Origin of the sequence: Stenotrophomonas sp. GD03930, from assembly GCF_029839665.1 — a bacterium.
Classification (GTDB): domain Bacteria; phylum Pseudomonadota; class Gammaproteobacteria; order Xanthomonadales; family Xanthomonadaceae; genus Stenotrophomonas; species Stenotrophomonas forensis.
The window spans coordinates 1-85,125 of the sequence record NZ_JAOCAV010000007.1 but is presented as its reverse complement, the minus strand read 5'-3'; the positions used below and the strand labels follow the sequence as shown (position 1 = coordinate 85,125).

Here is an 85,125-nt window from a genome sequence, read left to right as displayed (position 1 = left end):
CTGGCGGAACCCGGAGTGCTGCAGCGAATCAAGCATCTTCGGGGTCAGGCCGCCGGTCAGGAACACGCCGTCCCAGGCGCCCTGGGTCAGCACCAGGTCACCGGCGATCGCGCCGAACACGGCGCAGAACACGTCCACGGTGCGCATCGCCTGCGGGTCGCCATGCAGCGCACGTGCGGTCACGTCCACCGGCTGCAGCTGGCCCGGATCGATGCCGGCCATCTCGCACACGGCGCGATGGATGTTGACCAGGCCAGGGCCGCAGATCAGCCGTTCGTTGGAGACGCGCCCAAACTGCTCGGACAGGATCTCCAGGATGCGGATCTCCTCCGGCGTTCCCGGCGGGAAACTGACATGGCCGCCTTCGGTTTCCAGCGGATAGCAGCGGCCATGGCGAAGGATCAGGCCGCCGACGCCGAGTCCGGTGCCGGGTCCGATCACCGCGTAGTTGCGCGGCTGTCCGGGTTTGCCTGGTACCCATGCCGCGCCACCGACCTGGATCACGTCTTCCGGCTGCAGCAGCGAGATTGCCATCGCCTGTGCGGCGAAGTCGTTGATCAGGTGCAGTTCGTCGAAGCCGAGCATCGCCGCGGTGCGGCTGCGCGAGATCACCCACGGGTGGTTGGTGATGCGTGCCTCGTCACCATCGACACGGCCCGCCACCGCGAACACGCCACGGCCCGCGCTGGCACCGATCTGTTCGAGGTGATGACGTGCGGCGTCGCCCAGCGACGGGAACTCCGCCACTGCGTATTCGCGGATGCTGTCCTTCAGCAGCGGCGCGTCCAGCGAGGTATCGGCCAGTGCGAAACGGGCATTGGTGCCCCCGATGTCGGCGACCAGCACCGGCTGCGAGCCGACACTCATGCCGAGGCTCCACTGTCCGGCGCATCCACGCCCTGCGGCAGGAACTCCGTTGCGTTGCCCGGGCCCCACTGGCCGGCGGGGTAGGGTTCCAGCGGCAGCCTGGCTTCCTTCCAGGCATCGGCGACGCTGTCGATCCATGCCCAGGCCGCGCGGACTTCGTCGTCGCGCACGAACAGCGTGTGGTTGCCGTTGAAGGCATCCAGGAACAGGCGTTCGTAGGCGATGCGGCGGTGCAGGCCGGTCGGCACCGACAGTTCCAGTTCCAGCGGATGCAGTTCCAGCGCGCCCCATTCCGGGCCGGCCAGGCTGCTCATCAGGCCCAGCTCGATGTTCTCCTGCGGCTGCAGCTGGAACACCAGGCGGTTCGGTGCGGCCTGCGCACGCTGCGGGCGCTCGAACAGCCAGTGGGTGACCGGCTTCAGCGTGACCACCACGCGGGTGGTGCGCTCGGGCAGGCGCTTGCCGGTGACCAGGTGGAACGGCACGCCGCTCCAGCGCCAGTTGTCGATATGCGCGGTGACGCCGGCGAAGGTTTCCACGTCGCTGCCTTCCGGCGGCTGGTAGGCCTGGGCCGGCTGGCCGTTGATGGTGCCGGCGGTGTAGCGGCCACGGATGCTGTCACGCGCGGCGTGCTTGGCATCGAGCGGGCGCAGGGCGCGCAGCACCTTGACCTTCTCGTCGCGGATGCGGTCGGCTTCCAGCGAGGCCGGCGGCTCCATCGCCACCATGCACAGCAGCTGCAGGATATGGCTCTGGACCATGTCACGCAGCGCACCGGAACGGGCGTAGTAGGCGTCGCGGCCATCCACGCCTTCGCTTTCGGCGACCAGGATGTGCACCGATTCAATGTAGTTGCGGTTCCACACTGCTTCCAGCAGCGTGTTGCCGAAGCGCAGCGCGATCAGGTTCTGCACCGCCGCCTTGCCCAGGTAGTGGTCGAGGCGGAACACGCGGTCCTCGTCGATCCACTGGCCGATGGTGGAGATGATCTCTTCAGCGCTTTCGCTGTCGCTGCCGATCGGCTTTTCCAGCATCAGCCGTGCCGGCGCGGCGAGGGCGCCGCCCTTGGCCAGGCCTTCGCAGGTGGAGATGTACAGGCCCGGCGGGATGGCCAGGTAGCTGACGCACTTGCGGTGCACCAGGTCGGAGACCGCGGCGGCGACCGAGTCGACGTCGCGCAGGTCCACCGAGCGGTAGTCGATGCGGCGCAGCAGCCCGGCGATGTCGTCCTGCGTAGCCATCGGCATGGCCTGCTGCAGGCGCGGCCGCAGGATGTCATGGAAGGCTTCGGTGTCATGCCCGGACAGGGCCAGTGCGCGGATGCGGAAGTCCTCCGGCAGCAGGCCGTCGCCGAGCAGGCGAAGCAGCGAAGGGAACAGGTAGCGCTGGGCCAGATCACCTGTGGCACCGAACAGGAAGAGGGTGTCGTGCATCGCTCGAGTTTCAGATCCGGGTGACATCGTTGTCAATCGCTTCATGGCTGGGTTCGGGGGACATCCGCGCAACTGCCTGTCCGAGGTTCGTCGGGCGGGTTTCCCGGGGCTCCGGAAGACCGTTCCAATCGAAACCACTACCTCGGCGGAACCTTCGTTCAATCGCCGACGCAGATCGGTGCGCACCGATCATCGGATAGTGCCACGTGAAAACGTTTACATGGCAGAATGCGCAACTGTATTCGATTGCAGTGCTCGCCGCCATGCGGTGGGCGCGCAATCATCACTGCCATCGGGAGGGCCGAGGCAGTCCCAAAAGACAGCCCGGCTTCGGGCGGACCGGATTAGGTGATATGGCAAAAGTGCAGTTGCAGGGTGTGCGCAAGGTCTATGACAACGGCCAGGTCGCGGTGAAGGACGCCAGCTTCGAGGTCGCCGATGGCGAGCTGATGGTGCTGGTCGGCCCGTCCGGCTGTGGCAAGTCGACCCTGCTGCGGATGGTGGCTGGGCTGGAAGAGATCAGCGGCGGCACGCTGACCATCGGCGATCGCGTGGTCAACGACGTGGCGCCGAAGGATCGCGACATCGCGATGGTGTTCCAGAGCTACGCGCTGTACCCGCACATGACCGTGGCCGAGAACCTGGCCTTCGGCCTGAAGCTGCGCGGCCATGACAAGGCGACGATCGACAGGCGCATCGCCGAGGCGGCGCAGACGCTGGGCCTGACCGAGATGATGGACAAGCTGCCCAAGGCGATGTCCGGCGGCCAGCGCCAGCGTGTTGCGCTGGGCCGCGCGCTGGTGCGCGAGCCGGCGGTGTTCCTGCTCGACGAGCCGCTGTCGAACCTGGATGCCAAGCTGCGCCACAGTGTGCGGACCGAGATCGCGCAGCTGCACCGCAAGCTGGGCACCACCATGATCTACGTGACCCATGACCAGGTCGAAGCGATGACCCTGGGCCAGCGCATCGTGGTGCTGAAGGACGGCGTCATCCAGCAGATCGACACGCCGATGGCGCTGTACGACCGCCCGGCCAATCTGTTCGTGGCCGGCTTCCTTGGCAGCCCGGCGATGAACGTGCTGCGTGGCACGCTGCAGGGCGATGCCGGTGGCGTGACCGTGGTTGACGGCGAATGGCGCGCGCCGCTGGGCCAGGCCACGATCGATCCGGCGTGGCTGCAGAAGCCGATCGCGGTGGGCGTGCGCCCCGAGCACCTGCAGCCGGCGACCGCCGACGATGCGCATGCGTTCAACGCGCGCATCGAAGGCATCGAACCGGTCGGCAACGAGATCTTCGTCAACCTGAGCAGTGGCCAGCATGCGCTGACCATGCGCGTAGCGCCGCAGGTACTGCCGGCGGTGGGTGAGCAGATCCGCGTGGCGATCCACCCGCAGGGGCTGCATTTCTTCAACCCGGAAACCGGCGAGCGCCTGTAACGGGTAGTGCCGGCCAGCGGCCGGCACTACCATTCATTCGCCGAAGGCGTGCGGACCAACGGTCCGCACCCACCGAAGCGTCGGGTGGATTCAGCGCGCCAATCCGTCCAGCAACGGCATGCGCTGCGCGACGGCATCGCCGACCTGCAGATCGGCGTCACTGGCCTCCAACGGCAACACCGCCAGCGCCAGGTCACCGGCTACGCTGGCGATCGTGCCCAGCGTCGCGCTGTCCTGCTGCACGCCATCACCGGCCTGCGCCGGCGCCGCGGCATGCAGCAGCTGCACCGCGCGCTTGGCCTTGCCGAGGAAGTGGGTGCGGGCGACGATCTCCTGGCCCGGGTAGCAGCCCTTCTTCACGCTGTAGCCGTTCAGGCGATCCAGCCCCAGTTGCTGCGGAGTCCACACCTCGCGCTGGCTTTCCTCAAGCCGGGGCAGGCCGTAGCGCAGGTCGGCCTGGCGCCAGGCCAGGGCGAAGGCCGCCTCATCGGCCTCGCTGCCGGCGGCGAAGGCGTCGGTAGCGCCGATGCGCAGGGTGCGCGGCAGGGCATCGCTGCCCAGGTCCAGTTCCCAGCCGTCACCTGCGGCGTGCGCAATGGCGGCGCCACTGGCGGCCTCGGGCGCGGTGAAGGCGCCGGCCACCGCCAGTTCGCTGCGCACCAGCACCTTCACCTTGCGGCGGAACACGAAGCGCTGCAGTTGCGACGCAATCGCATCGGCATCGCCGTCGGCCAGCACCAGCATCACATGGTCTTCGGCCAGCCGAAGCAGCTGGAACACCGCCAGGGTGCGGCCCTTGGCACTCAGCCAGGCACTCCACTGCCAGTGCAGCAGGGGCAGGGCAGTGACATCGCTGCTGAACTGGGCGTGGGCGAAAACGGCCGCATCGACACCCTGCAGGCTCAGCAGCTGGTGGCCGGGAAGGCGCGGATATCCGACGAAAGCAGGGGGCAGGTTGTCAGGCACGTGAACGAGGTCTAAAATTTGTGCGTTGCGAGACCGAACATGATAGGCCAAACAACCCCCACTCCCGACGACGAATCTGAAGCCCCGCTGGTCCCCGCGGCACCCGTGCCCGTGGAACAGGAAAAAGCAGAGGAATTCGGCGGCCGCGGCGGACTTGATCCGGTGCGGTACGGCGATTGGGAGAAAAACGGACGCTGCATCGATTTCTGATCAGCATTGAGCCAACGCGGCCGCGTGCCGCCCAGCCGAGACAACGAGCCCAGCGAATGGCGACCAGACAACGCCCACTTTCCCCGCACCTTCAGGTGTATCGCTGGCAGATTCAGATGGCCACCTCGATCCTGCATCGAGCCACTGGCGTCTTTCTGTCTGTTGGTGCCCTCATCATCGCCGCGGGCCTGCTGGCCCTGATGATGGGGCCCGAGTCCTGGAACTGCTTCACCGGCCATGCCGGGGCCTGGTATGGCCGCGTGTTCCTGTTCGCGTGGACATGGTCGTTCGCCTATCACCTGTGCAATGGCATCCGCCATGTGGTGCAGGACTTCGCCATCGGCTTCAGCATTCCCGCCTTCATCCGCAGCAGCTGGCTGTCGGTCACCGGCAGCCTGGTGATCACCCTGCTGGTGTGGGCCTATGTGATGTTCGGAGGTGCCGCGTGAGCAGGTTCCGTACCCCGTTGAAGAGCGTGCGCGGCCTTGGTTCGGCCAAGACCGGCACCGAACACTTCGTGCACCAGCGCCTGACCGCCGCCGCCCTGGTGGTGCTGGGCATCTGGTTCCTGGTCTTCGTGCTGAGCCTGCTGGGTTCGGACTACGCGACCGCCGCCGCCGCCGTGGCCAAGCCGTGGAATGCCGTGCCGCTGATCGGCCTGCTGATCGCCATGTTCTGGCACGCGCAGCTCGGCATGCAGGTCGTGCTGGAAGATTACATCCACGAATCGCTGCTGGCCCTGGTGCTGCAGACCGCGGTGAAGTTCGTCGCCGTGCTCGGCATGATCGTCAGTGTGTTTGCGGTGGGCCGCATCGCCCTCGGCGTTGCCTGAGCCCAGGCACCAACACAGGAATCCAGATTAGATGTCCGCTTACAAGATCACCGAACACAAGTACGACATGGTCGTGGTCGGCGCCGGCGGCGCCGGCCTGCGCGCCACGTTCGGCCTGGCCGCCAAGGGCCTGCAGACCGTGTGCCTGACCAAGGTCTTCCCGACCCGTTCGCACACCGTTGCCGCCCAGGGCGGTATTTCGGCCGCACTCGCCAACATGGGCGAGGACGACTGGCGCTACCACTTCTTCGACACCATCAAGGGTTCGGACTGGCTGGGCGACCAGGACGCCATCGAATACATGTGCCGTGAGGCCATCCCGGCCATCATCGAGCTCGAACACTACGGTGTGCCGTTCTCGCGCACCGCCGAAGGCAAGATCTACCAGCGTCCGTTCGGTGGCATGACCACCAAGTACGGCGAAGGCCCGGCGGCGCAGCGTACCTGCGCGGCGGCCGACCGTACCGGCCACGCGATGCTGCACACCCTGTACCAGCAGTCGCTGAAGCACGACGCTCGCTTCATGATCGAGTACTTCGCGCTCGACCTGATCTTCGATGAAGAGGGCGCCTGCCGCGGTGTGCTGGCCCTGGACATGTCCGATGGCACCCTGCACCTGTTCCGCGCCCAGGGCGTGGTGCTGGCCACCGGCGGTTACGGCCGTGCCTACTTCAGCGCCACCTCGGCGCACACCTGCACCGGCGACGGTGGCGGCCTGGCCATGCGTGCCGGCATCGCCATGCAGGACATGGAGTTCGTGCAGTTCCATCCGACCGGCATCTACGGCGCCGGCTGCCTGATCACCGAGGGTGTCCGCGGTGAAGGCGGCATCCTGCGCAACAGCAGCGGCGAGCGCTTCATGGAGCGCTACGCACCGCACTACAAGGACCTGGCCTCGCGCGACGTGGTCAGCCGTTCGATGACCATCGAGATCCGCGAAGGCCGCGGCGTCGGCGAGCACAAGGACCACATCCTGCTCGACCTGACCCACCTCGGCCCGGGCGTGATCGACGAGAAGCTGCCGGGTATTGCCGAGAGCGCCCGCATCTTCGCCGGCGTCGACGTGCACAAGCAGCCGATCCCGGTCATCCCGACCGTGCACTACAACATGGGCGGCATCCCGACCAACTACCACGGCGAAGTCGTGCGCAAGGTCGGCGACAACCCCGATGCGGTGGTGCCGGGCCTGTACGCCATCGGCGAAGCGGCCTGCGTGTCCGTGCATGGCGCCAATCGCCTGGGCTCGAACTCGCTGCTGGACCTGGTGGTGTTCGGTCGTGCGGTGGCCAACCGCTGCGCCGAGACCATCAAGCCGGGCGCATCGCACAAGCCGCTGCCGGCCGATGCCTGCGACAAGGCACTGGGCCTGCTGGACAAGCTGCGCCACGCCAACGGCGATACCCCGACCTCGGTCATCCGCGATCGCATGCAGCGCACCATGCAGGCCGACGCGGCCGTCTTCCGCACCAGCCAGACGCTGAAGGAAGGCTGCGAGAAGATGGACAAGATCTTCGACTCGTTCCAGGACGTGAAGGTCTCCGACCGTTCGCTGGTGTGGAACTCGGACCTGATCGAGACCTACGAGCTGAACAACCTGCTGCTCAACGCGGTGGCGACGATCAACTCGGCCGAACAGCGCAAGGAAAGCCGCGGCGCGCATGCGCACGAGGACTTCCCGGACCGCGACGACGTCAACTGGCAGAAGCACACCCTGGTCAGCGTCGACGAGAAGGGCAAGTGCAGCTTCGACTACCGTCCGGTGCACATGTACACGTTGACCGACGACGTGTCCGTAGTGCCGCCGAAGCCGCGCGTGTACTGATCCGACCCCGCCTACCATGCAATCCGCGCCCACGGGCGCGGGCCGCCTGAGCCAACGAGAGCAGCCATGGCCGAGTTTTCACTCCCCAAGAATTCCAAGATCACGAAGGGCAAGCACTTCCCCGTCAAGAACGGCGGCAAGAACGTGCGCACCTTCAAGATCTACCGCTGGAGTCCGGACGACGACAGCAACCCGCGCACCGATACCTATGAAGTCGATCTGGACGCCTGTGGCCCGATGGTCCTGGACGCCCTGATCAAGATCAAGAACGAGATCGACCCGACCCTGACCTTCCGCCGCTCCTGCCGCGAAGGTATCTGTGGCTCGTGCGCGATGAACATCGACGGCACCAACACCCTGGCCTGCACCCGAGCCATCTCGGACTGCGGCAAGAAGGAAGTGCCGATCTATCCGCTGCCGCACATGAACGTGGTCAAGGACCTGGTTCCGGACCTGACCCACTTCTACGCGCAGTACGCCTCGATCAAGCCGTGGATCCGCACCCAGACCCCGGCACCGCCGGACCGTGAGCGCCTGCAGTCGCCGGAAGACCGCAAGAAGCTGGATGGCCTGTACGAGTGCATCCTGTGCGCCTGCTGCTCGACCAGCTGCCCGAGCTACTGGTGGAACGGCGAGCGCTACCTGGGCCCGGCGATCCTGCTGCAGGCCTACCGCTGGATCATCGACTCGCGCGATGAGGACACCGGTGCGCGCCTGGACGATCTGGAAGATCCGTTCAAGCTGTACCGCTGCCACACCATCATGAACTGCGCCCGGACCTGCCCGAAGGGCCTGAACCCGGCGCTGGCGATCGCCGAGATCAAGAAGCTGATGATGGAACGCCGCGCCTGATACGGCGCCGGGTAGTTGCATGACCCCAGCAGAGCCACGCCATGCGTGGCTTTGCTGTATCTGGAGAAGCACGATGGAAGAAGATGTTCTGCTGAAGAAGCTGCGCTGGCGTTGCCGCCGCGGCATGCGCGAACTGGACCAGTTGTTCGGCCGTTACCTGGACCACGAATGGAGCACTGCGCCGACCGAAGAGCGCGAGGTTTTCCTGTTCCTGCTCGATTGCGAGGACGATAAGTTGTGGCGCTGGTTCATGGGCTATGAGGCCTGCCCGCATGCGCACGCGATCCCTCTCATGCAGAAGATCCTCGCCCTCAAGCCTTGAGTGGCGTCCCTCGCGGCTGCAGGCCGCCGCCCAGCTGGCGGTGCTGCTGGCCGCGCCCTGGCTGCTGCGCGCCTCGGAGCTGCCGCCGCGCCTGCTGATCCCTGCCGTGCTGCTGGCCTGGGGCCTTGGCCTGGCCGAGCTGGCCTGGCGGCTGCGCAGGCCGCGCCTGCGGGTGCGGCTGCCGCCGCTTCCCGAGCCGCTGCAGGTGGCTGGGCAGGACATTGATGTGCCACGGCTGGTGGTGCGTGGTGCCTGGCTGTTGTTGTCCTGGCGTGAGGGCCGACGCCGCCGGCACCTGTTGTTCTGGCCGGATGTGCTCGATTCCGGGCAGCGACGTGAACTGCGACTGGCCGTGGCCGCACGTGCCGTTTCCCGTCGGCCGCGTACGATGGCACCATAAGCTGAATTGACTGGCGTGCCTGCATGTTCAAACCCATCCCCGTGGCGATCGGCCTGCGCTACCTGCGCGCCAAGCGCCGCAACGGCTTCATCTCCTTCATCTCGATGGCATCGATCCTGGGCATCGCGCTCGGCGTCACGGTGCTGATCACTACCCTGGCCGTGATGAGCGGTTTCCAGAAGGAAATCCGCAGCCGCCTGCTGCAGATGACCGCGCACACCACCATCAGTCGCGACGGCGAGCCGATGCCGGACTGGATGCGTGTGGTCGACATCGCCAGCAAGGACCCGCGCGTGGCGGGTGCCGCGCCGTACATCGAGATCCAGTCGATGATCAGTGGCCCGCGCGTCCAGGGCGCGATCATCCAGGGCATCGACCCGGCGCTGGAGCCGAAGGTGTCGGTGATCGACAAGAAGGTCACCAAGGGCAGCTATGACAGCCTCAAGCCGGGCAGCTTCAACCTGCTGCTGGGCAAGGAGCTGGCGATCTGGCTGGGCGTGGACGTCGGCGACCAGGTACTGGTGACCTTCGCCGAAGTGCAGGGCACGCCTGCCGGCGCAGTGCCGCGGATGAAGCGTTTCACCGTCAGCGGCATCTTCGAAGCCGGCTATAACGAGGTCGACCGTGGCGTCGGCTTCGCCAACATGCAGGACCTGGAGCGCGTGCTGCGCAGTGACGGTGCCACCGGCGTGCGGCTGAAGCTGCACGACATGGACCGCTCGCTGGAGGTGGGCGTGGACCTGGCGCAGAGCCTCGGTGGCGCCTACCGTGTGAGTGACTGGACCCAGCAGAATGCCAACCTCTACCACTCGCTGCGCATGGAGAAGGTGGTGATGGGCATCCTGCTGTCGCTGATCATCGCGATGGGTGCGTTCAACCTGGTGTCCTCGCAGGTGATGCTGGTCACCGACAAGCAGGCCGATATCGCGATCCTGCGCACCCTCGGCCTTACCCCGGGCGGGGTGATGCAGGTGTTCATGGTGCAGGGTTCGCTGATCGGCATCTTCGGCACCCTGGCCGGGCTGATCGGCGGCATCACCCTGACCCTCAACCTCGAACGCATCCTCGGTGCCATCGAGGCGGTGTTCAACGTCAAGCTGATGCCTGAGGACGTGTACTACATCACCGGCCTGCCGACCGACATGCAGACCGGCGACGTGGTGGCGATCACCGTGGTCGCGCTGCTGATGAGCTTCCTGGCCACCCTGTATCCCGCCTGGCGGGCAGCACGCACCCAGCCGGCGGAGGCCCTGCGCTATGAATAAGGTCTTCAACCGCGGCGATGAAGTGATCCGCGCCGAAGCACTGGGCAAGACCTACGCCGAAGGGCGCATGCAGACCCCGGTGTTCGATGGCCTGGACCTGACCGTGACCGCTGGCGAGACGGTGGCGATCATCGGTGCGTCCGGCGCCGGCAAGAGCACGCTGCTGCACCTGCTGGGTGGGTTGGATGTTCCAACCGCCGGCGAAGTCTATGTGACCGGCCAGCGCATGTCGGCGCTGTCGGATACCGCGCGCGGCCTGCTGCGCAACCAGGCGCTGGGCTTTGTCTATCAGTTCCATCACCTGCTGCCGGAATTCACCGCGCTGGAAAACGTGATGATGCCGGTACTGCTGGCCGGTACCGCCGTGGCCGAGGCGTCCAGCCGGGCAACGGCCCTGCTGGAGGCGGTCGGTCTCGGCCATCGCCTGGACCACAAGCCGGGCGAGCTGTCCGGTGGCGAACGCCAGCGTGCCGCCGTGGCGCGTGCACTGGTCAACCACCCGGCCTGCGTGCTTGGCGACGAGCCGACCGGCAACCTGGATGACCGCACCGCCGGCACCGTGTTCGAGCTGATGCTGGAACTCAACCGCGCCCGCCACACCAGCCTGGTGCTGGTCACCCACGACCGCAGCCTGGCGCGTCGCCTTGATCGGGTGCTGGAACTGCGCGAAGGGCGGCTGCACGCATTGGCCCACGCTGACGTCTGAGCCGCTGGTCCCGCTTGGGTGGAAGCCGACCTTGGTCGGCTGCTCCTGCGGGGCAAGCGCCAACCAAGGTTGGCGACTACCGGATTCCGGAGTCCTGGGCCTGCCTTGATGGAGGTCGACCTTGGTCGACCGCCGACCGCCGCCTGAATGGGGCTCCCGGTCGTCGCACGGGCGCCACTCTGGCAGGCGCATGATGGCGACAGTACCCCGAGGAGATCGCCATGAAGACCCCGATCCTGATGGCCGGCCTCTGCCTGGCCCTGGCCGCCTGTGCGACCACCGGCCGGCTCAGCAGTGCCGAGAAGCTGGACCTGTACCGTGCGCATGCCGGTGCGCAGCAGAACGACATGCAGTTCTTCGGCAGCCTCAATGGCTGGACCGAACTGGGAGACAGCGCGCTGGCGGTATGGACCCGCCCCAGCGAAGCCTATCTGCTGGAGTTGAACGGCCCCTGCCAGGACCTGACGTTTGCCACCGCCATCGGCCTGACCAGCCAGATGAATCGCGTTTCGACGCGCTTCGACAAGGTGCTGGTGCGCGACCCCACGGGCGGCCCACGCATGCCGTGCTTCATCAAGAGCATCCGCAAGCTGGACGTGAAGGCGTTGCGCGCGTCCGAGCAGGAGCTGCGCCAGGCGCAGGTGCAGGATCGCGAGGAAGACACGAAATAGCGGGGTAGTGCCGGTCGCTGGCCGGCTCCGGGCAGATGCCGTGTTGCCGGCCAGCGGCCGGCACTACCGGTGTATCAGGCTTCGGGGGTGAAGCCGGCCGGCTTTTCTGCGTCCCTCTCGAACAGGAACTTGACCAGTTCGCCTTCCAGGAACGCGCGGTGCTCCGGCGTGCGGGGCGAAAGGCGGTTTTCGTTGATCAGCATGGTCTGGTGCGCCAGCCAAGCCGCCCAGGCTTGCTTGCCGATGTTGTTGAAGATGCGCTGGCCCAGTTCGCCGGGGTAGGGCACGAAGTCCAGGCCCTCGGCATCGCGTTGTTCGTACTGGCAGAAGACGGTTCGGGACATGGCACTCACTCGTGGTTGCGGGGTTTCTTGGAATTTCGTTTTGGCGCTTTGATGGTGGCGCCATCGAGCAGCTTGCGGATCGGCGCGGGCAGGCCCAGCGCGGGAAGTTCGTCGGCGGCGACCCAGCGCAGCGTGGGTTCCTCCACGCGCAGCCCGTGTACCTGCCGCGACAGTATCTGCAGATGCAGCTTGTAGTGGCTGAAGGTGTGCTGCAGCACCGGCAGTTCCTCGGCATCTTCCAGTGAGCCGTCGACGTGCGCATCGAACCAGTCCTGCAGCACGCTGCCGGCCTCCGCCTGTGGCAGGGTCCACAGCTGTGCCCAGATGCCGGTGTCCGGCCGCTTTTGCAGCAGTACGCGCTGCCGGGCGTCGCGCAGCAGCAGCGCCACCGCTTCGCGTTCGGGCAGCGTCTTGCCGGGCTTGGGCGTGGGCAGTTCGGCAGTGCGGCCTTCGCGGCGCGCAATGCAGTCGTCGTGCAGCGGGCAGATCACGCAGGCCGGTTTCGCGCGGCTGCAGACGGTCGCGCCCAGGTCCATCTGCGCCTGGGTGTAGTCGGCCATGCGTCCGGCTGGGACCTGCGCCACATGTGCCTCGGCGATCGCCCACAGCTGCTTCTCGATGGCCGGCAGGCCGGGGAAGCCGTCGATGCCGTGGTAGCGGCTGAGTACGCGCTTGACGTTGCCGTCGAGGATTGCGAACGGGTCGTTCCAGGCCTGGCTGAGGATCGCGCCAGCGGTGCTGCGGCCGATGCCGGGCAGCGCGTGCAGTGCATCGAAATCGCGCGGCAGGTCGCCGCCGTGCAGTTCCACGCAGCGCTTGGCCGCGGCGTGCAGGTTGCGTGCGCGGGCGTAGTAGCCGAGCCCGGCCCACTGCGCCATCAGCGCGTCGTTGCTGGCCGCGGCAAGGTCGGGCAGGGTCGGGAAGTGCTGCAGGAACCGCTGGAAATACGGGATGACCGTGGCCACCTGGGTCTGCTGCAGCATGATCTCCGACAGCCAGACCCGGTACGGGCTGCGCGGGTGCTGCCAGGGCAGGTCGTGGCGGCCGTGGCCGTCGAACCAGTGCAGCAGGCGGGCAACGAAGCCGTCTTGCTGGGCAGTGTCGGCGCTGGCGTGCGGCTGGCGTGGCATCGGTGTTCCGGAGGAGGGCAGCCACCTTGGAGTGGCTCTACCGGTTCCAGTAGAACCACCCCACGGGTGGCTGCGCGGTGTATCAGCCGCCCAGCGCTTCAGGCAGCAGGGCGTCGACGAAGGCTTCCGGATCGAACACGCGCAGATCTTCCGGGCGCTCGCCGATGCCGGCGAAGCGGATCGGGATGCCGAACTCGCGGGCCAGCGCGAACACCACGCCGCCCTTGGCGGTGCCGTCCAGCTTGGTCACCACCAGGCCGGTCACGTTCACCGCGGCATTGAACTGGCGCAGCTGCGACAGCGCGTTCTGGCCGGTGGTGCCATCGATCACCATCAGCACTTCGTGCGGGGCGGTGGGGTCGATCTTGCCGAGCACGCGGCGGATCTTGCCCAGTTCGTTCATCAGCCCGGACTGGGTGTGCAGGCGGCCGGCGGTGTCGGCGATCAGCACCGAGGTGCCGCGGGCCTTGCCGGCCTGCAGCGCATCGAATGCCACCGATGCGGCATCGGCGTTCTGCCCCTGGGCGACCACGGCCACGCCGTTGCGCTCGCCCCAGGCCTGCAGCTGGGCCACGGCGGCGGCGCGGAAGGTATCGCCGGCGGCCAGCATCAGGCTGTGGCCGTCGTCCTTGAAGCGTTTGGCCAGCTTGCCGATGGTGGTGGTCTTGCCGACGCCGTTGACACCGACGGTGAGCACCACGAAGGGCTTGGCGTTGCGATCGATCACCAGCGGCTTGGCCACCGGCTGCAGGATCGCGATCAGTTCGCTGCGCAGCGCGGCCAGCAGCGCATTGGCGTCGGCGAATTCGCGCGACTTCATGCGCTTGCGCAGGCCCTCTACCAGGTCGGTGGTGGCACCCACGCCGACGTCGGCGGTGATCAGCGCGGTTTCCAGCTCGTCCAGCAGGTCGTCGTCGAGCTTGGGGTTGCGCGAGAACAGGCCGCCGAAGCTGCGTGCGATGACGCTGTTGCGCAGGCGTTCGCGCCAGCCCGGCTTGCCGGCCGGAGCCGGGGCGGCGTCGACCAGCACCGGCAGATCAGCGGCGGGCGCAGCCGGTGCTTCGGCCGGGGTGACCGGCGCCAGCGGCGCGAGCACGGCAGCAGCGGCCAGGGCTTCGGCTTCGAAGTCCTCTGCGGCGATGACGCGTTCCGCAGCCGGCGGTGCCGGTGCGGCGGCCGGCGCTTCGGGCACTGCGACGGGCGCAGGTGCAGGCGTCGGCGCGGCTAGCGGAGCGGCCGGGGCTTCGTCGACCGGGGCAGCGGACGGGAATGCCGCCGCCAGCTCTTCAGCCGAGTAGTGCTGGGTCTTGGGCGCCTCCGTTGCGGGGGCGTCCTGGGGCTTCTTGCGACGGAAAAAACTGAGCATTGGCAAAAGGCGCTGAAATCAGAGGGATATGCTACCACTCGGGCCTGTCGGGCCGATGTGGACTCAAGGACGCGGCCTGCCGGCCGTTAACCGGTCCGGAGGGCCGCGCAGGCTGGCCCGGAGACCGCCATGAACAATGTGATGGGAATGGCCCTCGGCGGAATGCGCGCGGCCCAGCAGGGCGTGCAGGTGGCCGCGCACAACGTGGCCAACCTGGCGGCCCCCGATGCCCAGCGCCTGCAGCTGCAGCGTGGTGCGGTGGAGCAGGGCGGAGTGCAGGCTGTGGTGACGACCATCGGCACCGCATCCGGCGCGCCGCTGGGTGACCTGCTGGCGGCCCGGGCCGATGTGGTGGCGTTCGCCGCCAACGCCACGGTGATCCGCCGCCAGGACCAGATGCTGGGCTCGCTGCTGGATTGGGAAGCCTGAGGCGACCGGCTTTGGTGGGTGTCAACCTTGGTTGACACGCTCGACCCGCGTTGGTGGGTGCCAACCTTGGTTGGCACGCCTTTGGAGCGCCAACCAAGGTTGGCATCCACCAGAGCAGGAGCGCCAACCAAGGTTGGCATCTACCAGAGCAGGAGCGCCAACCAAGGTTGGGATCTACCAGAGCAGGAATGCCAACCAAGGTTGGCATCCACCAGCGCCCGGTAGCGCCGGGCCATGCCCGGCGACCACCCTGTCGGTCAGGCCGACAGTTCCAGCAGCAGCTTGTTCAGGCGCGCCACATAGGCGCCCGGGTCCTTCAGGCTGTCACCGGCGGCCAGTGCGGCCTGGTCGAACAGCACTCGGCCCAGGTCGTCGAAGCGCGTGCCATCGGCTTCGGCATCCAGCTTGGCGATCAGCGGGTGGCCCGGGTTGATCTCCAGCACCGGCTTGCTGTCCGGCACCTTCTGCCCGCTGGCTTCCAGGATCTGGCGCATCTGCAGGCCCAGGTCCTGTTCGCCGATGGCCAGCACCGCCGGCGAATCGGTCAGGCGATGCGACACGCGCACTTCGGCCACATCGTCGCCCAGCACCGTCTTCAGGCGCTCCACCAGGCCCTGCTTGTCCTTGGCCGCCGCTTCCTGCTCCTGCTTGTCCGCTTCGGTTTCCAGCGCGCCCAGGTCGAGGTCGCCACGGGCGATGTCGACGAAGCCCTTGCCGTCGAAATCGGTCAGGTAGCCCATCAGCCACTCGTCGATGCGGTCGGTCAGCAGCAGCACTTCCACGCCCTTCTTGCGGAACACTTCCAGGTGCGGGCTGTTGCGTACCTGGCTGTAGCTCTCGCCGGTCAGGTAGTAGATCTTGTCCTGGCCTTCGGTCATGCGGCCGAGGTAGTCGGCCAGCGACACGCTCTGCGCGTCGCCGTCGCCACGGGTGGAGGCGAAGCGCAGCAGGCCGGCCACCTTCTCGCGGTTGTTGTAGTCCTCGGCCGGGCCTTCCTTCAGTACCTGGCCGAATTCCTTCCAGAACGTGGCGTACTGCTCGGGCTTGTCGGCGGCCAGCTTTTCCAGCATGTCCAGCGAGCGCTTGGTGAGCGCGGCCTTCATCGAATCGATGACCGGGCCGGACTGCAGGATCTCACGCGAGACGTTCAGCGACAGGTCGTTGGAATCGACAACGCCCTTGATGAAGCGCAGGTACAGCGGCAGGAACTGCTCGGCCTGGTCCATCACGAACACGCGCTGCACGTACAGCTTCAGGCCCTTGGGCGCATCGCGGTGGTACAGGTCGAACGGCGCGCGGCCGGGCACGTACAGCAGCGAGGTGTACTCCAGCTTGCCCTCAACCTTGTTGTGGCTCCAGGCCAGCGGGTCGCTGTGGTCGTGCGCCACGTGCTTGTAGAACTCGGTGTACTCGGCGTCGCTGATCTCGGTGCGCGGGCGGGTCCACAGCGCGCTGGCGCGGTTGACGGTTTCCCACTCGACTGCTGCACCTTCTTCGCCACCTTCCTTCGGCATCTGGATCGGCAGGCCGATGTGGTCCGAATACTTCTTGAGGATGCTGCGCAGGCGCCAGCCGTCGGCGAAGTCATGCTCGCCGTCCTTCAGGTGCAGCACGATGCGGGTGCCACGCTCGGCCTTGTCGACGGTGGCGACGTCGAAATCGCCTTCGCCGCGCGAACTCCAGCGCACGCCTTCGCCGGCAGCCAGGCCGGCGCGGCGCGAGGTGACTTCCACTTCATCGGCAACGATGAAGGCGCTGTAGAAGCCGACGCCGAACTGGCCGATCAGCTGCGAATCCTTCTTCTGGTCGCCGGACAGCTGGCGCAGGAAGTCACCGGTGCCGGACTTGGCGATGGTGCCGAGGTGGGCGATCGCTTCGGCGCGGCTCATGCCGATGCCGTTGTCTTCGATGGTGATGGTGTGGGCGGCGGGGTCGAAGCTGACGCGCACGCGCAGTTCGCTGTCGCCTTCCAGCAGGGCCGGCTGGGTCAGGGCCTCGAAGCGCAGCTTGTCGGCGGCGTCGGCGGCGTTGGAGACCAGCTCGCGGAGGAAGATTTCCTTGTTGGAATACAGCGAGTGGATCATCAGCTGCAGCAGCTGCTTGACTTCGGTCTGGAAGCCAAGGGTTTCGGTCTGGGGGGTCTCGGTCATCGATAAGGCTCCATGTGCAATGCCGCGCCAGCGCGTGCGGCCTCGCCAAGGGGTATGGCTGATTGTCCCGAAATCAAGGGGTTGGTCTGGCAGGGCTTGCAGCCCTGCACCTGCCGAGGCCGAAGCAACAGCAACAGCAACAGCAACAGCGGGCATTCCGTGGGATGGCGGGGCGGTGTGGGTTGGCAGGACACGCCGTAAACCCCCAGACCGGCCCAGCCGCTGGCGGCTGTGCGTTCGGGCGCTTGCGAAGCAGTGCTTCGCAAGCAAAGCGCCCTCACCCCTGGGGGCTCGATGGCGCCATCCATGGCGCCAACGGTCCTGCCAACCCACACCGCCCCACCTCTGACCGATTCCAGTCGCCGTTGGTAGGTGTCGACCTTGGTCGACACGGTAGATCCACGCCATGCGTGGATGAATCTCCATCGAATTCGAATATTTCGAGAATTGATCGAAGAGCATCCACGCTTGGCGTGGATCCACTGCAGATCGCGGAAATCTGTCGAAGGCGGGGTGGGTCCGGTTGCGGGGGCGTGAGCCGCATGGATGCGGCGACCGAGCTTACATGGACGTATTTGCAGCGGCCCCCGCAACCGGACCCACCCCGCCATTCCCCAGTAGACCCGCTGTTGCTCTGGCTGTTGCTGTCGCTCTGGCCTCTGCGGGTGCAGGGCGCCGCCCTGCCGAACTAAACTACCCGCCGTTGTCCCTGCAGGATTGCCCATGTTCGATACCTCGCCCCAGCTCGATTGCGCCGGCCGCATCCTGCGCCTCGACCGTGCCCGGGTCATGGGCATCGTCAACGTCACCCCGGACTCGTTCTCCGACGGCGGCGCGCACGACACCACCGAGGCTGCGGTCGCACATGGCCTGAAGCTGGTCGAGGAAGGCGCCGATCTGCTCGACGTCGGTGGCGAATCCACCCGCCCGGGTGCTGCCCCGGTATCGATCGAGGAAGAACTGCGACGTGTGATTCCGGTAATCGAGCAGCTGGCCGCCCGCACCACGGTGCCGATCAGCATCGACACCTTCAAGCCGGAGGTGATGCGCGCGGCGGTGGCCGCCGGTGCCGGCATGATCAACGACATCTTCGGCCTGCGCCAGGACGGCGCACTCGATGCCGCTGCCGAGGCGGGCGTGCCGGTGATACTGATGCACATGCAGGGCGAGCCGGGTCATATGCAGGCCGATCCGCACTATGACGACGTGGTCGCCGAGGTGCACGGGTTCCTCGTGCAGCGCCTGTTCGCTGCGGAAATGGCCGGCATTCCCAAGAAGAACCTGCTGGTCGATCTCGGCTTCGGTTTCGGCAAGACCACCGCGCACAACATGACCCTGCTGGCGCGCTCGGAGCGCTTCCTGGAAATGGGTGTGCCGATGCTGGCCGGCCTGTCGCGCAAGCGCAGTCTCGGTGAACTGACCGGTCGCGACACACCGTCCGAGCGGGTGGCGGCTTCGGTGGCTGCGCACCTGATCGCGGTGCAGCGCGGCGCGCGCATCGTGCGCGTGCATGACGTGGCGGCCACGGTCGATGCCCTGAAGATCTGGCGGGCCGTGGAAGCCGTGCCGACGCCGCGTACCGACGCCGCACCGTCGATCCGCTGGCCGGACGAAGACTGATGGGCATCGACCGGCGGCCATTGGCGATCGCCGTGATGGGGCCGACGGCCAGTGGCAAGACGGCCACGGCCATTGCCCTGGCCCGGCAGCTGGATGGCGAGATCGTCAGTGTCGATTCGGCGCTGGTGTACCGCCACCTGGACATCGGTTCGGCCAAGCCCGATGCCGCCGAACGCGCGCAGGCCCCGCATCACCTGCTGGACCTGCGCGAGCCCTGGCAGACCTATTCGGCGGCCGAGTTTGCCGCCGATGCCGGCCGTGTCGTGGCCGATATCGTGGGGCGCGGCAAAACGCCGATCCTGGCTGGTGGCACCGGCCTGTACTTCCGTGCCCTGCTGCAGGGCTTGTCGCCGATGCCCGAAGCCGACCCGGCAATGCGCGAAGTGCTCAGTGCCGAAGCGGCCGAGCGTGGCTGGGCGGCGCTGCATGCCGAGCTGGCCAAGGTCGATCCGGCCGCGGCTGCCCGCATCCATGCCACCGACCCGCAACGCATCCAGCGGGCGCTGGAGGTCTATCGCCTGACCGGTACCCCCATCTCGGAATGGCAGCGCCGGCCGGGCGTGGCGCCGTTGCCGGTGCGCACCCTCAAGCTGATCCTGGCCCCGCGTGACCGCGCGGTCCTGCACCAGCGCATCGAGGCCCGCTTCGATCTCATGCTGGCACAGGGCTTCCTCGACGAGGTGCGGGCACTGCGCGCGATGCCGGAAATGGCCAGGGTGCAGGCGCCCCTGGACCTGCCTGCGGTACGTGCAGTCGGCTACCGCCAGGCCTGGGAATACCTGGACGGGGAGGGGGATGCCGCCCGTTTCCGTGACAAGGCGATCTTCGCCACCCGCCAGCTGGCCAAGCGCCAGCTGACCTGGCTGCGTGGCGAGCTTGATGCGCGCTGGTTCGACCCCCATATCGACAGCGAGCGACTGGCCGGCGCGGTGTCGACCTTCGTCGCACGCTGAACCCCCGCCAGCCGTGTAACATCATTGGACGGCGGGCGGCTCGGGGGCCGTGGCAACCGTCGGCAACCCAATAAGAACAATAATCAGGAGTGTGCAATGTCCAAGGGGCAATCGCTGCAGGATCCTTTCTTGAATGCACTGCGGCGCGAACGCGTGCCGGTTTCGGTGTACCTGGTGAACGGCATCAAGCTGCAGGGCACGATCGAGTCGTTCGACCAGTTCGTGGTCCTGCTGCGCAACACGGTCAGCCAGATGGTCTACAAGCACGCCATTTCCACGGTCGTCCCGGCACGCAATGTGAAGGTCGGTCCGGGCGGTGGTTACGTGCAATCGGGTGAAGGTGGTCAGGCAGGTGATGAAGCAGACGAGTAATACCGGAGCGGTGAATGTTTGACCGCTCGAAGAAGGGCGAACACGCCCTGTTGATCCAGCCGCATTTCGGCAAGCTGGAAGATGATGTGCTGGAAGAGTTCGGTGATCTGGCCCGCTCGGCTGGGGCCAGCATCGCCGCGACGATCACCGCACGCCTGGACCGTCCCAACCCGTCGACCCTGATCGGCAGCGGCAAGCTGGACGAGATCAAGGCGGCGGCCGATGCCAGCGGCGCCGACCTGATCCTGGTCAACCATGCGTTGAGCCCGGGCCAGGAGCGCAACCTGGAACGCTTCCTCGAGCGCCGGGTGATCGACCGGACCGGCCTGATCCTGGACATCTTTGCCCAGCGTGCGCACAGCCACGAAGGCAAGCTGCAGGTCGAGCTGGCGCAGCTGCGTCACCTGGCCACGCGGCTGGTGCGCGGCTGGACCCACCTTGAGCGCCAGCGCGGCGGCTCGATCGGCCTGCGTGGCCCGGGTGAAACCCAGCTGGAAACCGACCGCCGCCTGTTGCAGAAGCGGGTGGAGCAGCTGCAGAAGCGCCTGGAGAAGGTGGAAGTGCAGCGCACCCAGATGCGCCGTGCGCGCGTGCGCAGCGAACTGCCGCGCGTGGCCCTGGTGGGCTACACCAACGCCGGCAAGTCGACCCTGTTCAACGCCATGACCGGCGCCGAGGCCTACGCCGCCGACCAGCTGTTTGCCACGCTGGACCCGACCGTGCGCCGCATTGCGGTCCCCGGCGGTAACGTGGTGCTGGCCGATACCGTTGGCTTTGTCCGCGATCTGCCGCATGACCTGGTTGCCGCGTTCCGCTCGACCCTGTCTGAGGCGCGCGAAGCCGATTTCCTGCTGCACGTGGTGGATGCCGCCGATCCGCATCGCGAGGAGCGCATCGCCCAGGTCGACGAGGTGCTGACCGCGGTAGGTGCTGGTGATCTGCCGCAGCTGCTGGTGTTCAACAAGATCGACCGCATCGACGGTGCCGACGTCCGTCACGATGGCCAGGACGGTATTCCTGATGAATCGCGACGCGAGCGGGTATGGATTTCCGCGCGTGACGGGCGGGGCCTGGACCTGCTGCAGACAGTGCTGGGCAAGCGCCTGGGCCTGCAGCACGTGACCGGTGAACTGCGCCTGCCGCCCGATGCGGGCCGCCTGCGCGCGCGCTTGCATCAGCTGGAAGTGATCCGCAGCGAGCAGGCCGATGAAGAGGGCTGGCTGCTGCAGGTGGACCTGCCGATCGCCGAAGCCGAGAAGCTGGCTGCCAGTGCCGACGGCGCGCCGATCCGCGCCCTGTTGCCGGAAAAGCTGCCGGAGTGGTGAGGTAGCGACCAAGGCCCGGTAGTGCCGGCCGCTGGCCGGCAGCGCAACCGTGCCGCCGGCCCGCGACATCAACCTGTCATCTGCGGTACAACGTGCAGGTTCTTCACCCCACCGTCATGCCGATGTCCATCCCCACCGACGCCGATCTCAACGCCCAGTCCGCCGCGCTAGGGCAGCGCCTGCAGCAGGCCTCGCTGCAGCTGGTGACCGCTGAAAGCTGCAGCGGTGGCTGGATCGCCAAGTGCATGACCGATATCGCCGGGTCGTCGGCGTTCTTCGACTGCGGCATGGTGGTCTACAGCTATGAAGCCAAGCAGCGCCTGCTTGGCGTGCGCGCGCAGACCCTGGAGCAGTTCGGTGCGGTCAGCCGCGAGACGGTGCTGGAAATGGTCTCCGGTGCCCTGGTCAATTCCGGTGCCGGCGTTGCGGTGGCGGTGACCGGGATCGCCGGCCCCGGCGGTGGCAGCCCGGACAAGCCGGTCGGCAGTGTCTGGATCGGCTGGAAGCGCCGTGGCGGTTACGCCCGCGCCGAGCTGTTCCAGTTCGACGGCGACCGCGAAGCCATCCGCCGGCAAACCGTAGCGGCGGCATTGCGCGGTGTCGACGCCCAGCTGTGACATGCTGCTCCGGTAATCGTCCGGAGCACGCATGATGTGGGAAACGCTGGGCACAGTCCGTGACCTGGGCCGACTGCAGGAAATTGCCGTTGTCCTGATCCGTTATGGCTTCGGCGACGTGGTGCGGCGCATCGGCCTGGCCACCACGCTTGAACGGGCAGGGCGCCTGCTGCACTGGAACGAGGAGCGGCAGGAACTGCTGCGGATGACGGCGCCGGTGCGCGTGCGCAGCGCGATGCAGGATCTTGGCCCGACCTTCGTCAAGCTCGGCCAGGTGCTGGCGACCCGTGTCGACCTGCTGCCTCCGGAATGGATCGCCGAGCTCTCCGAACTGCAGAACGCAGTGCCGGCGTTGCCGTACGCGGACATCCGCGAGCAGCTCGAGGCCGACCTTGGCGCGTCGCCCACGGAGGTATTCGCTTTCCTTGATGAAACCCCGATGGCCGCCGCCTCGCTGGCGCAGGCCCATCGTGCGCGCCTGCATGACGGTCGCGAGGTGGTGTTGAAGGTGCGTCGCCCCGGCATCCGCGATGTGGTCGAGGCCGACCTGCGGCTGCTGGCACGCCTGGCCGAGATCGTCGAAGCCCGCCTGCCGGACCTGCGCCGCTATCGTCCGGCCGAGGTGGTGCAGCAGTTCACCGTGTCACTGCGCCGCGAGCTCGATTTCGCTGCCGAATGCCGCAACGCCGAGCGCATCGCGCGCAATTTCAAGGGCCGCGGCGACATCCTGATTCCCAGCGTGCACTGGCAGTGGACCTGCGAGAGCCTGAACGTGCAGGACTTCGTTGACGGCATCCCCGGCCGCGACCTCGCCGGCGTCGATGCAGCGGGGCTGGACCGCCGCGAACTCGCACGGCGCGGCGCCGACATCGTGTTGAAGATGGTGCTGGAGGACGGAAGCTTCCACGCCGACCCGCACCCCGGCAACATCATCTACCTGCGCGACGGGCGCATCGGCGTGATCGATTTCGGCATGGTCGGCGCGCTGTCGGAAGTGCGTCGCTTCCAGGTCGCACAGTTGCTGCACGGGCTGGTCGAGCAGGACCCGCAGAGCGTGGCCGACGTGCTGCTGGACTGGGCCGGTGGGGTGGAGGTGGATGAGAACCGGCTGCAGCATGACATCAGCCAGTTCGTCGACCAGTACCGCGGTGTGCCGTTGAAGGACCTGCGCATCGGGCTGATGCTGGGCGACATCACCCAGCTGCTGCGCAGCTACAGCCTGACCCTGCCGGCCGACCTGGCGCTGATGATCAAGGCGTTCCTGACCCTGGAAGGCATGGGCCGCCAGCTGGATCCGGATTTCGACATGGCCAGCGCCGCGCGCCCATTCCTGGAGCGGGTGGTGTTGCAGCGCTATGCGCCAAAGGCGCTGCTCAAGCGCGGCCGGCGCAGCCTGCTGGGCCTGGTCGATTTCGCCGGTGAGCTGCCGCGCGACCTGCGCAAGCTGGTGCAGGCCGCCCGCCGTGGCCGCCTCCAGCTGAAGGTGGAAACCACGGCATTGCAGGGTTTCGGCGAACAGGTGAACCGCGCGGCGAACCGGCTGGTGATGGGCATCGTCACCGCCGCCCTGATCATCGGCTCGTCGATCGTGATGCACAGCGTGGGCGGCGTCTCCAGCCGCTGGCTGCTGGCACTGGGCGTGTGCGGCTTCATCGGCGCCGGCTTCTGCGGCGTCTGGATCCTGTTTTCGATATGGAGAAGCGGTAAACACACGTGAGTGTGTTTACCGCAGCGGTTCCCGCCGGGAACCGCGGAATCGCGCAGCGATTCCTGTAGAGCCGAATGTTAGTCGGCTGCACTTGCTTGTGCCTTTGCCAGCCGGGCCAAGCCCGGCGACGGTTGCCGACCACGCCTCGGCCCCGCAGGTAGGCGTCACCCCGTGTAGCACCCGGCACTTGCAGACCTGAGCGTTAGTAGTAATACTACTAACCATGGACCTGACCGACACCCAGCAGGCGATCCTGCAGTTGATCGCCGAGCGTATCGAGAGCGAAGGCGCACCGCCGTCGCAGACTGAAATCGCACGTGCGTTCGGCTTCAAGGGCGTGCGCGCAGCCCAGTACCACCTGGAAGCCTTGGAGCAGGCCGGTGCGATCCGTCGCATCCCGGGCCAGGCCCGTGGCATCCGCCTGGTGCAGGCCCCGCCGGTCGAGAAGCTGGCCGAGCCGGGCCTGCCCGACAGCGTGCTGCGTCTGCCGGTGCTGGGCCGGGTCGCGGCCGGCCTGCCGATCGGTGCCGATATCGGCTCGGACGATTTCGTGGTGCTGGACCGGGTGTTCTTCTCGCCGGCGCCGGACTACCTGCTGAAGGTGCAGGGCGATTCGATGATCGACGAGGGCATCTTCGACGGTGACCTGATCGGCGTGCACCGTACCCGTGACGCCCATTCCGGGCAGATCGTGGTAGCCCGCATCGATGACGAGATCACGGTCAAGCTGCTGAAGATCGCCAAGGACCGCATCCGCCTGCTGCCGCGCAACCCCGATTACAGGCCGATTGAAGTGCTGCCGGATCAGGACTTTGCGATCGAAGGCCTCTATTGCGGCCTGCTGCGCCCCAACCGTTGACCCGTTCCGCATTGCATTTCCCCGCGGTCTTTTGTGGCGATTCTCTGGTTCCACTGAGGTTGGTACGGATGTCCGATAATTCTTTTCAGAGCGCCGGGCAGAATCTCAGCCTGTGCGATACGTCCGACTTAAAGTGAGCCCATGGCAAAGAAGACCCCCAAAGACAGCACCTCCAACGACATCACCTCTGCAAGGACCCAACCGATGGACGAGAACAAGAAGCGCGCCCTCGCTGCAGCTCTGGGCCAGATCGAGAAGCAGTTCGGCAAGGGCTCGGTGATGCGCATGGGCGACCGCGTGGTCGAGCCCGTCGAAGCCATCCCGACCGGCTCGCTGATGCTCGACATCGCACTGGGCATTGGCGGCCTGCCGAAGGGCCGTGTCGTTGAGATCTACGGGCCGGAATCCTCGGGCAAGACCACTCTGACCCTGCAGGCCATCGCCGAATGCCAGAAGCTGGGCGGCACGGCGGCCTTCATCGACGCCGAGCATGCACTGGACCCGATCTACGCCGGCAAGCTGGGCGTGAACGTGGATGACCTGCTGCTGTCGCAGCCGGATACCGGTGAGCAGGCGCTGGAAATCGCCGACATGCTGGTCCGTTCGGGCTCGGTGGACATCCTGGTGATCGACTCGGTCGCCGCGCTGACCCCGAAGGCCGAAATCGAAGGCGAGATGGGCGACCAGCTGCCGGGCCTGCAGGCCCGCCTGATGAGCCAGGCGCTGCGCAAGCTGACCGGCAACATCAAGCGCTCCAATACGCTGGTGATCTTCATCAACCAGTTGCGCATGAAGATCGGCGTGATGATGCCGGGCCAGAGCCCGGAAACCACCACCGGTGGTAACGCGCTGAAGTTCTATGCCTCGGTCCGCCTGGACATCCGCCGCATCGGCGCGATCAAGAAGGGCGACGAGATCATCGGCAACCAGACCAAGATCAAGGTCGTCAAGAACAAGCTGGCACCGCCGTTCAAGCAGGTCATCACCGAGATCCTGTACGGCGAGGGCATCAGCCGCGAAGGCGAACTGATCGACATGGGCGTGGAGGCCAAGTTGGTCGAGAAGGCCGGCGCCTGGTACAGCTACGGTGAGGAACGCATCGGCCAGGGCAAGGACAACGCCCGCGGTTACCTGCGTGACAACCCGACCGTCGCCGCCAAGCTCGAAGCCGAGCTGCGCGAGAAGTTCCAGCCGACTGAAGCCGCCCGCGAGGAAGGCGACGACGACGGCGACGACGAGTAAGGCTTGCTGTGGGGCAGGGCGGCGCCGTCAGTGACGTCGCCCTGCCTCGCAGGTTCGAATCGCCCAGGGATGGGCAGGGCGCCACGGACGGCGCCACCCTTGGAGCACCGATGTCCGACTCCGACGATATTCCCACCGGCCGCAAGCGCCGGCCACGTGAGCAGACGCCCGTGCAACGCGCGCTGGGCCTGCTGGTCCGCCGTGAGCATTCGCGCAGGGAGCTGACCCGCAAGCTGACCGCCCGTGGCATCGAAGACGAAGCCGCGCAGGCTGCCGTGGCCAAGCTGACCGAGGCGGGCTGGCAGGACGACACCCGTTTTGCCGAGAACCTGGTGCGGATGCGCGCCAACACCGGCTACGGGCCGATCCATGTCCGCGCCGAGCTGGGCACCCATGGGCTGGACAGTGCTGCGATTGCGGCGGCGATGGACAGCTATGAGGGTGACTGGCAGGAGAACGCCCGTGACCTGGTCCGCCGCCGCTTCGGCGAGGCTGGCCCGCAGGACCTGACGCAGCGGCGCAAGGCCGCCGATCTGTTGGCCAGACGTGGCTTTGACGGCGACAGCATCCGCCGCGCGACCCGCTACGACCCGGATGACTGAGACTGGCGGCGCCGGGCCTGATACCCTTTAGGTTTTCGGCGGTCCCTTGCGACCCTGGCCAATGTGGCCGGTGGTCCGGGTCCGCCGGCCCGCAGACTGCCAGCCCTCAATGAACGCATCCGCCAAATTCACGACCTCCCAGATCCGCAGCGATTTCCTTGAATTCTTCAAGGGCAAAGGCCACACCATCGTGCCGTCGGCGCCGCTGGTGCCGGGCAACGATCCGACCCTGCTGTTCACCAACTCCGGCATGGTGCAGTTCAAGGACGTGTTCCTTGGCGCGGAGAAGCGCAGCTACGTACGCGCGGCCGACGTCCAGCGCTGCCTGCGGGCGGGCGGCAAGCACAACGACCTCGACCAGGTGGGTTACACCGCACGTCACCACACCTTTTTCGAAATGCTGGGCAACTGGTCATTCGGCGACTACTTCAAGAAGGACGCGATCGCCTGGGCCTGGGAGCTGCTGACCCAGGTCTGGAAGCTGCCGGCCGAGCGCCTGCTGGTCACTGTCTACCAGACCGATGACGAAGCGTACGCGCTGTGGCGCGACATGGTCGGCATTCCGGAAGAGCGCATCGTGCGCATCGGTGACAACAAGGGCGCGCCGTTCGCCTCGGACAACTTCTGGCAGATGGCCGACACGGGTCCGTGCGGCCCGTGCACCGAGATCTTCTACGACCACGGCGACCATATCGCCGGCGGCCCCCCGGGCTCCCCGGATGAGGACGGCGACCGCTTCATCGAAATCTGGAACCTGGTGTTCATGCAGTTCGACCGCCAGCCCGACGGCACCCTGGTGCCGCTGCCGGCGCCGTGCGTGGATACCGGCATGGGCCTGGAGCGCCTGGCGGCGATCCTGCAGCACGTGCATACCAACTATGAGATCGACCTGTTCCAGGCGCTGATCCGCAAGGCGTCGGAGCTGACCGGTACGGCCGACCTGGAGAACAAGTCGCTGCGCGTGATCGCCGATCACATCCGCGCCTGTTCGTTCCTGATCGTCGACGGCGTGCTGCCGTCCAACGAAGGCCGCGGTTACGTGCTGCGCCGTATCATCCGCCGCGCCCTGCGCCATGGCTGGATGCTGGGCGTGCGCCAGCCGTTCTTCAGCAAGCTGGTGCCGACCCTGGTCGAGCAGATGGGCGAGGCCTATCCGGAACTGCCGGCGGCGGTGGACACCGTTACCCGTGCGCTGCAGGCCGAGGAAGAGCGTTTCGCTGAAACCCTCGACGCCGGCATGAAGATCTTCGAGGACGTGGCCGGCAAGGCCAGCAATGGCGTGATCCCGGGCGTTGACGCCTTCCGCCTGTACGACACCTACGGTTTCCCGCTCGACCTGACCCAGGACATCGCCCGCGAACGCGACCTGACCGTCGACATCGGCGGCTTCGATGCCGCGATGGAGCAGCAGCGCGAGACCGCGCGTGCGGCCGGCAAGTTCGGCGGCGGCGTGACCCTGCCGGCGGAGCTGGTAGCCACCCTCAGCCCGACCGTGTTCCTGGGCTATGACCGCCTGCAGGCCGATGGCCTGACCGTGCTGGCGCTGCTCAAGGACGGTCGTCCGGTGCAGTCGGCCGATGCCGGCGATGCGGTCATCGTCATCACCAACCAGACCCCGTTCTACGCCGAATCCGGCGGCCAGGTCGGCGACACCGGCGTGCTGACCGGCAACGGCGTGCGCCTGGCGGTGGAAGATACCCAGAAGTTCGCTGGCCAGTTCCATGGCCACGTCGGCACTCTGTCCGAAGGTGGCCTGAAGGTTGGTGACGTGCTGTCCGGCCAGGTTGACGGCGAGCGTCGCGGCGCCACCATCCTCAACCACTCGGCGACCCACCTGCTGCACGCCGCCCTGCGCGAAGTGCTGGGCACCCATGTGCAGCAGAAGGGCTCGCTGGTCGCGCCGGACCGCCTGCGTTTCGACTTCTCGCACTTCCAGCCGATCAGCGCTGATGAGCTGGCGGTGATCGAGCGCAAGGTCAACCAGCAGGTGCGCGCCAACAATGCCGCCGAAGTGCACACCATGGCCATGCAGGAGGCGCTGGACTTCGGCGCGATGGCCCTGTTCGGCGAGAAGTACGGTGAGCACGTGCGCGTGCTGAAGATGGGTGACTATTCCACCGAGCTGTGTGGTGGTACCCACGTCAACCGTACCGGCGATATCGGCCTGTTCAAGATCACCTCCGAGGGCGGTGTCTCCGCCGGCGTGCGCCGCATCGAGGCGGTCACCGGCCAGGGCGCCCTGGACTACGTGGACGCCGAAGAGGCACGCCTGGCTGAAGCCGCCGAGCTGCTCGGTGGCAGCGCCGGTGACGTGGTCGAGAAGATCCGCGCCCTCGGCCAGCGCCAGAAGCAGCTGGAGCGCGAGCTGGAAGCCGTGAAGGCCAAGGTCGCGGCCGGTGCCACCGCCGACCTGTCCGGCCAGGCCGTCGAGGTCGCCGGTGTGAAGGTGCTGGCCGCCCGCCTGGAAGGCTTCGACGCCAAGGCCCTGCGTGACGCCATGGACCGCCTGAAGCAGCAGCTGGGTGACGCGGTGATCGTGCTGGCCGGCGCCCAGGACGGCAAGGCGGCCCTGGTTGCGGGTGTGAACGGCAGCGCAATGGGCAAGGTCAAGGCCGGGGAACTGTTGTCCCATATCGCCGGTCAGATCGGGGGCAAGGGCGGCGGACGCCCGGACCTCGCCCAGGGTGGTGGCGAGGACGGGCCCGCCCTTGCCACTGCGCTGGCTGCAGTTGTCGAATGGGTCAGCCCCCGCCTGTGATGAACCCGGCCGTCCCCCTCCTTGTAGGAGCGGGACGGCTGACGGTACCATTGCGAATCTTTTCCCTTTGTCGTGGTAGCGCTTCTTGACGGAGCGTCAAGCCGGTGGGGGATACCCTTCCACACGGTTCCATGGAGACTTGCAAAAATGTTGATCCTGACTCGCCGCGTCGGCGAAACCCTGATGATCGGTGACTCGGTGAGCGTCACCGTGCTTGGCGTCAAGGGTAACCAGGTGCGTATCGGCATCACCGCGCCGAAGGACGTCGCTGTGCATCGCGAAGAGATCTATCAGCGCATCCAGCGCGGTGACGAAGCCGGTGGTGCCGGTAGCGAAAATTCTGCCGAATAACGCTTTACCTTCGCACTCGATTAACGTTATGATTCACGCCCCGCTGAGGTGCAACGCACCAGACGCGGTGAATACCCCGGAGTGATGCCCGAGTGGCCGAAGGGGCTCCCCTGCTAAGGGAGTATAGGGTCAAAAGCTCTATCGAGGGTTCGAATCCCTCTCACTCCGCCAGATACAAAGAAGCGCCTGCAGATCCTCGATCTGCAGGCGTTTTTCTTTGTCCGGTGTTCGAAGGTGCAGCCTGCGCGGGGCTGCCTGTCCTTAGTGATCGCTACGGATGGCAGGTACTGCAGCAGGCGTCGTTGCAGGTGCCGGAGCGGCGGCAGCAGGACGCTGTGGCGGCTCGAGATCACGCGGTGGGGTTTCGCGCCACAACAAGGCAAGCGTGCAGTCGTTGGCACGCTCCCTGCACATTCTTTCGGCCTTGCGCTGCGCGGCGTCCGCAGTCTTCTCACCCAGTGCAAAGCCCAATGCAACCGTGCCCGTCGCGATGGCCGAATAGCCTTCGCTGGTCGTGCTGGCAGACTGGCCACAATTGCGCGATCGCAACGCGCAGTAGTGCAGCGACTGCTGCATCGCGGTGGTCAGGGAGTGCTGGTTCATCGAGTAGCCGTAGCGGCCATCCTTGTCGTAGGTGATCGCAGACGCGGCACCTGCCCCCGAGGTGATGGTCAACAACACCCCAAGGGAAATCACTTGCTTCCAGTTCATGGCCATCTCCTTTTCGCCGGATGGTGGATCAACCCGGGTTCGCGACGCAACCCGGCGCGTCGCCGTGCCGGGTGCCTGCAGGTAATCCACCCGCAGGCCGCTTCTCCTTCCGCCCGGGCTCAGAGCCTGACCGTCACACCCACCTGGAAGCCACGTCCCGGCAGCGGGGCGATGTACTTCAACGGCGAGTTGTGCGGGCGCGCTTCCTCGTTGAGCAGGTTGCTGCCGTTGACGAACACTTCCATGCCGGCGATGTAGCTGTTGCGCACCGGCAGTTCGCGGCTGACCTGCAGGTCGACCAGGTTGAACGCGTCCAGCGGAATTTCCTCGCTGACGTTGCGGCCGAGGTACTTCTGCGTGCCGTAGTAGGTACTGGACAGCTGCGCCTTCCAGCCCTGGCGTTGCCATTGCAGGTTGGCGCCGTAGCGGTTGGTCGGCATGTTCGGCAGGTACTCGCCATCATTGTGGGCGCGCAGCGCGTCCGGGTGGTCGGCCTTGTTCTTCACCAGGTCGGCAAAGGCCGAGACATTCAACGTGCCATAGCGGCCGAGATCCAGCGCCTGTGAAGCGTCGATCTCGAAGCCCTTCACCGTGGTGTCGGTCTGCTTCCAGTACTTCAGCGGCAGGCGGTTGGCGGTCTGCAGGCCGGAGTAGCCAAGGTAGAGATAGTTCTGGTACTTCATCCGGTAGGCGGTGGCCGACAGTTCGAACCCCCCCAGGTGGAACAGGCCGGTCAGCTCCAGGTTCTTTGCGCGCTCCGGCTCCAGGTTCTGGTTGCCTTCCTCCTGGGTCATCACCGAATAGTGCGCGTTGCTGGCATACAGCTCGTTGATCTCCGGTGCGCGCTGCGAGGACGAGTAGCGCACCTTGGCGGCAAACAAGGGACCGAGCTCGACGTACGAGCCGAGGCTGTAGCTGTTGAGCCGGTAGTCGCGGTCCTGCAGTTTCGTGTTGGCAGCATTGCGCGCGGTCTTGAAGCGGCTGGGCTGCAGCGTGTGGTCGACACGCTCATGACGGACGCCGGCATCGAAGGTGGCCCAGCCGAAGTCCAGCGTCTCTTTCAGGAACACCGCATTGCTGCGGGTATCGACATCGGGCAGGTAGCGCAGCGAGCCGCTGCCGGTGACATCACGCGACTGGTGGCTGAGGCCGAGCATGCCGCTGAGCGGGCCGACGCGCTGGTGGCTGAGCAGCAGCTCGGCCTGGATGCTTTCGAAGTCGTAGTCGTTGGCCTTGGACGCGCCGAGTCGTTCGCCCGAGGTATTGTCCAGCTTGGAGACACGCAGTTCGGCACGGTCGAAGTAGGGCAGCGGATCGCGCAGCAGCGCTTCCAGCGCGTAGCGCTGCTGCTTGATCACCACGCCCACCGGCAGGCCATCGGCGTAGTTCGAGCCGAATGACAGGTTCTGCATCGAGAAGCCGGGCACGCCGTATTCGCTGTCCTTGGCATCGATGCTGACACCGACGTAGCCGCGGTCGAAGAACAGGGTCGAGCCGGCGGCCACCTGCGAATTGCGTGAGTAGCTGTTGCCCAACCGGTGGTGGTAGTCGGGGGTCACGTCATTGTTGATCTGCTTCTGCACGTACGAGGGCGTGCCGGGCACATAGGCCGGGTTGACCGGGTTGATGTAGGTGCGGCGCTGCCAGACCGAGGTCGGGTTGTTGGTATAGAAGGAGAAGTCACCGTCGGCCCAGTCCGGGTTCTCGGTCATGAACTGGTCGATATAGGGCTGCGAGGCCTTGTTGTAGATCTGCTGGACGCGCGCTTCCTTCTGGCAGCTGTCGGCCAGCGCCGAGTTGACGCCGCCGGTGGCGGGGAACAGCGCGGTGTTGCAGACGCTGGCCTTGCTGTTGCCGGGGATGTCGTAGTGGGAAATGCGCTGGCGCGAGACCTGCAGGTTGGTGGAGATGTTGCGCTGGTTGTTGAAGTTCATGCGGAAGCCCTGCGCGTCGGCGGCGTTGAAGCCCTTGCGCAGGACCAGTTCCATCGACTGGTCCTTGTCTTCCATGCTGCGCGAGATCAGGCCCGAGTCGACCTCCACGCTGCCGCCGATCGCGTTGCCGCCATAGCGCACCGTGTCGGAGGACTTGTTGACGGTGACACTGCGCACGAACAGTGGATCGAAGGGAATGTTGATGTCACCGCTGATCGCATTCATGCCAAGGATGGACTGGCCATCCTGCAGGATCTGAACCCGGTTGCCGCTGAGACTGCGGATGACCGGGGCGCCCGCGTTCGGTCCGAACGCACTGTTCTGCACGCCGGAGACATGCTCGAGCAGGCCGCCCAGGGTGCGGTTCTGCGCCTGTGGATTGTCGACGGTGACCCGGCTGTCGATTCGCGAGGGCTTCGAGGCCTCGACCTGAAGCGTGGGAAGGGTGGGTTCGTCCGCGGCGTGGGCGGTGTGGACGGCGAACAGAATGGCGGCAGCAAGCAGATGGCGACGCATGACACGCTCCGTGAAAATAGTGTGAAATGTTATAACGTAACTATTTGTATCGACAAGGGGCGAATGGGCCTTGCCAGCGGGACTGGAGATGAGAGTGGTTCTCATATGAGAATGGCCGACGTCCGCTCCTCCGTCGGTGACTCCATGCATGCCCTCACCCTTGCCGACCTGGACCGCCTGGGCCGCCGCAGCGGCTTCCGCTATCGACTGCCGGAACCGGCCGCCATCACCGCGGAGCCGTACGTGGTCGAGGGCAGGGTGGAGCAGCGCTGCCTGCGCCCGGGCTTGACCCTGGCGCTGTCGGACGTGGTTGCGCACCAGGCCTTCGAGGCGATCTCGGAAGTGCCGCCGGCGTTCTCGGCCATCGTGATGCTGGAAGGCTGCGCCGGTGCTCGCCTGTCAGGGCAGGCGCAGATCGGAATGCGCCCGGGCGCGGGCGCGAGGATACTGGCCGATGCGGCGCCCATGACCGCGATCCACCCCGCGGGGCAGCGCATGCGCAGCCTGAATGTCTCGCTGGACGCATCGGCGCCGCTGGATGACCCGGTGATCAACGAACTGCTGTCCGCGCACCGCTCCGACGGCCGGCCGTTGCATAGCTGGCAGGTACCCGCGCATCTGGGGCACGCGGCCGACCAGCTGCTGTCGGGTGTCTGGGACGGCGCGATGCATGCGCTGCTGTGCGAGGGCGTGGGCCTGCAGATGCTGGCACTGTCCCTGGGCGCGCCTGTACGCAATGCTGCATTGGAGCTGCGCGTGTCCGCGCGCGATCGCCGCATGCTGCAGCGGGTGATCGATTGCCTGCAGGCAGCGCCGGCCGCCGATCACAGCCTGGACGATCTGGCGCGCGTGGCCTGCATGAGCCCCAGCAGCCTGCGCCTGAAGTTCCTGCAGGTGTATCGATGCTCGGTGTTTGCCTGGCTGCGCGAACATCGGTTGCAGCGGGCCTGCGAGCAGCTCCGGCAGGGCTGCAGCGTGCAGCAGGCCGCACATTTCGCCGGCTACCGGCATGCCACCAATTTCGCGACCGCGTTCCGTGCACGCTATGGCATCGCACCGAGCCGGTTCCGCTGACGTTCGATCATCGCCGGCAGCGCGCAAACACCTGCTGCGTCCGCGCATACGTGCGCTCACGTTCAAATGACAATAATTCTCATCCAGCCTTTCCTTCCCGCTGGACCTTCCATGCCTGCCTGTTTCCGCCCGTGTGCCCTGGCAACCGCCATCGGCACGACCCTGGCGCTGTTCAACGCTGCCCATGCCGCCGAACGCGCACCTGCCGCCACGGCCTCACAACTGCCCACCGTGCAGGTCACCGCCGATCTCGACGGCAGCACCGAATCGTCGCGCTCCTACACCACCAATTCCATGGGCACGGCGACCGGCCTGTCGCTGACCTCGCGGCAGACACCGCAGTCGGTCAGCGTCGTCACCCACCAGCAGATCGAGGACCGCGCGCTGCTGAGTACGGCCGATGCGCTGGCCACCGCGCCAGGCATCTCGGTCACGCGCAGCGATGCCAACCGCTACTCGTTCTCGGCGCGGGGTTTCGAGATCGACAACTACCAGTTCGATGGCGTGGTGATGCCGGTGCTGTCGCCGTGGAATTTCGGCGAGAACAACCTGGACATGGTGGTGTATGACCGCATCGAGATCGTGCGCGGTGCCAACGGCCTGATGACCGGTGCCGGCAATCCTTCGGCAGCGGTGAACTACGTGCGCAAGCGACCGTTGCGCGAGTTCGCTGCCAGTGCTGGCAGCGGCCTCGGTAGCTGGGACGCACGGCGCGCGTGGGCGGATGTATCCAGCCCGTTGAGCAGGGAAGGCCGCATACGCGGTCGCCTGGTGGCAGCCAAAGCAGAGGCCGACAGCTACACCGCCGGCCTGGACAGCACCGCGAAGACGCTCTACGGCGTGGTCAGTGTGGATCTGGGCGAGGACACCGGGTTGATCGCCGGCATCTCCTACCAGGGCAATGACAACCGTGGCTTTGGCAGTGGCTTCGCGCTGTTCAACGCCGATGGCACGCGCACGGCTTTCGATCGCTCGGTATCGGCCACGGCCCCGTGGGCACGGATGAGCACCGATACCCGCAACGGCTTCTTCGATTTCAACCACCGCTTCGGTAACGACTGGCAGGCGCGGGTGTCCTACAGCCGTTCGCATACCGACATGGAGATGAAGCACCTCTATCGCGGCGGCTATCCCGATCCGGTCACCGGCGCCATGCCCAATGGCAACAGCTTCACCCGCTACGATGGACCGGTGCGGCGCGAGGCACTCAGTGCCGGCCTGTCGGGCCCGTTCCAGCTGTTTGGTCGCCAGCACACGGCGTCGATCGGCTGGTCGCGGTCGCGCGACGAGATCGCGCTGGGGCAGTACCGCGCGCTGGCGCCGCTGCCGCCGTTGGCCAGCTATCTGGACTGGCACGGGCCGGGCACGCCGGAACCGGTGTGGGCCAGCAGCAAGACCCAGGCCGATGATCTGGACAACCATCAGAGCGGCGCCTATGCAGTGGCGCGGCTGTCGCTGGCTGACCCGCTGCATGTGATCGTCGGTGCTCGCCTGAGCAACTGGGAGACGGACCAGGTCTACTTCGGCAGCAAGCGCAAGTACCGCTATCGCAACGAGTTCGTGCCGTATGCCGGCTTGGTCTGGGACCTCAACGGGTACAGCAGCGTCTACGCCAGCTACACCGGCATCTTCAAGCCGCAGAACAATCGCGATGCATCCGGGCAGATCCTCGAACCGGTCAGCGGCCGCAGCTATGAGCTGGGCCTCAAGGGCAGCTGGCTGCAGGAGCGCTTGAATGCTTCAGCCGCGCTGTTCCGTACCCGGCAGGACAACCTGGCCGAAGCGACCGGCGGGCTGGTCGAGGGCAGTACGCAGGCCGCGTACCGCGCAGTGAAGGGTGCAACGGTGGATGGACTGGAACTTGAACTGGCCGGTGAGCCATTGCCGGGCTGGAGCCTGGGCACCAGCTTCACCACGTTCATCGCGCAGGACGCACAGGGCAGGGCCATCAATACCGCCAAGCCGCGCAGCCTGTTCAAGCTGTTCACTACCTGGCGCCTGCCCGGTACCTGGGACCGGCTGACCCTTGGCGGTGGCGTGGACTGGCAGAACCGCATGTACCAGACCGCCACGGCACCCGGAAACCGCCGGGTGCCGGTAGAGCAGCCCGGCTACGCGCTGGTCAACCTGATGGCGCGCTACCAGTTCAGTTCCAACCTGTCCGCGGCGGTCAACATCAACAACCTGTTCGACCGCCACTACTACTCGCAGATCGGCTTCTACAACCAGGGCTGGTACGGCGCGCCGCGAAACGTGATGTTCACTGTGAAGGTCGGCTATTAAGGCGCGACGTTGCCCTGTGTTCAGCGCTTCGGCTTGTACCTGGCACGGGTGACGGGCACGATCCGAAGCGCTGCGCCCCACAATGCCCTACGCAGAGCCTTCTTCACTCGAACGGAGCATCGTATGAAGCTGTTGTCCGCTGTGTTGTTGTCCGCGCTGTCACTGCCGGCCGCGTCGGCGCTGGCGATGGAGGCCTCACCCTCACCGCTGCTGGGGCGCTGGTCGCTGGATATCACCACCTCGGCGCTGCCCGAAGCGCAGCGCCCGAAGCAGGTGGTGCTGGAGTTCAAGGACGCCGGCAGCGGCCGTTGGAGTTCGCATGTGGATATCGTCCTGCATGACGGCAAGACCATGAAGTCCGATGGCACGCTGGCCCTGGATGGCACGCCGGGCGCCTTGTCCGGCACCTATGGCGCGGACAAGGCCAACCTGAAGCTGCCGGCGCCGAACACGCTGGTGATGCAGCTGGTGGACCATGGCACGCCCGCCTCGACCCGCATCTACACGGTAGCCGATGACCGCGCGACGATGACCGAGACCAAGGCGTTCTACGGCCATGACGGTACGCCGATCCTGCAGACCAACCTGTTCAAGCGGCTGCCCTAGCGGCACTGCGCGCGCCGCGCCTGCGGGGAAGATCCGCAGGCGTTGCGCCTGCCGCCCTAGACCGCGGCCGGATCTGGCTTGCCGGTGTCGATGCCGTATCGGTCGATGGCCTCCTGCAGCCGCGAGCGCTCGATGCGGCCCTCATCGGCCAGTGCCTTCAGGGCCGCCAGCACGATGAAGTGGCGATCCACCTCGAAGAACGCGCGCAGTGATTCACGCGTGTCGGAGCGGCCGAAGCCGTCGGTGCCCAATGCAGTGAAACGGCGGTCATTGATGAAGGGACGGATCTGGTCGCCGACGATCTTCATGTAGTCGGTGGCCACCACCAGCGGCCCTTCGTGGCCTTGCAGGCACTGCTGCACGTACGGCACACGGGGTTCCGCGGCCGGATGCAGCAGGTTCCAGCGTTCGGCAGCCAGGCCATCGCGGCGCAGTTCGGTCAGGCTGGTCGCGCTCCAGACGTCGCTGGCGATACCGAAGTCCTGTTGCAGCAACTCGGCCGCCGCCTCCACTTCGCGCAGGATCGAACCACTGCCCATCAGCTGCACGCGCAGCTGCGAGGTCCCTCGTTCGGAGGGCGCGGGGTGCAGCAGGTACAGTCCCTTCAGGATGCCGGCCTCGGCGCCCTCGGGAAGGGCTGGATGCGGGTAGTTCTCGTTGAGTACGGTGATGTAGTAGTAGATGTCTTCCTGGTCGACATACATGCGGCGCAGGCCGTCGTGGATGATCACCGCCAGTTCGTAGTTGAAGGTCGGGTCGTAGGACACGCAACTGGGAATCACCGACGACAGCACGTGGCTGTGGCCATCGTCGTGCTGCAGGCCTTCGCCCATCAGCGTGGTGCGGCCGGAGGTGGCGCCCAGCAGGAAACCGCGCGTACGCGCATCGGCCGCGGCCCATGCCAGGTCGCCGACGCGCTGCAGCCCGAACATCGAATAGAAGATGTAGAACGGAATCGTGGCCAGGCCATGGTTGCTGTAGGCGGTGCCGGCGGCGATCCACGAACAGATCGCACCGGATTCGTTGATGCCTTCCTGCAGGATCTGCCCGTCCCTGGCTTCCTTGTAGTAGCTCAACTGGCCGGCGTCCTGCGGGGTGTACAGCTGGCCGAGGTACGAATGGATGCCGATCTGGCGGAACAGGCCCTCCATGCCGAAGGTGCGTGATTCATCGGGCACGATCGGAATCACCAGCCTGCCCAGTTCCGGGTCCTTCAGCAGGCTGGTGAGGATGCGCACGAAGCCCATGGTGGTGGACTGGCCGCGATCGCCGCTGCCCTGCAGCTGGCTGTTGAAGATCGACAACGGTGGCAGCGGCAGCGGATCGACCCGGGCCAGGCGCGCCGGCAGCTGCCCGCCCAGGATGCGGCGACGCTCGGCAAAGTAGATCGCTTCGGCGCTGCCCGGTTCCGGGCGCAGGTAGGGCATCTCCTCCAGTTGTTCGTCGCTGACCGGCAGATTGAAGCGGTCGCGGAACGCACGCACCGCGTCGGCGCTCATCTTCTTCAGCTGGTGGTTGATGTTCTGGCCTTCGCCGGCTTCACCCATGCCAAAGCCCTTGACCGTCTTGGCCAGGATCACGGTGGGCCGGCCGCTGGTGTTCACTGCCTGCTGGTAGGCGGCGTACACCTTCTGCGGATCGTGGCCACCACGCGCCAGCGCCCAGATGTCGTCGTCGCTCATGTGCGAGATCAGGTCCAGCAGTTCGGGATAGCGGCCGAAGAAGTGCTCGCGCACATACGCGCCGTTCTGCGACTTGAAGGTCTGGTAGTCGCCATCCACGCATTCCATCATGCGCTGGCGCAGCAGGCCGCTATGGTCGCGGGCCAGGAGGTCGTCCCAGCCACTGCCCCAGATCAGCTTGATCACGTTCCAGCCGGCCGCGCGGAAGGTGCCTTCCAGCTCCTGGATGACCTTGCCGTTGCCGCGTACCGGACCGTCCAGGCGCTGCAGGTTGCAGTTGACCACGAACACGAGGTTGTCCAGCCGCTCGCGGCCGGCCAGCGAAATCGCCGCCAGTGATTCGGGCTGGTCCATCTCGCCGTCACCGAGGAAGGCCCACACCTTGCGACCCTGGTGTTCCTTCAGGCCGCGGTACTCGAGGTAGCGCATGTAGCGTGCCTGGTAGGCGGCGGTGAGCGGGCCCAGCCCCATCGACACGGTGGGGAACTGCCAGAACTCGGGCATCAGGCGCGGGTGCGGATACGAGGACAGTCCTTCGCGCCCGGCTTCGCGGCGGAAGTTGTCCATCCGCTGCGGATCGATGCGGCCTTCCACATAGGCACGTCCATAGATGCCCGGCGCGGAATGGCCCTGGATGTAGATCATGTCGCCGTCGAAGGTGTCGGTACGGCCACGGAAGAAATGGTCGAAGCCCACGTCGTACAGCACGGCGGCCGACTGGTAGGTGGCGATGTGGCCACCGACGTTGGAATGCCTGCCGGCACGCAGCACCATCACCATCGCGTTCCAGCGGATCATCGCGTTCAAGCGGCGCTCGATGGCCAGGTCGCCCGGATAGGCAGGTTGGCGCTCGGGGGGAATGCTGTTGACGTAGGCGGTCCAGGCGCGGGTGTGCAGGTCGCCGTGCTGCTGGGCATCCAGCTCGCTGAGCTGGTCGATCAGGTAATGCGCGCGTGGCCGGCCACCGGCCTGCATCACCGCTTCCAGCGATTCACGCCACTCCCGCGTTTCCAGCGGGTCGGTATCGAAGGGGATGAGGGCTTGGTTCATGGCGGTCTCCAGAGGGCGCCGGCCGACCGCCTGCCGGGGCGACAACACCGGCAGGGCGCACAGCACTGGAGCGGGGTTGCCACGGCGGGGCCGGGACGCGTGAGGTGGCCTGGCTGGCCACCGAGGAGACAAGCGTAGGTGCGTGCCTGGATCGCGAGTAGATGGGCGCGGCTTGGGTCTGCGCCAATCCAGCGTTGCCTCGCCTGGGTAGAGTCGAGCGATGCCCGACGGCTCTTTCGTTCAATGATCGAAGAGCAGTCGAGCACAGCTGGGCTCTACAACCATGCAGTGGCTCACTCGTGCTCGAAGCGCAGCGGTTCGCTGCCCATCGCCGGGTCGCTGGTGCCGGGACGTCCATCCTCGGCGCGCCCGGCCAGGCGCAGGGTGCTCTCGCCCGCGCTGACCTGCAGGTCATACCAGCCAGCGGTAGGCGTCGCGTCCCACGCCAATGAGGTTTCCGCACGCGCCGGCAGCGCCAGCGCCTGCTCGGGCATGTGCCCGGCGTAGGCGCCGGCCTGCACACGCAGTTGCAGTGCACTGTCGCCGAGATTGCGCAGCTGCAACCGCAACGGGCCGTCCGCGCGCTCGACCGTCGCCTGCAGGGCCGGCGCCTTTGCCGCGCCCTGGAAGTGGCGGTGGAAGCCATTTGGGCCGAGCAGCCACAGGTCGTAGCGCCCCTGGGCATCCAATGGCCAGCGCTCCTGCAGCGGCATCCCCGGCAGCAGCGTGTAGCGGCGCGGAATGGCGCCAAGCCGCAGGCGGTCGTAGACATGCAGTACCGCCGCCGCACCTTCGCAGGACAGCACCAGATCCACGCCCGTTGCATCCAGGCGGGCAATCGACGCCTGCGGCCGATAGGGCAGGGCCCGCGCCGGGCGTATGCCGCTTTCCTGCTTCGCCGGGTTCAACCCCTCCGGCAACGCCGGCACGGTGCGTCCCGGCAGCGCAGCGGCACGTGCGGCCACCGCGCTCACGTCGGGCAGGCCGCGCACGAACGGGCGGGTATCGCGCTGGGCAAAGTCGAAGGCGCCCGTCAGGTCGCCGCAGACCGCACGGCGCCACGGCGAGATGTCCGGCGCGGCCACGCCAAAGCGGCGTTCGATCAGGCGTATGACCGAGGTGTGGTCGTACACCTGTGAATCGACCCAGCCGCCGCGGCTCCACGGCGAAATCACGTACAGCGGCACGCGCGGGCCGAGCCCATACGGGCGGCCGCGCAGCTCGGCGGCATCGTATTTTTCATCACCCGGTGCCGGATGACGGTGATACTCGCCGTCGGTACTGACCGATGAGGCGCCGGCCCAGCCGCCGTCCACGGGCGAAGGCGGTGCCGGTGGCGGCATGTGGTCGAAGAAGCCGTCGTTCTCGTCGAACATCAACAGCAGTGCCGTACGGCTCCAGACCTCCGGGTCGGCGGTCAGCGCGTCCAGCACGCGCGCGGTATAGGCCGCGCCCTGGGCGGGACTGGACGGGCCGGGATGCTCGCTGCCGGCGGCGTCGGCGATGATGAAACTGACCTGCGGCAGGCGCCCATCAAGCACATCCTGGCGCAGCTGCGCCAGCCCACGGGTGCTGACGCCACGCGCGCGCAGCTGTGGGTCATGCCCGGGCGCCGCGCTATAGGCGCGACGGAACGCCTCGAAGCCGGCCAGTGGGTTGTCGGTGAAGTTGTCGGCCATGTCCTGGTAGATCTGCCAGGACACGCCCGCCTGCTGCAGGCGTTCGACATAGCTGGTCCAGCGGTACGACGCCGGATGCCCGCCGTATTCGGGGAAGTTGTCGTGCGAGTTGGCGATCACCGGGCCACCGGCGCGCGCGGCGGCATCGTTGTGCCCGGTCCACAGGAATACCCGGTTCGGGTTGGTGCCGGCCTGCATCGCGCAGTGATAGGCGTCGCAGATCGTGAAGGCGTCGGCCAGCGCGAACTGGAACGGCAGGTCGCTGCGCTGGAAGTAGCCCATCGAGTGATTCTGCTTGGCCTTCGGCCATTGCCCCATGCGGCCGTGGTCCCAGGCGCGCTGCGCATCGGGCCAGGTGTGCGGGGTGCCTTCCACGCGCATGTAGCCGAAGTGCGCGGCGGTATCCAGCGGGAACGGCGCGATCGCGCGCTTGCCGCTGGCGTCGGGTTGCAGCCACAGGCTGCGGGTGCGGCCACCGGCCTCCAGTGCAGCGGCCGGCGCAACGAAGCGATCGCCGAAGCCACGCACGCCCGGCAGGGTGCCGAAGTAGTGATCGAACGAGCGGTTTTCCTGCATCAACACCACGATGTGCTGCAGGTCTTCGAGGCTGCGCGTCTGCGCGGCAGGGGCAATCGCTGCGGCCCGGGCGATGCTGGGCAGCAGCGGGGAAAGGCCGGCGGCAACGCCGGCCTGCAACAACCGGCGTCGGCCGATATCGGTCACGGGCTTACTCACAGGTCCACACGGAAGGAGATGCCGACGGTGCGCGGGGCGCCGATGAAGGCGTTGTCGCGGCCGTCCACCCCTGCAAGATACCGCTTGTCGGTCAGATTGCTCACCACCAGGTTGGCGCCCATGCCCTTCAGGCGCGGGGACAGGCCCTGCAGGTCGAAGCCGATGTTGGCGTTGAACACGGTGGCCGACGGCAGCTTGTTGACGTTGGCGGCGTCCAGGTAGCGGGTGCCCAGGTAGCGGCCGGACAGGCCGAAGTTCCAGTTCGCACCCTGCCAGTCGGCCGACAGCACCAGGGTGTTCTCCGGCTGGCCGATCACCTTGGCGCCGTCGACGATGCCCAGCTGGGTGTCGCGCGCGGCGTTGCCGCTGCCCAGGTACTTGGAGCGGTTGTAGGTGTAGGCCGCATTGATCCGCCAGCCGTTGTCCCAGCCATAGCCGAACGCCGCTTCCAGGCCGTTGCTTTCCACGCCGCCGAAGTTCTCGTAGACGCCGTCGGTCTCGCCCAGGTAGTCGATGCCGCTGACGAAGCCGGCCGGCAGGTAGACGATGCGGTTGTCGAACTTGATGTTGTACAGGGTGACCGAGGCGGTCAGCGGCCAGCGGCTGATGCGCATGCCCACTTCGATGTTGTCGGCGGTTTCCGGCTCGACGTTGCGGAAGCGCTGCGGGTCGGTCTCGCCCAGCACGCCGGAGGGGATGGCGGCGAAGTTCTGCGAGAAGCCGGCGAACAGCTCCATGCCTTCCACGCCCGGCGCCCAGGTGAAGCCGGTGGACAGCAGCGGGTCGGACTTGGAATCGGATTTCACGTGCTCGCTGGCACCGATCACGCGACGGCGTGACTGGTCGACGAAGAACTGCTTCACGCCCAGGCGCGCGCTGAACGGGCCGAAGCGCGCGACGTCCTCGACGTAGTACATCTGCTCGTCAACCTTGTACTTGTCCTCGAACTGCACCCAGTAGGGCTGGTGATCGAAGGCGATGCTCTGGCCGACGTTGAGCAGGCGGTGCCAGTCGCGGCGCGCCGAACGGTCCAGCTTCTCCACCCACAGGCCGCCGCGGATCGTGTTGTCGACCGCGCCGAAGCTCTGCCGCCATTCAACGTCGGCGGTCACGCCCATGCGGTCGTTGTCGTAGTGGGTGTGGCGGTAGGACTGCGCGCCCAGTACGTTGCCGGCGTAGCAGTTCGGGTCGTACTCGGCGGTGAAGCCCAGCCGCGGGGTGCAGCTGGCCAGGCGCTGCGCGGCGCTGCCATCGGGATTGACGAAGAAGATCTGGCCGCGATTGCTGCCGCCGTAGACCGTCTTGCCGCCGATGTATTCCGACTCCGGGCGACCGGCGCCGTCATCGCTGACCTGCGCCAGGTACGGCGGCAGCCAGTCGCCGCGCCCTTCCATCCGGTGCCCGTAGGCCGCCACCGAGGCCTTGAAGCCGTTGCCGCCATCGAAGGCGGCGCGCAGGTAGCCGAAGGTGTTTTCGCGCAGCGCGCGCGAGCCGGAGCGGTAGTTCTGGTCCAGGTACGGAATGCCGGTGAGCGTGCCCACCAGGTTGTCACGGTCCGGGTTGGTGGCGAAACCGGCGGGCGAGACACTGGTGTACTCGGGCTCGTCAGCATCGTTGTAGGACAGGTAGCCGGTCAGCGTCCAGCGGTCCAGTTCGGTGATGAACTTGCCGGCGATATGGTCGTTGCTGGCGTGGCCGGTGCCATCGATCCAATCGTGCACCTTGGACGAGGAAGCGCTGACCCAGGCGCGGGTGTGGCCGCCGAGCAGGCCGGTGTCATAGCGCACGTAGTACTTGCGTGCGTCGTTGTCACCGGCGCCGATCACGAAGCGCAGGCGGCTGTCCTGCAGCGGGTCGCTGGTGAGGAAGTTCAGCGTACCGCCCAGCGCCTCGTTCGAGCGCGAGGAGATGTCGGCGGTGCCCTGGCTGACTTCCACCGTTTCCAGATCGAGGGTGTCGATGTAGCGGTTGGCCAGCGAACCGCCACCGTAGCCGGAGCCACCATTGGGCAGGCCGTCGATGGTGGTGCCGATCTGCTGGGTGTCGCGGTTGGTGACGAAGCCACGCATGCTGATCTGCGTACCCCACACCGACGAGCCGGTGGCGTCGGCCTCGCTGACCACCACGCCCGGCACTTCATTGAGCGCGTCGTTGACACTGCTCATCACCGTCTGCCGGTTCAGCGTCTCCGCGCGTACCGAGGTCTTGGCGTAGCTGGTGGCCTGGCCGATCACCTGCACCTGGTCCAGCGTACGGGCGTCGCTGCTGCGCGCTTCGGCCGTCTCGCCCTGCGGTGCTTCGGCCAGGGCGTCCAGTGCGGGGGCGATCAGCAGGGCAAGCAGCGAAATACGGGGAAAGCGCGCAATCGTTCGCATCGAAACCGGACCTGCAAGGGAGGGAAGCCCCGGAGTGTCGGCAGCGCCAATGACATCGGCATGACGTGGCCACGCAACTACGATGGCACTGTGGGGCCGGTCACGGCCTTCGGGTATGCTCGGCGCTTCAATGGAGCTGAGGTGCTGGCGATGCGGAAGCGGTCGAAGATCTGGCTGGGGGGCGCAGCACTGGTGCTGCTGGCAGCGTGCAACCGGGCGCCTTCAGGCGAACAGGCGGGCGCACAGCCGCCGCCCACCGCCGGTGAGAACGCCGCACCCGAGGCAGCGCCGCCGGCGTCCTCCGCTGCGGCCGATGGCGCCGCACTCACCGACCGCGATGGCAAGCCGGTGCCGCTGGTGCCGTTCGACACCGGCAGCGTGCCGCTGAGCGCTGCTGCGTTGGGCGAACTGCCGTTCTTCAGCCTGCCGCAGGGCTATGCGCCGCAGAACGCACCGCACCCGCGCGCGTGGGCACGTTTTCCGTTCCGCATGGGCGAGGGCGTGCATTGGGTGGAAGGCCCGAGCTGGTCGGCACGCATCGTGGCCGACAGTGAAGCGGCCCCCGACAAGGCGTTCTCCGCACTGGAAGTGCAGCGCAACGTCGACGGTGTGATCACGGCCGCCGGTGGGCGCAAGGTGTTTGAAGGGGCGCTGCTGCGCGATATCTACTATGGCCCGCAGCTGGAAGGCGAGATCGGTGGCGGCTTCATCGATGCGGTGAACGGCGAACAGGACGCGCCCACCACGGTCTACGTGCTGCGCCAGGCCAACCGAACCGTCTGGCTGCAGCTGGCGGTGGACAGCAACAGCGCAGGCCTGGTGGTGGTGGATGAAGTGCCGTTCAAGGCCACTGCGCAGTGGTCGGACAGTTTCCCGCACCTGTCCCTGCCGGCCGGCTATGGCGACCGCAACAAGGCCCAGCAACGTGATTTCGATGCGTTCCCGTTCTGGACCGGCGATCACTTCGAGCAGGTCGAGGGTCGTACCTTCGCCGCCGATTTCGACAAGGGGGAGCGCGAGTACTCGATGCACGAAGTGCGCCGCAACCTGGAAGCGATGATGGCCCAGGTCAACGGCACCAAGGTGTTCGAGGGGCGCATCCCGCGCGAGGCGGCCGAGGGGGTGCCGAAGCCGGTGCAGTCGGCCTACAGCAATGCAGCCAGCTTCAACTGGAACAACTACGACAGCGTGGTCTACCGCGTCGATCTGGCCGATGGCCGCCAGGTGTGGGTGCACGCGCGGCTGGAATACCTCAGTGCCGGCTGGGTGGTGGCCGAACGCAAGGGCTTCACCCAGACCGCGGCGCTGCTGCCGGCCGATGCGTTGAAGAAGAAGCTGGACAGCGACGGTCGGGTGGCGATCCAGGTCAACTTCGCCACCGACAAGGCGCAGATCCTGCCGGCCTCCGAACCGCAGCTGGCGCAGGTGCTGCAGCTCCTGCAGGGTGATCCTGCGTTGAAGCTGTCGATCGAAGGCCACACCGACAACAGCGGCGCCGTGGCGCATAACCGCAGCCTGTCAGAGGATCGCGCACGGTCGGTGGTGGCCGCGCTGACCGCCAAGGGCATCACCGCCGATCGCCTGCAGGCGGCCGGCTTCGGTGCCGACAAGCCGGTGGCCGACAATGGCAGCGAGGAAGGCAAGGCACGCAATCGCCGCGTGGAGCTGGTCAAGCGCTGAGCGGGCGCCTGCTCAGTACCGCGCGTCCTTGGGTTTCGGGTCGCGCGGCCAGTCCTTGCTCTTGTTGGCAAAGTCCGGCCGCGGCTGGTTGATGAAGTAGCTGGCGATGTCCACCGCGTCCTGGTCTGGCATCACCTGCTGCCCCAGCGGCGGCTCGCGGGTTACCGCCGGTGGCATGTTGTGATTGACGAAGCCGGCGGCCTTGTACAGCCGGGCCATGCCAGCGCCGATGTTGAAGCTGTGCTCACCCCACAGCGGCGGGAAGGCGATGTCACCGCTGGCATCACGCCGGCCTTCGCCGTTGTCGCCATGGCAGGCCGCACACTGGGCGGCGTACAGCGCCTGGCCGCGGATCGGGTCCGGGGTCAGCGTGCTGTCGATCGGCCCTTCACTGGGCGCAGCGACGCGGGCGCCCTCGGGCACCGGACTGCTCAGCCATGCCATGTAGTCGAGCATCGCGCGCATCTGCGGCGAGTCCTTCGGTAGCGGCTTGCCGTTCATCGAACGCTGCAGGCAGCCGTTGATGCGCTCGGTCAGTCCGATCACCTTGCCCGGGCGCGGCATGTAGCGCGGATAGGCACCACCACCGGTATTGAAGTAGTGGTTGCCGAAGGGCCGCTTGCCCTCGGCCATGTGGCACGAATTGCAGTTCAGATCGTTGCCGACATTGTCCGGCAGCAGCCGCGCGGTCTCATTGAGAAGGCGGCGTCCGAGCATCACCGACTCGGCGTTGCCGAGCGCGGCGATCTCTTCGGCGCTGGGCGGCTGGTAATGCCCCACCACCTTGCCCTGTGCATCGAGCATGTCGATCGTGCTGGCCGCGGCGGCATCCAGGTCCGGGTAGAGATGGTGATAGGCAAGGGTGCCGGCACCGGCCAGCACCAGGGCGGCGATCGCACTGCCGAACAGCAGGCGGGAATGCTTGCGCGAGTGCTTCATCGTGCGGCCTCCTGCGGAACGTAGTGCACCGGCTTGTCGCGCACCACCCGGCGCATCCGCGCCACGTCGACCTCGCTGACTGCGCTGGCCTGGTTGCCCCAGCTGCTGCGGATGAAGGTCAGGATCTGTGCCAGTTGCGCGTTCGGCAGCTGCTCGAAGCCCGGCATGGTGAATGCCATGCGGTCGTGCGGGGTGTGCGGCGTGCGGCCGCCGATCAGGGTCACCTGCACCAGCGAGCTCGGATCATCGGCGAATACGATCGAGTTGCCGGCCAGCGCCGGGTATACGCGTGGCATGCCGCGGCCATCGGCGCGGTGGCAGGCCTGGCAGTGCTCGGCATAGGCCAGCGAGCCGGCCACGCGGTAGTCGCCATTGCGCAGCGCTGCGGTGGTGGTGTCGGTACCGGCCGACCACTGCGCGCTGCGGCCCTCGCGCGCCGGCAGCTGTTTCAGATAGCGCGCCATCGCCAGCAGGTCTGCGTCGGACAGGTACTGCGTGCTGTGTTCGACCACGTCGGCCATGCCGCCGAAGGCCGCCGAGCGATCGGTGCGGCCGGTGCGCAGGAAGTCGACGATCTCACCTTCACTCCAGCTGGCCAGGCCGGTCGACTCGTTGCGCAGGTTCTTCGCATACCAGCCTTCCAGCACCGAGCCGGACAGGAACTGGCGGCTGCCATCGTCGGCCATCGCCTTTTCCTGGAACGCCAGGCCGCGTGGCGTGTGGCAGGCGCCGCAGTGGGCCAGGCCCTCCACCAGTTCGGCACCGCGCTGCTGGCCGGCATCCAGCGACGGGTCCGGGCTGAAACTGCGCGGGCGTGCGAACAGCAGCTGCCACCACGCCAACGGCCAGCGCATGTTGGCCGGCCACGGAATCGTGCTGTCGGCGTTGTCCTGCCTCACCGGCTGCACCGAGCCCATGAAGTAGGCGTACAGCGCCTTTATCTCGGCGTCGCTGGCGATCACGTACGAGGCATACGGCATCGCCGGATACAGCGGCTGGCCATCGTGGCGGATGCCGCGGCGGACCGCACGCTCGAAGTCGGCATAGTCGTAGGCGCCGATGCCGGTATCCGGATCGGGCGTGATGTTGGTCGAGTAGATCGTGCCCATCGGCGTCTGCATGCCGAGGCCACCGGCGAACGGCTTGCCGCCCGGCGCGGTGTGGCAGGCCGCGCAGTCCGCGGCGCGCGACAGGTACTGTCCCTGCGCGATCAGCGCCGGGTCGTGGATGTCGACCTGCGCCGGCTGTCGCGGTGCGAACCAGGAGGGCGTGGTGCGGGCGATGCCGTAGGCGGCGGCCAGCGTGGCGGCCAGGGCAATGGCGAGCTTGAGCGAGGTGCGCATGGCGGCACTGTCGGCAATCGTGCGCATGCGTTCATTGATCCGGATCAATGACGGCACGGAGACACCCTGTACACCAAGCTGAATCGTTCCTGCGTTGTCATCAAGCCGTCATCCGTGCGCGATAGATGGCCGGGCAGTTGAGGCGTTAACGTCGCAGCCTGTCTGATTTACCCCTACGACGTGATATGAAGCGCCTGCTGCTGCTGTTGCTGGCGTGCGCCGGCCTGTGGCTGGCTGCATGCTCTTCCTCGATCAATGCCTCATCCACCTCGCTCGCCGACAGGCTGATCGCGCCAGGTGGCGTGTCGACCCTGCTCGATCGCCCGCGCATCGCCGCGGCCATCGCCGAACTGCCCAACCGCCACGGCTTCGCACCGGGCCGTGATGGCGTGCCGATCTTCTGGCGCGTGTTCGATCCGGGTGACTACGGTGCGCGCTACCACTACCTGCCGCAGCGCCACGAGAACGGCCTGCCGCTGGATACCGGGCTGAGCCTGGCCGTGCCGCAGCCGTTCCGCGCGCAGGCGCCACGCGGCACCGTGGTGCTGCTGCACGGCTGGATGATGAACGGCGATTCGATGCTGCCGTGGTCGCTGCAGCTGGCCGAATCGGGCTACCGCGTGGTCACCCTCGATCTACGCAACCACGGCCAGTCCGGTGCAGGCCCGTCCGGCTATGGCACGTATGAATCCGACGACGTCGTTGATGTGATCGGCGAACTGCGCGCGCGCGGCGAGATCACTGGACCGCTGTACCTGTTCGGTGTCTCCTACGGCGCCGCCACTGCGGTGTTCACCGCCGACAAGCTGGGTGACCAGGTGGCCGGGGTGGTGGCGATGGAGTCGTTCGCCAATGCCGGCGTGGCGATCCGCAGCATGATCCCGCACTTGATGGGGTTGCAGCCGGAAGGCCTGAAGGCGCAGGCGGTGGCGTCCTACGCGCGCTGGCGCTACGGCGGCCAGGACATCAACCAGGTGATCGCCGCCGCCAGCCGTCGCATCGATGTCGATCTGGATCGGGTGGACGTGGCACGCGCGCTGGCTGATACCCGCGCCTGCGTGCTGCTGCTGCACGGGCAGGGCGACCAGCACATTCCGGTCAGCCAGGGCCGCGAGCTGGCCCTGGCCAATCCGCGCGCGCACTACATCGAGATGCGTGGCGAGGACCACATCACCCTGCCGCTGCGGCTGGACCTGCTGGCCGGCGTGGTCGATGACTGGATGGCCCGTGACGAGCACCACCCGAAGAGCGCGTGCCCGGCCCCGCAGCTGCCGGCCCAGGCCGAGTGGCTGGTGCACGACGCTGCGGATATGCCGGTGAAGGCCCCGACGCGCGGTTGAACAAAAAGGGGACGGAGGGGATTAAGTCGTTTGCAGCACACCCGAGGCAGATACGACTTAATCCCCTCCGTCCCCTTTTTCTGTCAGGGCAGGCGGCGTGCCAGTGAGCGTGCGGACGCGGCCACGCCGAGCAGCAACGCGGCCACGCACAGGAAGGCGAAGCCGAGGCTGGTCACGTGCGCGAGCGCGCCGATCGCGGCCGGACCGGCGAGGATGCCGGCGTAGCCCAGCGTGGTCACCGCCGTGATGGCGATGCTCTCCGGCATCACCCGCTGCTGGCCGGCCATCGAGAACAGCGCCGGCACGATGTTGGCGCAGCCCAGCCCGACCAGGACGTAGCCGGCCAGCGCCACCGGGAACGACGCTACCAGCGTGGCCAGGCCGAAACCGGCGGCCGCGGTGATGCCACCGATGACAATCGTGCGCGTTCGCCCGAGGCGCTCGACGATGCCGTCGCCGAACAGGCGCATCGCGGTCATCGCCAGCGTGAACAATGCGAAGCCGGCTCCCGCCTGGTCGCGCGGCACCTGCCGCACTTCTGCCAGGAACACCGCGCTCCAGTCCAGCATCGAGCCCTCGGCGAGGAACACCACGAACGCCAGCACGCCGATGAACAGCACCACGCCATGCGGCAGTGCCAGCAGGGGGCCTTCATGCAGGATGCGCTGCGGTCGCCAGTGCGGGGCCGCCAAGGCTGCGACCAGCAGCAGTGTGGCAACCGACACCAGCGCGGCCAGCCACAGCGGCGTCCCCAGGATCAGCAGGCCGGTCATGCAGCCGGCACCGACGAAGCCGCCGATGCTGTAGAAGGCGTGGAAGCCGGACATCATCGCGCGCCCGGCATCGCGCTCGACGGCCACCGCCTGCATGTTCATCGCACAGTCCAGTGCCCCTACGCCGGCGCCGAACACGAACAGCGCCGCGCCCAGTGCCATGGGTGAAGGGGCCAGTACCAGCAGCGGCAGCGCGCACAGCATCATGGCGCAGGTGATGACCATCACCCGACGGCAGCCCAGTCGCCCGGTCAGTGCGCCCGCCAAAGGCATCGCCAGCAGCGAGCCCAGGCCCAGGCACAGCAGCACCGCGCCAAGGCTGGCGTCGGACAGCCCGGCCTTGGCCTTGGCGTAGGGCACCATCGGCGCCCACGCGGCGGTGGCGAATCCGGGAATGAAGAAGGCGGCACGGGTAGCGTGCTGCTGGGCAAGCGGGGATGAAGGCGTCATGCGCGGTGCGAAGCTCCAGGGGATCTCCATGGAAACGTTTTCAGGCGGGATCGGCAAGTGCCCTGCATGACATTGGACGACGCATACGATTGCAGTGACCCGATTGCGTCACCAGTGGTTAACGCCGCCCACGGACAGTGGCTGCACGGTCGGCATTCCGCCGGCCGCTGCCGGAGATCCATACATGAGCACGACACCGACCATCCTCCTCGTCCATGGATTCTGGGGCGGGGCCGCACACTGGGCCAAGGTGATCCTGGAACTGCATCGCAACGGCCATGACCGCGTGCAGGCGGTGGAACTGCCACTCACCTCGCTGGCCGACGATGCAGGACGCACCCAGAAGATGATCCGGCAGATCGACGGGCCGGTGCTGCTGGTCGGCCATTCCTATGGTGGCGCAGTGATCAGCCAGGCCGGCAACGAGGCCAACGTGAAGGGGCTGGTCTATATCGCGGCCTTTGCCCCGGATGCCGGCGAAAGCCCGGGCGGCATCACCCAGCAGCACCTGCCGGAAGCCGCGCCGAATCTGGCACCGGACAGCGACGGCTACCTGTGGCTGCGCGCGGACAAATTCCATGAGAGTTTCTGCCAGGACCTGAGCGCCGACGAAGGCCGGGTGATGGCAGTGACCCAGAAGGCGCCGCTGGCCAGCACCTTCGGCGATGCGGTCAGTGACCCGGCCTGGAAGCACCAGCCGAGCTGGTACCAGTTGTCCCGCCATGACCGCATGATCGCGCCGGAGAACCAGAAGGCCATGGCTGGCAGGATGCAGCCCAAGCGCCTGCTGGAACTGGATGCCAGCCATGCCTCGCTGGCCTCGCAGCCGAAGGAAGTAACCGCGCTAATTCTGGAGGCCTGCGCCGCCATCGGCGGCTGAGCCTGCGGCAGCGCGCCGCACGACAGCACATCGCACGACAGCCGGGGCGCAGGGGAGTACACTCCTGCGCCTGCGGCCCCCCGGCCGAGTCCCCATTCCCTCCAGCCGTCGCCAGAGGATCCCACCCGATCGTGGAGGTCCTGTCGTGCTGTACGTGCCCGTTATCCGTCTTCCGTCCTCATTGCCGCGTCGCCGCTTGCTGCCGCAGGCGCTCGCGCAGAGCCTGCTGATCGCCGCACTGGCCAGCAGTGGCATCGCCGCCGCGCAGTCCACCGATGACGGCGACAAGGCCACGCAGACGCCCGCCTCGCAGACCTTGCAGACCGTGCAGGTCATCGCCAACCAGCTGGGTACCATCACCGAAGGCAGCGGCGCCTACACACCTGGCACCATCGCGACCGCCACCCGCCTGGTGCTGACGCCACGGCAGACACCGCAGACCATCAGCGTGATCACCCGTGCGGAGATGGATGACTTTGGCCTGCACGGTATCGACGACGTGATGCGGGTGACCCCGGGCATCAGCATCGTCACCTACGACAGCGAGCGCACCGAGTACTACGCACGTGGTTTCGCCGTGCAGAACTTCCAGTACGACGGTATTCCGATGTCGCGCGATTCGGCCTACTCCGCCGGCAACACGCTCAGCGATACCGCCATCTACGACCGCATCGAAGTGCTCAAGGGCGCCACCGGCCTGTTGACCGGCATGGGCGATCCCGGCGCGACCATCAACCTGGTGCGCAAGAAGCCGGGCAGGGAGTTCGCTGGCAGCGCCTCGCTGGGTGTCGGCCGCTGGGACGACTACCGTGCCGAGCTCGATGTCGGTGGCCCGCTGACTGCCGATGGCCGCGTACGCGGCCGCGCGGTGGGGGCATGGGAAGACAAGCATTCCAACCTCGACCACTACCAGCGCACCAGCAAGGTCGGCTACGCAGTGCTGGAAGCCGATCTGGGCGAGCGCACGCTGCTGACCGTGGGTGGCGATGCGATGGACAGCGATCCGAAGGGTTCGACGTGGGGCGGTATTCCGCTGCTGGACAGTGCCGGCAACTTCAACCGCATGCCGCGCTCGTTCAACAACGGCGCACGCTGGGCCGGCTGGCGTCAGTATGTGCGCACTGGTTTTGCCACGCTGGAGCATACGTTCTCCAACGACTGGGTGGCCAAGCTGCAGCTCAACCACCAGGTCAACGGTTACGACGCTGCGCTGGCCGGTGCCGCCGCGGGCAATCCCGATCCGTTGACCGGAGAAGGCGTCAGCCTGTGGCTCGGCAAGTACGTCGGAAAGACGGTCAGCAACGCCGCCGACTTCTATGTGAGCGGGCATTTCGGCCTGTTCGGCCGCGCGCATGAGCTGGTGATCGGCGGCAGTGCCTCGCGCAGGCGCTGGACCAATACCGGCTACGGCCCACAGGATGGTTTCCCCGATACAGTGCCGGACTATCGCCGCTGGGACGGCGACATCGCCGAGCCGCAATGGCAGCGCAGCTACGACAACAACGAAGTGACCCGTGAGAACGGCCTGTACGTGGTCGGCCGTTTTGACCTGGCCGATCCGCTGAAGGTGATCGTTGGCAGCCGCCTGGCCAGCTACCGCTCGCCGCAGACGCGCGAGACCGGCGTGTTCGTGCCGTACGCCGGCGTGGTCTACGACCTCGGCGAGCACTATTCGGTGTACGCCAGCTACAGCACCATCTTCAAGCCGCAGGGCGAGCGTGACGAGCAGGGCAAGGCGCTGGATCCGCTGGAAGGCCGCAGCTACGAAATGGGCCTGAAGGCCGAGTTCCTCGATGGCCGCTTCAACGCCAGTGCAGCGCTGTTCCAGCTTGACCAGGACAACTTCGCCCAGCCCACCGGTGGCAAGACACCGGATGGGCAGGATGCCTATCGCGCCTTGATGGGCGTGCGGACCAAGGGCTACGAGCTGGAAATGTCGGGCCAGTTGGCCGAGGGCTGGCAGGTGCAGGGTGGGTTCTCGCACAAGATCGCGCGCCAGGCGGGCACCAAGGTGACCACGCTGGAACCGGAGAACCAGTTCAGCCTGCACTCCAGCTACCGCCTGCGCGGTGCCTGGCAGGGACTGACGATGGGCGGTGGTGCGCGCTGGCAGGATTCGACCTTCGGCGAGATCACCAATCCGGCCACGCAGGCCAAGGTGGTGCATCGCACCCAGCCTTACTGGCTGCTCGATGCGATGGCGCGCTATGAATTCAACGATCGCCTGTCGGCCACGCTCAACGTCAACAACCTGCTCGACAAGCGTTACTACACCATCTTCAGCTGGTACAGCACCTACACCTGGGGCGAGCCGCGCAACGTGCGGCTGACCTTGAACTACAGGTTCTGACGCGGATCTACAGCAATGTGCCCGCGATGCCATCCAGCATCGCGGGCGTTGCCGTTACAGCGGCAGGTCGAACACCAGCACTTCGGCGTCGTTGCCGTTTTCCAGGGTCAGCTGCGCTTCGTCGCTGACCTGCAGCGCATCACCGGCTTCAAGGGTGATGCCGTTCACCTGCAACTGGCCACGGGCCACCTGCACGTAGGCGCCACGACCGTTGCCGAGCGCATGGTGCAGCTTCTGGCCGCCATCGAGGATGGTGGCGAAGATGCGGGCATCCTGGTGGATGCGCAGCGAACCGTCGGCACCGTCCGGCGAAGCGATCAGGCGCAGCTGGCCGCGCTTGCTGTCCGGTGTGAAGTGGGTCTCCTCGTAGGACGGGGTGATGTTCTCCGCATCCGGGAAGATCCAGATCTGCAGGAAGTGCACGGTCTCGTCGGCCGAGTGGTTGAACTCGCTGTGGCTGACACCGCTGCCGGCGCTCATGCGCTGCACGTCGCCGTAGCGCAGCACCGAGCCGGTGCCCATCGAGTCCTTGTGCTCCAGCGCGCCGCCCAGCACGTAGGAAACGATCTCCATGTTGCTGTGGCTGTGGGTGCCGAAGCCCTGGCCGCCAATCACCTTGTCTTCGTTGATCACCCGCAGCGGGCCGAAGCTGACGTAGCGGGGGTCGTAGTAGTTGGCGAAGGAGAAGGTATGGCGGGAGGACAGCCAGCCATGCTCGGCCAGGCCACGGGTAGCGCTCTTGCGGATCTGCAGCATGATGGAATTTCCTTGTTCGATGGTTTCGATGGGGCGGGGTGGGGCGGTAGCCGCCGTGTTTCCCCGTTGGAGAGAAGTATCCGCTTGCGCCCGGGGTTTGAAAAACGGATAGTTTTGACAGCCATCATCGAAAAATTCGAATGCTCAAGCTCAGCCTCGATGCCCTGCAGATCCTCGATGCCATTGACCGCCGGGGCTCGTTCGCCGGCGCCGGCAAGGCCCTGCACAAGGTGCCCTCGACCATCTCCTACACCGTGGCCAAGCTGGAGGAAGACCTGGGCGTGCAGCTGTTCGACCGGGTCGGGCCGCGTGCCGAGCCGACCGAGGCCGGTCGCGCGTTGCTGGACGAGGGCCGGCACCTGCTGCGCGCGGCCCGCGAACTGGAATTGCGGGTGCGCCGGGTGGCATCGGGCTGGGAGACCGAGCTGACCCTGGCGGTGGATTCGGTGTTCCCGACCTGGCTGCTGGGCCCTGACATCGCCGCATTCCGTGAGGCCGAGGCGCCGACCCGGCTGCGGCTGATCGGCGAGGCACTGTCCGGCACCTGGGAAGCGCTGCTCGACAGACGTGCCGACCTGCTGGTGGGCGCACCGGGCGAGGGCCCCAGTGGCGGTGGGTATGTGGTCGAGCCGCTGGGCACGGTGGAGTTCGTGTTCGCGGTTGCGCCCAACCATCCCTTGGCCGCGGTGGAGGGCGTGCTGGGTCGCGAGCAACTGGTCGAGCATTGCGCGATCGCCGTTTCCGATTCGGCGCGCCGGCTGCTGCCGCGCACGGTCGGCCTGTTGATGGGGCAGGAGATGCTGACGGTGCCGGACATGGCGAGCAAGCTGAAGCTGCAATGCGAAGGCGTGGGCTTCGGTTTCCTGCCCGAGCCGTGCGCGCGCGCTGCCGTGGCACGCGGGCAGCTGGTGATCCGCGAGGTGGAGGAACACAAGCCGGAAGAGACCTTCTGGCTGGCCTGGCGCACGGGTGAGGATGGCGCGGCACTGCGCTGGTGGCGCGAGCGCCTGCGCAGGCCGGAGCTGCTGTCGCAGTGGTGGCAGGCAATGGCCAGGGGGTAGGGGGTTTGGCAGGGCTGCGCCCTGCACCCCTGGTAGTGCCGGCCGCTGGCCGGCAACCTCAACAGCAAAAGCAAAAGCAGGTTTCCTGATGGATGGCGGGGTGGGTCCGGTTGCGGGAGACGCCGTAAACCCGTCCTTGGGGGCTTGGCCGCGGCATCCATGCCGCGGACACTCCCGCAACCGGACCCACCCCGCCTTCGACAGTTTCCGGCGATCTGTCGGTGCTGGTGCGGTTGGTGGGTGTCGACCTTGGTCGACACGGTAGATCCACGCCATGCGTGGATGCTCTTCGATCAATTGTCGAAATATTCGAATTCGATGGAGATTCATCCACGCATGGCGTGGATCCATCAGATCGCGGGAATCTGTCAGAGGTGGGGCGGTGTCGGAGTGCGGGGTGTCCGCGGCATGGATGCCGCGGCCAAGCCCCCAGGGATGGGTTCACGGCGTCCCCGCACTCCGACACCGCCCCGCCAACCCGCGGAATGCCAGCTTTTGCTGTTGCTGTTGCCGTTGCCGTTGCCTTGGCTTGGCTTGCCTTGGCTTGAAGCATCTGCAGGTGCAGGGCGCAGCCCTGCCGAAAAACACACATAAAAAAACAGCAGGCCGAGGCCTGCTGTTTCGGTGTAATGGTGCGCCCGGAGAGATTCGAACTCCCGACCGCCTGGTTCGTAGCCAGGTACTCTATCCAACTGAGCTACGGGCGCCAATTACATAAACTTGTTGTGCTGACTGTGTATGGTGCGCCCGGAGAGATTCGAACTCCCGACCGCCTGGTTCGTAGCCAGGTACTCTATCCAACTGAGCTACGGGCGCGCGGTACACAATCAACTTACTTCCAAATTTTACTGCATTTCCAGCGGCGGATGCTGGAAACCTGTCGAGTGGTGCGCCCGGAGAGATTCGAACTCCCGACCGCCTGGTTCGTAGCCAGGTACTCTATCCAACTGAGCTACGGGCGCCCTGCGACAGGAGCGGAATTATGCGGATGTCGGCGCGCACCGTCAACAGTTTTGTGAAAATTTTCACCCAACTGAATGAAAAAGCAGTCAGCCACGGCGTCCGGAGCTTTCAGCCAGGCGAAATGATCGGCACGCGTGCCCAGTTCCTGCGCGGACAGCACGCGCAGCTGCGCGTCCACATTCGGCAGCTTCGCCAGCAGCGTGCGCATCGAGCCGGCCGGCGCCAGCCAGTCGTGTTCCATCAGCACCGCCTGCGCACTGCCGTGCACCCGCGCCATCTGCGCATCGAGGTCTTCGCTCATGCCGAAGGCGGCGTAGTGGTTGTTCAGGCCGACGCGCGCCCAGTCGGCGATCAGTCCGCGTGCCTCGGTGCCACCGAAGCCGAGGCGACGGCCATGCAGCACGCCCTGGCGCTGCGCGATCCATGGCAGGAAGCGGTAGACCAACGGCAGCAGCCAGCCGCGCGGTGGGGGGAAGCCGCGCCAGAACGGCGAGCCACTGGCCGCCAGCCATAGCCGGTTGAAGTGTTGCGGAGCGCGGCCGGCATGCACGCAGGCCAGCTGTCCGCCCAGGCTGTGGCCACCGATGATCCAGGGCAGCGGGCCAGTTTCATCATCTGCGGCGGCCAGCACGGCCTGGCTGGCCGGCAGATCCTGTTCGAGTAACTCGCGATAGCCCCAGTCCTGCGTGCGTGACGGGCGCAGCGAACTGCTGCCGTTGCCGCGCCACTCATGCAGGTAGACCACCACCCCCCTGGCGGCCAGTGCCTGTGCCAGCGGCAGGTAGTGGCGCGCGGCCACGCCCAGCGCCGGCAGCCACAGCAGGCGCGCGATGGGCTGCGCAGGCACGCAGGCAATCACCTCGTAGCGATGGCCATCCTCGCACTGCACGGCAAGCGTGTCCGGCGTCAGGCTCATGCGTGCGGTGCCGCGCCGAAGTGATCGAGCACCAGCACCTCGCTGCGGCCGGGGGCGTAGCCCCTCTGCAGCCCGCGCGCGACATAGTCGATGCCGGCCTCGCAGGCATTGGCCAGGCTCAGGCCGTTGCACAGCTGCGCGGCAATGGCAGAGGCCAGCGTGCAGCCAGTGCCGTGCGCATCCAGCGGCAGGCGGGCGTGGATGAATTCTTCGCTGCTGACGCCGTCGAAGTAGCGGTCGATCACGCGGTTGCCCTCATGCAGATGGCCGCCCTTGAGCAGAACGGCACCGGCACCGAGGTCGAGCAGGGCGGAGGCGGCCTGCTCGGCATCGTTACCATTGCCGATGTTCCGCCCGACCAGCAGCTCTGCTTCCGGTGTGTTCGGGGTGATCAGCGTGGCAAGGGGAATCAGGCGCTCACGCATCGCCTGCAGGGCGCTGTCTTCCAGCAGGCGTGCGCCACTGGTGGCGACCATCACCGGGTCCAGCACCACGTGCGGTGGGCGATGGCGCTGCAGTGCGTCGGCAACGACGTTGATCACCTCGGCGTTGGCCAGCATGCCGAGCTTCACCGCGTGGATATCGAAATCATCGAAACAGGCCTCCAGCTGCGCACGCAGGAAGTCGACCGGCGGCACGTGCACGGCGGTCACGCCGCGGGTGTTCTGTGCGGTCAGCGCGGCGATCGCCGACAGGCCATGCACGCGATGTGCGGCGAACGCCTTCAGGTCGGCCTGGATTCCAGCACCACCGCCGGAGTCGGAGCCGGCGATGGTGAGGGCGGATACGGGAGTGGTCGGGCTCATCCAGCGATTGTGCCGTGGTCCCGCTGGGGAAGGTAGCTCCGCGCCATGCGTGGATGTCCTTGACTCAATGCCGCCAGCGCGCCCACTGCTGGTACACCACATAGCCCAGCCCGGTCAGGCCGGTCAGCAGGGCGGGGGCGAGCAGGGCGTCGTACTGCCAGCGCACGAACAACCAGGCGCCGAGGATGCCACCGGCGAGGAAGCCGCTGATGATCAGCCCGCTGAGGGTCAGTCGGCGAACCTGCAGCGGCAGCCCACGCAGCAGGTGTCCGAGGCCGATGCCGAGGTCGGTGAACATGCCGCTGAGGTGGGTGGTGCGCACCACTGCGCCGCTGAAGGTGGTGGCCATCGCATTCTGCAGGCCGCAGGCCATGGCGGCGGCCAGTGCGCCCCAGATCTGGTGCTGTTCGAACAGCGGAATGGCCACCAGCAGCAGCGCCGATTCCAGCGCCAGCGCAACGCCGTAACGACGCCCCAGCTGCAGGGCGCTGTCCTGGATCAACAGGCCGCTGAGCATGGCGCCCAGCGAGAAGGCGATCAGCAGGCCCCACAGATGCCCGACCGCACGCCAGTCGCCCTGGGCCAGCGCCATGCCCAGCTGGCTGGTGCTGCCGGTCATGTGGCTGACCGCCTGGTGCTCGAAACCCAGAAATCCGACCACGTTGACCATGCCGGCCACGCACGAGAGCGCAACCGCACCGATCCAGACCCAGGTGGGCAGGCGTATTCCCATCGGCAGGGCCCCTCAGGGCCCGCCGAAGCCGCCGTTGAACTGCAGCTCGCTGAAGGTGTTGCTGGCCGGGTCGAACACGGCGCCCCAGAACTGTGCACCGCCATCGCAGACGCGGATCGCTTCACGGGCCGGATTGACGCCGCTGTCGTCGGGCAGGTGGAAGGCGTTGATGTAGATCAGCCGCTTGCCGGCACTTTCGATGCCGACGTACTGGCGATCGAAGTCCAGCACCTTCGGCACCTGCGCCTCCAGCGAGGACAGCTTCGCTTCCAGCTGGTCGACCTGTTGCCGGCTGGGCGCCCAGTAGCCACTGACCCGCCCGGCCTCGCGGCCGGGGCTGGGTCGCGAGCAGGTGTCTAGCACCTGCGCGGCGATGATCGGGCGGGTGACCACCCAGGACTGTCCGGTACGCTCGGCGGTCGGCACGCTGGCCGGGCCGCGCATGGTGGTGCAGGCACCCAGCGCGGCTGCGAGGGCGATCGCAGCCGTGGGCAGCAGCAGTCGGGTGCAGCGGCTCACAATACCTCCGAAGCGTAATCGGCCAGGCGCGAACGCTCGCCACGGCGCAGGGTGATGTGCGCGCTGTGCGGCCAGTTCTTGAAGCGATCCACTGCGTAGGTCAGGCCCGAGGTGGTCTCGGTCAGGTACGGGGTGTCGATCTGCTCGACGTTGCCCAGGCAGACGATCTTGGTGCCGGGGCCGGCACGGGTGATCAAGGTCTTCATCTGCTTCGGGGTGAGGTTCTGCGCCTCGTCCAGGATCAGGTAGCGCGACAGGAAGGTGCGGCCGCGCATGAAGTTCATCGAGCGGATCTTGATGCGGCTGGCGAGCAGGTCGTTGGTCGCCTGGCGGCCCCAGGTGCCGCCTTCCTGGTTGTGCGTCAGCACTTCCAGGTTGTCGGTCAGCGCGCCCATCCACGGCGTCATCTTCTCTTCCTCGGTGCCGGGCAGAAAGCCGATGTCCTCGCCGACGCTGACCGTGGCGCGGGTCATGATGATCTCGCGGTAGCGCTGCTGGTCCATCGTCTGCGCCAGGCCTGCAGCCAGTGCCAGCAGGGTCTTGCCGGTGCCGGCGGTGCCGAGCAGGGTGACGAAGTCGATCTCCGGATCCATCAGCGCGTTGAGCGCGAAGTTCTGCTCGCGGTTGCGTGCGCTGATGCCCCACACGGCATGGCTGCCATGGCGGAAATCGTCGACCAGCGACAGCACCACCTTGCCGTCGCCGACCACGCGGCTGACGCGCAGCTCGACTTCATCTTCGCCGGGCAGGTAGACGTACTGGTTCGGATACCACTCTTCGCCGTCCAGTGCCTGGATTTCGTAATGGGTACGGCCCTTGTCGCTCCAGCTGCGCAGGTCTTCGCCATGGCGCTTCCAGAAGTCTTCCGGCAGCTCGGTGGCGCCGGTGTAGAGCAGGCTGAAATCGTCCAGCGCGCGATCGTTCTCGTAGTCCTCGGACACGATGCCGGCGATCGCCGCCTTGATCCGCAGGTTGATGTCCTTGGAAACGAACACCACCGGCAGGTCCGGGGTTTCTTCCTTCAGGGCCAGGATCGCGCCGAGGATGGCGTTGTCCGGGATCACCTGGCCGAAGCTCTTCCCGGCGTCGAAATGGCTGGTCTGGAAGCGCAGCTTGCCGGCGCTCTGCTTGCCGCGCAGCTGCAGCCCATTGGGGCGCTGCAGCGGAATGCCGTCGGCCAGGTTGTCCAGGCCGGACGCCTGCACCAGCTCGTTGAGGAAGCGGCTCACCTGGCGGGCATTGCGGCTCGCTTCGGATGTGCCCTTCTTGCCGTTGTCCAGCTCCTCGATCACCTGCATGGGCAGGTAAACGTCGTGCTCCTCGAATTTGAACAGCGCGGTGGGATCGTGCATCAGCACGTTGGTATCCAGCACGTAGATGCGCTTGCCTCGGGTCATCGTCGATTCCTGGTTACGGACAGGGAAAAACCATCACGGCCTGCCGCAGGGCAGGGTGATGGCAGACACAGTAGGCAGTGGGACTCACTTGGACTGGGAGGCCTTCAGTTCGGCGAGAACGGCATCGGCATGGCCGGCAACCTTGACCTTGCGCCAGGACTGCACGATGCGGCTGTCGGGGGAAATCAGGAAGGTGCTGCGTTCGATGCCACGTACCTGCTTGCCGTACATGTTCTTCATCTTGATCACGTCGAAGGCGCTGCATAGTGCTTCGTCGCCATCACTGACCAGCGGGAAGTTGAAGCCCTGCTTGGCGCAGAAGTTGTCGTGCGACTTCACCGAATCGCGGGAGACACCGAGCACGACCGCACCGGCCTTGCGGAACTTCGGCAGCAGCGCGTTGAAGTCGATGCCTTCGGTGGTGCAGCCGGGGGTGCTGTCCTTGGGATAGAAGTACAGCACCAGCCAGTGGCCGGCGTAATCGCCGAGGGTGGCCTGGTCGCCACCGGACAGGGCCAGCGGCAGGGAGAGGGTGGTGCTGTCCAGGGTGTCGCCGTTGTTCATGAGGTCCTTCTGTCGAGCCTGGGTTCTTTCTACGACAATTGCATGAAACGCCACGCGCCCGTGAGGGACGCGCGAAAAATCAGGAATTCATTCAGAACTTCATCGGGTCCATGATCGCGTCCAGGTTCAGGTGGTCGCAGAATTCAAGGAAATCGTCGCGCAGCGCGGCGATGTGCATGTTGGCCGGCACGCCGATGGTGACCTGCGCGCTGAACATTTCCGCACCGGTCTGCATGGCGCGGTAGCGCGTGCTCTGCAGGTTCTCGATGGTGATGCCCTGGCGGTCGAAGAAATCGGCCAGCTGGAACAGGATGCCCGGCTTGTCGGCGGCGATCACTTCGACGATGTACGGCAGCAGGTTGGACTGCGCCTGCTTGGCAGCGGTGCGGTACCAGACCAGCTTCAGGCCTTCCTCGCGCTCCAGCCGGGTCAGCATCGCTTCCAGCTTGGCCACCGAGTCCCAGGAGCCGGTGGCCAGGGCGGTGACCGAGACATCGCGGCCGACCGTGGCCAGGCGCGCGTCCACCAGATTGCAGCCGCTGTCGGCGATGCGGCGGGTGACGGACAGCAGGGGAGACTCCGGATGCGTCGTATAGGCGTTGATCAGGAGGTGGTTTTCGCTCGGCGCGGGGCGCGGGGTGGTGTCGGTCAAGGCGATTCCGGGTAATGCATGCGTTAGTCTGAATGCCCGCCAGAGGCGGGGATCCACCGGTGTCCAGCATACTTGCCCGTGCTTTCGCGCCGCAAGTAACATTCAGGTCGCCCCCGGCCTTTCGTGGCGGGCGTTTTCCCTTCCCAGCCAAGAGCAGCACGTCCTTGTCCCTTTCCGGCCTCATCACCGCGCTGGCGACCCCGTTCCGGGCCGACGGCGCCCTCGATCCCGACGGTTGGCAGCGCCTGCTGCATCTGCAACTGGAAGGTGGCGTCCATGGCGTTGTCGTAGCCGGCTCGACCGGCGAAGCGGCGACCCTCACCGATGCCGAGTACGACCTGCTGCTGGCCAGCGCGGTCGAGCGCATCGGCGGCCGCATCCCGGTCATGGCCGGTACCGGCCTGTCGGGTACGGCCAAAACCATCGAACAGACCCGCCGCGCCGCCGCGCTGGGTGCCAGCCATGCGCTGGTGGTGACCCCGCCGTACGTGCGGCCGACCCAGGCCGGCCTGATCGCGCACTACCGCGCGGTTGCCGACCAGGGCGGGCTGCCGGTCGTGCTGTACAACGTGCCCGGCCGCACCGGTTGCGACATGCAGCCGGAGACCGTGGCCGAACTGGCCGGCCATCCCAATATCGTCGGCATCAAGGAAGCGGTGGGCGACACCGGCCGGGTGCAGGCGCTGCTGGCGCTGCGCAGCCCGCAGTTCGCGGTGCTCAGTGGCGATGACGGCACGGCCGCACGATCGATCCAGGCCGGTATCGACGGCCTGGTTTCGGTCGGTTCCAACGTGCTGCCCGGCGCCTATCGCCGCATGTGCGAGCTGGCCGCCGCCCATGACCACGAAGCCACCGGGTCGTGGGATGCGCGCCTGCAGCCATTCCACGACTTCTGCGGTGTCGAGCCGAACCCGATTCCGGTCAAGGCGCTGCTGCGCCGCATCGGCATCGGCCACGACCTGCGCCTGCCGCTGCTGCCGCTGTCGGCGGCGCATCATGCGGCTGCCGACCATCTTGCCGGCGACATCGCCGCCCTCGAAGCCCTTTCCAGCCACTGACCTTCCGTCTTGGTCTGACCCAGGAGATTCACATGCGTCAATCCGTTTCCACCGTCCGCGTGCTGTCCTACGCCCTGCTTGCTGTAGCTGTCGCGGCCGGCACCACCGGTTGCTTCAAGCGTGGCGTCAAGGGCGACTACGCCCTGGCCCCGGAAATGCGTCCGCTGGAAGTGCCGCCGGACCTGAACCTGCCCAACGCCACCTCCGACAACAAGGTGCCGACGCTGGCCTCGGCGACCAGGCCGGCGGCGCCGGTGGCTGCGGCCCCGGCGGCGGCGAACACCGGTTTCACCATCGCCGGCGGCAAGGATGAAGCGTTCGCCAAGGTCGGTACAGCGCTGGAAGGCGTGGAAGGCGTGACCATCGCCAGCCGCGCGCAGCTGCTGGGCTCGTACGACGTGGCCTACGAAGGCAGCAACTTCCTGGTCCGCGTGGTTGCGGTCGATGCCGGCGCCTACATCTCCGCGGTCGATCCGCGTGGCCTGCCGGCCACTGCCGAAGCGCCGGTCAAGCTGATTGCCGCACTGAAGGCGAAGCTGGCCCAGTAAGAGCCGGTCGGGTGGGTGCGGGCCCAGGTCCGCACGTGCCCGGGTAGAGGCCGACCTTGGTCGGCGCTTCTGTGCCAACCAAGGTTGGCACCTACCGGATCGGGTGGTTGGCACCTACCGGATCACGCGGTTGGCACCTGCCGAGAACGAAAAAGGGCGCCCGTGGCGCCCTTTTTCGTTGCCGCAGCGGGCGCTTCTCAGCGCTCCAGCAGCTTCAGCTTGTCCGGCTTGCCGTCCCATTCGCCGGCGTCGGCGGGCGGGTCCTTGCGCACGGTCAGCACCGGCCACTCCTTTGCCAGTTCGGCATTGAGGGCGACGAAGCCTTCCTGCCCGGCGGGGACATCGTCCTCCGGGAAGATCGCGTTGACCGGGCACTCCGGCTCGCAGAGGGTGCAGTCGATGCACTCATCCGGGTCGATCACCAGGAAGTTCGGGCCTTCGTGGAAGCAATCCACGGGGCACACTTCCACGCAATCGGTGTGTTTGCACTTGATGCAGTTTTCGGTGACGACAAAGGGCATGGGCTGGGGGTGGATCGATTCCTGAACCTGACAATTCTAGAACAGGTTGGCCCCCGGTGTCGGCGCGGGGCGGAAAACGGGCGTCTGGCAGGCGCGATCGCTGCGGCCATTGGCGGCACGGCCAGGCCTGTGCGACGCTGCGGGCCATCGGCCGCAGGGGTGGCCGAATTCCCTTTCCAGCAGGATCGTCCATGTCCCAAGCCCAGACCGGCACCGCCCCGCACGGCGGTGAGAACACCGCGTTCATCGTCCTGATCAGTTGCGTGGCCACCCTCGGTGGATTCCTGTTCGGTTTTGACAGTGGTGTCATCAATGGCACGGTCGATGGCCTGCGCCAGGCCTTCAACTCCAGCGAAGCGGCACTGGGTTTCGAAGTTGCTTCGATGCTGCTGGGCTGCGCGATCGGCGCCTTCCTGGCCGGCTGGCTGGGGGATCGCCTGGGGCGCCGCGGCGTACTGATCGTCTCGGCGCTGATGTTCCTGGTCTCGGCGCTGGGCGCCGGCGCCGCCCATGCGTCCTGGCTGTTCATCGCCGCGCGCGTGCTCGGCGGCTTTGCCGTGGGTGCGGCCAGCGTGATGTCGCCGGCCTACATTGCCGAAGTGGCCTCGGCACGCTATCGCGGCCGCCTGGCCACGGTGCAGCAGATGGCGATCATCTGCGGGCTGTTCGCCGCCTTCCTCAGCAACTACCTGCTGGCCCGCGCAGCCGGGGCGTCAACCGAGCCGCTGTGGCTGGGCCACGAGGCCTGGCGCTGGATGTTCTGGATGCAGGCGCTACCGTCCGGGCTGTTCCTGCTGCTGTTGCTGGTGATTCCGGAAAGCCCGCGCTTCCTGGTGCTGAAGGGGCGGCAGGCGCATGCGAGGGCGGTGCTGTCGCGGCTGTACGGCGACGGCGCGGCGGCGGCCAAGCAGGCCGAGATCGAAGCCAGCCTGGCGCAGGATCAGCACAAGCCGCGTTTCAGTGATCTGCTCGACAGGGCCACCGGCCGGCTGCGCCCGATCCTCTGGGTCGGCATCGGTCTGGCCATGTTCCAGCAGCTGGTCGGCATCAACGTGGTGTTCTACTACGGGGCAGTGCTGTGGCAGGCGGTCGGTTTCTCGGAAAGCGATGCGCTGCTGATCAACGTGCTGTCGGGTGCACTGAGCATCGGGGCCTGCCTGCTGACCGTGCTGCTGATCGACCGCATCGGCCGCAAGCCGCTGCTGTGGGTCGGTTCAGTCGGTATGTCGGTGGCGCTGGTGCTGATGGTGGTGGCCTTTGCCAGTGGCAGCCTGGCCGAGGGCCGCCTGCAGCTGTCCGACGGTATGGGCCGGCTCGCGTTGGTCGCGGCCAACGTCTACGTGGTGTTCTTCAACATGTCCTGGGGCCCGGTGATGTGGGTGATGCTGGGCGAGATGTTCCCGAACCAGATCCGCGGCCCGGCACTGGCGGTGGCCGGCGCGGCACAGTGGACCTCGAACTTCGCGATCACCGTGACCTTCCCGATGCTGCTGGCCGGCATCGGCCTGGCCGGGGCCTACGGCATCTATACGGTCGCAGCGATCCTCTCGATCTTCTTCGTCGTCCGCCATGTGCGCGAGACCAAGGGCAAGGAACTGGAGCAGATGGAAGGCTGACGGCCGGCCTGTGTTTCAGCGCCTCCTTTCTCCGTGGGGAGGCTGCAGGCCAGCCGATTCAGGACACGCCGTAAACCCATCCATGGGGGCTCGATGGCGCCTTGCTCGAGTGCGCCATCCTGCGCACTCGGCAAGACCGGGGATGGGCGTCCTGCCCAGCCCGTCCGGCGCATGCGCCGAACCCATGGCGCCAACGGTCCTGGAGCGGCTGGTCTGCCACCTCTCGACACATCGCGGGTGGCGGATGCAGGTTGGCGCGTCGGGATGGAGCATGCGGCGGGAGACGAAGAGCGCTTACTGCCGCGGTCGCGGGAAACTGTCAGGAGGGGGCGGGCCACCCTTTTCTGGACCGTTGGCGCCATGGATGGCGCCATCGAGCACCATGGATGGGCTTTTGCGTGTCCAGAAAAGGGTGGCCCGCCCCCTCCCGCGCAGGAACAGGGAGGCGCCAACGCGACCAACCCGACCACAACCATCGGCAATCCCGGAAAACAGAAAAGCCCGCACGAGGCGGGCTTTTTCGGTTCCTGCTGCGGCGACTGGCGCTCCCTAGGGGACTCGAACCCCTGTTTTAGCCTTGAGAGGGCCACGTCCTAACCACTAGACGAAGGGAGCGTAACTGTGTCGCTGCCGAGGCAGGAGCGCTAGTATATGCACCTCGATGCCATTGGGCAATCCCGAAACTTCAACCGGAAGCGCCAACATCATTTCCTCTGCTACATCACCGTTCAGCCTGCGCGTCATCCCGCGCGACCAGCACACGATCTCCCGCAAGGACATCAGCCCGAACGCCCTGCGCGTGCTTTATCGCCTGCGCGATGCCGGCTTCGGCGCCTACCTTGTCGGCGGCGCGGTGCGTGACCTGCTGGTCAATGGCCAACCCAAGGATTTCGACGTGGCCACCGACGCCACGCCCGAACAGGTCAAGCAGCTGTTCCGCAACTGCCGCCTGATCGGCCGCCGCTTCCGCCTGGCCCACGTGGTATTCGGCCGCGAGATCATCGAAGTGGCCACCTTCCGTGCCAACAGCGATGACGGCAGCGGCGACCGCGAGATGGAAAACGGCATGCTCGTGCGCGACAACGTGTACGGCACCATCGAAGACGACGCCGTCCGCCGCGACTTCACCTGCAACGCCCTGTATTACGCCATCGAGGACTTCTCGGTGCGTGACTACACCGGCGGCTTTGAAGACGTGCAGGCGCGCTTGATGAAACTGATCGGCGACCCCGAGCAGCGCTACCGCGAGGACCCGGTACGCATGCTGCGCGCGGTGCGCCTGGCGGCCAAGCTCGGTTTCCAGATCGAAGAGGGCACCGCCGCGCCGATTCCGCATCTGGCTGGCCTGCTCAACGAAGCCGCGCCGGCGCGCCTGTTCGAGGAAGTGCTCAAGCTGTTCCTGTCCGGGCATGGCGTGGCCAGCTTCGAAGGCCTGGAGCGCTACGGCCTGCTGGATGTGCTGTTCCCGGAAAGTGCCAAGGCGCTCAAGTCCAACCGCACCGGTGCGCTGCGCCGCATGCTGGTCGAGGGCCTGGCCAACACCGATGCGCGCGTGGCCAACGACGAGCCGGTCTCGCCGGCATTCCTGTTCGCGCTGCTGCTGTGGCCGGCCTACTGCCGCGCGCAGGCGACCCTGCTCAAGCAGGGCGTGGCACCGGAAGAGGCACAGCGGCGTGCCGCCGACCGTGTGACCGTGCAGCAGCTGAGCACGATCGCACTGCCGCGCCGCTTCTCGCTGCCGATGCAGGAGATCTGGCTGCTGCAGTCGCGTTTCGGCTCGCGCCAGCGCAAGCGCGTGTTCCGCACCCTGACCCATCCGCGTTTCCGTGCTGCGTTCGACTTCCTCAGCCTGCGCCAGGTGGCTTCGGCCGAGCACGCCGCCGATGTCGAGTTCTGGCGCGAGGCGCAGGCGCAGTCCGGCCGCGAACTGGAATCGTCGCTGGATGCGATGCGCGGCGAAGAGGGTGACGACGAAAGCGGAGCACCGCGCAAGCGTCGCCGCCGTCGTCGTCGCCCGGGTGCCCCGGCCGGTGCGGCGGGCGAGTAAGCGATGACCCTTGCCTGGATCGGCCTCGGCGCCAACCTCGGCGACGCGGCTGAGACCGTCGGCGCGGCGATTGCCGCGCTGGACGGGCTGCCCGGGACCCGCCTGCGGCAGGCCTCGCGCCTGTATGCCACGCCGGCCTGGGGCAACCAGGACCAGCCGCCGTTCGTCAATGCGGTGGCCGCGGTCGATACCGCGCTGCCAGCCGATGAGCTGCTGCAGGCGATGCTGGCACTGGAGCAGCGCTTCGGCCGCGTGCGTGATCCGGCGGTGCACTGGGGCCCGCGCGCGCTGGACCTGGACCTGCTGCTGTACGGCGCGCAGGAACTCGACCAGCCCGGGCTGCAGGTGCCGCACCCGTACCTGCACGAGCGTGCCTTCGTATTGGTGCCACTGGCCGAAATCGCACCGGATCTGGCCATTCCCGGCCATGGACGCGTGCGGGATGCAGTGATGCGGGTGGATGCCTGCGAGATCGCGCCGATAGAGTGATAATGCCCGGGTTATCTCCCCCGGTTATCAGCACATGAGCACCCACGCAGACAGCAAGCCCTGGACCGTTCCCGCCCTGGCCGAGGCCAAGCGCAATGGCCAGAAGCTGGTCATGTTGACCGCCTACGACGCCGGCTTTGCCCGCACTTTTGACGCAAACGGCGTTGACCTGATCCTGATCGGCGATTCGCTGGGGATGGTCGTGCAGGGCCATGATTCGACCCTGCCGGTGACCGTGGCCGACATGGTCTACCACACCCGCGCCGTGGCCCGCGTACTGCAGCGTGCGCTGCTGGTGGCCGACCTGCCGTTTGGCGCCGACGCTACGCCCGAACGCGCGCTGGATGCCTCGCTGCAGCTGCTGCAGGCCGGTGCCGAGATGGTCAAGATCGAAGGTGCCGGCTTCAAGGTCGACATCATCCGCTATCTGGTCGAGCGCGAGATCCCGGTCTGCGCGCATCTGGGCCTGACCCCGCAGTCGGTGCTGCGCCTGGGTGGCTTCAAGATCCAGGGCCGAGGCGATGCCGCGCGCCAGCTGGTGGAAGATGCCAGGGCCGTGGCCGCTGCCGGCGCCAGCATCATGGTGCTCGAATGCGTGCCGACCCCGGTCGCTGCCGAGGTCACGGCGGCGGTGGACGTGCCGACCATCGGCATCGGCGCCGGCCCGCAGTGCGATGGCCAGGTGCTGGTACTGCATGACTTCCTCGGCCTGGACAGCGGTCATCGCCGCCCGAAGTTCGTCAAGGATTTCCTTGCCGAAGGCGGTTCGGTGGCCGGTGCCACCCGCGCCTATGCCGACGCCGTGCGCGACGGCAGCTTCCCTGACGAACAGCACGCCTACGCCCAATGATCCAGACCTTCAACGAGCTCGGCGCACTGCGCGAGCAGATCGGCCAGTGGAAGCGCGAAGGCCTGCGCGTGGCATTGGTGCCGACCATGGGCAACCTGCATGGCGGCCATCATTCGCTGGTGACCCTGGCGCGCCAGTACGCCGACAAGGTGGTGGCGAGCATCTTCGTCAACCCGACCCAGTTCGGCCCCAATGAAGACTTCAGTCGCTACCCGCGTACGCCCGAGGCCGATGTGGCCGGGCTGGAGCAGGTCGGCTGCGACGCCGTGTGGCTGCCCAGCGTGGAGGCGATGTACCCGCTGGGCGTGGACAAGACCACGCAGATGCACGCCCCGGGCGTGAGCGAGGTGCTGGAGGGTGCCAGCCGCCCGGGCCACTTCGATGGCGTGTGCACGGTGGTGGCGCGCCTGTTCCTGCAGGTGCAGCCGGACGTGGCGGTGTTCGGCCGCAAGGACTACCAGCAGCTGGCCGTGATCAGGCAGATGGTGGCCGAGTTGTCGTTCCCGATCCAGATCGTGGGGGCGGAGATCGTGCGCGACGAGGATGGCCTGGCCAAGAGTTCGCGCAACCAGTACCTGAGCGCCGAACAGCGTCCGGTCGCGACCGCCCTTCACCGCACCCTGCTGGGCATGCGCGAAGGCTATGTGGCTGGCCAGTCGCGCGCGCAGATCGAGGCCGATGCGACGGCCGCGCTGCAGGCGGCCGGTTTCCAGGTCGACTACGCGGTGCTGCGCACCCCGGAGCTGGCCGAGCCGACTTTCGACGGCGGTGGCCGCGTGGCGCTGATTGCCGCGCGCCTGGGCAGTACCCGGCTGATCGACAACCTGGAATTCTGAGCCGCATGCGGCTCCGGGGCGCCCGCAACGGGCGCCTCCCACCTTCCCACGGATGGGAGACAGGACATGAAGACCCCTGCCACTGACACCGGCCGCCTTGCCCAGGCCTCGATCCTGGCGGTGCTGGCTGCCGGCATGCTGCCGGCCCAGCTGGTGGGTGGACTGTTGTTCGCACTGGCCGCCTGCGGTGCCATTGCCGTGCTGCTGCCGATGGCGCTGTTCCAGCAGTCTCAGCATCGCCTGCGCCGGGGCCGCTTCGTGTGGGTCGGCTTCGGGCTGGCGGCGCTGGTCATGGCCATCTGTACCTGGCCGGGTGAGGACAGCGGTCCGCTGCTGCAGCGCCTGCGTTACGTCGACACCTTCGATGTGGTTGGCTATGGCCTGCTGGCGCTGGCTGCAGGGGGCTTCGGCGGGGTCGCCGGGCTGGCCTTCCACACCGTGTTCCGCCTGTCCATGGGCGGCACCGCCAGTGCGATCCCGGCAACGCCGCCGGGCGAGGACGCCTGAACGGCCTTCAGCGTCCTGCCGCATGCCCCTGACCACGCCCAAGCGGGTGCTAGAATCCGCTCTTTCCTTTGCCGTTGCAGCGCCCCCATGCACCTGTCCCTGCTCAAGACCAAGATCCACCGCGCCACCGTCACCCATTCCGAGCTGAACTACGAAGGCTCGATCGCCATCGACGACAACCTGCTGGCTGCCACCGGCATCCGCGAGTTCGAGCAGGTGCACATCTGGGACGTGACCAACGGTGCGCGCTTCTCGACCTATGCCATCCGCGCCGAAGCCGGCAGCGGCGTTGTCTCGCTCAACGGTGGCGCCGCGCGCCACGTGCAGGTCGGTGACATCATCATCATCGCCGCGTTCGCCAGCATGACCGAGCAGGAAGCCGACAGCTTCAAGCCGAAGCTGGTGTACGTTGATGGCAGCAACCAGATCACCCACACCAACGACACGATCCCGACCCAGGCCGCATGACAACGAACAACGGATTCGACTCGCTGCATTCCCACGCCCAGCGCCTGAAGGGCGCAAGCATTCCCGGCCTGCTCGCCGCCGAACCCGGCCGCATCCAGGACCTGGCGCTGCGGGTCGGGCCGTTGTACGTCAACTTCGCCCGGCAGAAATACGATGCCGCCGCGCTGCAGGCGTTGCTGGCACTGGCCGCCGAGCGTGATGTCGGCGGCGCCATCAATCGCCTGTTCCGCGGCGAACAGGTCAACCTGACCGAAGGCCGCGCCGCGCTGCATACCGCACTGCGTGGCGATGTGGTCGATGCGCCGGTGGCGGCCGAGGCCTATGCCACTGCGCGCGGAATCCGCCAGCGCATGGGCGTGCTGGTGCGCGCGCTGGAAGACAGCGGCGTGACCGACGTGGTCAGCGTCGGCATCGGCGGTTCCGATCTCGGCCCGCGCCTGGTGGCCGATGCGCTGCGCCCGGTCAGCGGCGCGCGCCTGCGCGTGCATTTCGTGTCGAACGTGGACGGCGCCGCCATGCAGCGCACGCTGGCCATGCTGGATCCGGCAAAGACCGCCGGCATCCTGATCTCCAAGACCTTCGGTACCCAGGAAACCCTGCTCAACGGCCAGATCCTGCACGACTGGCTCGGTGGCAGCGAGCGCCTGTACGCGGTCAGCGCCAATCCGGAGCGCGCCGCCAAGGCCTTCGCGATTGCCGCCGAGCGCGTGCTGCCGATGTGGGACTGGGTGGGGGGCCGTTATTCGCTGTGGTCGGCGGTCGGTTTCCCGATCGCGCTGGCGATCGGCTTCGAGCGTTTCGAGCAGCTGCTGGAAGGCGCGGCGCAGATGGATGCGCATGCGCTGGACGCGCCGCTGGAGCGCAACCTGCCGGTGCTGCACGGCCTGACCGACATCTGGAACCGCAACCTGCTGGGCTATGCCACGCATGCGGTGATGACCTACGACCAGCGCCTGGCGCTGCTGCCGGCCTACCTGCAGCAGCTGGTGATGGAGAGCCTGGGCAAGCGCGTGCAGCGTGATGGCCAGCCGGTCACCACCGACACCGTGCCGGTGTGGTGGGGCGGGGCGGGCACCGATGTGCAGCACAGCTTCTTCCAGGCGCTGCACCAGGGCACCAGCATCGTGCCGGCCGATTTCATCGGCTGCGTGCACAACGATGATCCCTACACGATCAATCATCAGGCCCTGCTGGCCAATCTGCTGGCACAGACCGAGGCGCTGGCCAATGGCCAGGGCAGCGACGACCCGCACCGCGATTACCCGGGCGGCCGCCCGAGCACGCTGATCCTGCTTGATGCACTCACCCCGCAGGCATTGGGCGCGCTGATCTCGATGTACGAGCACGCCGTGTACGTGCAATCGGTGATCTGGAACATCAATGCCTTCGACCAGTTCGGTGTCGAGCTGGGCAAGCAGCTGGCCAGTGGCCTGCTGCCGGCGTTGCAGGGTGAGGACGTGGCGATCGCCGATCCGATGACCCGCGAGATTCTTGCGCAGCTGAAGCGCTGAGCCTGTCCCTGGAGGTGCCGGCCACGGGCCGGCCATCCCCTGCATCTCACATTCCCGCCATGCGCGCATCGTGCTGCGTGCCGCGCATCCGCGTGCCTGCCGCAGCGCAGCTTGACGCCACATCGAATGCCGATGCAGTGTGCACGGGCGGCAGTACCTGTCATCCAGTATCGCTCGCAGCATGAAGTTGATGCCAGGGACTGGCCGTATCCGAAGGAACGTGGAATCGATCCACGTTCTCAACGCCTCATGTTGTGAATGACAGGAGATTGCGAATGGATCTGAATGACGATGTTGTGTCCGGCTGGCTCAACGGCTCGGACGATGTGGATGGGTGCGCCAACCCCGCCGGTTCGCTGTTCATCTATGGCGCTGCGGCCACCGAGTCCGCGCTCACGTCGGCCTCCGACACCCTGATCACCGGTGGTGGTACCGAGTGCACCACCACGATGTCGGTGGTCAATCACTGCCTGTGCTGTTGATGTAGCCCGAGCCGGCACGCAGCGGCTTGCGCTGCGTGCCGGCCACTGGAACAGACTCTGGACACTTTGCAGGGGGCGTAATGACCGCTTCTCCGGCTGCGGCCGTGTTTGCGCGCATCACCGAACATTTTCTTGCCGATGCGCGCGCCGCGTTGGCCGCTGGCCTGCATGACCCCGCTCTCGACCTGCGGCCGGACGAACGCGAGCTGCTGCACGGGCAAGGCGATGCGGCGCTTCGTGAGCATGCCCAGCTCAAGCTCAATCGCGTGCTGCTGCTTGAACTGCATGCCGCCGCGCGCGGCGGTGACATCGGCCCGCTTGACAGCGCCGGTGCGCTGGACGAATTCATGGCCCTCGCCACCAGCGAGGGCTTCCAGCAGCATCTGCAGCGACGCTACCCGGTGCTGTTGCCGCGGCTGTCGCGCATGCTCGAAGGGCAATGCGCGGCCGTGGTGGAGCTGGCCGCGCGCATCGGCAGTGATCGCGCGCTGCTGACGGAGCTGCTCGACCGGCCGGCAGGAGCGTTGCGTGCCGTCTCGCTGGGGCGGGGTGACCTGCATGGCGGCGGCCGCACAGTGGCGCGGCTGCAGTTCGACGGCGGCACGCTGATGTACAAGCCGCGCTCGCTGCGCATCGATGCCACGCTCGATGGCCTGCTTGCCGCAGTCTTCGGCGAAGGCGCGGACCGGGTACGCGTGCCCCGCGTGGTTGATCGTGGCAGCCACGGCTGGGCCGCATTCGCGGCGCACCGCTATTGTTCCGGTGACGAAGAGCTGCGTGCCTATTACCGTGGCCTCGGTCACTGGCTGGCGATCCTGCGCCTGGTCGGGGGTACCGACATCCATCTTGAGAACCTGATTGCAGTCGGGCCGGTGCCGGTGGTGGTCGACGCCGAAAGTGTGTTTTCGCGCGTCATCGACGTCGAACCCTCAGGCTTGGGCGATGCCTACGACACGGCCGTCAAACTGATGCGCAATTCCGTGCTGCGCACCGGTATCGTGCCGTTCCGCACCACCGGCCTCGGCATGGAAGGCGTGGACCTGTCCGCGGCCGGCGCGCTGCCGGGCGAGCAGCCACGGGTGCAGGTGCCGGTGATCATCGAAGACGGGACCGCGCCGGCGCGGCTGGGCCTGGTCGAGGCGGAGGTTGCCATCGCACAGAACCATCCGAGCCCGCAGCCGGATGTCTCGTTGTACTGGGACCACATCAGCGAGGGTTTCGTCGATGCCAGTGGGCGCCTGCGCGCGCTGGATGCGAAGGGCGAGCTGATGCCGTTGCTGGCGGGGTTCGAAGGGTGCCAGGTGCGGGACGTGCGGCGGCCGACCATGGCCTATGCCGAGCTCGGGCGGATGCTCTGGCATCCGGCGTCCCTGCACAATGAAGCCCAGGCAGTCGAACGTGCCGTCGACCTGCTGGTGAGGAACGCGGCGGTATCGCCGGCTGCACCTTCGGATCTGGACACCGTGCGCGGCGAGGTGGATGACCTGCGCTACGGAGACATTCCGATCTTCGCATCGCTGCTGGATGCGCCACGCATCCATTCGATCGTTGCCAACTGGCGCGCGATGCGCATCGATCTGGAAGAAGTGACCATCCGCAGCACGCTGGTGGCCACCGACCTGAACCAGCATGCGCTGGCACGTGCAGAGGCCCGCTCCGGCTACAGCTACGCGGCACGGCTGCCGCACGCCGACGAACTGGATGCGCGTCGACGCGCACTCGCAGCGCGCGCGGTGGAGAACCTGCTTCGACTGGCCGTGCACGGTGAAGACGGCTCGATGACCTGGATCACGCCCGAGGTGACCCGCAGCGGCTGGACGGTTCAACCAGTGCAGCCCGACCTGTACTTCGGTCTGGGTGGCATTGCCTTCGCGCTGGCGGCTTACCGCCGTGAAGTGGCGCAGGGGCGTGCAGATCCGGTGGCCGGCCTGGAACCGGCCATCGACGGCGCCATTGCGGTGTTCCAGACCATGTGCGAGCGCCATCCTGCCGAGATCGACGGTGGATTCGTCGGCACCGGTTCGCAGATCTGGACCCTGCTGGCGTTGCACGATCTGTTGCAGCGGCCGGCACTGCTGGCGCTGGCAGAGCACTGTGCGGAAGCCGCCGAACGCCGTGGTTTCCAGGGGCCGGTGAAGTTCGAACTGATTGATGGCGTGTCCGGCATGATCCTGCCGCTGCTGGCGCTGGCCGAGGCCACCGGCAGCGCGCGCTGGCTGGATCTGGCGGCTGCAGCGGGACGACGGATGCAGGATGCGGCGATCGTCGATGCCGACGGTGCGCGCTGGCCGACGCCGCAGTTCCGGGAGCCGATCGGTGGCTTTGGCCATGGTGCGATGGGCATGGGGTGGGCGCTGGCACGGCTGGCACGCTCGCAGGCGGGCAGTGCGGCAGAGCGCGCCGCCTGGCGGCAACTGGCAGAAGAGGCCTTCGCGTTCCAGGCGGCATTGTTCGAGCCGCATACCGGGCACTGGCGCGACATCCATCTGCAGGACGGGCAGAAGAACTTCCCCACCTGGTGCCATGGCAGCGTCGGCATCGGACTGGCGGCCGCCGACCTGTATGCGCGTACCGGCGACCCGGCGCAGTTGCGCGACATGCGCCGGGCGGTGGCCGATGCACGCGGCAAATGGGGTTTCAGCCATACCCTGTGCCACGGCGACGTGTCGACCCGCGAGCTGCTGGTGCTGGCCGCCGCGCTGGACCCGGAGGGCTGCCCCTATGCGCGGGATGATGCAGCCATCGAGATCGTGTCTTCGATCGAGGAGCACCAGGGCATGGTCGGCGGGTTGACCCGTGCGGCCTTCACCCCGGGCCTGATGATCGGGCTGGCCGGCGCGATCTATGGATTCCTGCGCATGCATCCGGCCTGCGTGCTGCCGTCGCCGCTGCTGCAGGAGACGGCATCGGCGCGGGCGGGCGCAATGGAGCCACGATTCAGCAGCGGGCAGGCCGTGCCGGCGGCGCTGGCGGAGGCCTGAGCCGGGAACGTCCCGCGGCGGTCAACGGGTCGGGTCGCGTTCCGGGCTCGGCCGCTTGGCCAGCTTGCGCTGCAGCGAGCGCCGGTGCATGCCGAGCAGGCGCGCGGCTGCCGAGACATTGCCACCGGTCTCGTGCATCGCCTGCTGGATGTGTTCCCACTGCAGGCGGCTGATCGGCGTCATCGCGTCGGGCACTTCCATTTCGCCATCGTCGGCCGGGCCGTCGTCTTCCTCGCCCAATGCGCGCAGGATCATCGGTACGGTCGCCGGCTTGGGCAGGTAGTCGTCGGCACCGAGCTTGATGGCTTCCACCGCGGTAGCGATGCTGGCGTAGCCGGTCACCAGCAGGATCCTCATGTCGGCGCGCAGGGCGCGCAGTGGCTGGATCAGGGCCAGGCCCGAATCGCTGCCCAGCTTCAGGTCGATCAGCGCGAACGCTGGCGGATGCTGGCGGGCCAGTGCCAGCGCGCTGGCGGCATCCTGTGCGGTCTGCGTTTCAAGCCCCTTGCGGGCCAGGCTGCGCTGCAGGGTGCGCAGGTACAGCTCGTCGTCGTCGACCAGCAGGCCCAGGGTGGAGTGGTGAAGGCTCATGGGGTGTCCTCGCGTGGGGCCAGCGGCAGGCGGAAGCCGACGCGGCTGCCGGCCCCCTGGGCCGGGCGCATCCACATCTCGCCGTCGAGGCGTTCGATGGTGGCATGGGACAGGGCCAGGCCGACGCCCATGCCCTCGCTCTTGCTGCTGCCGAACAGCTTGCCCGGCAGCACGGCGGCGCGGGCATCGAAGCCGTGGCCGTAGTCGCGGACTTCGCCGATCAGGTCGTCGCCTTCGATGCGCAGGTCCAGGTCCACGCGCGGCCGGCCGGCCTTCTCGCCGGCATCGGCGGCGTTGTTGAGCAGGACCATCAGCAGGTGGCCCACGCCCGGGTCCAGCGGCAGCCGCAGTGGCGCATCGTCGTTGCGGTGCAGGTCGATGGTCGGGCGCACCAGTCGCCATTGCTCCAGCACCTGCTGGGCGCTGGAGTGACTGCGGCCCGGCGCGTCGGCCGACGCTGGTGCGGCCAGTGCCAGCACCCGCTCACGGCACTGCACCAGCAGCTCGCGCAGGGTTTCCATGTCCTCGCGTACTTCCGGCTCTTCGCTGCGCTCGGCGACGTCGTCGGCGAGCAGGGTCATCGTCGCCAACGGGGTATTCAGTTCATGCGCCACCGAGGCGGCATGGGTGGCCAGCGCGACGATGCCTTCGTTGCGCGCGAAGCGCTCGCGCAGCGCCGACAGCTCCAGCTCGCGCTGGCGCAGTGCCAATGCCAGCCGGGTCGAGAACGCCAGCACCACCGCGGCGGAGATCAGGAAGTTGGCCACCACGCCCCAGCGGTTGAGGTCCTGTGCGCGGAAGTAGCCGTCCGGCAGGGGCTGCCCGAAGATGCCGCTGCTGGCGTAGCCGAGCAGGCAGGCCAGTGCGACCGCCAGCGCCCAGCGCAGGGGAAGGGCGAATGCGGCCAGTGCGATCAGGATCAGGAACAGCGAGCTGAACGGGTTGGCCATGCCGCCGCTCCAGCCCACCATCCAGGTCAGGATGATCACGTCCACCAGGATGTGGCCGAAGGCGGTCAGCGGCGCGGTGTCAGCTGCCTCCGGGCGCAACTGGGTGTAGACGTTGAACAGGGCCAGCACCGCCACGCCGGCCCACAACGGCAGCTGCGGCAACGGCAGGCCCAGCACCCAGGTGGCCACCAGGATGGTCGCGGCCTGGCCGCCCACGGCAAGCCAGCGCAGGCTGCACAGGGTACGGAGAAACGGAGCGTCGGGACCGGTCATTCATGCCCATCGTATGCGTTCGCGGGCGGGCGTGCCTGCGACAATAGGCCGCAGCCGTGCCGCCGGCTGAATGCGAGTCACCCGGAATGCGGGGGCGGGCGGTAGAATGCGCCCATGCACGACGCCGTCACCCGCCCGACTCCGCCCTCCGATGCCACCTCCTGGCCGCGCCGCCAGACCCATGCCGTGCAGATCGGCGGGGTCACCGTAGGCGGAGGCAAGCCGGTGGTGGTGCAGTCGATGACCAACACCGACACCTCCGACGTGGCCTCCAGCGTGAAGCAGGTGGCCGAGTTGTGGCGTGCCGGTTCGGAAATGGTGCGGTTGACCGTCAACACCGTTGAAGCCGCTGCGGCGATTCCGCGTATCGTCGACAAGCTGGCGATGATGGGCATCGACGTACCGCTGATCGGTGACTTCCATTACAACGGCCACCAGCTGCTGACTGCCGAGCCCGCCTGTGCCGAAGCACTGGCCAAGTACCGTATCAACCCGGGCAACGTCGGCTTCGGCAAGAAGAAGGACCTGCAGTTCGCCCAGCTGATCGAGTTTGCGATCCGCTACAACAAGCCGGTGCGCATCGGCGCCAACTGGGGCTCGCTGGACCAGGCCCTGGCGGCGAAGCTGATGGACGAGAACAACCTGCGCGAACAGCCCTGGGATGCCGGCCGCGTGCTGCGCGAGGCGCTGATCCGTTCGGCGCTGGATTCGGCCGAGCAGGCGGTGGAACTCGGCCTGCCGCGCGATCGCATCGTGTTGTCGGCCAAGGTCAGTGGCGTGCAGGAGCTGATCGCGGTGTACCGCGACCTGGCCCAGCGTTCCGACTTCGCCCTGCACCTGGGCCTGACCGAGGCCGGCATCGGCAGCAAGGGCATCGTCGCGTCGTCGGCGGCGCTGGGCGTGCTGCTGCAGGAAGGTATCGGTGACACCATCCGCATTTCGCTGACCCCGGAACCGGGCCAGTCGCGTACGCAGGAAGTGATCGTCGCCCAGGAACTGCTGCAGACCACCGGCCAGCGCGCCTTCACCCCGCTGGTCACGGCCTGCCCGGGCTGCGGTCGCACCACGTCCGAATTCTTCCAGGAACTGGCCAAGGTGGTGCAGAACCACGTGCGCGAGAAGATGCCGCTGTGGAAGATCCACCACCCGGGGGCGGAGAACATGACCCTGGCGGTGATGGGCTGCATCGTCAACGGGCCCGGTGAGTCGCGCCACGCCAACATCGGCATCTCCCTGCCGGGTACCGGTGAGACGCCGGCGGCGCCGGTCTTCGTCGATGGCGAGAAGAAGGTGACCCTGCGTGGCGACAACATTGCCCAGGAGTTCGTCGCCCTGATCGACGATTACGTCGAACACAACTATGTCCGAAGCGCCGGATAAGCCTGCGATCCTCGCTGCACCGGAGTCAGCCTCCGGTTTCCGCCACTGGATGGCGCGCAACGCCTGGCGCCTGCTGCTGCTGTTCGGTGGCGTGCTGCTGCCGTTGGCCGGTTTCGTCGCGCTGGCCGATGAAGTGCACGAATTTGAATCGTTCCATTTCGATGCCCCCCTGCTGTGGCAGATGCATGGCCTGCATTCGCCGCTGCTGGACCGCTTCTTCGTGCTCATCTCCAGGCTGGGCTACGAGTGGTTCCTGATCCCGGCCGATGTGCTGATCATCGGCGTGCTGCTGGGATACCGGCGCTGGCGCGAGGCCACCTTCGTCGGCGTCAGCTTCGTCGGCTCGGCGCTGCTGAACATGGGCAGCAAGCACTTCTTCCAGCGCCAACGCCCCAGCCTGTGGGAATCGATCGCGCCGGAATCGACGTTCAGTTTCCCCAGTGGCCATGCGATGGGGTCGATGACCCTGGCGGTGACCCTGGTACTGCTGGCCTGGAACACCCGCTGGCGCTGGCCGGTGCTGCTGCTGGCCCCGGCGTTCAGCCTGCTGGTCAGCGTGTCCCGGGTCTATCTGGGGGTGCATTACCCCTCCGATATCCTGGCCGGATGGTGTGCCGCGCTGGTTTGGGTGGTAGGGTGCTATCTGGTCATGTTCAGTCGCCGGCACCCATGGCGACGTCACGGCTCGCCGCCAGCGAAGGCCAGCGAAGCATCATCACAGGGGGTTTGACGTGGATGACCCTTCGGGGACGTCTACGTGATAGATCAGTTGTTTCGTTGCAGCAGGTTCTGCAAGACAGGGGGCAAGCACCAGGCGCGGTACTGTGATGCGCAAGGCAGATTGCCATTGCCGCATTACGAACGCGCTTGCAGGGTTACGGCACCCTGCCTAGCTTGACCTGCAATGGCCGCATTCGAAGAGGTACGTGAATGACGATTCGAGTCTACCTGGTGGATGACCACGCACTGGTCCGCACCGGGATGAAGATGATTCTGTCGGGGGAAACCGACATCGAGGTGGTGGGCGAAGCCGAGACCGGCGAAGACGCGCTGCGTGAAGTGCGCCAGCTGCTGCCGGACGTGGTGCTGTGCGATCTGCACCTGCCGGGTGTCAGTGGCATGGAAGTGACCGAGCGCATTGTCCGCAGCCACCGCAATACCCGCGTAGTGATCGTGTCGGTGCTGGAAGACGGCCCGCTGCCGAAGCGCCTGCTTGAAGCCGGTGCCGCCGGCTACATCGGAAAGGGCTGCGATGCGCAGGAGCTGCTGCGTGCGGTGCGCGACGTGGCGGCCGGTCGTCGCTACCTGGGCACCAGCATCGCGCAGAACCTGGCGCTGTCGACGGTGGAGGGCAACGGCTCGCCGTTCGACAGCCTGTCGCCGCGCGAGCTGGAAGTGGCGCTGCTGCTGACCCAGGGCCTGCGCCAGGAAGACATCGCGCGGCGCCTGAGCCTGAGCGCGAAGACGGTGAACACGCACAAGGCGCGGTTGTTCGAGAAGATGGGGATCCACGACAACATCGCGCTGGCGCGCATGGCGAGCCAGTACGGGCTGGTGGATCCGGCACGGCCGTTGTGAGGGTTTCGGCCAACGGCTGAGCCCCTCGCGGTGTGCGGTGCGGTTGAATTCTGAGGGGCCGGGCGGATGGGCTGTGCAGGGGGCGCTGCAAGTACGTCCCTGTAAGCTCGGTCGCCGCATCCATGCGGCTCACGCCCCTGCACAACCCATCCGCCCGGCCACGGAGAGGTTCCGTGCGCGTCCACCGCGGAATGAAGAAGGAAGAGCAGGAGCGGGTCGCGCGCCTTGCGCGCTCGTCGCCCGGGTCGGATCCCTTTCCCGGTGGGAAAGGGCTCTGACCCCTGATGATGCCGGAGCCGAGCGTGGGCTCGGCTCTACACCTTTGTCGGGCTCAGTGGCCGCGCACGCGCTTGATGATCTTCGCCGCGTCGGCGGCGCTGGCGCGGACCTTGTCCCATTCGCCGTCGGCGATCCAGTTGCCCGGTACCATCCACGAACCACCGATGCAGACCACGTTCTTCTGCTCGAGGTATTCGGCGGCGGTGTTCTCGGTGATGCCACCGGTCGGGCACAGCTTGAGATCGGCGACCGGGCCGGCCAGGCCCTTGATCATCGCCAGCCCGCCCACGGCCGTGGCCGGGAACAGCTTGCACACGCGGAAGCCGCGCGCATACAGCGACAGCAGCTCGGTCGGCGTCGCCGCACCCGGCACCACCGGCAGCGGGGCGGCGGCCAGCGCATCGGCCAGTGCCGGCGGCGTACCCGGGGTCACCAGGAAATCCGCACCCGCATCGATGGACTGCTGCATCTGCTGCACGGTCAGCACCGTGCCCGCGCCCACCACCACATCGGGCAGCTCGCGCTTGAGCATCGCCAGCGCTTCCATCGCCACCGGCGTACGCAGGGTCAGCTCGATCGCCGGCAAGCCCCCTTCCAGCAGCGCCGCACTCACCGCACGCGCCTGGTCCAGCGTATGAATCGTCACCACCGGCAGGATGCCCGCCGCATGCAACAGCTCCGCCGCCTTCACCTGATGTTGTTCGATACCCATAGCTCTGCTTCTGCCTTTGCTTCTGCGTTTGAATTTGATTTTCAGTGATCACTTCGCGGCGTATCGGCGCCGGAAACTGTGATGCGGCGGAGGGCAGGCCGTCGCCAGGACCGTTCGCGCCATGGATGGCGCGACCGAGCCTACAGGGACGTATTCACGGCGTGTCCTGGCGACGGGCTGCCCTCTGCCGCCGCCAGCAAACTCACCGCCGCAACAAACCCGCAACGCTCTTCAACCCTCAGGCGTCCTTCGCCTCATGCGGCGCCGCCGCTGCCGCCGCATCGTGCCCCAGCTCATACTCGGCGTCGTAATCCCACGGCCCACCATCCGCCGCTGCCGGCCCGCACGAAATCGAAATCGCGCCCTGGTCGGCCGGGCCCACCACGCGACGGTTGATCGCGAACAGATTGCGGCCCAGGTCATGCGCTGCCGGAGCCGTGTTCGGCGCCAACGACCGCGCCGCCCATTCGGCGGCGTCCACCAGCACTTCCAGCGTGCCGGCTTCACCATCCAGGCGGATCATGTCGCCCTCGCGGACCTTCGCCAGCGGGCCACCGCGCGCCGCTTCCGGCGTCACGTGGATGGCCGCCGGAATCTTGCCCGAGGCGCCGGACAGGCGGCCGTCGGTGACCAGCGCCACGCGCCGGCCCTGGTTCTGCAGCAGGCCCAGCAGCGGCGCCAGCGAATGCAGTTCCGGCATGCCGTTCGCACGCGGGCCCTGGTAACGCACCACCGCCACGAAATGCTCGGGCAGCAAACCGCCGGCGTGCAGCTTGTTCAGCACCTGCGGCGCATCGACCACCACCGCCGGTGCCTCGATGCTGCGGTACTGCGGCTTCACCGCCGACAGCTTGATCAGTGACTTGCCCAGGTTGCCGCGCAGCAGGCGCAGGCCACCCTGGCTTTCGAACGGGTTGTCGACGCTGCGCACCACCTCTTCATCGGCACTGCGTTCCAGGCCCGGCAGGTAGACCAGCTTGCCCTCGCGCAGCTGCGGCTCGCGGGCGTAGTCGGCCATGCCGCCACGCGCCACGCTGACCAGATCGCCGTGCATCAGGCCGGCCTTGATCAGTTCGCCGAACACGAATGCCGGGCCACCGGCGGCGGCGAAGCGGTTCACGTCGGCTTCGCCGTTCGGGTACACACGGGCCAGCAGCGGAATCAGCTGCGAGAGTTCGTCGAAATCATCCCAGGTCAGCACGATGCCGGCGGCCCGCGCCACCGCGATCCAGTGGATGGTGTGGTTGGTCGAGCCGCCCGTGGCCATCAGCGCGATGACCGCGTTGATGATCGCGCGCTCGTCGATGATCCGGCCCAGCGGGCGGAAATCGTCGCCCAGCGCGGTGATGGCCAGTGCGCGCTCGGTGGCTTCGCGGGTCAGTGCATCGCGCAGGGCGGTGTCCGGGTTGACGAACGACGCACCCGGCAGCTGTACGCCCATCGCTTCCAGCAACACCTGGTTGGAATTGGCGGTGCCATAGAAGGTGCAGGTGCCGGCGCCATGGTACGAGGCGGACTCGGCCTCCAGCAGCTCCTCGCGGGTGGCTTCACCGGCGGCGTAGCGCTCGCGCACTTCGGCCTTCTGCTTGTTCGGAATGCCCGGGGTCATCGGGCCGGCCGGCACGAACACCGCCGGCAGGTGGCCGAAGGCCAGCGCACCGATCAGCAGGCCCGGCACGATCTTGTCGCACACACCAAGGTGGACGGTGGTGTCGAACATGTCATGGCTGAGGCCGATGGCCGTCGCCTGGGCGATCACATCGCGCGAGAACAGCGACAGTTCCATGCCGCCACGGCCCTGGGTCACGCCGTCACACATTGCCGGCACCGCGCCAGCCACCTGTGCGGTGGCGCCCAGCTCGCGGGCGATCTTCCGGATCTGTTCGGGGTAGGTCTCGAACGGCTGGTGCGCCGACAGCATGTCGTTGTAGGCGGTGATGATGCCGAGGTTCGGCGTCACGCCGCCGCGCAGCCGGCTCTTGTCAGTACCGCCGCAGGCGGCGAAGCCATGGGCGAGGTTGCCGCAGCTCAGGCGGCTGCGGAAGGGGCCATCGCGCAGGGCGGCGTCGATCGCGGCCAGGTAGGCGGCGCGCGAGGCGGCGCTGCGGCGGATGACGCGCTCAGTGATGGCGTGCAGTTGCGGATGGAGGCTCATTGGCTACCGGCGTTCGTGGTGGCGAGAGGCAAGCGGCGGCAGCGCGCCGCCGCCGACTTCAATCAGCCCAGTGGACGCGCAGGCGCGCGCCTTCCAGGTTGATCGCGTTGAGGATCGGATACTGCTGGGCGTCGTTGCTGTCCAGGGCCTGGCGCAGCACCTGCAGCTTCTGCTTGCCGCGCAGCAGCAGCAGGCGCTGGCGGCACTGGCGCAGGCCGTGCGGGGTCAGCGTGATGCGCAGCGGCCACTGGTTGGCACCGGGGCAGCCGGTGGCATCCAGCGCCGCATAGGGCAGGGTGCTTTCCAGCGCGCGGGCGAGGTCCTTCGAGCCCGGGAACAGCGAGGCGGTGTGGCCGTCATTGCCCATGCCCAGCGCCACCAGGCTCGGCGGCTGGCTGTGCTGGGCCTGCAGATTGACGGTGTAGACGCATTCCGGCAGCGGCTTGCCGACGCGCACCAACGGGTCGAAATGCGCGCCCTCGGCGCGCTTGAGCAGATGCTCGCGCACCAGCCAGGCGTTGCTGTCGCGATCCTGCGGCGACAGCCAGCGTTCGTCGGCCAGGCTGACTTCAACCCGGTCCCAGTGCACGTCCAGCTCGGCCAGTGCCTGGTAGACCGGCGCCGGCGTGGTACCGCCAGACAGCAGGATGCGGGCGCGGCCCACTTCGTTGATGTCGTGGTTGAGGGTCTGTGCCATCTCGGCGGCGACCGCCTCGATCCAGCCATCGGCGTCGCCGTGCTGGATGAACTCGATGCGGTCGTCGTGGAAGGTGGGGCTCATGCGGCAACTCCTGGTGCGTCACGTTCGGCGTCGGCGGCATAGGCGGCGGCGCCCAGCAGCCCAGCGTGGGGATGCATCACCGCCAGCGACGGCACCCGCGCCATGATCGAAGAGAAGCGGCCCTTGTGCTCGAAGCG

76 protein-coding genes and 5 tRNA genes are annotated in these 85,125 nt (G+C 67.0%); 47 read left to right on the top strand and 34 right to left on the bottom strand.

What is annotated here, in order from left to right; all coding sequences use genetic code 11:
• On the bottom strand, window positions 1–867 hold an 867-nt coding region (glk, locus tag N5C18_RS22775; RefSeq protein ID WP_279945657.1), incomplete at its 3' end, for a glucokinase.
• Entirely contained in the window at window positions 864–2,300 is a 1,437-nt protein-coding gene (gene zwf, locus N5C18_RS22770) for a glucose-6-phosphate dehydrogenase (RefSeq protein ID WP_053511423.1), read from the bottom strand. The genes zwf and glk, both read right to left, overlap by 4 nt.
• Window positions 2,301–2,653: 353 nt before the next feature.
• Here zwf and ugpC point away from each other — a divergent pair, with 353 nt between their 5' ends.
• Complete coding sequence (ugpC, locus tag N5C18_RS22765) at window positions 2,654–3,736, top strand: sn-glycerol-3-phosphate ABC transporter ATP-binding protein UgpC (RefSeq protein WP_053511424.1); 1,083 nt, start codon at window positions 2,654–2,656, stop codon at window positions 3,734–3,736.
• A 90-nt stretch (window positions 3,737–3,826) separates the two neighbouring features.
• On the opposite strand, the gene N5C18_RS22760 is transcribed toward ugpC, so the two are convergent.
• Window positions 3,827–4,702: a folate-binding protein gene (locus N5C18_RS22760; protein ID WP_279945656.1), complete on the bottom strand. Its 876-nt coding sequence runs from the start codon at window positions 4,700–4,702 to the stop codon at window positions 3,827–3,829.
• A gap of 39 nt (window positions 4,703–4,741) precedes the next feature.
• Here N5C18_RS22760 and N5C18_RS22755 point away from each other — a divergent pair, with 39 nt between their 5' ends.
• The 10 genes from N5C18_RS22755 to N5C18_RS22710 all read left to right on the top strand — a co-directional run bounded on the left by N5C18_RS22755 (window position 4,742) and on the right by N5C18_RS22710 (window position 11,782).
• Window positions 4,742–4,912 carry a DUF1674 domain-containing protein gene (locus N5C18_RS22755; RefSeq protein WP_005409075.1) on the top strand — a complete coding sequence of 57 codons (171 nt, stop codon included), beginning with the start codon at window positions 4,742–4,744 and terminating at the stop codon, window positions 4,910–4,912.
• 56 nt (window positions 4,913–4,968) lie between these two features.
• Window positions 4,969–5,361, top strand: a complete 393-nt coding sequence (sdhC, locus tag N5C18_RS22750) for a succinate dehydrogenase, cytochrome b556 subunit (RefSeq protein ID WP_005409076.1) — start codon at window positions 4,969–4,971, stop codon at window positions 5,359–5,361.
• On the top strand, window positions 5,358–5,744 hold the full coding sequence (gene sdhD, locus N5C18_RS22745; protein WP_006432981.1) for a succinate dehydrogenase, hydrophobic membrane anchor protein: 387 nt from the start codon (window positions 5,358–5,360) through the stop codon (window positions 5,742–5,744). Before sdhC ends, sdhD begins: the two co-directional genes overlap by 4 nt.
• Window positions 5,745–5,775: 31 nt before the next feature.
• Window positions 5,776–7,566 (top strand): succinate dehydrogenase flavoprotein subunit, encoded by a 1,791-nt coding sequence (gene sdhA / locus N5C18_RS22740; RefSeq protein ID WP_053449391.1) that lies wholly within the window; start codon window positions 5,776–5,778, stop codon window positions 7,564–7,566.
• Between the two features lie 66 nt (window positions 7,567–7,632).
• A complete protein-coding gene (locus N5C18_RS22735) occupies window positions 7,633–8,418 on the top strand; it encodes a succinate dehydrogenase iron-sulfur subunit (RefSeq protein ID WP_005409079.1) in 786 nt (261 codons plus the stop codon).
• Between the two features lie 73 nt (window positions 8,419–8,491).
• On the top strand, window positions 8,492–8,740 hold the full coding sequence (locus N5C18_RS22730) for a succinate dehydrogenase assembly factor 2 (protein WP_005409080.1): 249 nt from the start codon (window positions 8,492–8,494) through the stop codon (window positions 8,738–8,740).
• On the top strand, window positions 8,691–9,140 hold the full coding sequence (locus N5C18_RS22725; protein WP_053511426.1) for a hypothetical protein: 450 nt from the start codon (window positions 8,691–8,693) through the stop codon (window positions 9,138–9,140). The genes N5C18_RS22730 and N5C18_RS22725 overlap by 50 nt, the downstream gene beginning before the upstream one ends.
• A gap of 23 nt (window positions 9,141–9,163) precedes the next feature.
• Window positions 9,164–10,405, top strand: coding sequence for a lipoprotein-releasing ABC transporter permease subunit (locus tag N5C18_RS22720; protein WP_006433034.1), 1,242 nt, complete (start codon window positions 9,164–9,166; stop codon window positions 10,403–10,405).
• Window positions 10,398–11,111: a lipoprotein-releasing ABC transporter ATP-binding protein LolD gene (gene lolD, locus N5C18_RS22715; RefSeq protein ID WP_053449393.1), complete on the top strand. Its 714-nt coding sequence runs from the start codon at window positions 10,398–10,400 to the stop codon at window positions 11,109–11,111. Before N5C18_RS22720 ends, lolD begins: the two co-directional genes overlap by 8 nt.
• Before the next feature lie 221 nt (window positions 11,112–11,332).
• Window positions 11,333–11,782, top strand: a complete 450-nt coding sequence (locus N5C18_RS22710) for a DUF6491 family protein (RefSeq protein ID WP_279945654.1) — start codon at window positions 11,333–11,335, stop codon at window positions 11,780–11,782.
• Between the two features lie 74 nt (window positions 11,783–11,856).
• Here the strand turns inward: N5C18_RS22710 and N5C18_RS22705 are convergent, their stop codons facing one another.
• The 3 genes from N5C18_RS22705 to ftsY all read right to left on the bottom strand — a co-directional run bounded on the left by N5C18_RS22705 (window position 11,857) and on the right by ftsY (window position 14,622).
• A complete protein-coding gene (locus N5C18_RS22705; protein WP_008268317.1) occupies window positions 11,857–12,126 on the bottom strand; it encodes an oxidative damage protection protein in 270 nt (89 codons plus the stop codon).
• Between the two features lie 5 nt (window positions 12,127–12,131).
• Window positions 12,132–13,256: an A/G-specific adenine glycosylase gene (gene mutY, locus N5C18_RS22700; RefSeq protein ID WP_053511428.1), complete on the bottom strand. Its 1,125-nt coding sequence runs from the start codon at window positions 13,254–13,256 to the stop codon at window positions 12,132–12,134.
• Window positions 13,257–13,338: 82 nt separating this feature from the next.
• Window positions 13,339–14,622: a signal recognition particle-docking protein FtsY gene (gene ftsY, locus N5C18_RS22695; RefSeq protein WP_279945653.1), complete on the bottom strand. Its 1,284-nt coding sequence runs from the start codon at window positions 14,620–14,622 to the stop codon at window positions 13,339–13,341.
• 129 nt (window positions 14,623–14,751) lie between these two features.
• Between ftsY and N5C18_RS22690 the strand changes: the two genes are divergently transcribed.
• Window positions 14,752–15,051: a hypothetical protein gene (locus N5C18_RS22690; protein WP_279945652.1), complete on the top strand. Its 300-nt coding sequence runs from the start codon at window positions 14,752–14,754 to the stop codon at window positions 15,049–15,051.
• A gap of 257 nt (window positions 15,052–15,308) precedes the next feature.
• Here N5C18_RS22690 and htpG read toward each other — a convergent pair whose 3' ends face one another.
• Window positions 15,309–17,201, bottom strand: coding sequence for a molecular chaperone HtpG (gene htpG / locus N5C18_RS22685; protein WP_279945651.1), 1,893 nt, complete (start codon window positions 17,199–17,201; stop codon window positions 15,309–15,311).
• A gap of 723 nt (window positions 17,202–17,924) precedes the next feature.
• Here htpG and folP point away from each other — a divergent pair.
• The 12 genes from folP (at window position 17,925) to N5C18_RS22625 (ending at window position 29,779) form a co-directional block, all read left to right on the top strand.
• The gene (gene folP / locus N5C18_RS22680) at window positions 17,925–18,821 is read left to right on the top strand and encodes a dihydropteroate synthase (RefSeq protein WP_279945650.1); all 897 of its coding nucleotides are present in this window, start codon (window positions 17,925–17,927) and stop codon (window positions 18,819–18,821) included.
• Window positions 18,821–19,774: a tRNA (adenosine(37)-N6)-dimethylallyltransferase MiaA gene (gene miaA, locus N5C18_RS22675; RefSeq protein ID WP_053510134.1), complete on the top strand. Its 954-nt coding sequence runs from the start codon at window positions 18,821–18,823 to the stop codon at window positions 19,772–19,774. The genes folP and miaA overlap by 1 nt, the downstream gene beginning before the upstream one ends.
• A 96-nt stretch (window positions 19,775–19,870) precedes the next feature.
• Window positions 19,871–20,146 carry an RNA chaperone Hfq gene (hfq, locus tag N5C18_RS22670; protein ID WP_004152891.1) on the top strand — a complete coding sequence of 92 codons (276 nt, stop codon included), beginning with the start codon at window positions 19,871–19,873 and terminating at the stop codon, window positions 20,144–20,146.
• Window positions 20,147–20,160: 14 nt separating this feature from the next.
• Window positions 20,161–21,471 carry a ribosome rescue GTPase HflX gene (gene hflX, locus N5C18_RS22665; protein WP_279945649.1) on the top strand — a complete coding sequence of 437 codons (1,311 nt, stop codon included), beginning with the start codon at window positions 20,161–20,163 and terminating at the stop codon, window positions 21,469–21,471.
• A gap of 122 nt (window positions 21,472–21,593) precedes the next feature.
• A complete protein-coding gene (locus N5C18_RS22660) occupies window positions 21,594–22,088 on the top strand; it encodes a nicotinamide-nucleotide amidohydrolase family protein (protein WP_279945648.1) in 495 nt (164 codons plus the stop codon).
• A 34-nt stretch (window positions 22,089–22,122) separates the two neighbouring features.
• Window positions 22,123–23,805, top strand: a complete 1,683-nt coding sequence (ubiB, locus tag N5C18_RS22655) for a 2-polyprenylphenol 6-hydroxylase (RefSeq protein WP_164085909.1) — start codon at window positions 22,123–22,125, stop codon at window positions 23,803–23,805.
• Between the two features lie 214 nt (window positions 23,806–24,019).
• On the top strand, window positions 24,020–24,655 hold the full coding sequence (gene lexA, locus N5C18_RS22650) for a transcriptional repressor LexA (RefSeq protein WP_008267755.1): 636 nt from the start codon (window positions 24,020–24,022) through the stop codon (window positions 24,653–24,655).
• Window positions 24,656–24,859: 204 nt separating this feature from the next.
• Entirely contained in the window at window positions 24,860–25,897 is a 1,038-nt protein-coding gene (gene recA / locus N5C18_RS22645; RefSeq protein ID WP_053449352.1) for a recombinase RecA, read from the top strand.
• A gap of 110 nt (window positions 25,898–26,007) precedes the next feature.
• Entirely contained in the window at window positions 26,008–26,499 is a 492-nt protein-coding gene (recX, locus tag N5C18_RS22640) for a recombination regulator RecX (RefSeq protein ID WP_006431910.1), read from the top strand.
• 109 nt (window positions 26,500–26,608) lie between these two features.
• A complete protein-coding gene (alaS, locus tag N5C18_RS22635; RefSeq protein ID WP_279945647.1) occupies window positions 26,609–29,257 on the top strand; it encodes an alanine--tRNA ligase in 2,649 nt (882 codons plus the stop codon).
• A gap of 147 nt (window positions 29,258–29,404) precedes the next feature.
• Window positions 29,405–29,608, top strand: coding sequence for a carbon storage regulator CsrA (gene csrA, locus N5C18_RS22630; protein WP_006432031.1), 204 nt, complete (start codon window positions 29,405–29,407; stop codon window positions 29,606–29,608).
• A gap of 78 nt (window positions 29,609–29,686) precedes the next feature.
• A tRNA-Ser gene (locus tag N5C18_RS22625) sits at window positions 29,687–29,779 on the top strand.
• A gap of 90 nt (window positions 29,780–29,869) precedes the next feature.
• Here N5C18_RS22625 and N5C18_RS22620 read toward each other — a convergent pair.
• Both N5C18_RS22620 and N5C18_RS22615 read right to left on the bottom strand, forming a co-directional pair.
• Window positions 29,870–30,319 carry a DUF4189 domain-containing protein gene (locus tag N5C18_RS22620; RefSeq protein ID WP_164085910.1) on the bottom strand — a complete coding sequence of 150 codons (450 nt, stop codon included), beginning with the start codon at window positions 30,317–30,319 and terminating at the stop codon, window positions 29,870–29,872.
• 119 nt (window positions 30,320–30,438) lie between these two features.
• Entirely contained in the window at window positions 30,439–32,769 is a 2,331-nt protein-coding gene (locus N5C18_RS22615) for a TonB-dependent receptor (protein ID WP_279945646.1), read from the bottom strand.
• Between the two features lie 144 nt (window positions 32,770–32,913).
• On the opposite strand from N5C18_RS22615, the gene N5C18_RS22610 reads away from it, so the two are divergent.
• The 3 genes from N5C18_RS22610 to N5C18_RS22600 all read left to right on the top strand — a co-directional run bounded on the left by N5C18_RS22610 (window position 32,914) and on the right by N5C18_RS22600 (window position 36,732).
• Window positions 32,914–33,843: a helix-turn-helix transcriptional regulator gene (locus N5C18_RS22610; protein ID WP_279945645.1), complete on the top strand. Its 930-nt coding sequence runs from the start codon at window positions 32,914–32,916 to the stop codon at window positions 33,841–33,843.
• 111 nt (window positions 33,844–33,954) lie between these two features.
• On the top strand, window positions 33,955–36,126 hold the full coding sequence (locus N5C18_RS22605) for a TonB-dependent siderophore receptor (protein WP_279945644.1): 2,172 nt from the start codon (window positions 33,955–33,957) through the stop codon (window positions 36,124–36,126).
• Between the two features lie 123 nt (window positions 36,127–36,249).
• Window positions 36,250–36,732, top strand: coding sequence for a LuxR family transcriptional regulator (locus tag N5C18_RS22600; RefSeq protein WP_164242185.1), 483 nt, complete (start codon window positions 36,250–36,252; stop codon window positions 36,730–36,732).
• Window positions 36,733–36,788: 56 nt separating this feature from the next.
• On the opposite strand, the gene aceE is transcribed toward N5C18_RS22600, so the two are convergent.
• From aceE to N5C18_RS22585, 3 genes are all read right to left on the bottom strand, one after another.
• Window positions 36,789–39,464: a pyruvate dehydrogenase (acetyl-transferring), homodimeric type gene (gene aceE / locus N5C18_RS22595; RefSeq protein WP_279945643.1), complete on the bottom strand. Its 2,676-nt coding sequence runs from the start codon at window positions 39,462–39,464 to the stop codon at window positions 36,789–36,791.
• A 293-nt stretch (window positions 39,465–39,757) separates the two neighbouring features.
• Window positions 39,758–41,866: a phospholipase C, phosphocholine-specific gene (locus N5C18_RS22590; RefSeq protein ID WP_279945642.1), complete on the bottom strand. Its 2,109-nt coding sequence runs from the start codon at window positions 41,864–41,866 to the stop codon at window positions 39,758–39,760.
• 8 nt (window positions 41,867–41,874) lie between these two features.
• A complete protein-coding gene (locus N5C18_RS22585) occupies window positions 41,875–44,253 on the bottom strand; it encodes a TonB-dependent receptor (protein ID WP_279945641.1) in 2,379 nt (792 codons plus the stop codon).
• 150 nt (window positions 44,254–44,403) lie between these two features.
• Here N5C18_RS22585 and N5C18_RS22580 point away from each other — a divergent pair, with 150 nt between their 5' ends.
• Complete coding sequence (locus N5C18_RS22580) at window positions 44,404–45,933, top strand: OmpA family protein (RefSeq protein WP_279945640.1); 1,530 nt, start codon at window positions 44,404–44,406, stop codon at window positions 45,931–45,933.
• Window positions 45,934–45,945: 12 nt separating this feature from the next.
• On the opposite strand, the gene N5C18_RS22575 is transcribed toward N5C18_RS22580, so the two are convergent.
• The gene (locus N5C18_RS22575) at window positions 45,946–46,872 is read right to left on the bottom strand and encodes a c-type cytochrome (RefSeq protein ID WP_279945639.1); all 927 of its coding nucleotides are present in this window, start codon (window positions 46,870–46,872) and stop codon (window positions 45,946–45,948) included.
• Window positions 46,869–48,215: a cytochrome c gene (locus N5C18_RS22570; RefSeq protein ID WP_279945661.1), complete on the bottom strand. Its 1,347-nt coding sequence runs from the start codon at window positions 48,213–48,215 to the stop codon at window positions 46,869–46,871. Before N5C18_RS22570 ends, N5C18_RS22575 begins: the two co-directional genes overlap by 4 nt.
• Window positions 48,216–48,400: 185 nt before the next feature.
• Here N5C18_RS22570 and N5C18_RS22565 point away from each other — a divergent pair, with 185 nt between their 5' ends.
• Complete coding sequence (locus N5C18_RS22565) at window positions 48,401–49,555, top strand: alpha/beta fold hydrolase (protein ID WP_279945638.1); 1,155 nt, start codon at window positions 48,401–48,403, stop codon at window positions 49,553–49,555.
• Window positions 49,556–49,638: 83 nt separating this feature from the next.
• Here the strand turns inward: N5C18_RS22565 and N5C18_RS22560 are convergent, their stop codons facing one another.
• A complete protein-coding gene (locus tag N5C18_RS22560; RefSeq protein WP_279945660.1) occupies window positions 49,639–50,778 on the bottom strand; it encodes an MFS transporter in 1,140 nt (379 codons plus the stop codon).
• Window positions 50,779–50,962: 184 nt separating this feature from the next.
• Here N5C18_RS22560 and N5C18_RS22555 point away from each other — a divergent pair, with 184 nt between their 5' ends.
• Together N5C18_RS22555 and N5C18_RS22550 are read left to right on the top strand one after the other, a co-directional pair.
• A complete protein-coding gene (locus N5C18_RS22555) occupies window positions 50,963–51,658 on the top strand; it encodes an alpha/beta hydrolase (RefSeq protein ID WP_279945637.1) in 696 nt (231 codons plus the stop codon).
• Window positions 51,659–51,803: 145 nt separating this feature from the next.
• Window positions 51,804–54,008 carry a TonB-dependent siderophore receptor gene (locus N5C18_RS22550; RefSeq protein WP_279945636.1) on the top strand — a complete coding sequence of 735 codons (2,205 nt, stop codon included), beginning with the start codon at window positions 51,804–51,806 and terminating at the stop codon, window positions 54,006–54,008.
• Window positions 54,009–54,062: 54 nt separating this feature from the next.
• On the opposite strand, the gene N5C18_RS22545 is transcribed toward N5C18_RS22550, so the two are convergent.
• Complete coding sequence (locus tag N5C18_RS22545; RefSeq protein WP_049457850.1) at window positions 54,063–54,764, bottom strand: pirin family protein; 702 nt, start codon at window positions 54,762–54,764, stop codon at window positions 54,063–54,065.
• A 140-nt stretch (window positions 54,765–54,904) separates the two neighbouring features.
• Between N5C18_RS22545 and N5C18_RS22540 the strand changes: the two genes are divergently transcribed.
• The gene (locus N5C18_RS22540) at window positions 54,905–55,825 is read left to right on the top strand and encodes a LysR family transcriptional regulator (protein WP_053449370.1); all 921 of its coding nucleotides are present in this window, start codon (window positions 54,905–54,907) and stop codon (window positions 55,823–55,825) included.
• 630 nt (window positions 55,826–56,455) lie between these two features.
• Here N5C18_RS22540 and N5C18_RS22535 read toward each other — a convergent pair.
• The 10 genes from N5C18_RS22535 to N5C18_RS22490 all read right to left on the bottom strand — a co-directional run bounded on the left by N5C18_RS22535 (window position 56,456) and on the right by N5C18_RS22490 (window position 62,375).
• Window positions 56,456–56,532, bottom strand: a tRNA-Arg gene (locus N5C18_RS22535).
• Window positions 56,533–56,564: 32 nt separating this feature from the next.
• Window positions 56,565–56,641 (bottom strand) — tRNA-Arg (locus N5C18_RS22530).
• 69 nt (window positions 56,642–56,710) lie between these two features.
• Window positions 56,711–56,787: transfer RNA gene (locus tag N5C18_RS22525), tRNA-Arg, on the bottom strand.
• Window positions 56,778–57,704, bottom strand: a complete 927-nt coding sequence (locus tag N5C18_RS22520) for an alpha/beta fold hydrolase (RefSeq protein ID WP_279945635.1) — start codon at window positions 57,702–57,704, stop codon at window positions 56,778–56,780. Before N5C18_RS22520 ends, N5C18_RS22525 begins: the two co-directional genes overlap by 10 nt.
• On the bottom strand, window positions 57,701–58,510 hold the full coding sequence (thiD, locus tag N5C18_RS22515) for a bifunctional hydroxymethylpyrimidine kinase/phosphomethylpyrimidine kinase (protein WP_180879760.1): 810 nt from the start codon (window positions 58,508–58,510) through the stop codon (window positions 57,701–57,703). The genes N5C18_RS22520 and thiD overlap by 4 nt, the downstream gene beginning before the upstream one ends.
• 64 nt (window positions 58,511–58,574) lie before the next feature.
• Window positions 58,575–59,243 (bottom strand): YoaK family protein, encoded by a 669-nt coding sequence (locus tag N5C18_RS22510; protein ID WP_006432423.1) that lies wholly within the window; start codon window positions 59,241–59,243, stop codon window positions 58,575–58,577.
• A 12-nt stretch (window positions 59,244–59,255) separates the two neighbouring features.
• A complete protein-coding gene (locus N5C18_RS22505; RefSeq protein WP_279945634.1) occupies window positions 59,256–59,762 on the bottom strand; it encodes a hypothetical protein in 507 nt (168 codons plus the stop codon).
• Window positions 59,759–61,159 (bottom strand): PhoH family protein, encoded by a 1,401-nt coding sequence (locus N5C18_RS22500; RefSeq protein ID WP_053511253.1) that lies wholly within the window; start codon window positions 61,157–61,159, stop codon window positions 59,759–59,761. The genes N5C18_RS22505 and N5C18_RS22500 overlap by 4 nt, the downstream gene beginning before the upstream one ends.
• An 84-nt stretch (window positions 61,160–61,243) precedes the next feature.
• On the bottom strand, window positions 61,244–61,723 hold the full coding sequence (locus N5C18_RS22495) for a peroxiredoxin (RefSeq protein ID WP_053449373.1): 480 nt from the start codon (window positions 61,721–61,723) through the stop codon (window positions 61,244–61,246).
• A gap of 91 nt (window positions 61,724–61,814) precedes the next feature.
• Window positions 61,815–62,375: a glycine cleavage system protein R gene (locus tag N5C18_RS22490; RefSeq protein WP_005409051.1), complete on the bottom strand. Its 561-nt coding sequence runs from the start codon at window positions 62,373–62,375 to the stop codon at window positions 61,815–61,817.
• A gap of 164 nt (window positions 62,376–62,539) precedes the next feature.
• Between N5C18_RS22490 and dapA the strand changes: the two genes are divergently transcribed.
• Together dapA and N5C18_RS22480 are read left to right on the top strand one after the other, a co-directional pair.
• Window positions 62,540–63,433 carry a 4-hydroxy-tetrahydrodipicolinate synthase gene (dapA, locus tag N5C18_RS22485; RefSeq protein ID WP_133934368.1) on the top strand — a complete coding sequence of 298 codons (894 nt, stop codon included), beginning with the start codon at window positions 62,540–62,542 and terminating at the stop codon, window positions 63,431–63,433.
• Between the two features lie 32 nt (window positions 63,434–63,465).
• Window positions 63,466–63,981 carry a hypothetical protein gene (locus N5C18_RS22480; protein ID WP_279945633.1) on the top strand — a complete coding sequence of 172 codons (516 nt, stop codon included), beginning with the start codon at window positions 63,466–63,468 and terminating at the stop codon, window positions 63,979–63,981.
• 197 nt (window positions 63,982–64,178) lie between these two features.
• Here N5C18_RS22480 and fdxA read toward each other — a convergent pair whose 3' ends face one another.
• On the bottom strand, window positions 64,179–64,502 hold the full coding sequence (fdxA, locus tag N5C18_RS22475) for a ferredoxin FdxA (RefSeq protein WP_005409054.1): 324 nt from the start codon (window positions 64,500–64,502) through the stop codon (window positions 64,179–64,181).
• Window positions 64,503–64,693: 191 nt separating this feature from the next.
• Here fdxA and N5C18_RS22470 point away from each other — a divergent pair, with 191 nt between their 5' ends.
• Window positions 64,694–66,118, top strand: coding sequence for a sugar porter family MFS transporter (locus tag N5C18_RS22470; protein WP_279945631.1), 1,425 nt, complete (start codon window positions 64,694–64,696; stop codon window positions 66,116–66,118).
• Window positions 66,119–66,658: 540 nt separating this feature from the next.
• On the opposite strand, the gene N5C18_RS22465 is transcribed toward N5C18_RS22470, so the two are convergent.
• Window positions 66,659–66,733: transfer RNA gene (locus N5C18_RS22465), tRNA-Glu, on the bottom strand.
• A gap of 52 nt (window positions 66,734–66,785) precedes the next feature.
• Here N5C18_RS22465 and pcnB point away from each other — a divergent pair.
• From pcnB to N5C18_RS22420, 9 genes are all read left to right on the top strand, one after another.
• Window positions 66,786–68,165 (top strand): polynucleotide adenylyltransferase PcnB, encoded by a 1,380-nt coding sequence (gene pcnB / locus N5C18_RS22460; protein WP_279945659.1) that lies wholly within the window; start codon window positions 66,786–66,788, stop codon window positions 68,163–68,165.
• Between the two features lie 3 nt (window positions 68,166–68,168).
• Entirely contained in the window at window positions 68,169–68,654 is a 486-nt protein-coding gene (gene folK, locus N5C18_RS22455) for a 2-amino-4-hydroxy-6-hydroxymethyldihydropteridine diphosphokinase (protein ID WP_279945630.1), read from the top strand.
• A 34-nt stretch (window positions 68,655–68,688) separates the two neighbouring features.
• Window positions 68,689–69,504, top strand: coding sequence for a 3-methyl-2-oxobutanoate hydroxymethyltransferase (gene panB, locus N5C18_RS22450; RefSeq protein ID WP_004153072.1), 816 nt, complete (start codon window positions 68,689–68,691; stop codon window positions 69,502–69,504).
• Window positions 69,501–70,340 carry a pantoate--beta-alanine ligase gene (gene panC / locus N5C18_RS22445; RefSeq protein WP_053449377.1) on the top strand — a complete coding sequence of 280 codons (840 nt, stop codon included), beginning with the start codon at window positions 69,501–69,503 and terminating at the stop codon, window positions 70,338–70,340. Before panB ends, panC begins: the two co-directional genes overlap by 4 nt.
• Before the next feature lie 66 nt (window positions 70,341–70,406).
• Complete coding sequence (locus N5C18_RS22440; protein WP_279945629.1) at window positions 70,407–70,847, top strand: hypothetical protein; 441 nt, start codon at window positions 70,407–70,409, stop codon at window positions 70,845–70,847.
• Window positions 70,848–70,934: 87 nt separating this feature from the next.
• Window positions 70,935–71,315 carry an aspartate 1-decarboxylase gene (panD, locus tag N5C18_RS22435; protein WP_008268179.1) on the top strand — a complete coding sequence of 127 codons (381 nt, stop codon included), beginning with the start codon at window positions 70,935–70,937 and terminating at the stop codon, window positions 71,313–71,315.
• Complete coding sequence (gene pgi / locus N5C18_RS22430; RefSeq protein WP_279945628.1) at window positions 71,312–72,826, top strand: glucose-6-phosphate isomerase; 1,515 nt, start codon at window positions 71,312–71,314, stop codon at window positions 72,824–72,826. The genes panD and pgi overlap by 4 nt, the downstream gene beginning before the upstream one ends.
• Window positions 72,827–73,101: 275 nt before the next feature.
• Window positions 73,102–73,308 (top strand): DUF6229 family protein, encoded by a 207-nt coding sequence (locus N5C18_RS22425; protein WP_049423517.1) that lies wholly within the window; start codon window positions 73,102–73,104, stop codon window positions 73,306–73,308.
• An 80-nt stretch (window positions 73,309–73,388) separates the two neighbouring features.
• Complete coding sequence (locus tag N5C18_RS22420) at window positions 73,389–76,289, top strand: type 2 lanthipeptide synthetase LanM family protein (RefSeq protein ID WP_279945627.1); 2,901 nt, start codon at window positions 73,389–73,391, stop codon at window positions 76,287–76,289.
• 21 nt (window positions 76,290–76,310) lie between these two features.
• On the opposite strand, the gene N5C18_RS22415 is transcribed toward N5C18_RS22420, so the two are convergent.
• Window positions 76,311–76,880 (bottom strand): response regulator transcription factor, encoded by a 570-nt coding sequence (locus tag N5C18_RS22415; protein ID WP_008265983.1) that lies wholly within the window; start codon window positions 76,878–76,880, stop codon window positions 76,311–76,313.
• Window positions 76,877–78,103, bottom strand: coding sequence for an ATP-binding protein (locus tag N5C18_RS22410; RefSeq protein WP_053449382.1), 1,227 nt, complete (start codon window positions 78,101–78,103; stop codon window positions 76,877–76,879). Before N5C18_RS22410 ends, N5C18_RS22415 begins: the two co-directional genes overlap by 4 nt.
• Before the next feature lie 114 nt (window positions 78,104–78,217).
• Between N5C18_RS22410 and ispG the strand changes: the two genes are divergently transcribed.
• The 3 genes from ispG (at window position 78,218) to N5C18_RS22395 (ending at window position 81,061) form a co-directional block, all read left to right on the top strand.
• Window positions 78,218–79,483, top strand: coding sequence for a flavodoxin-dependent (E)-4-hydroxy-3-methylbut-2-enyl-diphosphate synthase (ispG, locus tag N5C18_RS22405; protein ID WP_053511262.1), 1,266 nt, complete (start codon window positions 78,218–78,220; stop codon window positions 79,481–79,483).
• On the top strand, window positions 79,464–80,213 hold the full coding sequence (locus tag N5C18_RS22400; protein WP_053449384.1) for a phosphatase PAP2 family protein: 750 nt from the start codon (window positions 79,464–79,466) through the stop codon (window positions 80,211–80,213). Before ispG ends, N5C18_RS22400 begins: the two co-directional genes overlap by 20 nt.
• Before the next feature lie 200 nt (window positions 80,214–80,413).
• The gene (locus N5C18_RS22395; RefSeq protein ID WP_006432784.1) at window positions 80,414–81,061 is read left to right on the top strand and encodes a response regulator; all 648 of its coding nucleotides are present in this window, start codon (window positions 80,414–80,416) and stop codon (window positions 81,059–81,061) included.
• A gap of 331 nt (window positions 81,062–81,392) precedes the next feature.
• Here the strand turns inward: N5C18_RS22395 and eda are convergent, their stop codons facing one another.
• The 4 genes from eda to N5C18_RS22375 all read right to left on the bottom strand — a co-directional run.
• On the bottom strand, window positions 81,393–82,052 hold the full coding sequence (eda, locus tag N5C18_RS22390) for a bifunctional 4-hydroxy-2-oxoglutarate aldolase/2-dehydro-3-deoxy-phosphogluconate aldolase (RefSeq protein WP_053449385.1): 660 nt from the start codon (window positions 82,050–82,052) through the stop codon (window positions 81,393–81,395).
• Window positions 82,053–82,290: 238 nt separating this feature from the next.
• Entirely contained in the window at window positions 82,291–84,207 is a 1,917-nt protein-coding gene (edd, locus tag N5C18_RS22385) for a phosphogluconate dehydratase (RefSeq protein ID WP_279945626.1), read from the bottom strand.
• A gap of 58 nt (window positions 84,208–84,265) precedes the next feature.
• On the bottom strand, window positions 84,266–84,988 hold the full coding sequence (gene pgl / locus N5C18_RS22380; RefSeq protein ID WP_164087926.1) for a 6-phosphogluconolactonase: 723 nt from the start codon (window positions 84,986–84,988) through the stop codon (window positions 84,266–84,268).
• The coding region (locus N5C18_RS22375) for a glucokinase (protein ID WP_279945658.1) at window positions 84,985–85,125 on the bottom strand (141 nt) is incomplete at its 5' end. The genes N5C18_RS22375 and pgl, both read right to left, overlap by 4 nt.

Excerpts from the sequence above, each read along its gene's own strand:
- ubiB (WP_164085909.1), top strand. The coding sequence starts at position 22,123 with ATGTGGGAAACGCTGGGCACAGTCCGTGACCTGGGCCGACTGCAGGAA.
- ugpC (WP_053511424.1), top strand. The coding sequence starts at position 2,654 with ATGGCAAAAGTGCAGTTGCAGGGTGTGCGCAAGGTCTATGACAACGGC.
- N5C18_RS22755 (WP_005409075.1), top strand. The coding sequence starts at position 4,742 with ATGATAGGCCAAACAACCCCCACTCCCGACGACGAATCTGAAGCCCCG.
- panC (WP_053449377.1), top strand. The coding sequence starts at position 69,501 with ATGATCCAGACCTTCAACGAGCTCGGCGCACTGCGCGAGCAGATCGGC.
- mutY (WP_053511428.1), bottom strand. The coding sequence starts at position 13,256 with ATGCCACGCCAGCCGCACGCCAGCGCCGACACTGCCCAGCAAGACGGC.
- N5C18_RS22570 (WP_279945661.1), bottom strand. The coding sequence starts at position 48,215 with ATGCGCACCTCGCTCAAGCTCGCCATTGCCCTGGCCGCCACGCTGGCC.
- N5C18_RS22605 (WP_279945644.1), top strand. The coding sequence starts at position 33,955 with ATGCCTGCCTGTTTCCGCCCGTGTGCCCTGGCAACCGCCATCGGCACG.
- N5C18_RS22410 (WP_053449382.1), bottom strand. The coding sequence starts at position 78,103 with ATGACCGGTCCCGACGCTCCGTTTCTCCGTACCCTGTGCAGCCTGCGC.
- N5C18_RS22610 (WP_279945645.1), top strand. The coding sequence starts at position 32,914 with ATGCATGCCCTCACCCTTGCCGACCTGGACCGCCTGGGCCGCCGCAGC.
- N5C18_RS22615 (WP_279945646.1), bottom strand. The coding sequence starts at position 32,769 with ATGCGTCGCCATCTGCTTGCTGCCGCCATTCTGTTCGCCGTCCACACC.
- N5C18_RS22500 (WP_053511253.1), bottom strand. The coding sequence starts at position 61,159 with ATGACCCGAGGCAAGCGCATCTACGTGCTGGATACCAACGTGCTGATG.
- N5C18_RS22725 (WP_053511426.1), top strand. The coding sequence starts at position 8,691 with ATGCGCACGCGATCCCTCTCATGCAGAAGATCCTCGCCCTCAAGCCTT.
- pgl (WP_164087926.1), bottom strand. The coding sequence starts at position 84,988 with ATGAGCCCCACCTTCCACGACGACCGCATCGAGTTCATCCAGCACGGC.
- zwf (WP_053511423.1), bottom strand. The coding sequence starts at position 2,300 with ATGCACGACACCCTCTTCCTGTTCGGTGCCACAGGTGATCTGGCCCAG.
- N5C18_RS22400 (WP_053449384.1), top strand. The coding sequence starts at position 79,464 with ATGTCCGAAGCGCCGGATAAGCCTGCGATCCTCGCTGCACCGGAGTCA.
- eda (WP_053449385.1), bottom strand. The coding sequence starts at position 82,052 with ATGGGTATCGAACAACATCAGGTGAAGGCGGCGGAGCTGTTGCATGCG.
- folP (WP_279945650.1), top strand. The coding sequence starts at position 17,925 with ATGTTCGATACCTCGCCCCAGCTCGATTGCGCCGGCCGCATCCTGCGC.
- hfq (WP_004152891.1), top strand. The coding sequence starts at position 19,871 with ATGTCCAAGGGGCAATCGCTGCAGGATCCTTTCTTGAATGCACTGCGG.
- lexA (WP_008267755.1), top strand. The coding sequence starts at position 24,020 with ATGGACCTGACCGACACCCAGCAGGCGATCCTGCAGTTGATCGCCGAG.
- htpG (WP_279945651.1), bottom strand. The coding sequence starts at position 17,201 with ATGACCGAGACCCCCCAGACCGAAACCCTTGGCTTCCAGACCGAAGTC.
- ftsY (WP_279945653.1), bottom strand. The coding sequence starts at position 14,622 with ATGCTCAGTTTTTTCCGTCGCAAGAAGCCCCAGGACGCCCCCGCAACG.
- N5C18_RS22495 (WP_053449373.1), bottom strand. The coding sequence starts at position 61,723 with ATGAACAACGGCGACACCCTGGACAGCACCACCCTCTCCCTGCCGCTG.
- thiD (WP_180879760.1), bottom strand. The coding sequence starts at position 58,510 with ATGAGCCCGACCACTCCCGTATCCGCCCTCACCATCGCCGGCTCCGAC.
- N5C18_RS22545 (WP_049457850.1), bottom strand. The coding sequence starts at position 54,764 with ATGCTGCAGATCCGCAAGAGCGCTACCCGTGGCCTGGCCGAGCATGGC.
- N5C18_RS22690 (WP_279945652.1), top strand. The coding sequence starts at position 14,752 with ATGAACAATGTGATGGGAATGGCCCTCGGCGGAATGCGCGCGGCCCAG.
- N5C18_RS22520 (WP_279945635.1), bottom strand. The coding sequence starts at position 57,704 with ATGAGCCTGACGCCGGACACGCTTGCCGTGCAGTGCGAGGATGGCCAT.
- sdhC (WP_005409076.1), top strand. The coding sequence starts at position 4,969 with ATGGCGACCAGACAACGCCCACTTTCCCCGCACCTTCAGGTGTATCGC.
- N5C18_RS22540 (WP_053449370.1), top strand. The coding sequence starts at position 54,905 with ATGCTCAAGCTCAGCCTCGATGCCCTGCAGATCCTCGATGCCATTGAC.
- csrA (WP_006432031.1), top strand. The coding sequence starts at position 29,405 with ATGTTGATCCTGACTCGCCGCGTCGGCGAAACCCTGATGATCGGTGAC.
- folK (WP_279945630.1), top strand. The coding sequence starts at position 68,169 with ATGACCCTTGCCTGGATCGGCCTCGGCGCCAACCTCGGCGACGCGGCT.
- N5C18_RS22470 (WP_279945631.1), top strand. The coding sequence starts at position 64,694 with ATGTCCCAAGCCCAGACCGGCACCGCCCCGCACGGCGGTGAGAACACC.
- hflX (WP_279945649.1), top strand. The coding sequence starts at position 20,161 with ATGTTTGACCGCTCGAAGAAGGGCGAACACGCCCTGTTGATCCAGCCG.
- N5C18_RS22585 (WP_279945641.1), bottom strand. The coding sequence starts at position 44,253 with ATGCGAACGATTGCGCGCTTTCCCCGTATTTCGCTGCTTGCCCTGCTG.
- N5C18_RS22735 (WP_005409079.1), top strand. The coding sequence starts at position 7,633 with ATGGCCGAGTTTTCACTCCCCAAGAATTCCAAGATCACGAAGGGCAAG.
- N5C18_RS22620 (WP_164085910.1), bottom strand. The coding sequence starts at position 30,319 with ATGAACTGGAAGCAAGTGATTTCCCTTGGGGTGTTGTTGACCATCACC.
- N5C18_RS22555 (WP_279945637.1), top strand. The coding sequence starts at position 50,963 with ATGAGCACGACACCGACCATCCTCCTCGTCCATGGATTCTGGGGCGGG.
- N5C18_RS22710 (WP_279945654.1), top strand. The coding sequence starts at position 11,333 with ATGAAGACCCCGATCCTGATGGCCGGCCTCTGCCTGGCCCTGGCCGCC.
- panD (WP_008268179.1), top strand. The coding sequence starts at position 70,935 with ATGCACCTGTCCCTGCTCAAGACCAAGATCCACCGCGCCACCGTCACC.
- N5C18_RS22730 (WP_005409080.1), top strand. The coding sequence starts at position 8,492 with ATGGAAGAAGATGTTCTGCTGAAGAAGCTGCGCTGGCGTTGCCGCCGC.
- N5C18_RS22420 (WP_279945627.1), top strand. The coding sequence starts at position 73,389 with ATGACCGCTTCTCCGGCTGCGGCCGTGTTTGCGCGCATCACCGAACAT.
- panB (WP_004153072.1), top strand. The coding sequence starts at position 68,689 with ATGAGCACCCACGCAGACAGCAAGCCCTGGACCGTTCCCGCCCTGGCC.
- N5C18_RS22720 (WP_006433034.1), top strand. The coding sequence starts at position 9,164 with ATGTTCAAACCCATCCCCGTGGCGATCGGCCTGCGCTACCTGCGCGCC.
- N5C18_RS22440 (WP_279945629.1), top strand. The coding sequence starts at position 70,407 with ATGAAGACCCCTGCCACTGACACCGGCCGCCTTGCCCAGGCCTCGATC.
- alaS (WP_279945647.1), top strand. The coding sequence starts at position 26,609 with ATGAACGCATCCGCCAAATTCACGACCTCCCAGATCCGCAGCGATTTC.
- N5C18_RS22425 (WP_049423517.1), top strand. The coding sequence starts at position 73,102 with ATGGATCTGAATGACGATGTTGTGTCCGGCTGGCTCAACGGCTCGGAC.
- miaA (WP_053510134.1), top strand. The coding sequence starts at position 18,821 with ATGGGCATCGACCGGCGGCCATTGGCGATCGCCGTGATGGGGCCGACG.
- sdhA (WP_053449391.1), top strand. The coding sequence starts at position 5,776 with ATGTCCGCTTACAAGATCACCGAACACAAGTACGACATGGTCGTGGTC.
- recX (WP_006431910.1), top strand. The coding sequence starts at position 26,008 with ATGTCCGACTCCGACGATATTCCCACCGGCCGCAAGCGCCGGCCACGT.
- edd (WP_279945626.1), bottom strand. The coding sequence starts at position 84,207 with ATGAGCCTCCATCCGCAACTGCACGCCATCACTGAGCGCGTCATCCGC.
- N5C18_RS22560 (WP_279945660.1), bottom strand. The coding sequence starts at position 50,778 with ATGACGCCTTCATCCCCGCTTGCCCAGCAGCACGCTACCCGTGCCGCC.
- recA (WP_053449352.1), top strand. The coding sequence starts at position 24,860 with ATGGACGAGAACAAGAAGCGCGCCCTCGCTGCAGCTCTGGGCCAGATC.
- N5C18_RS22705 (WP_008268317.1), bottom strand. The coding sequence starts at position 12,126 with ATGTCCCGAACCGTCTTCTGCCAGTACGAACAACGCGATGCCGAGGGC.
- fdxA (WP_005409054.1), bottom strand. The coding sequence starts at position 64,502 with ATGCCCTTTGTCGTCACCGAAAACTGCATCAAGTGCAAACACACCGAT.
- N5C18_RS22580 (WP_279945640.1), top strand. The coding sequence starts at position 44,404 with ATGCGGAAGCGGTCGAAGATCTGGCTGGGGGGCGCAGCACTGGTGCTG.
- N5C18_RS22660 (WP_279945648.1), top strand. The coding sequence starts at position 21,594 with ATGTCCATCCCCACCGACGCCGATCTCAACGCCCAGTCCGCCGCGCTA.
- ispG (WP_053511262.1), top strand. The coding sequence starts at position 78,218 with ATGCACGACGCCGTCACCCGCCCGACTCCGCCCTCCGATGCCACCTCC.
- N5C18_RS22415 (WP_008265983.1), bottom strand. The coding sequence starts at position 76,880 with ATGAGCCTTCACCACTCCACCCTGGGCCTGCTGGTCGACGACGACGAG.
- aceE (WP_279945643.1), bottom strand. The coding sequence starts at position 39,464 with ATGAACCAAGCCCTCATCCCCTTCGATACCGACCCGCTGGAAACGCGG.
- N5C18_RS22575 (WP_279945639.1), bottom strand. The coding sequence starts at position 46,872 with ATGAAGCACTCGCGCAAGCATTCCCGCCTGCTGTTCGGCAGTGCGATC.
- N5C18_RS22510 (WP_006432423.1), bottom strand. The coding sequence starts at position 59,243 with ATGGGAATACGCCTGCCCACCTGGGTCTGGATCGGTGCGGTTGCGCTC.
- N5C18_RS22395 (WP_006432784.1), top strand. The coding sequence starts at position 80,414 with ATGACGATTCGAGTCTACCTGGTGGATGACCACGCACTGGTCCGCACC.
- N5C18_RS22480 (WP_279945633.1), top strand. The coding sequence starts at position 63,466 with ATGCGTCAATCCGTTTCCACCGTCCGCGTGCTGTCCTACGCCCTGCTT.
- N5C18_RS22565 (WP_279945638.1), top strand. The coding sequence starts at position 48,401 with ATGAAGCGCCTGCTGCTGCTGTTGCTGGCGTGCGCCGGCCTGTGGCTG.
- pgi (WP_279945628.1), top strand. The coding sequence starts at position 71,312 with ATGACAACGAACAACGGATTCGACTCGCTGCATTCCCACGCCCAGCGC.
- N5C18_RS22600 (WP_164242185.1), top strand. The coding sequence starts at position 36,250 with ATGAAGCTGTTGTCCGCTGTGTTGTTGTCCGCGCTGTCACTGCCGGCC.
- lolD (WP_053449393.1), top strand. The coding sequence starts at position 10,398 with ATGAATAAGGTCTTCAACCGCGGCGATGAAGTGATCCGCGCCGAAGCA.